This window comes from Streptomyces sp. NPDC091412 (assembly GCF_044756885.1).
Lineage (GTDB): Bacteria > Actinomycetota > Actinomycetes > Streptomycetales > Streptomycetaceae > Streptomyces.
Window position 1 is genome coordinate 166,983 of sequence record NZ_JBIVTV010000009.1, and the last position, 111,986, is coordinate 278,968.

The 111,986-nt window shown below is 73.2% G+C and carries 103 protein-coding genes, 1 pseudogene and 1 riboswitch; of the genes and pseudogenes, 45 read left to right on the forward strand and 59 right to left on the reverse strand.

Going from position 1 to position 111,986, the window contains the following annotated elements; all coding sequences use genetic code 11:
• Positions 1 to 90: 90 nt before the first annotated feature.
• From ACIQMV_RS22835 to ACIQMV_RS22845, 3 genes are all read right to left on the reverse strand, one after another.
• Positions 91 to 786: an alpha/beta fold hydrolase gene (locus ACIQMV_RS22835; RefSeq protein ID WP_402595071.1), complete on the reverse strand. Its 696-nt coding sequence runs from the start codon at positions 784 to 786 to the stop codon at positions 91 to 93.
• A 97-nt stretch (positions 787 to 883) separates the two neighbouring features.
• Positions 884 to 2,488, reverse strand: coding sequence for a purine-cytosine permease family protein (locus ACIQMV_RS22840; RefSeq protein WP_401777192.1), 1,605 nt, complete (start codon positions 2,486 to 2,488; stop codon positions 884 to 886).
• A 198-nt stretch (positions 2,489 to 2,686) separates the two neighbouring features.
• Positions 2,687 to 3,283 (reverse strand): hypothetical protein, encoded by a 597-nt coding sequence (locus tag ACIQMV_RS22845; RefSeq protein WP_402595072.1) that lies wholly within the window; start codon positions 3,281 to 3,283, stop codon positions 2,687 to 2,689.
• Positions 3,284 to 3,607: 324 nt separating this feature from the next.
• Between ACIQMV_RS22845 and ACIQMV_RS22850 the strand changes: the two genes are divergently transcribed.
• Positions 3,608 to 4,042 (forward strand): subtilase-type protease inhibitor, encoded by a 435-nt coding sequence (locus ACIQMV_RS22850; protein ID WP_401777186.1) that lies wholly within the window; start codon positions 3,608 to 3,610, stop codon positions 4,040 to 4,042.
• Between the two features lie 297 nt (positions 4,043 to 4,339).
• On the forward strand, positions 4,340 to 4,867 hold the full coding sequence (locus ACIQMV_RS22855) for an SRPBCC family protein (protein ID WP_402595074.1): 528 nt from the start codon (positions 4,340 to 4,342) through the stop codon (positions 4,865 to 4,867).
• 39 nt (positions 4,868 to 4,906) lie between these two features.
• Here ACIQMV_RS22855 and ACIQMV_RS22860 read toward each other — a convergent pair whose 3' ends face one another.
• From ACIQMV_RS22860 to ACIQMV_RS22875, 4 genes are all read right to left on the reverse strand, one after another.
• Positions 4,907 to 7,723, reverse strand: a complete 2,817-nt coding sequence (locus ACIQMV_RS22860; RefSeq protein ID WP_402595075.1) for an NHLP bacteriocin export ABC transporter permease/ATPase subunit — start codon at positions 7,721 to 7,723, stop codon at positions 4,907 to 4,909.
• Position 7,724: 1 nt separating this feature from the next.
• Positions 7,725 to 9,947 (reverse strand): NHLP family bacteriocin export ABC transporter peptidase/permease/ATPase subunit, encoded by a 2,223-nt coding sequence (locus ACIQMV_RS22865; RefSeq protein WP_402595077.1) that lies wholly within the window; start codon positions 9,945 to 9,947, stop codon positions 7,725 to 7,727.
• Entirely contained in the window at positions 9,944 to 10,750 is an 807-nt protein-coding gene (locus tag ACIQMV_RS22870) for an HlyD family efflux transporter periplasmic adaptor subunit (protein ID WP_402595079.1), read from the reverse strand. Before ACIQMV_RS22870 ends, ACIQMV_RS22865 begins: the two co-directional genes overlap by 4 nt.
• 75 nt (positions 10,751 to 10,825) lie before the next feature.
• Positions 10,826 to 11,041: a type A2 lantipeptide gene (locus tag ACIQMV_RS22875; RefSeq protein WP_141355458.1), complete on the reverse strand. Its 216-nt coding sequence runs from the start codon at positions 11,039 to 11,041 to the stop codon at positions 10,826 to 10,828.
• Positions 11,042 to 11,656: 615 nt separating this feature from the next.
• On the opposite strand from ACIQMV_RS22875, the gene ACIQMV_RS22880 reads away from it, so the two are divergent.
• The 4 genes from ACIQMV_RS22880 to ACIQMV_RS22895 all read left to right on the forward strand — a co-directional run bounded on the left by ACIQMV_RS22880 (position 11,657) and on the right by ACIQMV_RS22895 (position 17,619).
• Positions 11,657 to 12,976, forward strand: a complete 1,320-nt coding sequence (locus ACIQMV_RS22880) for a S1 family peptidase (RefSeq protein ID WP_402595081.1) — start codon at positions 11,657 to 11,659, stop codon at positions 12,974 to 12,976.
• A gap of 254 nt (positions 12,977 to 13,230) precedes the next feature.
• Complete coding sequence (locus ACIQMV_RS22885; protein ID WP_402595083.1) at positions 13,231 to 15,678, forward strand: SpoIIE family protein phosphatase; 2,448 nt, start codon at positions 13,231 to 13,233, stop codon at positions 15,676 to 15,678.
• A gap of 100 nt (positions 15,679 to 15,778) precedes the next feature.
• The gene (locus tag ACIQMV_RS22890) at positions 15,779 to 16,096 is read left to right on the forward strand and encodes a WXG100 family type VII secretion target (protein ID WP_365417993.1); all 318 of its coding nucleotides are present in this window, start codon (positions 15,779 to 15,781) and stop codon (positions 16,094 to 16,096) included.
• Between the two features lie 101 nt (positions 16,097 to 16,197).
• Positions 16,198 to 17,619 (forward strand): cytochrome bc complex cytochrome b subunit, encoded by a 1,422-nt coding sequence (locus ACIQMV_RS22895; RefSeq protein ID WP_402595212.1) that lies wholly within the window; start codon positions 16,198 to 16,200, stop codon positions 17,617 to 17,619.
• Here ACIQMV_RS22895 and ACIQMV_RS22900 read toward each other — a convergent pair.
• Together ACIQMV_RS22900 and ctaD are read right to left on the reverse strand one after the other, a co-directional pair.
• On the reverse strand, positions 17,549 to 17,938 hold the full coding sequence (locus tag ACIQMV_RS22900; protein ID WP_141355450.1) for a cytochrome c oxidase subunit 4: 390 nt from the start codon (positions 17,936 to 17,938) through the stop codon (positions 17,549 to 17,551). The two genes, ACIQMV_RS22895 and ACIQMV_RS22900, sit on opposite strands and share 71 nt — an antisense overlap.
• A complete protein-coding gene (gene ctaD / locus ACIQMV_RS22905; protein ID WP_402595086.1) occupies positions 17,935 to 19,611 on the reverse strand; it encodes a cytochrome c oxidase subunit I in 1,677 nt (558 codons plus the stop codon). Before ctaD ends, ACIQMV_RS22900 begins: the two co-directional genes overlap by 4 nt.
• Between ctaD and ACIQMV_RS22910 the strand changes: the two genes are divergently transcribed.
• Positions 19,590 to 20,177: a DUF6479 family protein gene (locus tag ACIQMV_RS22910; protein ID WP_402595088.1), complete on the forward strand. Its 588-nt coding sequence runs from the start codon at positions 19,590 to 19,592 to the stop codon at positions 20,175 to 20,177. The genes ctaD and ACIQMV_RS22910 overlap by 22 nt on opposite strands.
• A 22-nt stretch (positions 20,178 to 20,199) precedes the next feature.
• Complete coding sequence (locus tag ACIQMV_RS22915) at positions 20,200 to 20,376, forward strand: hypothetical protein (RefSeq protein ID WP_172632754.1); 177 nt, start codon at positions 20,200 to 20,202, stop codon at positions 20,374 to 20,376.
• 75 nt (positions 20,377 to 20,451) lie between these two features.
• Here the strand turns inward: ACIQMV_RS22915 and ACIQMV_RS22920 are convergent, their stop codons facing one another.
• Both ACIQMV_RS22920 and ACIQMV_RS22925 read right to left on the reverse strand, forming a co-directional pair.
• Positions 20,452 to 21,039, reverse strand: a complete 588-nt coding sequence (locus tag ACIQMV_RS22920; RefSeq protein WP_141355446.1) for a hydrolase — start codon at positions 21,037 to 21,039, stop codon at positions 20,452 to 20,454.
• A gap of 46 nt (positions 21,040 to 21,085) precedes the next feature.
• Entirely contained in the window at positions 21,086 to 21,547 is a 462-nt protein-coding gene (locus tag ACIQMV_RS22925; RefSeq protein ID WP_141355444.1) for a MarR family winged helix-turn-helix transcriptional regulator, read from the reverse strand.
• Positions 21,548 to 21,656: 109 nt separating this feature from the next.
• Here ACIQMV_RS22925 and ACIQMV_RS22930 point away from each other — a divergent pair, with 109 nt between their 5' ends.
• Complete coding sequence (locus ACIQMV_RS22930; RefSeq protein ID WP_402595090.1) at positions 21,657 to 22,163, forward strand: metallophosphoesterase family protein; 507 nt, start codon at positions 21,657 to 21,659, stop codon at positions 22,161 to 22,163.
• 390 nt (positions 22,164 to 22,553) lie between these two features.
• Here the strand turns inward: ACIQMV_RS22930 and ACIQMV_RS22935 are convergent, their stop codons facing one another.
• The 7 genes from ACIQMV_RS22935 to ACIQMV_RS22965 form a co-directional block, all read right to left on the reverse strand.
• Positions 22,554 to 23,201, reverse strand: coding sequence for an SRPBCC family protein (locus ACIQMV_RS22935; protein WP_402595091.1), 648 nt, complete (start codon positions 23,199 to 23,201; stop codon positions 22,554 to 22,556).
• Positions 23,202 to 23,216: 15 nt separating this feature from the next.
• Positions 23,217 to 24,323, reverse strand: coding sequence for an XdhC family protein (locus tag ACIQMV_RS22940; protein ID WP_402595093.1), 1,107 nt, complete (start codon positions 24,321 to 24,323; stop codon positions 23,217 to 23,219).
• 2 nt (positions 24,324 to 24,325) lie between these two features.
• Positions 24,326 to 25,570 (reverse strand): VWA domain-containing protein, encoded by a 1,245-nt coding sequence (locus ACIQMV_RS22945; RefSeq protein ID WP_402595095.1) that lies wholly within the window; start codon positions 25,568 to 25,570, stop codon positions 24,326 to 24,328.
• 290 nt (positions 25,571 to 25,860) lie between these two features.
• Positions 25,861 to 26,745, reverse strand: a complete 885-nt coding sequence (locus tag ACIQMV_RS22950) for an AAA family ATPase (RefSeq protein ID WP_384181306.1) — start codon at positions 26,743 to 26,745, stop codon at positions 25,861 to 25,863.
• Positions 26,746 to 26,751: 6 nt separating this feature from the next.
• Positions 26,752 to 27,606: an FAD binding domain-containing protein gene (locus ACIQMV_RS22955; RefSeq protein WP_402595096.1), complete on the reverse strand. Its 855-nt coding sequence runs from the start codon at positions 27,604 to 27,606 to the stop codon at positions 26,752 to 26,754.
• Entirely contained in the window at positions 27,603 to 29,993 is a 2,391-nt protein-coding gene (locus tag ACIQMV_RS22960) for a xanthine dehydrogenase family protein molybdopterin-binding subunit (RefSeq protein ID WP_402595097.1), read from the reverse strand. The genes ACIQMV_RS22955 and ACIQMV_RS22960 overlap by 4 nt, the downstream gene beginning before the upstream one ends.
• Positions 29,990 to 30,496: a (2Fe-2S)-binding protein gene (locus ACIQMV_RS22965; RefSeq protein ID WP_141355428.1), complete on the reverse strand. Its 507-nt coding sequence runs from the start codon at positions 30,494 to 30,496 to the stop codon at positions 29,990 to 29,992. Before ACIQMV_RS22965 ends, ACIQMV_RS22960 begins: the two co-directional genes overlap by 4 nt.
• Before the next feature lie 254 nt (positions 30,497 to 30,750).
• Between ACIQMV_RS22965 and ACIQMV_RS22970 the strand changes: the two genes are divergently transcribed.
• Positions 30,751 to 32,721 carry a GTP-binding protein gene (locus tag ACIQMV_RS22970; protein WP_402595099.1) on the forward strand — a complete coding sequence of 657 codons (1,971 nt, stop codon included), beginning with the start codon at positions 30,751 to 30,753 and terminating at the stop codon, positions 32,719 to 32,721.
• Between the two features lie 121 nt (positions 32,722 to 32,842).
• On the opposite strand, the gene ACIQMV_RS22975 is transcribed toward ACIQMV_RS22970, so the two are convergent.
• Entirely contained in the window at positions 32,843 to 33,526 is a 684-nt protein-coding gene (locus ACIQMV_RS22975; RefSeq protein ID WP_402595100.1) for a hypothetical protein, read from the reverse strand.
• 7 nt (positions 33,527 to 33,533) lie between these two features.
• Positions 33,534 to 33,914, reverse strand: coding sequence for a hypothetical protein (locus ACIQMV_RS22980; RefSeq protein WP_402595101.1), 381 nt, complete (start codon positions 33,912 to 33,914; stop codon positions 33,534 to 33,536).
• An 841-nt stretch (positions 33,915 to 34,755) separates the two neighbouring features.
• Between ACIQMV_RS22980 and ACIQMV_RS22985 the strand changes: the two genes are divergently transcribed.
• Positions 34,756 to 35,301 carry a hypothetical protein gene (locus ACIQMV_RS22985; RefSeq protein WP_402595103.1) on the forward strand — a complete coding sequence of 182 codons (546 nt, stop codon included), beginning with the start codon at positions 34,756 to 34,758 and terminating at the stop codon, positions 35,299 to 35,301.
• A gap of 177 nt (positions 35,302 to 35,478) precedes the next feature.
• Here ACIQMV_RS22985 and ACIQMV_RS22990 read toward each other — a convergent pair whose 3' ends face one another.
• Entirely contained in the window at positions 35,479 to 36,846 is a 1,368-nt protein-coding gene (locus ACIQMV_RS22990; RefSeq protein WP_402595105.1) for a VanZ family protein, read from the reverse strand.
• A gap of 363 nt (positions 36,847 to 37,209) precedes the next feature.
• Between ACIQMV_RS22990 and ACIQMV_RS22995 the strand changes: the two genes are divergently transcribed.
• Positions 37,210 to 38,571, forward strand: coding sequence for a dihydrolipoyl dehydrogenase family protein (locus ACIQMV_RS22995; protein ID WP_402595107.1), 1,362 nt, complete (start codon positions 37,210 to 37,212; stop codon positions 38,569 to 38,571).
• A 354-nt stretch (positions 38,572 to 38,925) separates the two neighbouring features.
• On the opposite strand, the gene ACIQMV_RS23000 is transcribed toward ACIQMV_RS22995, so the two are convergent.
• On the reverse strand, positions 38,926 to 39,318 hold the full coding sequence (locus ACIQMV_RS23000) for a DUF4440 domain-containing protein (protein ID WP_402595109.1): 393 nt from the start codon (positions 39,316 to 39,318) through the stop codon (positions 38,926 to 38,928).
• 371 nt (positions 39,319 to 39,689) lie between these two features.
• A complete protein-coding gene (locus ACIQMV_RS23005) occupies positions 39,690 to 41,753 on the reverse strand; it encodes a protein kinase (protein WP_402595111.1) in 2,064 nt (687 codons plus the stop codon).
• Between the two features lie 361 nt (positions 41,754 to 42,114).
• Here ACIQMV_RS23005 and ACIQMV_RS23010 point away from each other — a divergent pair, with 361 nt between their 5' ends.
• On the forward strand, positions 42,115 to 42,360 hold the full coding sequence (locus tag ACIQMV_RS23010) for a hypothetical protein (protein ID WP_402595113.1): 246 nt from the start codon (positions 42,115 to 42,117) through the stop codon (positions 42,358 to 42,360).
• 673 nt (positions 42,361 to 43,033) lie between these two features.
• Here the strand turns inward: ACIQMV_RS23010 and ACIQMV_RS23015 are convergent.
• Positions 43,034 to 43,465, reverse strand: a complete 432-nt coding sequence (locus ACIQMV_RS23015; RefSeq protein WP_401777122.1) for a hypothetical protein — start codon at positions 43,463 to 43,465, stop codon at positions 43,034 to 43,036.
• 678 nt (positions 43,466 to 44,143) lie between these two features.
• Between ACIQMV_RS23015 and ACIQMV_RS23020 the strand changes: the two genes are divergently transcribed.
• Complete coding sequence (locus tag ACIQMV_RS23020; protein WP_402595115.1) at positions 44,144 to 44,497, forward strand: VOC family protein; 354 nt, start codon at positions 44,144 to 44,146, stop codon at positions 44,495 to 44,497.
• Between the two features lie 778 nt (positions 44,498 to 45,275).
• Here ACIQMV_RS23020 and ACIQMV_RS23025 read toward each other — a convergent pair.
• The 3 genes from ACIQMV_RS23025 to ACIQMV_RS23035 form a co-directional block, all read right to left on the reverse strand.
• Positions 45,276 to 45,695 (reverse strand): DUF4260 family protein, encoded by a 420-nt coding sequence (locus ACIQMV_RS23025; RefSeq protein ID WP_402595116.1) that lies wholly within the window; start codon positions 45,693 to 45,695, stop codon positions 45,276 to 45,278.
• Positions 45,696 to 45,964: 269 nt separating this feature from the next.
• Entirely contained in the window at positions 45,965 to 46,567 is a 603-nt protein-coding gene (locus ACIQMV_RS23030; protein WP_402595118.1) for an SRPBCC family protein, read from the reverse strand.
• Between the two features lie 54 nt (positions 46,568 to 46,621).
• A complete protein-coding gene (locus ACIQMV_RS23035) occupies positions 46,622 to 47,233 on the reverse strand; it encodes a TetR/AcrR family transcriptional regulator (RefSeq protein WP_402595119.1) in 612 nt (203 codons plus the stop codon).
• A 202-nt stretch (positions 47,234 to 47,435) separates the two neighbouring features.
• On the opposite strand from ACIQMV_RS23035, the gene ACIQMV_RS23040 reads away from it, so the two are divergent.
• Positions 47,436 to 47,600: a hypothetical protein gene (locus ACIQMV_RS23040; RefSeq protein ID WP_402595121.1), complete on the forward strand. Its 165-nt coding sequence runs from the start codon at positions 47,436 to 47,438 to the stop codon at positions 47,598 to 47,600.
• A gap of 65 nt (positions 47,601 to 47,665) precedes the next feature.
• Positions 47,666 to 48,427, forward strand: a complete 762-nt coding sequence (locus ACIQMV_RS23045) for a hypothetical protein (RefSeq protein ID WP_402595123.1) — start codon at positions 47,666 to 47,668, stop codon at positions 48,425 to 48,427.
• 653 nt (positions 48,428 to 49,080) lie between these two features.
• Here ACIQMV_RS23045 and ACIQMV_RS23050 read toward each other — a convergent pair.
• The 3 genes from ACIQMV_RS23050 to ACIQMV_RS23060 all read right to left on the reverse strand — a co-directional run bounded on the left by ACIQMV_RS23050 (position 49,081) and on the right by ACIQMV_RS23060 (position 51,962).
• A complete protein-coding gene (locus tag ACIQMV_RS23050) occupies positions 49,081 to 50,307 on the reverse strand; it encodes a glycosyltransferase (RefSeq protein ID WP_402595213.1) in 1,227 nt (408 codons plus the stop codon).
• A gap of 100 nt (positions 50,308 to 50,407) precedes the next feature.
• Positions 50,408 to 51,256: a bifunctional 5,10-methylenetetrahydrofolate dehydrogenase/5,10-methenyltetrahydrofolate cyclohydrolase gene (locus ACIQMV_RS23055; RefSeq protein WP_401777097.1), complete on the reverse strand. Its 849-nt coding sequence runs from the start codon at positions 51,254 to 51,256 to the stop codon at positions 50,408 to 50,410.
• A 20-nt stretch (positions 51,257 to 51,276) separates the two neighbouring features.
• Positions 51,277 to 51,362, reverse strand: a riboswitch (ZMP/ZTP riboswitch).
• Between the two features lie 234 nt (positions 51,363 to 51,596).
• A complete protein-coding gene (locus tag ACIQMV_RS23060) occupies positions 51,597 to 51,962 on the reverse strand; it encodes a nuclear transport factor 2 family protein (RefSeq protein WP_225076615.1) in 366 nt (121 codons plus the stop codon).
• A 176-nt stretch (positions 51,963 to 52,138) separates the two neighbouring features.
• On the opposite strand from ACIQMV_RS23060, the gene ACIQMV_RS23065 reads away from it, so the two are divergent.
• From ACIQMV_RS23065 to ACIQMV_RS23095, 7 genes are all read left to right on the forward strand, one after another.
• Entirely contained in the window at positions 52,139 to 52,438 is a 300-nt protein-coding gene (locus ACIQMV_RS23065; protein WP_402595124.1) for a hypothetical protein, read from the forward strand.
• Positions 52,439 to 52,574: 136 nt separating this feature from the next.
• Positions 52,575 to 53,660 (forward strand): S-(hydroxymethyl)mycothiol dehydrogenase, encoded by a 1,086-nt coding sequence (locus tag ACIQMV_RS23070; protein ID WP_402595126.1) that lies wholly within the window; start codon positions 52,575 to 52,577, stop codon positions 53,658 to 53,660.
• Complete coding sequence (locus ACIQMV_RS23075) at positions 53,660 to 54,289, forward strand: MBL fold metallo-hydrolase (protein ID WP_141355404.1); 630 nt, start codon at positions 53,660 to 53,662, stop codon at positions 54,287 to 54,289. The genes ACIQMV_RS23070 and ACIQMV_RS23075 overlap by 1 nt, the downstream gene beginning before the upstream one ends.
• A 204-nt stretch (positions 54,290 to 54,493) precedes the next feature.
• Positions 54,494 to 55,408, forward strand: coding sequence for an SDR family oxidoreductase (locus ACIQMV_RS23080; protein ID WP_141355402.1), 915 nt, complete (start codon positions 54,494 to 54,496; stop codon positions 55,406 to 55,408).
• 144 nt (positions 55,409 to 55,552) lie between these two features.
• Complete coding sequence (locus tag ACIQMV_RS23085) at positions 55,553 to 56,359, forward strand: SDR family NAD(P)-dependent oxidoreductase (protein ID WP_402595128.1); 807 nt, start codon at positions 55,553 to 55,555, stop codon at positions 56,357 to 56,359.
• A 140-nt stretch (positions 56,360 to 56,499) separates the two neighbouring features.
• Positions 56,500 to 57,195: a L,D-transpeptidase family protein gene (locus ACIQMV_RS23090; protein WP_141355398.1), complete on the forward strand. Its 696-nt coding sequence runs from the start codon at positions 56,500 to 56,502 to the stop codon at positions 57,193 to 57,195.
• 143 nt (positions 57,196 to 57,338) lie between these two features.
• The gene (locus ACIQMV_RS23095) at positions 57,339 to 57,524 is read left to right on the forward strand and encodes a hypothetical protein (protein ID WP_402595130.1); all 186 of its coding nucleotides are present in this window, start codon (positions 57,339 to 57,341) and stop codon (positions 57,522 to 57,524) included.
• Positions 57,525 to 57,592: 68 nt separating this feature from the next.
• Here ACIQMV_RS23095 and ACIQMV_RS23100 read toward each other — a convergent pair whose 3' ends face one another.
• Together ACIQMV_RS23100 and ACIQMV_RS23105 are read right to left on the reverse strand one after the other, a co-directional pair.
• Positions 57,593 to 58,972: a S1 family peptidase gene (locus ACIQMV_RS23100; protein ID WP_402595132.1), complete on the reverse strand. Its 1,380-nt coding sequence runs from the start codon at positions 58,970 to 58,972 to the stop codon at positions 57,593 to 57,595.
• 130 nt (positions 58,973 to 59,102) lie between these two features.
• Positions 59,103 to 60,113 (reverse strand): hypothetical protein, encoded by a 1,011-nt coding sequence (locus tag ACIQMV_RS23105; protein ID WP_402595215.1) that lies wholly within the window; start codon positions 60,111 to 60,113, stop codon positions 59,103 to 59,105.
• A 76-nt stretch (positions 60,114 to 60,189) separates the two neighbouring features.
• Here ACIQMV_RS23105 and ACIQMV_RS23110 point away from each other — a divergent pair, with 76 nt between their 5' ends.
• Together ACIQMV_RS23110 and ACIQMV_RS23115 are read left to right on the forward strand one after the other, a co-directional pair.
• Positions 60,190 to 60,570 (forward strand): PPOX class F420-dependent oxidoreductase, encoded by a 381-nt coding sequence (locus tag ACIQMV_RS23110; protein WP_388477342.1) that lies wholly within the window; start codon positions 60,190 to 60,192, stop codon positions 60,568 to 60,570.
• 74 nt (positions 60,571 to 60,644) lie between these two features.
• The gene (locus ACIQMV_RS23115; protein ID WP_402595134.1) at positions 60,645 to 61,901 is read left to right on the forward strand and encodes a glycosyltransferase 87 family protein; all 1,257 of its coding nucleotides are present in this window, start codon (positions 60,645 to 60,647) and stop codon (positions 61,899 to 61,901) included.
• A gap of 34 nt (positions 61,902 to 61,935) precedes the next feature.
• On the opposite strand, the gene ACIQMV_RS23120 is transcribed toward ACIQMV_RS23115, so the two are convergent.
• Positions 61,936 to 62,349, reverse strand: coding sequence for a Zn-ribbon domain-containing OB-fold protein (locus ACIQMV_RS23120; RefSeq protein ID WP_402595217.1), 414 nt, complete (start codon positions 62,347 to 62,349; stop codon positions 61,936 to 61,938).
• 146 nt (positions 62,350 to 62,495) lie between these two features.
• On the reverse strand, positions 62,496 to 63,257 hold the full coding sequence (locus tag ACIQMV_RS23125; RefSeq protein WP_402595135.1) for a TetR family transcriptional regulator: 762 nt from the start codon (positions 63,255 to 63,257) through the stop codon (positions 62,496 to 62,498).
• A gap of 160 nt (positions 63,258 to 63,417) precedes the next feature.
• On the opposite strand from ACIQMV_RS23125, the gene ACIQMV_RS23130 reads away from it, so the two are divergent.
• On the forward strand, positions 63,418 to 64,251 hold the full coding sequence (locus tag ACIQMV_RS23130; RefSeq protein ID WP_402595136.1) for a hypothetical protein: 834 nt from the start codon (positions 63,418 to 63,420) through the stop codon (positions 64,249 to 64,251).
• Between the two features lie 321 nt (positions 64,252 to 64,572).
• Here ACIQMV_RS23130 and ACIQMV_RS23135 read toward each other — a convergent pair whose 3' ends face one another.
• A complete protein-coding gene (locus ACIQMV_RS23135) occupies positions 64,573 to 64,698 on the reverse strand; it encodes a hypothetical protein (RefSeq protein WP_402595138.1) in 126 nt (41 codons plus the stop codon).
• Between the two features lie 71 nt (positions 64,699 to 64,769).
• On the opposite strand from ACIQMV_RS23135, the gene ACIQMV_RS23140 reads away from it, so the two are divergent.
• Entirely contained in the window at positions 64,770 to 65,183 is a 414-nt protein-coding gene (locus tag ACIQMV_RS23140) for a peptidoglycan-binding protein (RefSeq protein ID WP_402595139.1), read from the forward strand.
• Between the two features lie 103 nt (positions 65,184 to 65,286).
• Here the strand turns inward: ACIQMV_RS23140 and ACIQMV_RS23145 are convergent, their stop codons facing one another.
• The 4 genes from ACIQMV_RS23145 to ACIQMV_RS23160 all read right to left on the reverse strand — a co-directional run bounded on the left by ACIQMV_RS23145 (position 65,287) and on the right by ACIQMV_RS23160 (position 70,224).
• Positions 65,287 to 67,689, reverse strand: coding sequence for a SpoIIE family protein phosphatase (locus tag ACIQMV_RS23145; protein ID WP_402595219.1), 2,403 nt, complete (start codon positions 67,687 to 67,689; stop codon positions 65,287 to 65,289).
• Between the two features lie 143 nt (positions 67,690 to 67,832).
• A complete protein-coding gene (locus ACIQMV_RS23150) occupies positions 67,833 to 68,213 on the reverse strand; it encodes a hypothetical protein (protein WP_172632751.1) in 381 nt (126 codons plus the stop codon).
• 331 nt (positions 68,214 to 68,544) lie between these two features.
• Positions 68,545 to 69,468 carry a MurR/RpiR family transcriptional regulator gene (locus ACIQMV_RS23155; protein WP_388477328.1) on the reverse strand — a complete coding sequence of 308 codons (924 nt, stop codon included), beginning with the start codon at positions 69,466 to 69,468 and terminating at the stop codon, positions 68,545 to 68,547.
• A 90-nt stretch (positions 69,469 to 69,558) separates the two neighbouring features.
• Positions 69,559 to 70,224 (reverse strand): nucleoside/nucleotide kinase family protein, encoded by a 666-nt coding sequence (locus tag ACIQMV_RS23160; protein ID WP_402595141.1) that lies wholly within the window; start codon positions 70,222 to 70,224, stop codon positions 69,559 to 69,561.
• 206 nt (positions 70,225 to 70,430) lie between these two features.
• Here ACIQMV_RS23160 and ACIQMV_RS23165 point away from each other — a divergent pair, with 206 nt between their 5' ends.
• Both ACIQMV_RS23165 and ACIQMV_RS23170 read left to right on the forward strand, forming a co-directional pair.
• Positions 70,431 to 71,183 carry an HAD-IA family hydrolase gene (locus tag ACIQMV_RS23165; protein WP_402595142.1) on the forward strand — a complete coding sequence of 251 codons (753 nt, stop codon included), beginning with the start codon at positions 70,431 to 70,433 and terminating at the stop codon, positions 71,181 to 71,183.
• A complete protein-coding gene (locus tag ACIQMV_RS23170; protein ID WP_402595144.1) occupies positions 71,180 to 73,522 on the forward strand; it encodes a glycoside hydrolase family 65 protein in 2,343 nt (780 codons plus the stop codon). The genes ACIQMV_RS23165 and ACIQMV_RS23170 overlap by 4 nt, the downstream gene beginning before the upstream one ends.
• A gap of 35 nt (positions 73,523 to 73,557) precedes the next feature.
• Here ACIQMV_RS23170 and ACIQMV_RS23175 read toward each other — a convergent pair whose 3' ends face one another.
• Both ACIQMV_RS23175 and ACIQMV_RS23180 read right to left on the reverse strand, forming a co-directional pair.
• The gene (locus ACIQMV_RS23175; protein WP_402595146.1) at positions 73,558 to 74,451 is read right to left on the reverse strand and encodes a M56 family metallopeptidase; all 894 of its coding nucleotides are present in this window, start codon (positions 74,449 to 74,451) and stop codon (positions 73,558 to 73,560) included.
• Positions 74,448 to 74,831, reverse strand: coding sequence for a BlaI/MecI/CopY family transcriptional regulator (locus ACIQMV_RS23180; RefSeq protein ID WP_141355372.1), 384 nt, complete (start codon positions 74,829 to 74,831; stop codon positions 74,448 to 74,450). The genes ACIQMV_RS23175 and ACIQMV_RS23180 overlap by 4 nt, the downstream gene beginning before the upstream one ends.
• Positions 74,832 to 75,062: 231 nt before the next feature.
• Between ACIQMV_RS23180 and ACIQMV_RS23185 the strand changes: the two genes are divergently transcribed.
• Together ACIQMV_RS23185 and ACIQMV_RS23190 are read left to right on the forward strand one after the other, a co-directional pair.
• Positions 75,063 to 76,559, forward strand: a complete 1,497-nt coding sequence (locus ACIQMV_RS23185; protein ID WP_402595148.1) for a hypothetical protein — start codon at positions 75,063 to 75,065, stop codon at positions 76,557 to 76,559.
• Between the two features lie 157 nt (positions 76,560 to 76,716).
• Entirely contained in the window at positions 76,717 to 77,244 is a 528-nt protein-coding gene (locus tag ACIQMV_RS23190) for a hypothetical protein (protein ID WP_402595150.1), read from the forward strand.
• A gap of 38 nt (positions 77,245 to 77,282) precedes the next feature.
• Here ACIQMV_RS23190 and ACIQMV_RS23195 read toward each other — a convergent pair whose 3' ends face one another.
• From ACIQMV_RS23195 to ACIQMV_RS23205, 3 genes are read right to left on the reverse strand one after another with little or no spacing between them, the layout of a single operon-like run.
• Positions 77,283 to 78,011, reverse strand: coding sequence for a phosphatase PAP2 family protein (locus ACIQMV_RS23195; protein WP_402595151.1), 729 nt, complete (start codon positions 78,009 to 78,011; stop codon positions 77,283 to 77,285).
• A complete protein-coding gene (locus ACIQMV_RS23200; RefSeq protein WP_402595153.1) occupies positions 78,008 to 78,610 on the reverse strand; it encodes a phosphatase PAP2 family protein in 603 nt (200 codons plus the stop codon). Before ACIQMV_RS23200 ends, ACIQMV_RS23195 begins: the two co-directional genes overlap by 4 nt.
• The gene (locus tag ACIQMV_RS23205; RefSeq protein WP_402595155.1) at positions 78,607 to 79,275 is read right to left on the reverse strand and encodes a DedA family protein; all 669 of its coding nucleotides are present in this window, start codon (positions 79,273 to 79,275) and stop codon (positions 78,607 to 78,609) included. The genes ACIQMV_RS23200 and ACIQMV_RS23205 overlap by 4 nt, the downstream gene beginning before the upstream one ends.
• A 354-nt stretch (positions 79,276 to 79,629) precedes the next feature.
• Between ACIQMV_RS23205 and efeU the strand changes: the two genes are divergently transcribed.
• From efeU to ACIQMV_RS23220, 3 genes and pseudogenes are all read left to right on the forward strand, one after another.
• The gene (efeU, locus tag ACIQMV_RS23210; protein ID WP_402595157.1) at positions 79,630 to 82,212 is read left to right on the forward strand and encodes an iron uptake transporter permease EfeU; all 2,583 of its coding nucleotides are present in this window, start codon (positions 79,630 to 79,632) and stop codon (positions 82,210 to 82,212) included.
• Positions 82,213 to 82,268: 56 nt separating this feature from the next.
• Positions 82,269 to 83,549: an iron uptake transporter deferrochelatase/peroxidase subunit gene (gene efeB, locus ACIQMV_RS23215; protein WP_402595159.1), complete on the forward strand. Its 1,281-nt coding sequence runs from the start codon at positions 82,269 to 82,271 to the stop codon at positions 83,547 to 83,549.
• Positions 83,550 to 83,562: 13 nt separating this feature from the next.
• Positions 83,563 to 84,022: pseudogene (locus tag ACIQMV_RS23220) on the forward strand (DUF5709 domain-containing protein); the annotation flags it as partial.
• 14 nt (positions 84,023 to 84,036) lie between these two features.
• On the opposite strand, the gene sthA reads toward ACIQMV_RS23220, so the two are convergent.
• Both sthA and ACIQMV_RS23230 read right to left on the reverse strand, forming a co-directional pair.
• A complete protein-coding gene (gene sthA, locus ACIQMV_RS23225; RefSeq protein ID WP_402595160.1) occupies positions 84,037 to 85,440 on the reverse strand; it encodes a Si-specific NAD(P)(+) transhydrogenase in 1,404 nt (467 codons plus the stop codon).
• Positions 85,441 to 85,540: 100 nt separating this feature from the next.
• Positions 85,541 to 85,747: a hypothetical protein gene (locus ACIQMV_RS23230; RefSeq protein ID WP_141355358.1), complete on the reverse strand. Its 207-nt coding sequence runs from the start codon at positions 85,745 to 85,747 to the stop codon at positions 85,541 to 85,543.
• A 200-nt stretch (positions 85,748 to 85,947) separates the two neighbouring features.
• Between ACIQMV_RS23230 and ACIQMV_RS23235 the strand changes: the two genes are divergently transcribed.
• Positions 85,948 to 87,792 carry a glycoside hydrolase family 15 protein gene (locus tag ACIQMV_RS23235; protein WP_402595162.1) on the forward strand — a complete coding sequence of 615 codons (1,845 nt, stop codon included), beginning with the start codon at positions 85,948 to 85,950 and terminating at the stop codon, positions 87,790 to 87,792.
• Between the two features lie 31 nt (positions 87,793 to 87,823).
• Here ACIQMV_RS23235 and ACIQMV_RS23240 read toward each other — a convergent pair whose 3' ends face one another.
• The 4 genes from ACIQMV_RS23240 to ACIQMV_RS23255 all read right to left on the reverse strand — a co-directional run bounded on the left by ACIQMV_RS23240 (position 87,824) and on the right by ACIQMV_RS23255 (position 93,122).
• Entirely contained in the window at positions 87,824 to 88,648 is an 825-nt protein-coding gene (locus ACIQMV_RS23240; protein ID WP_402595164.1) for a chitosanase, read from the reverse strand.
• A 98-nt stretch (positions 88,649 to 88,746) separates the two neighbouring features.
• Positions 88,747 to 91,506: a SpoIIE family protein phosphatase gene (locus ACIQMV_RS23245; protein ID WP_402595166.1), complete on the reverse strand. Its 2,760-nt coding sequence runs from the start codon at positions 91,504 to 91,506 to the stop codon at positions 88,747 to 88,749.
• A 205-nt stretch (positions 91,507 to 91,711) separates the two neighbouring features.
• The gene (locus ACIQMV_RS23250) at positions 91,712 to 92,404 is read right to left on the reverse strand and encodes a GAF and ANTAR domain-containing protein (protein WP_402595168.1); all 693 of its coding nucleotides are present in this window, start codon (positions 92,402 to 92,404) and stop codon (positions 91,712 to 91,714) included.
• 253 nt (positions 92,405 to 92,657) lie between these two features.
• Positions 92,658 to 93,122, reverse strand: coding sequence for a hypothetical protein (locus ACIQMV_RS23255; protein ID WP_253265966.1), 465 nt, complete (start codon positions 93,120 to 93,122; stop codon positions 92,658 to 92,660).
• A gap of 284 nt (positions 93,123 to 93,406) precedes the next feature.
• Between ACIQMV_RS23255 and ACIQMV_RS23260 the strand changes: the two genes are divergently transcribed.
• Complete coding sequence (locus ACIQMV_RS23260) at positions 93,407 to 93,868, forward strand: SRPBCC family protein (protein WP_402595170.1); 462 nt, start codon at positions 93,407 to 93,409, stop codon at positions 93,866 to 93,868.
• A gap of 2 nt (positions 93,869 to 93,870) precedes the next feature.
• Here ACIQMV_RS23260 and ACIQMV_RS23265 read toward each other — a convergent pair whose 3' ends face one another.
• The 5 genes from ACIQMV_RS23265 to ACIQMV_RS23285 all read right to left on the reverse strand — a co-directional run bounded on the left by ACIQMV_RS23265 (position 93,871) and on the right by ACIQMV_RS23285 (position 98,733).
• A complete protein-coding gene (locus ACIQMV_RS23265) occupies positions 93,871 to 94,692 on the reverse strand; it encodes a fructosamine kinase family protein (RefSeq protein ID WP_402595220.1) in 822 nt (273 codons plus the stop codon).
• Between the two features lie 125 nt (positions 94,693 to 94,817).
• Entirely contained in the window at positions 94,818 to 95,282 is a 465-nt protein-coding gene (locus ACIQMV_RS23270) for a low molecular weight protein-tyrosine-phosphatase (protein WP_402595171.1), read from the reverse strand.
• 34 nt (positions 95,283 to 95,316) lie between these two features.
• Positions 95,317 to 95,946 carry a lipoprotein gene (locus ACIQMV_RS23275; RefSeq protein ID WP_402595173.1) on the reverse strand — a complete coding sequence of 210 codons (630 nt, stop codon included), beginning with the start codon at positions 95,944 to 95,946 and terminating at the stop codon, positions 95,317 to 95,319.
• A 574-nt stretch (positions 95,947 to 96,520) separates the two neighbouring features.
• Entirely contained in the window at positions 96,521 to 98,119 is a 1,599-nt protein-coding gene (locus ACIQMV_RS23280; RefSeq protein WP_402595175.1) for a glycerol-3-phosphate dehydrogenase/oxidase, read from the reverse strand.
• Positions 98,116 to 98,733: a TetR/AcrR family transcriptional regulator gene (locus ACIQMV_RS23285; protein ID WP_402595177.1), complete on the reverse strand. Its 618-nt coding sequence runs from the start codon at positions 98,731 to 98,733 to the stop codon at positions 98,116 to 98,118. The genes ACIQMV_RS23280 and ACIQMV_RS23285 overlap by 4 nt, the downstream gene beginning before the upstream one ends.
• A gap of 113 nt (positions 98,734 to 98,846) precedes the next feature.
• Between ACIQMV_RS23285 and ACIQMV_RS23290 the strand changes: the two genes are divergently transcribed.
• Both ACIQMV_RS23290 and ACIQMV_RS23295 read left to right on the forward strand, forming a co-directional pair.
• Complete coding sequence (locus ACIQMV_RS23290; RefSeq protein WP_402595179.1) at positions 98,847 to 100,442, forward strand: FAD-binding oxidoreductase; 1,596 nt, start codon at positions 98,847 to 98,849, stop codon at positions 100,440 to 100,442.
• A gap of 75 nt (positions 100,443 to 100,517) precedes the next feature.
• The gene (locus tag ACIQMV_RS23295) at positions 100,518 to 101,399 is read left to right on the forward strand and encodes a diacylglycerol kinase family protein (protein ID WP_402595180.1); all 882 of its coding nucleotides are present in this window, start codon (positions 100,518 to 100,520) and stop codon (positions 101,397 to 101,399) included.
• A 55-nt stretch (positions 101,400 to 101,454) separates the two neighbouring features.
• Here ACIQMV_RS23295 and ACIQMV_RS23300 read toward each other — a convergent pair whose 3' ends face one another.
• Positions 101,455 to 101,820 (reverse strand): transglycosylase family protein, encoded by a 366-nt coding sequence (locus ACIQMV_RS23300; RefSeq protein WP_141355331.1) that lies wholly within the window; start codon positions 101,818 to 101,820, stop codon positions 101,455 to 101,457.
• Between the two features lie 236 nt (positions 101,821 to 102,056).
• On the opposite strand from ACIQMV_RS23300, the gene ACIQMV_RS23305 reads away from it, so the two are divergent.
• The 7 genes from ACIQMV_RS23305 (at position 102,057) to hypE (ending at position 110,212) form a co-directional block, all read left to right on the forward strand.
• Positions 102,057 to 103,766, forward strand: a complete 1,710-nt coding sequence (locus ACIQMV_RS23305; protein ID WP_402595183.1) for an enoyl-CoA hydratase-related protein — start codon at positions 102,057 to 102,059, stop codon at positions 103,764 to 103,766.
• Positions 103,763 to 104,362 (forward strand): hydrogenase maturation protease, encoded by a 600-nt coding sequence (locus tag ACIQMV_RS23310; protein ID WP_402595184.1) that lies wholly within the window; start codon positions 103,763 to 103,765, stop codon positions 104,360 to 104,362. The genes ACIQMV_RS23305 and ACIQMV_RS23310 overlap by 4 nt, the downstream gene beginning before the upstream one ends.
• 67 nt (positions 104,363 to 104,429) lie before the next feature.
• Positions 104,430 to 105,203 carry a hydrogenase nickel incorporation protein HypB gene (gene hypB / locus ACIQMV_RS23315; RefSeq protein ID WP_402595186.1) on the forward strand — a complete coding sequence of 258 codons (774 nt, stop codon included), beginning with the start codon at positions 104,430 to 104,432 and terminating at the stop codon, positions 105,201 to 105,203.
• A complete protein-coding gene (hypF, locus tag ACIQMV_RS23320) occupies positions 105,200 to 107,641 on the forward strand; it encodes a carbamoyltransferase HypF (RefSeq protein ID WP_402595187.1) in 2,442 nt (813 codons plus the stop codon). Before hypB ends, hypF begins: the two co-directional genes overlap by 4 nt.
• Before the next feature lie 3 nt (positions 107,642 to 107,644).
• Positions 107,645 to 107,977 (forward strand): HypC/HybG/HupF family hydrogenase formation chaperone, encoded by a 333-nt coding sequence (locus ACIQMV_RS23325; protein ID WP_402595189.1) that lies wholly within the window; start codon positions 107,645 to 107,647, stop codon positions 107,975 to 107,977.
• Positions 107,977 to 109,137 carry a hydrogenase formation protein HypD gene (gene hypD / locus ACIQMV_RS23330; RefSeq protein ID WP_402595191.1) on the forward strand — a complete coding sequence of 387 codons (1,161 nt, stop codon included), beginning with the start codon at positions 107,977 to 107,979 and terminating at the stop codon, positions 109,135 to 109,137. The genes ACIQMV_RS23325 and hypD overlap by 1 nt, the downstream gene beginning before the upstream one ends.
• Before the next feature lie 85 nt (positions 109,138 to 109,222).
• Entirely contained in the window at positions 109,223 to 110,212 is a 990-nt protein-coding gene (gene hypE / locus ACIQMV_RS23335; protein ID WP_402595222.1) for a hydrogenase expression/formation protein HypE, read from the forward strand.
• A gap of 69 nt (positions 110,213 to 110,281) precedes the next feature.
• Here hypE and hypA read toward each other — a convergent pair whose 3' ends face one another.
• The 3 genes from hypA to ACIQMV_RS23350 form a co-directional block, all read right to left on the reverse strand.
• On the reverse strand, positions 110,282 to 110,641 hold the full coding sequence (hypA, locus tag ACIQMV_RS23340) for a hydrogenase maturation nickel metallochaperone HypA (RefSeq protein ID WP_402595192.1): 360 nt from the start codon (positions 110,639 to 110,641) through the stop codon (positions 110,282 to 110,284).
• A 61-nt stretch (positions 110,642 to 110,702) separates the two neighbouring features.
• Complete coding sequence (locus ACIQMV_RS23345) at positions 110,703 to 111,299, reverse strand: DUF5947 family protein (RefSeq protein WP_141355313.1); 597 nt, start codon at positions 111,297 to 111,299, stop codon at positions 110,703 to 110,705.
• Positions 111,296 to 111,892 carry a NifU family protein gene (locus ACIQMV_RS23350; RefSeq protein ID WP_402595195.1) on the reverse strand — a complete coding sequence of 199 codons (597 nt, stop codon included), beginning with the start codon at positions 111,890 to 111,892 and terminating at the stop codon, positions 111,296 to 111,298. Before ACIQMV_RS23350 ends, ACIQMV_RS23345 begins: the two co-directional genes overlap by 4 nt.
• Positions 111,893 to 111,986 lie beyond the last annotated feature (94 nt).

The window sequence follows — 111,986 nt, forward strand, 5'->3', positions numbered from 1 at the left end:
TCCCTCCCGAAGTCGCCCGTCACGCGCGTGACCCGACGATACTGGCCGGTAGGCGCGGGCCGGCACCTCCGGGAACCGACCGCCCGCTCGTCAGTCCGCGGCCGCGGACTCGACCAGGATCCGGGCCAGTTCGCCCGGCCGGGAGAACATCGGCCAGTGGCCGGTGCCCATCTCCACCAGCTCCCATCGCTCGCTCTTCAGCGCCTCGGCCACGACGGGCATCGGCTCGGCCCCGTCCAGCAGGCACTTGACGTACGTCGCGGGCAACTCGTCCAGCGGACGCTTCAGCACGGCCGGTTCGGTGAGCGAGGCGCCGGGGTGCGGCGTGCCCTCGGTGACGATGCGCTGGATCTGCTCGTCGGTCAGCTCCTGGCCGGCGTAGTCGTCCGGAGGGAGGGGTGGCCAGGTGCGGTCGTTCGCGTCGAGCTCCCGGCGGACCTGGTCGCCGCCGATGCCCGACACGAACGCCTTGCCGTCCAGCGGCACGTTGGAGTCGACGAACACAACGCGCCGCAGCCTGTCGCCGATCCGCTCGGCGGCCTGACCGACCGGGATGCCCGAGTAGCTGTGCCCGACGAGGACGACGTCCCGCAGATCGTGGCGCTCCACGTGGCCGACGATGTCCTGGACGTGGGTCCGCTGCCCGGCCGGCAGGTCCCTCTTCTCGGCGAGACCGCTGAGGGTGAGGGCGTGGACGTCGTGCCCGGCCTCCCGCAGACCGGGCACGACCTCGTCCCACGCCCAAGCACCCAGCCACGCGCCGGCCACCAATACGAAGTGAGTCATGCCGGCCAACGTACCGGGCGGGTGTGACAACGCTCCGCGATTCGCGCACCGCCGACGCGCGCGGCCGCCCGCGCCGGCGGGCCGCCTCGCGGACCGGTCAGCCGGCCTCGGCGGGCACCGGCACCACGCCGCCGTCCTGCGCGCCCGGTCCGGTGACCGGCGGTACCGGGACGTCGACGGCACGGGCCAGCCGCGGACCCTCGGGACCGTAGACCGCCCGGGGCTCGGGGAACAGCCACAGCAGCGCCAGGAACAGCACCGCGGCCGACGCCAGCGACAGCGGCAGGCTGATGTCGACGCCGTTCGCCACGTCGCCCAGGGGGCCGACGAACTGCCCCGGGATGTTGGTGAACAGCACCCCGATGAGCGCCGACACCCACCAGGCGGTCAGGCCGCGCCAGTTCCAGCCGTGCGTGAACCAGTACCGGCCGCCGCGCTGACGGCGGTTGAAGACCTGGAGAGCGTCCGGGTCGTACCAGCCGCGGCGGGTGTAGAAGCCGAGCATCATCACGACCATCCACGGCGTGGTGCAGGTGACGATCATCGTGGCGAACGTCGAGATCGACTGCACCAGGTTCAGCGCGAACCGCCCGATGAAGATGAACGCGAAGGCCAGCAGTCCGACCAGCACGGTCGCCCGCACCCGGGACAGCCACGGGACCACCGAAGCGAAGTCCAGACCGGTGCCGTACAGGGAGGTCGTGCCGGTCGACATGCCGCCGATCAGCGCGAGCAGGCACACCGGCAGGAAGAACCAGCTCGGCGAGATCGCGAGCAGCCCGCCGACGAAGTCCGGAGCGGCGGGGTCCACGTACGCGGGGGCCTTGGTGGCGATGATGCTCGCCGCCGCCAGGCCGAAGACGAACGGCAGCAGGGTGGCGATCTGCGCCAGGAACGCGGCGCCGACCACCCGGCGGCGCGGGGCGTCGGCCGGGATGTAGCGCGACCAGTCGCCGAGAAACGCGCCGAAGGAGACCGGGTTGGACAGCACGATCAGGGCCGCGCCGATGAACGACGGCCAGAACATCGACCGCGTGGCCGCGTCCGCCGAGGCGGTGAACACCCCGGCGTACCCCGGGTCGAAGTCCCCGGCGAACGCGACCGCGCCGAGCAGGAACAGCACGCTCGCGGAGGTCACCGCGATCTTGTTGACGAACAGCATGAAGCGGAAGCCGTACACGCAGACCACGAGGACCAGCGCGGCGAACAGCGCGTAGGCGACGGCGTACGAGGCGGTGCCGCGCGGCAGGCCGAAGAGCCGGTGCGCGCCGCCGACCAGCGCGTCGCCGGAGCTCCACACCGAGATGGAGAAGAACGCGGTGGCGGTCAGCAGCGACAGGAACGAGCCGACCACGCGGCCGTGGACACCCAGGTGCGCCGAGGACGAGACCGCGTTGTTGGTGCCGTTGACGGGGCCGAACACCGCCATCGGGCACAGGATCAGCGCTCCCGCGACGACCCCGAGGACGGTGGCCGCCAGGCCCTGCCAGAAGGAGAGGCCGAACAGGATCGGGAAGGCGCCCAGCACACAGGTGGAGAAGGTGTTCGCGCCGCCGAAGGCGATGCGGAACAGGTCCAGGGGCCTGGCGGAGCGGTCGGCGTCGGGGATGCGCTCGATGCCGTGGCTCTCGACCTCGGTGAGGGACGGCGTGGCGGGGGAGGGGGCGGGCGGCTGGGCCTGCGGTGACTGCTGCGGGGACATGGGAGCTCCATCGGAGGACGGCGGTGGAGCGCGTGGTGGCGCGGCGGGTGGACGGGCGCTCGCCGGCGCGGGGTGTGCGGCGGGGAAAGGGCACCGTCCTCGGGGGTCCGCTGACGCTAAGGCGCCGTGCGTGAGCCGCACCAGAGGACGGTTCGTCCATCTTTCACGCCACCGGTGGATGAATCCTCCACCCTCCGTTCACCCCTCCCCGTTGGGGATGCCCCGGCCGCGGGTGTCCTCGTCGTGAGCCTCCTCGTCGTGGGCGTCCTCCGGCCGGGCATCGGGTCCCTGGGCCCGGACCCGCTGTACGTGTTCCAGCGACGCGCGCAGTTCGCCGAGCCAGTCGTCGGTGTGCCGCTGGACCAGGCGCACGCACCAGGCGAGGGCGTCGCTGCGGCTGCGGGCGACGCCGCCCGCGATCAGGGTGTCGAGGACCTGGCGCTCGGGCTGGCGCAGCCGGGTCATGACGGGCGCGGCGACATGCGTGAACAGCGCGCGCCGCCCGGCGCACTCCACGCCCCAGGACACCTTCCGGCCGAACCGGTGCTCGGCCTCGCGGGCCACCGCCATCCGGTCCTCCCGGGTGCGCTCCCGGAACTCCCCCACCCGGCCCTCGACGGCCGCCTCCCGCTCCGCGGGCCCGGCGTCCCCGGCGAGCCGGGGCGCGGGAATCCGGCCGATGACGGTGATCTCCTCGCGGTCCACCGCCACTTCGACCAGTTCCTCGAACAGATCGTCCGGCAGACGGCCGGCGAACCAGCCGCGCACTTTCTCTCGCTGCTCTGTCGTAATCATGTAATGACCATTACGCGGCTCGTACATGAACACAAGGGGTCGCGGACAAGTCCGCCGAGAGCGGAACGGGAGTGTTTCAGGACGATTGACGAGCGCGGGGAAACAGGCCATCCGGCCGGATCCGATGATCGCCGGGCCCATGGACAAAGGGCTGTCGCGGCGGCGTTCCGTGACTTCGCGCCACTGATTCAATACGCAAGGTTACTGAAACCCGCGGGTTCGACGTGAGTTTCCGCCCCGGACTCGGCAGACTCCCGCACGCCGCTCCGGCACCGACCGAGCCGGGGCCGGCACCCGACGACTTCCAGCGGAAGGAAGCACACGATGCGGAACACCGCGCGCTGGGCAGTGACCCTCGGCCTGACGGCCACCGCCGTCTGCGGGCCCCTCACGGCGCCGGCCCTCGCCGGCCCAGCACCGGCCGCCGCCGGCCTCTACGCCCCCTCGGCCCTGGTACTCACCGTGGGGCACGGCGTCGGCGCGGCGAACGCCGCGCCGGAGCGCGCCGTGACCCTGAGCTGCGCGCCGACGTCCTTCGGTACCCACCCGGCCGCGACCGAGGCGTGCGCGGAACTGCGCGGCGCGGACGGTGACTTCGCCGCGCTGACGGCGGACGACCGGGTGGCATGCACCAGGGAGTACAACCCCGTGGTGGTCACGGCCCAGGGCGTCTGGCAGGGCAGGCGCGTCTCCTACGAGCGCACCTATGCCAACGAGTGCGTGAAGAACGCTTCAATGACGAGCGTCTTCGCGTTCTGAGACCGGGATCGCGCGTTCCTCGCACACACCTGAAGGGTCCCGTGACTGGGGAGTGCGGGCCCTGCCGCGGGGACCGGGCGATTCCGCACAAAGGGACCGGCGGGCGGAGTGGGGCCGCCCGCCGGTCCCTGGCATCGGCGGAGCGCCCCTGGCGTCGGCCGGAGCGTACCCGGGGTCGAGTGCCTGCGAGTGAAGGCCGTCGCGCCCGGCCCGGCGGTTCCACGTGTTTCGCACGGGCCCGGGCCGGTACATTCCGTCGACGCCCGACCCCTGCGAGCGGACGAAGGACTGATCCCCATGCCCGTCGATCTCACCGGCACCTTTCTGCGGCTCGGCGACGGCCGCCCCGCCCTTCGCTTCACCCGTGCCTACGGCCACCCCGTGGACCGCGTCTGGCACTTCGTGACCGACCCCGGGGACCTCGCGCGGTGGTTCCCGTTCCGCGCCGAGATGGACCTGCGGCCCGGCGGCACCATCGCCTTCCGCGGGGAGACGGGCGCGGACGAGTTCACCGGCACCGTGCTCGCCGTCGGCCCGCCCCGGCACCTGTCCTTCGAGTGGGGCGACAGCGAACTCCACTTCGACCTCGAGGAAATCGACGATCGGCACACCCGCTTCACCCTCACCGACGTCCTCGCCGCCGAGGACACCGCCGCCCGCAACGGCGCCGGCTGGGAGGTCTGCCTGGCCGCCCTGGACGCCCTGGCGCGCGGCGAGCGCTTCGAGGGACCGCACGCCGGGGTCCACGCCCAGTGGAAGGGTTTCTACGAGGCGTACGTCGCCGCCGGAGTACCCTCCGGGGCGCCCGTCCCGGGCCAGGACTGAACCGCCCGGGCGCCGGGGCCGAACGGCGCGGACCGGCCCTCACGCCATTTGCCGCCGCACCAGTTCGTGCAGCCGCCCGCCCGTGTCCGCGAGCAGTTCGGCGGGCGGCCCCTGCTGGATGACCTTGCCGTCCTCCATCACGACGACCCGGTCGGCGTCCAGCACCGTCGACAGCCGGTGCGCGATGACGACGCGGGTGGCGTTCAGCTTGCGGGTGCTCTCGATCACCGTGCGCTGCGTGTCGTTGTCCAGCGCGCTGGTCGCCTCGTCGAAGAAGAGGATCCGCGGCCGGCGCACCAGGGCCTGGGCGATCATCAGCCGCTGCCGCTGGCCGCCGGAGACCGCGCCGCTTCCCGAGACGAGCGTGTGCAGGCCCATCGGCATCCGCTCGATGTCCCGCGCCAGCCCCGCCAGTTCGGCCGCCGCCATCGCCTCCTCGGCCGTGCACGGCTCCGTGCCGCGGATGACGTCCAGGATCGAACCGGTGAACGGCTGCGCGTGCTGGAGCACGACACCGCACTGCCGGCGCACGGCCGACTGGTCCAGGGCCGCCAGGTCCTGACCGTCGTACAGCACGCTGCCGGACAGCGGCCGGTCGAACCCGATCAGCAGCCTCAGCAGTGTCGACTTTCCGCAGCCGCTGGGTCCGACGACCGCCACGAACTCGCCCGGCCGCACCGCGAAGGACACGTCGTCGAGGACCAGCGGCCCGTCGTCGGTGTAGCGGAACGACAGCCGCCGCGCCTCGATCGCCCCGGACAGCGGCCCCGGCCGGGTACTGGCCGTGCGCACCTCCGGCGTGGCGTCCAGCACCGGCCTGATCTCCTCCAGCAGCGGCAGCGCGGCCACCGCCGAGACGAAGGCGCCGGTCAGCTGGGTGACCGAGGTCAGCAGCATCGTCACCGAGGTGTTGAAGGCCAGGAAGGCCGCCGCCGACATCGAGCCGCGCGCCGGGCCCGCCAGCAGCATGAACATCAGCAGCGTGCACACCGGCAGGTACACCGCGCCCAGCACCGTGGTGAGGTTCTTGATCCGGCCCACCTTCTGCTGAAGTTCACGGCTGTGCGCGAACTGGGACGCCCAGGCGGCGTACGCGTAGTTCTCGGCCGCCGCCACCCGCAGCTTCGGCAGTCCGCGCAGCGTCTGGAAGGCCTGGTTGTTCAGCTTGTTGGTGAGCACCACAAGACGCCGCTGCCACCGCGCCTGCCACAGCCCGAGCCCGAGGAACACGGCGCCGATCACCACGAGCATGCCGAGCGCCGCCAGCGCCATGGAGGCGCTGTACCAGAACAGCAGCGCAAGGTTCATCGCGCCCACGGTCACCGACTGGACGACCACCGGGCCGACCCCCGCCAGCAGCCGGCGGATCGCGCTGACCCCCATGGCCGCGCTCGCCAGTTCGCCGGTGGACCGCTCGGTGAAGAACTTCGTCGGCAGCCGCAGCAGCCGATCCCACACGGCCGACTGGAGGCTGGCCTCGATACGCCCCTCCAGCCGCAGCACGGTCAGGTTCTGCAGCAGCGTGAAGGCCGCCGCCACCACACTGCTGATGATCACGGCCAGACACACCTGCACGATCAGGCCCTGCTCGGCCCTGGGCACGTACTGGCCGAGCACCTTGCCGGTCGCGATGGGCACCAGCGCCCCGAGGGCGACCGTCACCAACCCGGCGGACAGCAGGCTCAGCAGATCACCGCCGGTACCGCGCAGACTGAACCGCAGCAGCCCGAGCGGGCCGAGCCGGCGGTCGGGCAGCGGCCGGTAGAACATCACCGCGCGCGGCTCGAACTCCTCCGCGTTCGCCCTCTCCACCGGGTTCTCCCGCCCGGTGGCCGGGTGCACGGCGACGTATCCGCCGCGCCGCCACAGCAGCGCGACCGGCGCCCCGGACAACGCCCGGTGGCCCACCAGCGGGCCGATGTTCTCCCGCCACCAGCGGCTCTGGAGGCGTACGGCCCTGGTACGCACCCGGGAGGCCAGGGCGACCCGCTCCACCGGGTCCAGCCGGTCGCTCTCGGTGCCGGCCTGGGGCGGTGCGGCCAGCGTGATCCCGGCGGCCCGGGCGACCAGTTCGCAGGCCGCGTAACCGGCGTCGGCGTCGGCGGCCGTGGGCCGCCCCGCCGAGGACCGGCCGATGGACGCCAGCAGCGTCCGGTCGGCCTGGGCGCGCACCGCCTCACCGGCCTTGATACCGGCCGCCGTCCGGGTCTCGTGGGTGCGCTCCAGCTGTTCGATCCAGCGGTCCAGGGCGGTCAGCAGCCGGTACTGCTGATCGACCATGCTCTGCCACAGGGCGGGGTCCATCAGCAGATCGGCCGCGGCCTGGGCGCCGTACAGCGACCCGTACTGCACGCTGCCCGGCGGGACCTGCATCCAGAACACGTCGTCGTCCGTGGGCGCTGCCGCCCGCTCCTCGGCCATGGGCGCCTGGAAGAGCACGGACAGGCCGCGGCCGACGCCGAGCGCGAGGGCGTACTCCAGCGGGCTGGTCTGCGGCGGAACGTACTGGGGGTTGCCGTACTCGTCGTACGACCAGGTCTGGGTGCCGGCCGGCTGGTACAGCTCGCGCAGCCCGATGCGGCGCACCACGCAGTCCCGCAGCGGGCGTGCGACCACGGTGTGCCGCGGGCCCGCGACGGGACCGAGGAGCAGCGAGCCCGCCTCCAGCCGCCCCAGGTGGTGCCAGTGCCCCTGCTCCGCCGCGTCGACCGCGAACAGGTCCACCGCGCCCGCCGCGATCAGCCACAGCTCCTGAGGGCCCGCCAGGTCGAGCCGGTTGAAGCCCGAGCAGTCGATCGGCGTACCCAGGGAGCCGAGCGCGCCCAGTACCAGGTCCGGCTCGTCCGCCGTCGTCATCTCACCGCTCCCTGACCAGCGCCGCGTACGCGCCGCCGCGCGCGACCAGTTCCTCGTGCCGCCCGCGTTCGACGACCGTGCCGTGCTGGAGCACGACGATCTCGTCGCTGTCGCGCACGGTGGACAGCCGGTGCGCGATCACCACGCAGGCGCAGCCGCGCCGCCGCAGGTTGTCCATCACGACCCGCTCGGTCTCGGCGTCCAGGGCGCTGGTCACCTCGTCGAGCACGAGGATGCTGGGCCGGCGCACCAACGCGCGGGCGATCTCCAGGCGTTGACGCTGCCCGCCGGAGAAGTTGCGGCCGTCCTGCTCGACCCCGCTGTGGATGCCGCCGGGGCGGCGCGTCACGACCTCGTACAGGGCCGCGTCGCGCAGCGCCTCCACCACGGCGTCGTCCGGGATCGACGGGTCCCACAGGGCCACGTTGTCGCGGACCGTGCCTTCGAAGAGGAATACGTCCTGGTCGACGAAGGACACGGAGGCCGCCAGCGCCCCACGCGGGATGTCCTCCAGGCGCTGCCCGTCGATGCGGATCACTCCGTCCCAGGGCGTGTACAGGCCCGAGATCAGGCGGGAGACCGTCGACTTGCCGCTGCCCGAGCCGCCGACGAGCGCCACCTGCCGGCCCGGTCCGACGGTCAGGTCGAAGCCGGTCAGCAGCGGCTTGTCCAGCGGGCTGTAGCCGAAGGTGATGTTCTCCAGCTCCACGTGCCCGCGCAGCCGCCGGGTGGAGTCCCCGCCGCCGGGGCGGGTGTACAGGGGGTCGGCCTGGAAGTTCTCGACGTCCTTGAGCCGGGCCACGTCCGCCGCGAAGTCCTGGATGCGGCCCGCGACGCCGTTGAGCCGGGTCAGCGGCGCGGTGAACCGGGTCACCAGCGCCTGGAACGCGACCAGCAGTCCGACCGAGATGTGCCCCTCGACGGCCCGCATTCCGCCGATCCACAGGATCAGCGCGCTGTTGAGGGTGGCGAGCGCCGGTGCGACCACGCCCAGCCAGGCGGTCGGCACCCCGAGCCGCTGCTGCTCCTCCAGGGTGGCGGCGTGCTGCCCGGCCCACTTGCGGAAGTAGCCGTCCTCGCCGCCGGTCGCCTTCATCGTCTCGATCAACTGGAGCCCGGTGTAGGCGGTGTTGGTCAACCGGGCGTTGTCCGCGCGCAGCTTCGCCGTCCGGGTGGCGCGCAGCCGTACGACGACCCGCATCGCCACGACGTTCAGCAGGGCCACGCCGATACCGACGAACGTCAGCTGCGGGTCGTAGGTGTAGAGCAGCAGCGCGTACAGCACCACGACCACCGCGTCGACTCCGGCCGCCGCCAGGTCGCGGGCGAGGGTCTCGGCCACCTGGTCGTTGGAGGCCAGCCGCTGCACCAGGTCGGCCGGGCTGCGCTGGGCGAAGAACGTGACCGGCAGCCGCAGCAGATGCCGCAGGAAGCGGGCGCTGGCGAGCGTGGAGGAGATGACGCGCCCGTGCAGCAGGTTGGCCTGCTGCAACCAGGTCAGCACGACGGTGAGCAGCACGCACGCGCCCATCGACGCGAACAGCACGCCCAGCAGCGAGGTCTGGCCGCCGATCAGGTAGGTGTCGATGTAGGTCCGGCCGAGCGCGGGCACCGCCGCGCCGACCACGACCAGCAGCAGACTGGCCAGCACCGCCGCCGGCATCGTCCCCGCGGTGCCGCGCATCCGGGCCGGGAGGGCGCCCAGCACTCCGGGTTTGCGGCCGCCCCGCTCGAAGTCCTCGCCGGGCTCCATCACCAGCACGACACCGGTGTAGCTGGTGTCGAAGTCCTCCATGGGCACGAACCGGCGGCCCTTGCCGGGGTCGTTGACGAACACCCCGCGCCGGCCGAGCCGGCGGCCCATGCCGTCGTAGACGACGTAGTGGTTGAACTCCCAGAAGAGAACGGCCGGCGCCTTCACCCCGGCGAGGGCGGCGGTGTCCATCTGCATGCCCTTGCCCGTCAGACCGTAACCGCGGGCCGCCTTCAGCAGGTTGCTCGCCCGTGAGCCGTCCCGGGAGACGCCGCAGGCGATGCGCAGCTCCTCCAGCGGGACATGGCGGCCGTAGTGGCCGAGGACCATGGCGAGCGAGGCGGCGCCGCACTCCACGGCCTCCATCTGGAGCACGGTGGGCGTGCGGACCGTCCTGCCCCGCCCCTTGGGGACGGGCCGTCGGGGCCGGGCGGCGCGCCGGCGGCCGCCGGTCTCCTGGGTGGTGGTCACGGCAGCAGCCAATCGAGGGGACGCTGGTCGGCCAGCCGGATCGAGGCGGCGGCCGGGGTCATGGAGTCGAGCCGGTACGGCGGTCCGCCGGCGGACGACCACGCGAGGCCGCTCTCCGTCGCGGACGAGGTGTCGAGCCGGACGAGTACGGCGACGGGCCGGCCCTTCCGGGTGAACTGCTCGCCCAGTTGCCCGTCCCCGAGGAAGGCGGCGATCCGCTGGGCGGACTGGGCCGACCGGTCCACCGTCCTCACATGGCCGCGCAGCACGCCGTAGCGCTGGGCGGGCACCGAGGAGACGGTCAGGTCGACCGAGGCGCCGGCGGGAATGGCGGCGGCGTTCTCGGCGGGCACGTACACGGTCGCGTACAGCGGGTCGGAGGCATGGGCGACCTTCTCCACGGCCGCGACGTCCGCGCCGGTGGAGACGATCTGGCCGATGGTGGCGGCGAGCGTGGTGATCCGGCCGGCGGCCACCGTGCGCACGGTCTCCTCGCTCTGGCCGGTACGCACCGTGAGCACGGGCGAGTTCGCGGGCAGCCGCTCGCCCTCCTTGGCGAGGACCGCGGTGACCTGTCCGGCGACCGGGCTCTGGAGAACGTAACTGCCCTGCCCGTGCGTGAGGATGGCCGGCGCGCCGACGGTGGACGCCACCGATCCGGTCACGGCCCACAGGGACGCGGCCGCCATGGCGACGAGGGTGACGGACAGGACGAGCCATCCCTGGGGGCGGGCGAGCCGCACCGGGAGGTCGAGTTCTTCCGGCGACTGGAGCTTGGCGAGGGCCTGTTGTCGGAACTGCACGTTATGGCTTCCTGCGGCAACCGCGAGCCCCGGAACCGGCGTGCGGTCCCGGGACTCGGCGGCAACGAGGTGCGATCAGAGACCGGCGACCAGGTTGGCGACCGGGGCGGTGCTCAGACCGGTGGCACCCTCGACCGTGCCGACGGCCGTGTTCACCACGCCGGAGACCGGGACAACGCTGTCCACCAGGCCGGTGGCGGTGCCCAGGGCGTTCACGGACAGACCGCCGGAGACGTTGTCGAGCTCGGCGTCGGAGATCTCGGCGGTCTCAACCTGGGGGGTGGGGTTCATGATGGAACGTCCCTTCATATGGATGTCTCACAAGGGGGGAGCGGCCTTCTCTGGGGAAAGACGGCCGCGACCGCGGGTACCGGGCCCCTTCCCGAGCGCCCGGCTGGGGTCCCGCGCTGCGATGGATGTAAGCACGGTGCGGCCCGCCGATTCCACTCAACCAGGCCTCCCACCAGGGCACTTGTCGATGCGACCGAGGAAGCGTGCAGGCTCGGCAACGGCATGGCGGCGACTTCTTCACACACCGCACCGCATCGGCGCACCGCCTCCCTTGCCCTTGCGCCGGTGCGTCCGGAACCGGGCCCCGAAGCCCTCGCAGGGGGCGCGCGGCTGTGCAGATCCTCCGACCGCGGTGACTTCGTTGGGCATTCGATGTGCAGATTCGCTGAAGCCTGGATTCCGCTTGCTGTTCGCAACCGTCCGTCGCCCTGCGGTCGCGGAGCGTCCCATCAGCCACTGCTGGCCGGGGGAGTTGGCCGATTCGGCATGGTCCGTGGGGAGTTGGCGATCGGGATTGAACACGTCGCCCGCCCCCTGCGTACCAACTGCCGTCCAGGCGTCCCCCAACCGCCACCGGACGGCGGTACAGGCCCCGTCCCCAGGAGGTCGAGAAGTTTGAGTCACAAGCGAATTCCGAAGCGCAAGGCCGCGATAGCGGCGGGCGGCGTGGTGGCGCTCGGTGCGGCGGCGGTGCTGCTCCCGAACGCCAACGCCTCCCAGGACGGCGCGGCGGGCGACGCCACTCCCAGGACCCTCAGGGCCGCGGACGCCTCGGGCCTTTCCGCGCAACTCGCCACGGCGCTCGGCGACTCCTTCGCGGGCTCCTACTACGACAGCGCCGAACGGCGGCTCGTCGTCAACGTGGTGGGCGGCGACTCCGGCATGGCCCTCCGGGCGAAGAAGGCGGGCGCGTCCGTCCGGCAGGTCGGCAACAGCACCGCCGCCCTGAACTCCGCGGCCCGGACCCTGAAGGCCGAGGCCTCCATCCCCGGCACCTCCTGGGCCGTGGACCCCCGCACCAACAGGGTCGTGGTCACCGCGGACAGCACGGTCACCGGCGCCAGGTGGAACAGGCTCCGGTCCACCGTCCGCGGCCTCGGCTCCGGCATGGCGACCCTGAAGAAGTCCGCCGGCACCTTCAAGACCTTCGCCTCCGGCGGCGACGCCATCTTCGCCCGGACGCAGGGCGGCACCGTCCGCTGCTCCCTCGGCTTCAACGTCACCGCGGGCGACGGCAGTCCCGCCTTCCTGACCGCCGGGCACTGCGGCGTCGCGGCCGAGCAGTGGTCCGACTCCCAGAACGGCGCGCCGGTGGCCACCGTGGACCAGGCCACCTTCCCCGGCAGCGACCTCGCCCTCGTCACGTACGACGACCCGGGCACGCAGGCCCCGAGCGCGGTCGACGTCGGCAACGGGCAGAGCGTCGAGATCACCGGGGCGGCCGAGGCCACCGTCGGCGCGACGGTGTTCCGCATGGGCAGCACCACCGGACTGCGCAACGGCACGGTCACCGGCCTCGACGCCACCGTCAACTTCCAGAGCGAGACCGGCGGTGTCGACACCGTCACGGGCCTCATCCAGACCAACGTCTGCGCCGAGCCCGGCGACAGCGGCGGCCCCCTGTTCACACAGGACGGCGGCGCGGTCGGCCTCACCTCGGGCGGCAGCGGCGACTGCACCCGCGGCGGCGAGACCTTCTTCCAGCCGGTCACCACCGCCCTCCAGGCGACGGGCGCGACGCTCGGCGCGGGCGACGGCGGCGGCGCGGCCGGCGACGTCGGAGACGCGGCCGGCGACGCCGGAGACGCAGGCGACCAGCAGCCCGGCGCCGGCCAGTCCGGCACCGACCCGTCCGGTGCGGGTGACCGCCAGTCCGGCGCGGGTGGCCACAACTCCGGCCCCGCGTACGGCTCCGGGCGCACCCGGACCCCCTGAACGGCCCCCGGGCGGCTACCCCCTGAGCCGCTCGCCCCGGGCCGCTGACCGGCTCCCCCACGCCACCGACCGGCCTGCCGGCCGGCGGTGCCCGCCGGTCAGTGGATCGGTCCGGCCCTCCCGGCGGAGGGCCGGACCGATCGGTCGTCCGGCAGCCGCGCCCTCCGCCACACGTGCGAACCTTTCGGGCGTCGTCCACCCCGGAACTCCCGGAACTGTCACAGGGGCTGCGTAATCGTCCGATACACGCTGTAATGACCAATGTGGTCAGTGAGGGCGCTACTGCACGAAGAACGACAACCCCGCGGGCCGAACTCGCTCTCAGAACGCTCACCTCCGCACCGGCGACCGCCGACCGGCTGCGCCGCGTGCTGGAGCAGGCCCTGGTCTTCACTGGGGCCGCGTTCGCCGGCGTCTACATCCGTGCCGCGACGGGCGAACTGCTGTGCCTGTCCGAGTCGGTCGGCGTCCCGCGGACCCTGTACGGGCTGCGGGACAGCTACCCCCTGGCCGGACGGTCCCCGGCGGCGGACGCCTGCCGCTCCGGCCGGCCCGTGTGGCTGCGACCCGAGGAACTCGCCGGCTCCGCCGACTTCCGGCGGATGCCGGCCGAAGACGTCTTCTCCCTGGCCGCGTTACCCCTGCGCGGGCCGGACGGCGGCGCGCTGCTCGCCGTCACCGACGAGCCGGGCGGCTTCGACGACGAGGGCCGCGCGTGCCTCGAACTGATCGCCGAGGCCGTCGCGTGCCCCGAGGCCACGGAGGCCGCCCAGGGCGAGGAGCTGCCGCCGGACGCGTTCAGCCTCGCCATGGACAGCGGGAGAGTGGAGGTCGGCGACCGCATCCTGGACCTGTTCGGCATCGGCCGGCCCGGCTTCGACGGCAAAGTGGAGACACTGCTCGCGCTGACCGTGCCGGAGGACCTGCCGTCCCTGATGTCCGTGGTCGAGGCCGACCACATGTCCATCGGCGAACGCGAGCTGGAGTTCCGCGCCCTGCGACCGGGCGGCCAACCCAGATGGCTGCGGCTGCGCGGACGGCTGCTGCCCGGCGGCGAGGGCCGTCCGGCCCGCCTGGTCGGCACCGTCGCCGACGCCTCCACGCTGCGCCCCGGCGTCAACGACGTCGCCCGCGTCCAGCGGCTCGCCGCCGCCCTGGCGACCGCGGGCACCGTCCGGGACGTCGGCCAGGCGGTGGTGGCCGCGCTGCGCGCACCGCTGCGGGCCGACCGGATCGCGCTCGCCGAGCTGGAGAACGACCGGCTCGTCGTCACCGTCCTCGACCCGCCCGAACCGGATGCCTGGCCCGAGCTGTGGCGCCTTCAGTGGCGCACCGAGTGGCCGGACGCGCCGGTGCGAGCCATGCCCACCCTGGCCGCCGCGCTGCGCGAGGGCCGCGCCCAGATCTGGCCCGCCGGGGCCACCCTCGAACCGGCCCTCGCCGACGTCGGCCCGGGCGGCCTCGCGGTGCTGCCGCTGCCCGCGGCCGGCCGCATGGCGGGCGCCTGCCTGATCGGCTGGGACACCCCGCACGACTTCGGCCCCGACGAACGCGCCCTGCTCACCGCCTCGGCCGGCCTGGCCGGGCAGGCCCTGCTGCGCGCCCGCGCCTTCGACGCCGAGCACGAACTCGTCGGCATGCTCCAGCGCACCCTGCTGCCCAGCCGTCTGCCGCAACTGCCCGGCGCCGAGGCGGTGGCCCGCTATCTGCCGGCCACGGCCGGACTGGAGGTCGGCGGCGACTGGTACGACGTGATCCCGCTGCCCGACCACCACGTGGCCCTCGTCATCGGCGACGTGCAGGGCCACAACGCGGGCGCCGCCACCCTGATGGGCCAGATGCGCACCGCCCTGCGCGCCTACGCAGCCGAGGGCCACCCGCCGGACGTGGTGGTCTCGCACGCCAACCGCCTCCTGCTGGAGATGGAGACCGACCTGTTCGCCACCTGCGCGTACGTCGAGGTCGACATGGAGCAGGGCTCCGCCTGGTGCGTACGCGCCGGACACCCTCCGCCGGTGCTGCGCCACCCGGACGGCCGTACCGAGATCGCGGAGACCGAGGGCGGGCCCCCGCTCGGCGTACTGACGCAGGCCGACTTCCCGATGACCCCGCTGCGGCTGCAACCCGGCACGGTGCTCGCCCTGACCACCGACGGCCTGGTGGAGTCCGCGGACGCCGACATCGACGTGGGCATGGCCCGACTCGCCCACGACCTGGCCGCCGCCGACCCCTCCCATCTCGGCCTGGTCGCCGACGTCCTGCTGACCGGCGCGGGCCGCGACGACGACATCGCGCTGCTGCTGATGCGCTACGACGGCATGGCCGTACGCCCGCTCAGGGAGAGCTGGTCGGTGTGGCGGGTGCCCGAAGCGGTCCGGCACGCCCGCCGCTTCACCCGGCGCACCCTGCGTTCCTGGGGCGTCACGGAGGACACCGACGCCGTGCTCCTCGTGGTGTCCGAGCTGGTCACCAACGCCCTCGTGCACACCGACGGCCAGGTCCGCCTGGACCTCACCCTGGTCAACCGGCGGCTGCGCGTCGCCGTCGCCGACGCCTCGCCCCGCACCCCGGTCAAGCCGACCAGCATCGGCTGGCAGGCCACCGGCGGCCGGGGCATCCTCCTCGTCGAGGCCATGTCGGCGGCCTGGGGCACCGTGCCGTCCGGCGGCGGCAAGCAGGTGTGGAGCGAGCTGGCGCTCTGAGCCCGCCCGCGGCGCCGCGACCCGCCACACGGGTATGCCGCGTCCCCGCCCGGCAGGTCGGGACTGCCGCGTGCGCCGGTCGTGCTTAGGGTCCTGGGCTGTGTCACACACCTTCGAAGAGCTCGTGGCCAAGCAGCGGGCGGCCGACGAGGCACACGACCGGGTCGAGCAGCTGCGGCAGAACTACGGACCGCCCGCGCAGGCGCAGTGGACCGGAACGCAGAGCGAGACGTACGAGACGGCCTGGCGGGCCTGGCGGGACCTGGCCCGTGATCTCCAGGCCGCCCTGAGCGAGTACGCGAGCGACGAGGGCAAGCCGCGCACCGAGATCGAGGCCGGCGTGGAGAGGGCCGCGCGGTCGGCCCCGGAGGCGGGCGAAGGCGGCCGGGACGAGGGCGGCGGAGCGGAGGAGCCGTGAGCCCGGCACGGCGCGGGCGCCCCGTACGCGGCGCCGGACCCGGTGAGCGGTTCACCGGCTTCCTGGACGCCCGGCTGCCGCTGTCCGAGGGCGGCGGGCTGATGCGCAAGGCGTTCCCCGAGCACTGGTCGTTCCTGCTCGGCGAGCTCGCCCTGTACAGCCTGCTCGTGCTGGTCCTGACCGGCGTGTGGCTGACGCTGTTCTTCCAGCCGGGGATGAGCGAGGTCGCCTACGCCGGGTCGTACGCGCCACTGCGCGGGGTGCTCATGTCGGAGGCGTTCGACTCCACCCTGCGCATCAGCTTCGACATCCGCGGCGGGCTGCTGCTGCGGCAGACCCACCACTGGGCGGCGCTCGTCTTCGTCGCCGCGATCGGCGCGCACCTGCTGCGGATCTTCTTCACCGGTGCCTTCCGCAGGCCCAGGGAGATCAACTGGGTCATCGGGGTGACGCTGTTCGCCCTCTCCGTCGCCGAGGGTTTCGCGGGCTACTCCCTGCCCGACGACCTGCTCTCCGGCACCGGGCTGCGCATCGCCCAGGCGATCGTGCTGTCCCTGCCGGTGATCGGCACCTACGCGAGTTTCCTCGTGTTCGGCGGCCAGTTCCCGGGGCACGAGATCATCCCCCGGCTGTACAGCCTGCACATCCTGCTGCTGCCGGGCGTCCTGATCGCGCTGGTCGTCGCGCACCTGATCCTGGTCTTCCATCTCAAGCACACCCAGTGGCGCGGCCCGGGCCGCGGCGGCCGCAACGTGCGCGGCAAACCGCTCTTTCCCCAGTTCACCGCCTCCTCGCTGGGCCTGCAGTTCACCGTCTTCGGCGTGCTGGTCCTGCTCGCCGGGATCGCCCAGATCAACCCGGTGTGGACGTACGGCCCCTACCAGCCGGACCAGGCGTCCACGGGCTCCCAGCCGGACTGGTACGTCGGGTTCCTGGAGGGCTCGCTGCGGCTGATGCCGGCCTGGGAGACGAACGTGGCCGGGCACACGATCATGTGGAACGCCTTCCTGCCGGCGGTGGTCCTGCCGGGGCTGCTGTTCGCCGTCCTGTACGCGTACCCGTTCGCCGAGCAGTGGCTGACGGGGGAGTGGCACCAGGAACAGCACCTGTGCGACCGGCCGCGGGAGCGCCCCGTCCGCAGCGGCCTCGGCGTCGCCGGGCTCGTGTTCTACGGCGTGCTGCTGCTGGAGGGCGGCAACGACATCATCGCGGCCGCCTTCCGGGTCTCCGTGAACACGATCACCTGGGTGCTGCGGATCGCGCTCGTGCTGGCCCCCGTCGCCGCCTTCCTGGTCACCCGGGCCCTGTGCCACGCCCTGCTGGCCAGGGAACAGGAGATCCTCGCCGAGGGCGAGGAGACCGGCGAGGTGCGGCAGTCCATCACCGGGGGCTACGAGAGCGACCACCGCGCCGTCGGGTCGCGCCGCCCCGGAGCCCCGACGGGACCGGTCGTCACTCGCCCCGGTGAACGTACTGGAACGCCATCCCCGCCACCCCCCGCACCAGCACCCCGAGACCGATGAGGAACAGCCACACCCCGTAGACCACGCCCAGCGCGCTGACCGAGAAGCCCAGCGCGGTGACGATCGGCCAGGTGCTCTCGGGCGGGAAGAACTCCAGCGGCCCGGCGGCGTCGGCGACCTCGGCCTCACGGCGGTCCTGCGGGCGCACTCCCTTGCGCCGGTACTGGATCAGGCAGAAGAAGGAGACCAGCGCCGCCATTCCGCACGCGATGACCAGCGCCGCCGTGCCGGCCGGCTCGCCCGACCAGACGCCGTACAGGGCGGCGCTGCCGCCGAAGAAGAGTGCGACGCCGCCGAAGAGCAGGGCTTCCACCTTCATCGGCGTCCCTCCAGTTCTGCCCGCTGGACGATGTCGGGGTGGTGCAGGTCGAAGGCGGGGGCCTCGGAGCGGATCCGGGGCAGGGCGTCGAAGTTGTGCCGCGGCGGCGGGCAGGAGGTCGCCCACTCCAGGGCGCGTCCGTACCCCCAGGGGTCGTTCACGGTGACCTGCCGTCCATGGCGCGAGGTGTGCCAGACGTTGTAGAGGAAGGGCAGGGTGGACACGCCGAGCAGGAACGCCCCCGCCGAGGAGAGTGTGTTCAGGAGGGTGAAGCCGTCGGCGGGCAGGTAGTCGGCGTACCGGCGGGGCATCCCCTCCGCGCCGAGCCAGTGCTGCACCAGGAACGTCAGCTGGAAGCCGGGGAACAGCAGCCAGAAATGGATCCTGCCGAGCCGTTCGTCCAGCATCTTCCCGGTGAGCTTGGGCCACCAGAAGTAGAAGCCGGCGAACATCGCGAACACCACGGTGCCGAACAGCACGTAGTGCAGGTGCGCCACGATGAAGTACGAGTCGGTCACGTGGAAGTCCAGCGGCGGCGAGGCGATCAGCACCCCGCTGAGCCCGCCCAGCAGGAACGACACCAGGAAGCCGGACGACCACAGCATCGGCGTCTCGAACGACAGCGAGCCGCCCCGCATCGTCCCGATCCAGGCGAAGAACTTGATCCCGGTGGGCACCGCGATCAGGAACGACATGATCGAGAAGAACGGCAGCAGTACCGCGCCCGTGGCGAACATGTGGTGTGCCCACACCACCGCGGACAGCATGGTGATCGCGATGGTCGCCCCGATCATCGGCAGGTACCCGAACTGCGGCTTGCGGGAGAAGACCGGGACGATCTCGCTGACGATCCCGAAGAACGGCAGCGCGACGATGTAGACCTCCGGGTGGCCGAAGAACCAGAACAGGTGCTGCCACAGCAGCGCCCCGCCGTTCGCCGCGTCGAATACGTGCGCCCCGAACTTCCGGTCCGCCTCCAGGGCGAGCAGCGCGGCGGTCAGCACCGGGAAGGCGGGCAGCACCAGGATCGAGGTGAACAGCACGTTCCAGGTGAAGATCGGCATCCGGAACATCGTCATCCCGGGCGCGCGCAGGGTGGTGATCGTGGTGATGAAGTTGACCGCGCCGAGCGTCGTCGACACACCCGTCACCACCAGCCCCATCACCCACAGGTCGCCGCCCGCGCCGGGGGAGTAGTAGGCACTGTTCAGCGGCGCGTAGGCGAACCAGCCGAAGGCCGCCGAGCCGCCGGGCACGAGGAACCCCGAGACGACCATGAGCCCGCCGAAGAGGTACATCCAGTACGACAGGGCGTTGAGACGAGGGAAGGCCACGTCCGGGGCGCCGATCTGGAGCGGCATCACCGCGTTCGTGAAGCCCGCGAACATGGGCGTGGCGAAGAGCAGCATCATGATCGTGCCGTGGATCGTGAAGAGCTCGTTGTAGGTCTGTTGGTTCATGAACTGCAGGCCGGGCCGGGCGAGTTCGGCGCGCATCCCCATCGCCAGCAGGCCGGCCAGCAGGAAGAAGCCGAACGCCGTGACCATGTAGAGCCTGCCGATCACCTTGTGATCGGTCGTCGAGGCCCACTCCAACAGCTTCCGGCCGAACGGCCGGGAGGGGGTGGCGGGCCGCTCGGCGGCGGATGCGGATGTTTCGGACGTATCGGTCATCGGCGGCGAGGCTACCGCCCTGCCCCGCGGCCGGGTCCGCGCCACGCCCTCGCCGGCTCGGCACGCATCGGCCGGGCAGGGCCGGGTGGGCGCCGGCCAGGGACACCACCTGGTACGAAGCAGCCGGCGCCGGCTCGGCCGCCGGGATCGCCGTCATCGTCGTCGGCGGTCTGGTGATCGCGGCGGTCCTGGTGTGGACCGTCCGGCTCGGCAGCAGGGTCAAACAGGGCGAGCCGAGGACTCCCCGGGGTGGCGACATCCGACGCTGCCGGAGTCCGGACCGGTCCACGAGGTCCGCCGGCGGCGTGAGCCGGCCGAGGAGCCCCGCGCCGAGGAGACCGGCCGCCGGCCGACCCCGCACGAACTCGGCTCGTCCGGCAGCAGGCGCGGCGAGGACCAGACCCGCCCGCGCTGGGACGGGGCTCCGGCGGCTCGTTCGGCAGTGGGGGCTCCGGCGGCGGGTGACCAGGGCCAGGGTGCCGGTCAGGGGTTTGCCGGGACCGGTTCCGGGGACTCGGGTCGTTTGGAGCACGGCGTTCCGGAGGGAGCCGCTCCGCAGCACCTGACGCAGAAGGAAGATGAGGCGTCGTGACCGCGCACACCAGCGAGAAGCACCTTGTCCGGCACCCCGAGACGGGCTGGGCGCAGGCCCGTCGTCCGCGGGAGGAGGGCGTGCGCACCTGCCTCCCCGCGCTCGAGGACCGTGGCGGCCCCCAGAAGGACCGCACGGGCAACGAGTCGAACATAGTGCGGGGTGAGGACTGAGCCGCCGGGTCCGGGCGAGCGCCGGGTCACGGGCCCGGGGAGACGGTCGGTGAGGCGGCGAGGTGCCTCGCCGCGTCAGCCGTGCGTCTTGGCCAGCAGTTCGAGGACCTCGGCGGTGGTGCCGGTCTCGCCCAGGCGCGGGAAGATCCGCTCGACACTGCCCCGGTGGGCCTCGGCGTCCATGTCGCTCATGGCGTCGGTGGCCAGCGTGACGTGGTAGCCGTGCTCGTGGGCGGCGCGGGCGGTGGACTCCACGCCGATGCTGGTGGCGATGCCGGCCAGCACGATCTGCGTCACCCCGCGGCGGCGCAGCTGCACATCGAGGTCGGTGCCGTGGAAGGCGCCCCAGTTGTGCTTGGTGACGGTGATGTCGCCCGGGTGCCCCGCCAGCTCGGGAACGATCACGTCCCAGCCCTCGGGACGGGCGCCACCACCGGGGCGCACCGCCTCGGTGCGGCCGGGCGGCACGTCGCCGAAGTCGGCGGCGAAGGAGACCCGGACCAGGACGACGGGCAGGTTCCTGGCGCGGAACGCGTCGGCGAGCCCGACCGTGCGGGAGAGCACCTCGGCGCCGGAGTACGGGGCGGTGGGCGCGCCGACGATGCCGGCCTGGAGGTCGATCACGACGAGTGCGGTGCGCGGGTCGAGTGCGGTGAGTGCCATGGGGGGCGGGCCTTTCGGAGGTGAGCTTTTCTGGCTGTGGTGCTTTTCAGGGCCGGGTCAGCCGTTCCAGCAGGGCGAAGGCCTCCAGGAGCGTCTCCCGTTCGGCCTCGGTGTAACGGTCCTGCAGGGCCCGGGTCAGCCACTCCCCGCGGCTCTGCCGGTCGCCCGCGATGCGCTCGCGGCCACCCTCGGTCAGGGTGACGAGCTGGCGCCGTCCGTCCTCGGGGTCGGGGCTGCGCCGGATGAGCCCGTGCCGCTCCAGGGCGGCGAGCGTGGCGGCCATGGACTGTGGCCGGACCCCCTCGGTGGCGGCCAGCGCGCTGGCCGTGGCCGCGCCGTGCTTGCCGACCAGGGTGAGCGCCGACACCTGCGGCGGGGTCAGGTCCTCGTCCCGCGCGACCTCACGGATCCGGCGCCGCAGCCGGCTGAACACCACCCGCAGGTCGCGGGCGGCGCGCGCGGCGGAGGCCGAGATGCCCGGCGGTACCTCGCCGGCCTTGTGATCCATGACAGCACCGTAGAACCGCCCGGACGGAACTGTCCAGTCTGGACTGAACAGTTTTGGCTGAAGATCTGGGCCGGTTCGCCGCCGCGGCGCCCCGCAGTACGCTGACCTGGTGCGTCTGCTGCTGATGTCCGACACCCATCTGCCCAAGCGCGCCAAGGAACTGCCCCCGCGGTTGCTCGCCGAACTCCCGCGCGCCGACGTCGTCCTCCACGCCGGGGACTGGGTCGACGCCGCCACGCTCGACCTGCTGGAGAGCCGCAGCCGCCGCCTGATCGGCGTCTACGGCAACAACGACGGCCCCGAACTGCGCGCCCGACTTCCCGAGGTGGCCGAGGCCGACCTGGACGGGCTGCGCTTCGGCGTCGTGCACGAGACCGGACCGGCCCAGGGCCGTGAGGCCCGCTGCGCCGCCCGCTTCCCCGGCCTCGACGTCCTGGTCTTCGGCCACAGCCACATCCCCTGGGACACCACCGCGCCCTCCGGTCCGCGCCTGCTCAACCCGGGCTCCCCGACCGACCGCCGCCGCCAACCCCACTGCACCTACATGACCGCGACCGTCACCAGCGGCCGCCTGACCGACGTGGAACTGCACCGGCTGCCACGCCGCACCCCGTGACACACCCGTGCCACGCGACGGCGTACGACGGCGTGACCACGCAGGAGGGCAGCCCCTGACTCAGGGGCTGCCCCGGGGTCACTCTTCCCTTTCTCGTTTCCGACTTCTCGGCGAGATCCGGGCCGCTCGATGCGTGGCGGCGGCCCGGGCGCTACGAGTGTGCGCTTTCACGGACCTCCTTCCCACTGGGATGCGCGGCACATGTGCTGCGGAGGCCATGCATGCCTCATCCGCTGATGGCGCGCGTACCCCTCCCGCACAGCCTCACACCACCGAATCCGCAAAACCCGCGAGAAACCCGGAACAAGTCGGAACAGCAGGTCACAGTGGCAACGAGGGACTGATCGAGGCTCACGGACACCCTCCGCACCGCACCCAGTGGCCGTCCGGTCAGCGGCGCCGGAGCCGGCGGACGCCCACGATCAGCAGTGCCACGGCCAGGGCCGCGCCGACCGCCACGGCGGCACGCTTGGCGACCGGTACCCCGGCGGTGCGCAGCAGATCCAGCGGCTCCGGCTCCGCGTACCGGGCCGCGTGCTCCTCGCGCGCCTCCGTCTCGGCGCTCCCGGCGGCGGCGCCGGCGGCCACGGGCGGCGTCTCGGCGAGCCGCTGCGAAAGACAGTCGGCGAACTGCCCCACCAGCCGGTCCCCCACCTCCGCCAGCACCCCGCGCCCGAACTGCGCCGGACGGCCGGTCACCGTCAGATCGGTCCGCACCGCCACCCCCGTGCCGCCGTCACGCTCCTGAAGCGTGCCCGTGACGGTGGCCCGCGCCGTGCCCTGCCCGCGTGTCTCCCGGCCGCTGGCGACGAGGACCATGCGGTGTGCCGCCTCGTCCTGCTCCTCGAAGACCGCCGTCCCCTTGTACGTCACCGTGATCGGCCCCAGCTTGACCTTGACCGAGCCGGTCACGGTCTTGCCGTCGTACTCCTGCACGGTGGCCCCCGGCAGGCACGGCGCCACGCGCTCGATGTCCAGGAGCGCCCGCCAGGCGTCGTCGACCGGCACGGGGACGGTGAACTCGTGGTTCAGTTCCATGACTTCTCCTCGTACTCAGGCGGAGCCGGTCGCGTGGATGGCTCCGGCGGTCGCGGTCAGGGGCGTACCGGTGCCGCCCCAGCGCAGCGCGACGATCTCGGCCGCGACCGACACGGCCACCTCTTCCGGCGTGCGGGCGCCGAGGTCGAGGCCCACCGGGGACCGCAGCCGGGCGAGTTCGTCGTCCGTCAGGCCGGCGTCGATCAGCCGCTCCAGCCGGTCGTGGTGGGTACGGCGGCTCCCCATCGCGCCGATGTAGGCGGCGGGCCGGCGCAGCGCCTCCTCCAGCAGCGGCACGTCGAACTTCGGGTCATGGGTCAGGACGCAGATCACCGTGCGCTCGTCGGTGTCCGTGCCGTGCAGATAGCGGTGCGGCCAGTCCACGACCACCTCCACGCCGTCCGGGAAGCGTTTCGGCGTGGCGAACACCGGGCGGGCGTCGCACACCGTGACGCGGTAGCCGAGGAAGGCGCCGATACGGGCCACCGCGGCCGCGTAGTCGATCGCGCCGAACACCAGCATCCGCGGCGGCGGGGCGAAGGAGTGCAGGAACACCGTGACGGCGTCCTCGCGGCGCTCGCCGCGCGCACCGTAGTGCCTGAGCCCGGTGGCGCCCAGGGCGAGTTCGCCGCGGGCGTCGGCGGTCACCGCCACGTCCAGGCCGGCCGCGCCCAGCGTGCCCGCCACCGTGTCGGGCCACACCGCGAGCGTCGCCCCGCGCGGGGCGGGTCCGTCCACCACGGTCACCACGGTCACCGGGTCGCCCGCGGCGACGGACGCGGCGACCGCGCCGAAGGCCGGGTCGGACTCCTGGGTCACCTGCCTGACCAGCACGGAGATCTCACCACCGCAGGTGAGCCCCACCGCGAACGCGTCCTCGTCGCTGTAGCCGAACGTCGCCACCCGTGCCTCGCCGCCGGCCGCGACCTCCTGGGCCAGGTCGAACACCGCCCCCTCCACGCACCCGCCGGACACGCTCCCCACCACCTCGTCGTCCGGCCCCACGGCCATCGCCGCACCGGGGTCGCGCGGCGCGCTGCGACTGACCGTGACGACGGTCGCGAGGCCGAACGGCACCCGCGCCGCGTACCACCGCTCCAGTACCGGAAGAATGTCCCGCACGCTCAGCTCCTCTCCCACGACCCCGGCACCTGGCCGGCCGCGTCCGTGCCGGCGCCCTGCACCACCGCCGCCAGACGCTCCAGCGCGGCCAGGCTGTGACCCTCGACGAAGTCGTCCACGCTGGGCAGCGCCGCCGCCATGCCGGCGGCCAGCGGCGCGTAGCCCGGGCGCGCCTTGCGGGGGTTGGACCAGATCACCCGGTGCGCGAGCCGGTGCAGGCGCCGCATCTGGGCGGCGAGCAGGTGCGGGTCGCCGCGCTCCCATCCGTCGGACAGCAGTACCACGACGGCGCCGCGCGCCATGCCCCGCTGGCCCCAGCGGTCGAGGAACTCCCGCAGCAACTCACCCAGGCGGGTGCCGCCGCGCCAGTCCGGCACGGCCTCGGCGACCGCGGCCATGGCCAGGTCCGGGTCGCGGTGCGACAGCTCCCGGGTCACCCGGGTCAGCCGGGTGCCGATGGTGAACACCTCCGTGCGCCGCCCCCGGGCGGCGGCGTGCGCGAAGCGGAGCAGGGCGTCGGCGTAGGGCCCCATGGATCCGCTGACGTCGACCAGCAGCACCACCCGCCGCGGCCGCTCCGCGCGCGCGTGCCGCCGCAGCAGCGCCGGCTCGCCGCCCAGCCGGAGCAACTCCCGCACGGTGCGGTGCGGGTCCACGTCCCCGCGCCGGGCCGGCCGTCGCCGCGCGGTGCGCCGCGGCTGCCCGCGCAACGCGAACGCGGCGAGCAGCCGGCGCACCTGTGCGCGTTCCGTGGGGTCCAGCTCCGCCACGTCGCGGTGGCGCAGCACCTCGGCGGAGCTGGCGAGCGTTGCGGTGGGCGGCCCCTGCAGCCGCTCTCCGGGCGGTCCGGTGCGCGACCCTGCGGGCGCCTCCCGCAGGACCGGTCGCGGCCGGGGCGGGGGAGCGGTCCGGGCCGGGCGGGCCGGTGTCCCGTCGGTGCCGAAGTACGCGGCGAACACCCGCTCGTAGCGTTCCAGGTCGTCCCGGTCCCCGCACAGCGTCACCCGGCCCGCCCAGTACACGTCCGTCCGCAGCCCGGGGCGCAGGGTGTCCACCGCCCGCAGGAAGGCGTGCACCCGCTCGGCGCTCGCCGCGACCCCGGCGGCCCGCAACGCCCGCGCGAACCCCAACAACGCGGCATCACCCTCCGGCCGACGCCCTTCGCCATGCCTGCCGGCCCTGGCGTCCGTGGTGTGCCCGGCGCGGCGGTCCTGGGCAGGGCCGGTGACGTCCGCGGTGCTACGCATCTGGGGTCGGTGCTCCTGCGGGCCCAGCTCGTCGGGCCCGTGCGGACCGGGAGCTTTTCCATGCCCGTCCGCCCCGGCGTCCGGACTGCGCCCTGTGCCGGCGCCCGCGACGGCCGCGGTGGTACGGCTGTTGGGCTGGTGCTCCTGAGGACGCAGCGCGTTGCCCCGGCTGTCGGGCCCGTTGGGACCGAGGTCTTCGCCGCGCCTGCCCGCCCCGGCGTCCGTGCTGTGCCCTGCGGTGTCCGCTCCGAGTACCTCGCGGTGTCCTCGTCGTTCCCCGGCCACGGCGATCACGCTCCCCGTCCCGCGAGGACCGCGGCGAAGTCCAGACCGCGGGCCCGGTCCGTGTCCTCGCGGTACTTCAGCACCGATCCCAGGGTGGCCACCGCCAGCTCCGCGTCCACCTCGTTCGCCCCGAGGGCGTCCAGGGCGCGCGCCCAGTCCAGGGTCTCGGCCACGCCCGGCGGCTTCAGCAGGTCCTCCGCGCGCAGGGCCTGCACCAGCGCGGTCACCTGCTCCGCGAGCCGCGCCGACACCTGCGGCAACCTGCGCCGGACGATGGCGAGTTCGCGGCCGAAGCCGGGATGGTCGAACCAGTGGTACAGGCACCGCCGCTTCAGCGCGTCGTGCACCTCGCGGGTGCGGTTGGAGGTCAGGACGACCACCGGCGGCACCTCGGCCCGCAGCGTGCCCAGCTCCGGAATCGTCACCTGGAACTCCGACAGCAGCTCCAGCAGGAACGCCTCGAACTCGTCGTCGGCCCGGTCGATCTCGTCGACCAGCAGCACCGACGGCTGGGTCTGCAGGGCCCGCAGCAGCGGCCGGGCGACCAGGAACCGCCGGTCGTACAGCTCGCGCTCCAGCCGCTCCGCGTCCCTGACCCCGGCGGCCTCGGCGGCCCGCAGATGCAGCAGCTGACGGGGGAAGTCCCAGTCGTACAGCGCCTGCGAGGCGTCGATCCCCTCGTGGCACTGGAGCCGGATCAGAGGCGCGTCGAGCGCCTCGGCGAGGGCGGAGGCGAGCGCGGTCTTGCCGACGCCCGCGTCGCCCTCGCAGAAGACCGGCCGGTGCAGCCGCAGCGCCAGGAAGCAGGCGATGGCGAGCCCGTCGTCGACGAGGTAGCCGGTCTGCTCCAGACGGGAGCGCACCTGCTCGGGGCTGTCGATGGAAGTGATCGGCGCTCACCCCATCCCGGCGGCGGCCAGGACCGCCCGCTTGGTCAGCACCCGCGCGAGGTGCGCCCGGTACTCGGGCGAGGCCGACGCGTCCCGCGAGGGCCGGGTGCCCTCGGCCGCGGACTGGGCCGCCCGCGCCACCGCGTCGGCGTCCCCGGCACCGGCCAGCGCCTCCTCCGCGGCGGCGGCCCGCAGCGGGGTCGACCCCATGTTGGTCAGCCCGATCCGCGCCTCCGCGATGCGCCCGTCGTCGCGCCGCACCAGCGCGGCGACACCGACCATGGCCCAGGACTGCGCCACCCGGTGGAACTTCTCGTACCGGTAGCCCCAGCCCTCACGTTTGGGCACCCGTACCTCCACCAGGAGCTCGTCGGGGGCCAGCGCGGTCTGCAGATAGTCGGCGAAGAACTCGCGCGCCGGGATCGCGCGCCGCCCGCCGGGCCCCTCGGCGACCAGTTCGGCGTCCAGCGCCAGCGCCACCGCGGGCAGGTCCCCGGCCGGGTCGGCGTGCGCGAGCGAGCCGCCGAGGGTGCCCCGGTGCCGTACGGCGGGATCCGCGACCGTCTCGGTGGCCTGGGCCAGCAGGCCCGCGTACCGCCGCACCAGCGGGTCGTGGACGACGTCGTGGTGCGTGGTCAGCGCGCCGATGGCGAGCGTGCCGCCGTCCTCGCGGACCCCGCGCAGCCCGGGGATCCGCCCGATGTCGACGACGAGTTCGGGAAAGGCCAGCCGCAGCCGCAGCAGGGGCAGCAGACTCTGCCCGCCGGCCAGCACCTTCGCGTCCTCGCCCGCGTCGGCGAGAGTGCGCACGGCCTCGTCGACGCTGGCCGGGCGGGCGTAGTCGAATGCGGGGGGAATCATGCCGAGGCCTCCTTCCGCGCCGACCGCGCCTGCGCGGACCGCACGGCCTCCCAGACCCGCTCGGGGGTGCACGGCATCCGCACGTCGTGGATGCCCAGCGGGCGCAGCGCGTCCACGATCGCGTTGACGACGGCGGGCGTCGAGGCGATCGTGCCCGCCTCGCCGACGCCCTTGGCGCCGAGCGGGTTGGAGACCGCGGGCGTCTCGGTCCGGTCGGTCACGAAGTCGGGGAGGTCCGCCGCCGACGGCACCAGGTAGTCGGCCATCGTGCCGGAGACCAGGTTGCCCTCCGCGTCGTACACGGCCTCCTCGTACAGCGCCTGGGCGATGCCCTGGGCCAGTCCGCCGTGCACCTGCCCCTCGACGATCACCGGGTTGATCACCCGGCCCACGTCGTCCACGCAGACGTAGGAGCGGATACGGGTCTGCCCGGTCTCGGTGTCGACCTCGACCGCGCACAGATGGGTGCCGTGCGGGTAGGAGAAGTTCTCCGGGTCGAGCAGGTACTCGGAGTTGAGGGTGGGCTCCATGCCGTCGGGCACGTCGTGCGAGGTGAACGTCGCGAAGGCGACCTCCTGGATGGTCCTGCGCGCCTCCGGCGAGCCCTTCACCGAGAACACGCCACCCTTGAACTCCAGGTCGTCCTCGCTCGCCTCCAGCAGGTGCGCCGCGACCTTCCGCGCCTTGTCCACCACCTTCTCGGCGGCGCGGTGCACCGCCGACCCGCCCACGACCAGCGAGCGCGAGCCGTAGGTGTCCATGCCCTGAGGCGCCGCCAGGGTGTCGCCGTGCAGCACCTCGACGTCCTCGAACGGCACACCCAGCACGTCCGCGGCGATCTGGCTCCAGCAGGTCACGTGCCCCTGTCCGTGCGGGCTGGTGCCGGTGACCACCTCGACCTTGCCGGTGGGCAGCATGCGGATGCTCGCCGCCTCCCAGCCGCCGGCCGAGTACCTCAGGTCCCGCAGCACCCGGCTCGGCGCCAGCCCGCACATCTCCGTGTACGTCGACACGCCGATGCCCAGGCGCACGCCGTCCCCGCGCTCGTTGCGCTGCTGCTGCTCGGCGCGCAGGTCGTCGTAGCCGAACAGGGCGAGCGCCTTCTCGGTCGCCGCCTCGTAGTTCCCGCTGTCGTAGGTCAGGCCCGCGATCGAGGCGTACGGGAACTCCTCGTGCCGGATCCAGTTACGCCGCCGCACCTCCACCGGGTCGAGACCGACCTCGGCGGCGAGTTCGTCCATGGCCCGCTCGATGGCGTACGTGGCCTCCGGGCGCCCGGCGCCGCGGTAGGCGTCGGTCGGGGTGCGGGTGGTGAACACACCGGTGCAGTTGAACTCGTAGGAGTCCATCTTGTAGATCCCCGGGTACATGAAGGCACCCAGGATCGGGATGCCGGGAGTGACCAGCATCAGATAGGCGCCCATGTCGGCGATCAGGTCCACCTTGAGACCGAGCAGCCGGCCCTCGCGGGTCGCGGCGATCTCGATGTCCTGGATCATGCCGCGGCCGTGGTGGGTGGCCAGATAGCCCTCGGAGCGGGACTCGGTCCACTTCACCGGTCGTCCCAGCCTGCGCGCGACCTCGACCGCGATGGCCTCCTCGCCGTACACCTGGAGCTTGGAGCCGAAGCCGCCGCCCACGTCGGGGGCGATCACCCGCAGCTTGTGCTCGGGCACGCCGGTGACCACCGAGAGCATGATCCGCAGGATGTGCGGGATCTGCGTCGCCGAGTACACCGTGAACTCCCCGGAGGCGGCCAGCGGGGTGACGACGACCGCGCGCGGCTCCATGGCGTTGGGGATGAGGCGCTGCTGCCGGTAGCGGCGGTGCAGGACGATGTCGGCGCGCTGCTTGACCGCCTCGAAGTCCTCGCCGGTCCTCAGCGGCCACACATAGGCGCGGTTGGTGCCCTTGTCGGCGTGGACCAGCGGGGAGTCGTCGGCGAGCGCCTCCTCCAGGTCCAGGACCGGCGGCAGGGGCTCGTAGTCGACCTCGACCGCCTCCAGCGCGTCGGCCGCCGCGTACCGGTCACGGGCCACCACGACCGCCACCGGGTCACCTGCGTGGCGCACCTCGTCGACCGCGACCGGCGGATGGTCCGGCAGCACCATGTCCTCGGTGACCGGCCAGGCGCAGGGCAGCGACCCCAGTCCCCCGGCGAGGTCGCGGCCGCTGAAGGCGGCGACGACGCCGGGGCGTTCGAGGGCGGGGGAGACGTCGATGTGTTCGATGCGGGCGTGCGCCATGGGGCTTCGCAGGACGGCCAGGTGCAGCAGTCCGGTGACGGTGATGTTGTCGGTCCAGTTGGTCTGCCCGGTGATCAGCCGGGCGTCCTCCTTGCGGAGCCGGGCCCTGCCGACCTCGCGTTCGACGGCCTGGTCGGTCATGCCGTCACCTCCTGGGCGGACCCGGTCCGCTCGCCGGCGGCCGTCTCCCCCTCGGCGACGGCGAGCACCGCGCGGACGATGTTCTGGTAGCCGGTGCACCGGCACAGGTTGCCCTCCAGCGCCTTGCGCACCTCGTCGGAGCCGGGGTGGGGGTTCTCGCGCAGCAGATCGCGCGCGGCCATGATCATCCCGGGGGTGCAGTAGCCGCACTGCAGCGCGTGCCGCTCGTGGAACGCGCGCTGCAGCTCCGTCCACTCGCCGTCCCTGGCCAGTCCCTGCACCGTGGTCACCTCGCCGCCGTCCGCCTGGACGGCCAGCACTGTGCAGCTCTTGACGCTCGCGCCGTCCAACTCGACCGTGCAGGCTCCGCAGTTCGAGGTGTCGCAGCCGATCGGGGTACCGGTCAGTCCGAGGCGGTCGCGCAGATAGTGGACCAGGAGCAGACGGGGTTCCACCTCGTCCTCGTAGGCCGTGCCGTCCACCGTGACCGAGATGTGGGTCATGTTCCCTCCGGGGGCCGTATGGGCATGGGTGGGGGAAATGTCGTCGACCGTGTGGTGTACGTCACTCTATGACCGTGTCGGGGCGCGGGCGAGTGGTGCGACAGGCGTCGTTGACCGTTAATCCATTGCCCCGGCGCTTCGGCTCTGCTGCACTGCACGTCATCACGTCGTCACCGAACGAGGAGCACCCATGCGCACAGCGTCCATGTCCACCCCGGAAGGAATCCCCGCCATCAAGAAGGACATGACGCCCAGTGCACTTGCTCAACCTCGGCATCCTCGCGCACGTCGACGCGGGTAAGACCAGTCTGACCGAACGGCTGCTGCACTCCGCGGGGGTGATCGACGCGCTCGGCAGCGTCGACGCCGGCAGTACGCGGACCGACACCCTCGCGCTGGAGCGGCAGCGCGGCATCACCATCAAGTCCGCCGTCGTCTCCTTCCCGGTCGACGACGTGACCGTCAACCTCATCGACACCCCCGGCCACCCCGACTTCATCGCCGAGGTGGAGCGGGTGCTGGGCGTGCTCGACGGCGCGGTACTCGTGGTCTCCGCCGTCGAGGGCGTCCAGGCGCAGACGCGCGTCCTGATGCGCACCCTGCGGCGGCTGCGCATCCCGACCCTGCTCTTCGTCAACAAGATCGACCGGCGGGGCGCCCGGCAGGAGGAACTGCTGAGTGCCGTCGCCCGGCGGCTGACACCGGCCGTCGTACCCATGGGGCGGGTGACGGGAATCGGCGCCCGCGAGGCCCGCTTCGTGCCCGGCCTCGGCCCGTCCGCGCCGGACGTCCTCGCCGAGCACGACGACGACCTGCTGGCCGCGTACGTCGACGGCACCCTCCGCGCCGACCGCCTGCGCGCCGCCCTCGCCGCCCAGACTCGGCAGGCCCTCGTGCACCCGGTGTACTTCGGCTCCGCTATCACCGGTGCCGGAGTGGACGCGCTGATCGGCGGCGTCAAGGAACTGCTGCCCGCCGCGGGCGGCGACCCCGACGGGCCCGTCTCGGCCACCGTGTTCAAGGTCGAGCGGGGTCTCGCGGGGGAGAAGGTGGCGTACGCGCGGATGTTCTCCGGCACCCTCCGGGTACGCGACCGCGTCCCCTACGGCGACGCCCGCACGGAGGGCAGGGTCACCGCGATCGGCGTGTTCGACCACGGCACGGACGTCCGCGCCGACGCCGTGTCCGCGGGCCGCATCGCCAGACTGTGGGGCCTGGCCGACATCCGGATCGGCGACACGGTCGGCGAGCCCGGCAAGGCCTACGAGCACTTCTTCGCGCCGCCGACCCTGGAGACCGTCGTCGAACCGGGCCCCGGCGTGGGCGGCGGGGCCCTGCACCTCGCACTCACCCGGCTGGCCGAACAGGACCCGCTGATCGGGCTGCGCCACGACGAGGCGCGGCAGGAGACCTCCGTGTCCCTGTACGGGGAGGTGCAGAAGGAGGTCCTCCAGTCCACGCTCGCCGACGAGTTCGGGCTGTGTGTCACCTTCCGGGAGACCACCCCGCTGTGCGTCGAGCGGCCGGTGGGCACGGGTGCGGCCGTCGAGTTCAACAAGAAGGACGGCAACCCCTTCCTGGCCACCGTCGGGCTGCGCGTCGACCCCGCGCCGGCCGGCTCCGGGGTGGACTTCCGCCTGGAGGTCGAACTGGGCTCGATGCCGTACGCCTTCTTCAAGGCGGTGGAGGACACCGTGCGCGAGACCCTCGGGCAGGGGCTGCACGGCTGGCAGGTCATCGACTGCACGGTGACCCTGACCCACTGCGGCTACTCGCCCCGGCAGAGCCACGCCCACCAGGGCTTCGACAAGAGCATGTCCAGCACCGGGGCCGACTTCCGGGGCCTGACCCCGCTGGTGCTGATCGAGGCGCTGCGCCGCGCGGGCACGCTGGTCCACGAGCCGGTGCACCGCTTCCGCGCCGAGGTCCCGGCGGACACGCTCGGCGCCCTGCTGCCGGTGCTGTCCGCACTGCGAGCCGTGCCGCGGACGACCGTCACCCACGGATCCGTGTGCCTTCTGGAGGGCGGCGTCCCGGCCGCCCGGGTGCACGCGCTGGAGCAGCGCCTGCCGGGGCTGACCCGCGGTGAGGGGGACCTGGAGAGCGCCTTCGACCACTACGCGCCGGTCACGGGCGACACGGTCCCCGAGCGCCCACGCACCGACCACAACCCACTGGACCGCAAGCAGTACCTGCTCAACCTGACACAGCGGGTGGGACGATGACGCCCGCCCGCCTGCCGCCGCCCACGACCCTGCACCCACCCGCCGGGGTCCGGGACGCGGTGGGCGGCACGGTGGTGGCGGTTCGGACGCGGGCGGACAGGCGGCGCCCCGTGCCGCCGCCTCACGCCGCGGAGGCCGCTGGCGCGGTCGGAGTACCCGCCGGGTCGCGACGTTCCCCGGACAGGGCGGCCGCCTGTCGCTGGCCGCCGGGCGTCCGGTGGGCCCCGGGGCGGGTGGAGGACGGGCCCCCAGGCCCTGTCGTCACATTCCCGCCTGCCGTGCGACGACGCCTGGCACGCCCTCCCCCAAGCTCTTCGAGCAGGGGGGACCCGGGGGATTCCCCGCCGTGTTGCCGAACCGTCCACGTGGCTCCGTCACGAGATCGCCCCGGCGCCTTGCGATCGCACGCACCGGACGCCGCGCGGCCCGCCCTCCGGGCGGAGGACGGGAATGTGACGAAAGGACCTAGGGGCACCGTCTCGGCCGGGCCGAAGAACGCGCCCTCCTTCAGCGGCTGCTCCAGGTATCGCCTGAGCAGGTCGATCGCATCCATCACCGGCCGGTAGGCCGTGTTGTTGCACTTCATCTCCAGCGCCTTCAACAGCGGTGCGAGCATCCGCCGCCAGTGAGCTGAGTACGACGACCGCAGCACGGAGCGGACCCGGGCCTTGTAGCGGGCCTCGTTCGCCGCGGCCTCCGCCGCCAGGGCCTTGAGCGTCTTCTCTCCGCCGACCACCGGGAAGATCACCCGCCGCACCGTGCCGGACGGCTCCGACAGAGCCGCCTCCGCAACCCGCAGGAGCATCGCCTCCTTACCGCGGACCTTCTTCAGCTCCGCCCCCCAGCTCCTTCTCGACCTTCAGCTCCGCGCGCGTGTTGATCTTCAGCACGAGCTGGATGAACAGGTCCACCAGCGAGTCGGTGATCTCCGTCTGCCGGACAGGGCACAACGTGGCCAGCAGCGTCAGCCGTCGCGGCGGCTTCATCCGCTCCAGGTTCGCCGGGTACTCCTTCGACGCACGCGCCCGCCAGGCGTCGACCAGCTTCTCCGACACGTCGGCGAAGAGGTCCGCAGGCAGCTCCAGCCGACGCACCCGCTCCAGCTTGTTCACCTCGGCCAGCAGGCACTCAAGGCCAGGGGCGCCGGGGTCGGTCTTCAGCTCGGTGAAGTGCGACCGCCCGCCCCCGGCCACCGCGTCGGCGCTGTCTGTGCCGTGCTCGGCGCCGTCGCCCGCGATCAGGTCCTCCAGCGGCGAACGGGTGCTGTGGCTGAGCCGGTCCGTCGTGCTGCGGCAGAACCGCTTCTCGAAGTCCTTGACCGCCTTGCTGACGGCTGGGCCGACACCTCACCAGTCGTTCGCGGCACCAGCGCACCACGCGGGCCTCGGTCTAAGCAGGAGCTTAGACGGCTCGCGCGGTAAGAGGTCTCCGTGTAGTGGGCTCGTCCCACAAGCGCTAACGAGGAGCGGCCGTCAGGGTGGTGGCGTCCGCCCATGCAGTCGGAGACGCCGAAGGCCGCCGGTCTACGGCGAGGCGCTCGGTGCCAGCTATACGAAAGGCATCCCTTCGGCGTCCCCTCGCGCAGCCAGAGCTGACCAGGTGATCAGCAATGCTGCTCGAACAACACCCGGGCTCAACGGCTGTCCCACGGTGGCGTTAGCAACGGATTAGCTATACGAGAACAGGGCCGACACGGTGGTCTCCTCTCCCTGGAAGGGGAAGTGGGCTGGGCCAAGGACCCTTGCCTGCGACCACGGCCTACAATCACGGAACTGGCACGTGAACTGGCCTGGAGCGTGCCCCAGGTTCGTCGAATGCTCGGCGCCGAGGAAGACCGGCCGGCCCTCCGGCTGGTCGGTAGCGCGCCCTAAGTGGAGTATCGCCGAGATACCCCTGCAACCCCCGTGTGCCTCACTTGTCTGCTGCACGAGCCGCTGTCACCCATTCAACCAGCATGTTCAATATATTCATATTCTGTCAGGTTCCGTACCTTATCGGAGGCATGTTCCGAATCGCCTTCGTCCGGGAGGAACCATGAAATCAGTCCTGCGCACTGGCCTCGCCGCCATCGCCGCAACGCTGCTCATCGGCACCACGACCGCATTCACTGCGCCGAGCAACGCGAGTACGGCACCCATCGCACCCGCATCGAACAGTGGAGGGATCGCAACGCTGAATACGCCTGTCAACCTGCCGAACGGAGTCTGGACTGACACCCCGCTCGAGGTCACCCTCCCCAAGCGTGGCACATACGATCTCGACGCGAACGTCCGCGGACGCCTCTCAGGCACTCCGCTCATCAACACGTCCATCACCGCGCGGCTGTGGGACGTCGACTCCGGCGCCGAGGTGTCGCAGAGCGAGCGGTTCGTGTACCAGGTCATCAACCTGAACGCGGGCGAGGCCATGGCCGGCGGCAACGGGACCGCACCGATCAGCGAGCGGATCAGTGTCAGCAGGCCGACAACGATCCGGCTGCAGGCTCGACGGGTCGACGCTCTCGGGGCCGCCAGCATTGCACAGGTCTACTCCGACGGCTTTGGCTACACCTCGCTCCGCTACGAGCGGGTCGGTTCCTGACGGCATCCCCGGCCGCCGCGGCGCGCACCACCTGGCGGCGCTCAGCGGCCGTCATCGTTCTCACCGATAACCGCTGTACCGATGTTCCCCGAGGCCGGACCCTTCGGACGTGAGCTGAGGCAGACGTCCACACAGCGCGCCAGGGGCCAAGAGTGCACTGGCGCGCTTGCGCTCCCCTCAGTCCGCGCTTTCGCCCGTGGCCGCGTCCAACGATTCCGTCATCGGTTCGCAGCCGTCTCCGTCCGCGGCGGGTGTGCACCGGGTGTCGGTGACGACCACCGACCACACCGCGCGCCACGGACCCGTATGGCCCATGGTCCGCTCGGTGGTGAGCGGACCGACCTCAATCCGCAGCCCGGCCGTGTCGGCACGGGTCTTCCTCCGCTCCTCGCGGACGATCTCCTCGGCCCGCCGTGCCGAGATCAGCTTGGCGGGGAGGGGCACATGCGTGGGGCCGAGGTCGACCTGCATCCCGTACACGCGTCCGGCGGGGTTGATCCGTACGTCGAGGCTGCGGGGCATCTCCGCGCCCCGCTCCTTGAACCGCCAGGAGGTCACCCAGCCGGAGCCGGCGCTGTCGTGGACCGCTCGAGTGGCGTGCCAGGACGCCGACTCGGCCCAGGCGTAGTGGGCGTGCATGTAGGTGCGGGCAATGCGGTGGGCGTCGGCGGTGCCGTGGGGCGTGCCGGCGCCCGGCACCATGTAACCGACCTTCTCCATGCTTCCCATACTCGCGGTGTTCCCGAAGTCCACGTTCAGCCGGCGTCCTCCGGGCCACATCAGCTCCGCGGGGAACCCGCCCGCGAACTGGATGTTCATCCAGCCGTTGTAGCCGTCGAGGCCGGGGCTGATCCTGACGGCGCCGACCCGGTAGCGGTCGCCGAAGGCCTGGTGTACGGCCCGCTCGGCGGCCACGCGCTCGTCACCGCGGGCGTCCCGCACGCTGGAGCCGTCCATGTGGTTCAGGGTGACGGCGGTCCGGCAGGCGACCGCCCCGAGCACGGCGAGGACGGCGGTCACGGCCGCGATGGGCGCGGCCCAGGCCCGCCAGGCGACGCGCCCGCGCAGCAGCACGAGCCCCGCGGCCACGCCCAGCGCACCGCCGCCGGCGTTCATCTCCACGTCGGCGCTGTCGCAGATGCCGCTCACGAACGGGGCCAGTGCCTGGGCGAGTTCGATGAGGACCGGCAGTGCCAGGACGCCGGCCAGCGCGGGCAGCGGTCGGCGCAGGGCGAGCACGCCGAAGAGGCCGAGCGGTACGAACATCGCCAGGTTCCACATGCCCTGCGTGGTGTACAGCGGCTCGGTGAGGTCGTGGTTGACCACGCACTCGGCACGTCCGGTCGTGCCGCCGCGCAGCGCCAGCGTGACCCCGAGGACTCCGGTGAGACAGAACACCAGCGGCGCCCACCAGCCCGCGTGGGCGATACGGCACCGGCGCGCCACGTGCCACGCGAGGAGCCCCAGGACGGCGGCCACGGCTGTGAGCTCGGCCAGGAACCATATGTCGTCCCCGAAGACGGCGTTGAACACGTGCTTGCCCATCCCCCGATGTCATGTCCGACGGCCTGGTCAGAGCCTCGAACACCTGATCATTTCTGAGCCTGGAAGCCTAACCGAGATGCGTCGGCGCGAACCTCCGCAGCAGTGCCGGGAGGACGACCACCGACGGACCCGGCGCGGCGAACGGCCCCTGAGCAGCGGTGCTGTTGTTCACGGACTGCCGTTTGTGGCTGGTGAATTGCTACGGCGACTCCCAGATGAGTGCTGCTGACACCGGCTGCCACGCTCAGGTCGCCGCCGTGTTCCGGGCTGCGCGCTACCGCCCGGGCTCATAGGATGAACGACGGGGATGGCCTGGGAAACTCGTGTCCGGCCGCTGAGGGGGCAGCGGCGATCGGAGGAGCCGTGGACACCTACGACGTCGTTATCCTCGGGGCGGGCGCGGCCGCCAAACTGATCTGGGGCTCGGTCGGTGACCGCTCGGTGGCGGTGGTCGAGTGGGCCCGGGTCGGGGGCGAATGCCCGTTCGTGGCCTGTGTGCCGAGCAAGGCGATGCTCCGCTCGGCACGGGTGTGGCAGACGGCGGCGGACCCGCAGTGGGCTGGGCTGTTTTCCGGACGCGTCCCGGGGGCCGACGCCTACCAGGAGGCGGTGCGCCGCCGGGAGCGCATCGTTCATGGTCGCGACGACAGCACGAACGCGAGCGCACTGGCCAAGACCGGTGCGACCCTCCTGCGGGGCGACGGCAGGGTCGTCCGGCCCGGGGTCGTGGAGGTGGACGGCACCGAGATCGGTTACCGAGACCTGGTGCTCAACACCGGGTCGGAGCCGGTGTGGCCGCAGCTGCCGGGCCTGTCGGCGGTACCGGTCTGGACGAGCGACCAGGCGATGAGCACCTCCGACCATCCCCGCTCGGCAGTCGTGCTCGGCGGCGGACCAGTGGGCTGCGAGCTCGCGTTCCTCTTCGCCACCTTCGGCACCGCCGTCACCATGGTGCAACGCAACCGGCGGCTGATCCCCCGTGAGGAGCCGGAAGCGTCCACCGCCCTGGCGGAGGTCCTGACCGGCCAGGGCGTCCGCTTGCACACGGCGACGCAGGCCACACGGGCCGAGCCGCACGGCACGGGCGCGCGCCTGCTCCTGGACACCGGGGAGCGCGTCGAGGCGGACGTGGTGGTGCTCGCCACCGGACGGCGGCCGCGGTCGGCCGGGCTGGAACTGGAGCGGCTGGGGATCGACCTGGACCCCCGCGGGGCGGTGACGGTGGACGAGCGATGCCGGGCCCTCGGGGCCGACCACGTCTGGGCGGTGGGTGACGTCACCGCAGTCGCGCCGTTCACCCATACCGCTCACTACCAGGGCCGGATCGTTGCCGCGAACCTCCGCGGCCGCACCGTCACCGCGGACTACCGAGCCGTGCCGCACGCGGTCTACGTCGATCCGGTGCTCGTCTCGGTGGGCCACACCGTCGCCTCTGCCCGGGCGGCCGGGATCGAGCCGTTGACCACACGTACGTCGATGAGCCAAGCGGTTCGTTCGGCGACGGAAGGAGAGTCCACCGGGTGGCTCATGCTGCTCGCCGATCCCGATACCCGCACCGTGATCGGCGCGACGGCCCTAGGCGGCCATGCCGAGGAATGGATCTCCGAGGTCTCGCTCGCCATCCGGGCCGGCGTCCCGGTGGACGTCGCCGCCGACGTGGTGCACCCGTTCCCCACGTTCAGCGAGATCCTGGAGATCCCGCTGAACGAGCTGGCGGCCCGTTGATGCCTCAGCCCGCCGAGTCCCGACGGCGCGGCCACCCCGGCCGACGCACAACCACGGCGAGCACGCACCGATCCCCGGCTGCGTCTGCGCCGCCCATCCCGCCCATCTCTTCTCCCTCAACTCCGGCCAGGGACTGGGCGAAAGCGGCCGCAACGGTGCGCGATCCTGGTGGTTAATTGTCACGGCGACGTTTGCGGAGGCACCACTTCCCGTCCGGTTTGTCAGCGATGGAGGCATACTCGCGGCTGGTGACTTCCGACGTTCGGACACTCTGTGTAATTAACCACCAGGGTCGGTGACACGTTCGTTAATGGCACCCGCACCTGGCTGAAAACCCCGTCAAAGCAGGGGTGTTCAGCCCTCGGGGACGGGGGTGGCCTGGTGGTGGTAGAGCCGCCATCCGGTGTCGCCCTCGCCCTTGCGCCACAGGGAGCTGCGGCGGGCCCGGCGGCCGGCGATGACGCTCTCGTACGTCAGGTGCACGAGGTCCGGGGCGAGGAGCACCCCGCGCATGCCGGAGGCCTCGATGCGCGGGCTGTCCGCTCCGCCGTGCAGGGTGGGCAGGGCCGCGACCATCTCCTCGTACGTCCAGCGCCGCCCGGAGGCGCCGACCTCGACGAACTCGGGGTCGAACAGCCGGACGCCGACGGCGGAGGCCCGGACGGCGGGGTCGTGCAGGCGCAGTTCACCGTCCTTCGCCGCGGCGATCGCGGCCTGTTCCTCGGGGTTCTCATTCGTGTCGATCATGGACGCATCCTCTCCCGCCCCGGAGCCCTCGGCAAAGGGTCTTCGGGTCCTCGTCCGTTGACCAAAGGCGTTTGAGGTCGTCGCTGAAGATCTGGCCGTACCGGTCGGCGTCCAGTTCGTGCAGGCGCCTGGTCAGGATGTCCGCGTCTTGGGCGTCGGTGTCCCCTGACACTGATTCCTAATGCCGTTTGTCCTGGACCGTCCGGCGAACTGCGAGACTCGGGCCGTGATCACCCCCCGCCGCCCCTTGGGCACCGGTCCCCAACCCGCCGCCGAACCGGAGCTGTCGCCAAATGGCGACAGCCGCGAGCGAGGCCGTACGGCTGCGGAACGGGCTGCCGCCGAGTCTCCTGCCTCCGGGAAAGCAGCGGTCAGGAGAGGCAGTCACCCGAGCCGATGAACTCGGGGGTTCCCATGTTCCCGCTGTAGACGGCCACGGACCAGCGGATGTACTGCCAGGACTGGTTCCTGCTGTACTCGTCCCTCAGCTTCCTGCAGGTAGTCCTTCGGGCGACATCCTGGAAGTTGGCTCTCTGGGCGCGGCCGACCAGCGCTCCATAGGTGTCCTGGATCCACACGTACGCGGCCTTCTCGGCCGGGTCGAACCCGAGGTTGATGTCGTCGTCCGCGGCGGAGGGGTCCACGCCGTTGCCCTCGGCGACCCGGATCTTCCACGCGGCGGTGATGGCCTTGTCCGTGGCGTCGGCGACTCGAATCTCGTCTTTGTCGGTACTGGGTATCTGCGCGGTCGCCATGCCGGCCTCGTCTCCCTGCCACTGCCCGGCGACCTCGTAGTAGCACCCGTCGGTGGCCTCGCCGAAGCCGAGGACGTCCGCCTCGATGTCGCCGTCGGAGTTCTTCCAGAAGGCGGAGTAACGGCCGTAGGGCCAGGTGGTGGGGCTGGTCTGGAGGCGGTGGGCGAGAGTGGTGCAGGATGCCATCTCTCCTGCCCTGCGGAACACCTCCTGGTCGTCCTCCGGCAGCTGGGAGACCGGCCCGCCGGTCACCATCACGGTCTGCGCACGCCGGTTGAACGTGACCGTGGCAGTGAGGTGGTCCAGGCCCTTGGTGGCGAGCATGGACCTCACGTCGTCCTCGATCGCTTGGGCGGTGTCCTTCTCCTCCTGGGTGCTCGCGGTGGTGCTCGCTCTCCACTCGTCGTCCGACGGCTGGGCCTCGTTGCCGGCCCGTGTGAAGGCGGGGTGGGCCACGCCGGCCAGCGGATCGGCCGGTACGCGGATCCCGCGCGGATCGGCCGCGGTCCGCGTCGCCGCAGCGGGGCCAGGGGTTCCGACGGGCCCGGTGGCGCCGCCGGCGTGACGGGCCGGGGAAGCGGTCGACCGGCCTGCGGCGGAGTCCCGCGCGCCGCCTCGGTCTCCGCCGTTCGGGAAGGCGGCCGGAAAGGCCAAGGCGCCCCCGGCGAGAGCGCCGATCACGGCGGCGGCCACGAGCACAGTTGTGACGGCCCGTCTGCGGGAGGGTGGGGAGGGGGCGTGCCAGGTGGGGTCGTCCACGGCGGGCATCTCCCACACGGCCGTGACCAGTTCGCCGACCCGGGTGGGTGCCGGTCCGTCGCCGCCCGCGAGGACCTGGGTGGCCTGGGAGGCGAGGAACCGCGAGCACTCCTGGGCGGCCGAGGCGGCGGATATCCGCTCGGCGGGTTCCTTCGCGAGGGCGCTCTCCACGACTTCGCGCAGTTCCTCGGGTACACCGTCCAGGTCGGGGTCCCCGGACATGACTCGGAACGCGACCACGTCCGGCGCGCCGGTGCCGAACGGGAGCCGGCCGGTGGCGGCGTAGGCGACGAGCGCGCCCCAGGCGAACATGTCGCCCTCCGGCCCGGCGGTGCTGGTGCGGTAGTACTCGGGGCTGATCCAGCCGGGGGTGCCGGTCATGACGCCCGTCCGGGTCACGCTCGTGCCGTCGGCGGCGCGGGCGATGCCGAAGTCGAGGACGCGAGGGCCGGCCGGAGTGAGGATGACGTTCTGCGGCTTCACATCCCGGTGGACGACGCCGGCTTCGTGGACGGCCGCCAGTGCTTGGGCCGTGCCCGTCGCGAAGGCGTACAAGGTGCCGCCGGTCAGGGGGCCGTGGTCGGCCAGGTACTGGTTGAGGGTAGGGCCCGGAGCGTAGGCGGTCGTCAGCCAGGGTGCGTCGGCTTCGGGGTCGGCGGCGAGCAGCGGCACGAGGCACGGCCCCTGCACGCGCGCGGACAGCTGCACCTCGCGGCGGAACCGGGCCCGGAACTCCGGGTCTTCGGCCTGCGCAGGGTGGATCACCTTGACGGCGACCCTGAGCCCGTCGGCGGTGAGACCGGCATGGACGGTCCCCATGCCGCCGGAGCCGAGGCGGCCGATGATCCGGTAGGGGCCGACACGGGAAGGATCACCTGGGCGGGCGGGTTGCACCCGCCCGCCGGAACCAGCAGCGCTCACGAGGAGTCCCAGCCTAGGAAACTGACAGTGAAGAAGATGTGAAGGATGTGTATATCATGATCACATAAGTACGTGAAACGGGCCCCCGGTCGTGCCCGGCCGTGGAATTGGGAACTCCTCCACCTCAGGAGCCACCCGGGTTCAGTGCGCGTGTCCCGTCTCCCCTTCGGTGGGCGTCTCCTCACCGTGCCGCCCCGGCACCGCGGCCGGGCAAGCTGCTGTTCGCGTTCTTCGCGGCGATGGCGGAGACCGAGCGGGAGAACATCCGCGATGTCGATGCTGGAAGGGCTCGACACCGCGGCCTGCAAGGGCAAGCACGGCGGCCGGCCGCCGGTCGTCACCGACGACATGCTGCACACCGGTGCTCCGCCGCAGGGCGAACGGCGAGTCCGTCGAGCAGATCCAGCCCGACCTGATCATCCCCACCGGCAAGCGCAAGGGGCCGGGCCCCTCCGTCGCCGGCGTCTACCGGGCGCTCGCCGAGCACGCCAAGCGCGAGGCGTACCCCGAAGCCATCGAGGCCGCGCGCGCCGACGTCGCCGCTCTCCAAGCGGCCGGCGAACTCCCCGGGCCCCGCCTCGCTCTCCCTGACCGAGCGTCACTCTGATTACAGAAAGCCACTTGTCACCTGGTTCGCCGCTCGTTAACGGCGCACCCTGGAAGTCGCGCCGGTGCTCGGACTCCTGCGGCAGCGCCGCCGGCACCAGCGCCACGAGCACTCGACCGAGGTAGACCCACCAGGGAGCGTGGACGAACGTCGACCCGCGGCCGGGTCGGCGGACGCCGGCCAAGCTCACCGAGGATCAGGCCGCGCTCGCCCAACGGCTCTACGGCGAGCGAGAGAAGACGGTCCAGCAGATCGCCGACATGTTCGGCGTTCCCCGGTCGACGGTGTACGGGCACCTCGACAAGACCAAAACCGTGCCTCGCCAGCCGAAGAAGGCCACGGTCACCAAGCCCTGAAAGCTACCGACCGGTTATTTGTTCCCTGGTGTCCGGGCTGGGACTCCGGGGCCGTGAACGCGAGCCTCCACTTCGACCTGCCCAGGTTCGAGGCCGACAGCGCGGCCCGCTTCCTCGCCCGGCACCTCGGGGTAGCGGCCACCACGGCGGCCTGACGCCGCACGTCGGCCGGCCCGAGAGGGGCGAGACCACCGGCGTCCCAGCCGAAAGCCCCGGCCGCCGCGGAGTCCACCGCGGCGGCCGGGGCTCACCCGGCGAGGGAGACGCGACCCGTCAGACGAAAGCCGTCAAACGCAAGCCGTCATCGGACGCGAGCGTCAGGAGGTCACGATCTTGGTCTTCGAGCAGTGGGACGTGACGCCGCCCTTCGTCAGGCAGGCCCACATGATGTACTGATGGCCCTCGGGCAGGTTGCCGCTCTTCCACGCGGTGTAAGGCGAATTGTGGCCGGAGGTGCTGACCACGCGTTCGGGGATGCTGCCGTCGGGCGCGCTCAGATGGGCGACGACGCCATATCCGTCGGCGGTGGCGTCGAAGGCGCCGAGGGTGTCCCCCGTCACGCCACAGCCGGGGTTCGCACTCCACAGACCGGAGCCGGCCCACTTGCCGGCGTCGTTGTAGACATCGACGGACGGGTACGTGCAGATCTCGTCCGTCGCGGCGGAAGCCGAGCCAGATGTCGCGGTGACGAGGCCCCCGGCCATCACGAGACTGGTCAGCGCGACGCCTGCCTTACGAGCAATACGCATGATTTCCCCCTGAACGCCGCCAGGGTCTCCGGCGGCGGCACTCAGTATGGAATACGGGGGCAGAGCAGAGCAATGATCTTTCCGGCGGTGGCTCAGGGCCGGACAGGCCCTGAGCCGGACCGCGCGCTCGCCCGCCTCGGCCACGCGGTGGCCGGCGAGTGGCAGAGCACCACGGGCCAGGCCCGCGACGTACCTGTCTTCCGGGTGGAGGTGCGCGCGCACGTCCCGGGCGAGAGCCGGAGCGAGTGGCAGCTGGTCCGCGACACCGACGGCGACGAAGTCACCGTCACCCTCATCGCGTCCGCCGACGGTCAGCGGGTGAGCGTCCAGGGCGGCACCGGCGAGACGTTCCACGGCGAGCGGGCCCGGCAAGCGGGCGGTGGAGGAGCTCGTCCCGGCGTATCAAGCCCGCGGCTACCGGCTTGCCGCCGTACGCGCCACCCGCTGAGCACGCGGCCCTGTTACCGTCATGCGGATGCTGCGCGAACACGACGAACAGGCCACCGCGACCGCAGAGGCGTGATCCACCGCTACCTTGCGGCTGGTGTCTGAGCCAGGACTCCGAGGCCGTGTTCGCTCTCCTGTCACTGCCGGGAGATGATGAGCCAGGGCCGCCGGGGCGGCCCGCCCCTCGACGGAGGGACGGGTGGGCCGCCGGTCCTGTCTATGCTCAGGCCCATGACACTGGAATGGGAACAGATCATCGTCGACTCCGCCGACCCCGTCGCTCTCGGGCGCTGGTGGGCCGAGGCTCTCGGCTGGGTAGTGGTCGACGAATCCGAGGAGATCATCGAGATCCGGCCTGAGCCGGACCAGATGCCGGGGCTGCTCTTCGTACCTGTCCCCGAGGGCAAGACGTCGAAGAACCGGCTCCACCCCGACTTCCGCCCCGACGACCAGGAGGCCGAGGTCGCCCGGCTGCTCTCCCTCGGTGCCCGGCGCGCCGACACCGTGCAGGACGAGCAGCACTGGGTGACCCTCCTCGACCCGGAGGGCAACGAGTTCTGCGTCCTGAGTGAGCGGAAGAGCTGAGCGTCGTCGTGCGCGGCGACGAGCGCCCCGATGAGGTCATCGGGGCACTCCTCGCGCTTGCGGTCGATGAGCTCCTTGAGATAGGCGATCATCGACGCGCGCTGAGCCGCGGACTCCTCCTCGGTGTGCGAGGTGAGCGACACGAATGCGTCCGACCATGCGCGGAAGCGGTCCCGGTCCTCGAAGGGCACTTTGAGCAGCTCACAGATCACCATGACCGGCAGGGGGAAGGCCAGCTCGGTGTTGAGGTCGACTGGCGGGGATAGCTCTTCCATGGAGTCGAGCAGACCATCGGTCAACTCTTGGATAGGCGGGCGCAGTTGCTGCACACGGCGGTTGGCGAACTCCCGTAGCACCAGCTTGCGCAACCGGGTGTGCTCGGGCGGGTCCATGGTGAACAGCCCACCGGCCAGCGGCGGGGTCTTCGAGAGCTGGGGCGCACCCGGTGCCACGGTGGCTGCCCGGCTGTACGCGCCGTCGGCGAGCACCGTGCGCACGTCGTCGTATCGACTGACCACGTACCCCGTGTCGCCGCTGGGCAGTCGTATGTGCGCGACGGGGCACTGGTCTCGCAACTCGGCGTAGACGGGGGGGGGTATCTCGATCGCTCACGGTCGGTGGAACGGGTAGCGGAGAGCAGGGCCGTCGGCCGCGGAGGGCTCGTGGGCCGTCCGCTGATTCGTGTCCATGGAGAAAGCCTCCTGAGGTGAGCCTTGGTCGAGGTCGTGCGGAGCTTCGGTCGCTGCGTCCGGGGCCGCGGAAGCCGCTCGGTCGGCGCTCAGCGCTGCCAGCCGTCGGCAGTGCGCAGTCCGTAGCCGAGCGCCCGATCAGAAGCGATGTGCAGCAGCCAGCCGAGTGCGAAGGTGAACAGCCCCACGTTGGCACCTGGTCCGTCGCCCGGCAGGAAGGGGACGACGACGAGCCCCAGAACTGGGCCGATCGGCCGGTGGACGAGGTTGTAGGCGGCCACCTTGCCGCGTGGGAGCTGCCCGGGTTCGTGCGGCCCCGCCGGCCCGACGAACAGCGTCAGGTCAGGAGCGATGAAGCCCACAATGCCCAGCGGAATCGTCCCGCCGCCGTGGTTGACCATCTCGAGCACGGTCCAGGCCAGCAGAAACACGGCGAGCAGGGACCAGGCCCCACGGACCGGGCCCGAGGCTGAACTCCGGATGACTTTATGGCGCGTTGGGGATGTCATGCGTTCACTCCTTGCAAGGAGACGGTGGCCGAGATCCAGCTTGGGGCGGGGTGCTGAGCGGTTGGCAAAGCGACGAGCCCTGCGGCGCGGGATTTGCCCTCGGAGGCCTTGCGCGACCCTGGCCGCACTGCGCGAGGCTTGGCCCGTTCTGCCGGACTACGCGGCGCTCTTCACCGACGTTGGTTCGGTCGCAGTCAGCAACCTCTCTTCCGGCCCAACCTGTACACCCAGGACGCGTGGCCGCTCGAATGGGGTCGACTGACGTCCAGTCAGCCCTGGGCGAGTGAGGTGACCCGCGCTGCAAGGGCCTGGTTCATCAGGCGGAACTGGGGGAGCGTGGTGCTGTCGAGCGAGCCGCCGAGGAAGGGCACGGCCACGCCGGTGAAGCTCTCGCTCTGGGTAAGGCGCACGCGGTGCGGCCCGAGCTGCTCGATGGTGAACCGGTGCTCGCCGTCCGCGATCCAGCCCGGACCGAACCGGCCCAGCCAGCGCAGCTCCCGGCCGGGGGAGACGGTGAGCAGTTCCGGGGTGAAGACGGTGGTGCTGCCGTCCGCAAAGTGCAGGACGTTGCGCAGGTGCGCGCCCTGCCGCAGGGCGCCTCCCGAGGAGGTCACCTGCGCCGAGGTGATGAACGGGTTCCACTCCGGGTAGGCCGGCAGGTCGGTGAGCACCTGCCAGACCTGGTCGGGTGTCGCGTCGATCTCGATGGAGGCGGTGAGCCGGGTCGGGTGGGTGGTGGTCCAAGCGGTCCAGCCGGCGAGAAGGGCCACCAGTGCGGCGAGCGCCACCAGGAGGAGGCGGCGCCTGCGGTTCCGCCGGGGGCGGACGGGGTGCGTGGTGCGGGAGGTGGCGGAAGATGCTGTCACGGTCATGGGCTCTCCACTTTCGTGTAGGGCCGTTCCTTCCGGGCAGGCCCGGGGGGTGGGTCAGCGGGCCGCTCCCTCGAGGGCCGTGCTGACGAGGCGGCCGACGTATGCCCCGTCGAGGGGGCGGCCGGTGACGAGCAGGCGGTAGTACAGCGCTCCGGCGAGCTGGTCGAAGAGGACCTCGGGATCCAGGCCGGGGCGCAATTCCTCCTGATCCTTGGCCTCTTGGAGCAGGGCGAGGACAACGGCGTTGCGACGGGCGAACATGGCGTGCACAGCCGCGCCGACATCGGCGTGGCGGGCTGCCGCGGCGGCGACCTCGGCGACGAGGCCGGCCGAGGTGTCACCGGAACCGGCCGGACGGCCGGCCCGCCGGACCCGGTCCAGGCCGTGCACGATGGCGTTGAGGTAGCGGGTGAGGTCGGCCCGCACATCGCCGCTGTAGTGGACCGGCACCTCGTCCTGCATTCGGGCGACCACCGCGACGATCAGGTGGTCCTTGGTGGGCCAGCGCCGGTACAGCGTGGTCTTGGCGACGCCGGCGGTGGCTGCGGCCTCGTCCACGGAGAAGCGGTCGTAGCCGCGTTCCAGCAGGAGCTCCAGCGCTGCCCCAAGGATTTTCTCGTCGGCTCCCTCGGTGCGGGGGCGTCCGCGTCGTGCAGCAGGGACCACGGCTCGGGCCTCCCTTTGAGTTGGTTTCGCTACGACCGTTTCGTAAAGGACGGTAGAGCCGGCGCGGCCGTTTACGCAACAGGCGGAGCGGAATTGTCGATGATCGGTCAGCGACCGGAGCGACTCGAGCGGCTCCGGAACGGACTTGTACCGGCCCTGGAGTACGGGCTGTTCAGGAGATATGCGAAGGGGGGCGCTGCCGATGGGCGGCGCCCCCGTCGCTCGTGGTGGCCGGGCGTCGCTGCGGGCCCGGGTCCAGCGCGCCCCGGGGACCGTCAACGCCGACACCGAGCGGCGGGCCGACGGCACGGTCCGCACCGACGCGCAGTTCTACGCGGCCCTCGGGGAGTTTCGGTGCGGTGGGTAGCGGTTGGGTGTTCAGTTTGCTGAACACTTCTGTGTCGCCGTGTCGAACCTGGCAAGCTGCGGCTGGTGAGGGGTGACTGGCTGGGGAAGTTTCGTCGGGAGCGGCGGGTGCTGGCGCGGGTGCGGCGGGCCGCGTGGCGGCTGGAGCAGGCCGAGAAGGAACGGGACGGGGCGCTTGCCTGGGCGCGGGCCGACGGGGTGTCGGTGCGGAAGGCGGCGGAGGCGGCTGGTCTATCACCGACCCGGGTACACCAGCTGACCAAGGACGCCCAGGCGGACGTGCTGGAGGCGATGCCGGCCGAGTTGCGGGCAGCGGGCTGGCCTGCTCCGGAGGATCCGGACGGTAGCGACGACGAGGAACTGTCGGGGCGCGCGGACGTGACCGGGCGGCTGGTGGACGAGGTCGGCTGGATCCGTCAGTGCGCGGAGTGGATCGACCACCTGGAGCGGAAGCAGTATCCGCCAGTGGTGAACCTGCGGCCGGAGGCCGATTTCCCGGACCGGCACCCGGTGGTGGTCGATCTGCCGCGGGTGGCGGCCGTGCTGCGGCGCATCGCCTACGACGTCGACGAGCTCGCCCGCGCCCGCAGCATCGAGGGCCTCGACCGAGCGCGTACCCGCGACGATCCGCGGACGGAGCGGCGCTGGCGCCTGGCCGAATCGGACCTGACCTTCGCCGAGTTCTGCGCCAGCACCGGGACGCCGTCCCAGTCCATCCGGCAGGGCAGGGATGCCTGGACCGCCTACCAGACCGAACGCCGCGACCGCGGGGAAACGGACGAGGACCCCTACACGGCGTACAACCCCTCCCGCGACAACAGGACCTGACCCGCGAACGGCCTGCACGCCTCGCACCGTTGTCCTCCTGACACCAGACACACCATGGAGCCGCCACGCCACGAGCACACCCGTGCACCGTCGCCGGGAACGGCGGGGTGGACGGGCCGCGAGGGGGGTACCGTCAGCCGTCGACGGCCAGGGCACCGTCGCGACGGCACAGTCCCCGTGGACGCGTGCTGACGGCAGGTATGAGCCCGGCCTGCTCGTACCGTGAACACGGACGGCCAGGCGCCATGCTGCCGCGATGCGGCTGGATCCGTCGTGCTGGACCGTCCGGCGAACTGCGAGACTCGGGCCGTGATCACCCCCCCGCCGCCCCTTGGGCACCGGTCCCCAACCCGCCGCCGAACCGGAGCTGTTGCCAATGGGCGACAGCCGCGAGCGAGGCCGTACGGCTGCGGAACGGGCTGCCGCCGAGTCTCCTGCCTCCGGGAATGAGGGTCAGGTGGTGACGCGGTCGCCAGGCCGCCGCCGTCTGGGCACAGGGGCCGACCCGCTCTAGCTATAGCTAGCCGACCGGCCCGTCGTCCGTGCCGCGTCCGTACTGCGGGAAACCACGGGAACCACTGCCTGAACGGCGTGGGAGGTGCCCCCGGCACCGGACGCCGCGAGCTTCCCGGCAAACCTTTCCGGCCACAGCACTAGCGGGCGAGTTGTTCGACCGCGTTCAGTACCGGTGCCAGGCCGTTCTCCTCGCGGATCCGGGCGCCCAGGGCCCGTGCCCGTTCCCGGTGTCCGTAGCCACGGGTGGCGCGGACCAGGGCCGCGGCGAGGTTGTCCGCGGTGAGGCCGCGCAGCGGAACCGAGCAGGGTGCCACGCCGAGGCCGACGAGACGATCGGCCCAGAAGCCCTCGTCGAACTGGACGGGCACGGGCACCGCGGGGACGCCCGCCCGCAGCCCGGCCGCGGTCGTGCCCGCCCCGGCGTGGTGCACCACGCCCGCCAGCCGCGGGAACAGGGCCGAGTGCGGGACCTCGCCGATGGTCAGCATGTCCTCGCCGGACGCCTCCAGCCCCGCCCAGCCCTGCTGGACCACACCGCGCAGTCCGGCCCGGCGCAGCGCGCGCACGATGGTGTCGCTGAGTCGCCCGGGGTCGGGCACGGTGGCGCTGCCCAGCCCCACGTAGATCGGAGGAGGGCCCGCGTCGAGGAAGTCCCACAGGCCGTCCGGGAGTTGGGTGTAACGGTCGTACGGCCACCAGTACCCGCACACCTGGAGCGCGCTGCGCCAGTCACGGGGCCTGGGCACCACGAGCGGGCTGAAGCCGTGGTACACCGGCCCGCGCTGCTCCTGGCGGACGCGGCGGCCGGTGACCGCGCGGGCGGGCAGCCCCAGCCGGGTCCGCACGGCGGGTACGGCCGCCGAGAAGACCCGCTCCACGGCCAGGTCCACGCCGTGTCCGGCGAGGCGGTTCGCAGCTCCGCCCCAGTGTCCGCCGCCCAGCAGCGGGGGGGCGAACTCCCTTGTGGGGGAGAGGGGTTGCAGATGGGCGCTCACACTGGGCAGGTTCAGCGCCTCGGCGATGGCGTGCCCGACCGGCCCGAGTGAGCCGGCCAGCAGCAGCAGGTCGCTCTTCTCGGCCGCCGCGATCAGATCGTCCGTCATCCGGGCGATGGCCGCCCGCACCAGCCCCACGGCCCGCAGCATCTTGCCCGGGCCGGTCGCGCTGCGGTGGAGTCCCCGGCCCCGCGAGGACTCCAATTCGGCCCGCGGGTCCACCGGCAGCGGGTGGAAGCCGAGGCCCGAGCCCGCGACCAGCGGTTCGAAGCATCCGTGCGTGACCAGGGTGACCTCATGACCCGCGAGAGCCAGGCCGTGCCCCAGTCCGGTGAAGGGGGCGACGTCGCCCCGGGATCCCGCCGTCATGATCGCTACGCGCACGACGGCCAGTATGGCCGTGCGGCCGCCCGCCGTCCGTGAACGACCCGAGGGGTGTCGCACCCCCGATCCGGTTCCGGTACGCCGGTCACACCCCGAGCTGCCGGGCGGCGGCCGTCACGGTCTGCTCCAGCAGCGTGGCGATCGTCATCGGGCCCACCCCACCGGGCACCGGAGTGATCAGCGAGGCCCGCTGCACGGCGGAGTCGAAGTCGACGTCGCCGACGTTGCCCTGGTTGTAGCCCGCGTCGATCACCACGGCGCCGGGCTTGACGTCCTCGCCGCGGATGAGCCGGGGCCGGCCCACCGCGGCGACCACGACGTCCGCCTCACGCACGGCGGCCGGCAGGTCGGCGGTCCGCGAGTGGCAGTACGTCACCGTCGCGTCCCGCGCGAGCAGCAGCATCCCCACGGGCTTGCCGAGGATCGCGCTGCGGCCCACCACGACGGCACGCCGGCCGCGCAGCTCGACGTCGTACGCGTCCAGCAGCCGCAGGATGCCACCGGGCGTGCAGGACACGAACCCCGGCAGGCCGAAGCTCATCGCCGCGAACGAGGCGCAGGTGACCCCGTCGACGTCCTTCTCGGGCGCGATCGCCTCGAACGCGGCCCGCTCGTCGATGTGCTCGCCGACGGGGTGCTGGAGCAGGATGCCGTGCACGGCGGGATCCTTGGACAGCGACCGCAGCGTGTCGACCAGTTCCTCGGTGGTGGTCGCGGCCGGCAGTGCCACATGGCGGGAGTCGATACCGGCCTTGCGGCAGCGGTTCTGCTTCATCCGTACGTAGGTGACGGAGGCGGGGTCCTCACCGACCAGCACGGTCGCCAGACAGGGCGTCGTACCGGTGCGCTCGGTGAGTGCGGCGGCCTTCCGCGCGGTCTCCTCGACGACACGGCGGGCGAGCGCGGTGCCGTCCATCGGACGGGCCTGGGACATGGTCCACTCCTGGGCGTTCGGGGAATTGCCCAGGCGCGCGGCTCACGACTCTGCGTGGACCGCTCCCCGGTGGTGCTCCACCTCAGCGCCAGTCACGGCCCCGCCTCACCCTAACCCACACGGCCCGTCGCGGCCGAAGGCCGCGCACCGCCGTACGGCCCGGACGCGGCCGCGCCGCCCGCGGCAGCGAGCGGACCGCCGCGTCGGACGCCAGGCGGGGCACCGCGGTCGAGGGCCCCCGGCAGGCGCGACCGGGCCGAACGGGACCGGCCCAGGCCGGCGCGGGCCGAGAAGGTCCGGGTCGGACGGGAGCCGACCTGGAACCTCGCGGCTCTCCCGCCTATTCGTCCCATGCCTGGATCAGTATCTGCTCGGCGATCCTGCCGTCGCGCAGCGAGACCATGGACTCCGCGAGGACACGGCCGCCGTCCGCGTACTGGCAGGACTCCACGTACGCCGCATGGTCGCCCTGCACGACGCACTGCTCCAGCCGGTGCGTCATGTCGCGGCCGTAGACGTCCTGGAGCATGGTGCCGATCTCGTCCCGGCCGTGCAGGACCTTGGGGTTGCTGGGCTGGGTGTCGCGGTCCACGATGCGGATCTCCGCGTCGTCCGCGTAGAGCGACAGCAGCGTGTCCGCCGTGTCTCCTTCGATGCCGCGGCGCAGCGTGTCGGTGTCGAAGGCGGGGCTTGCCGAGGTGGACATGACGGGACCTCCTCCGAGGGCCGCGGCCCTTGCGAGGAGCGGGCCGCGGCGGGCCTCACAGTTCGAGACTCCTCCGCCCCGGCGGGCGCGGCAAACGGGGTCCGGACGCTGAGCCCGACGGGTGAGCGTGGCCGCGGGCCCGTGTCCGGGCGGGCCCGGACGGCGTTGCCGAGGGCATGGTCTGCACTCGACGCGTCGTCGCCGCCGTCGGACGCGCCGTCTCGGTCACGGGCCTGACCACGCTGCCCACGAGCGCCGCGGGCGCCCCGTCCGTCGGCGGGTTCCAGCCACCCGGCCTGCTCGACTCCCTCCCCGGGACCCGCGTCCCGGCCGAACACCGGGCCGAACCGCCCACGGTCTCCGAACGGCTGTCCGGGGTCGACCGCGTACGCGATCTCAACCAGGTGGGCCGGCTGAACCAGGTCACCCGCCTGGTCCCGCCGGTCTTCGGGCCGGTTCCCGCCAGCCAGCGCTGAGCTTCCGCCCCGCGGGCCGGGCACCCGCGCCTCGCCCGCCCGTCCCCGCAGATCAGAGGCCCCCTCGGTGTCCCTTACCGATCAGTCGGACGTAGGGTCGGGGGACGTACACCGCTCGACGGAAGGGACCACCACCATGGCGCAGGAAGTGCGCGGCGTGATCGCACCCGGCAAGAACGAACCGGTGCGGGTCGAGACGATCGTCGTGCCGGACCCGGGGCCGGGAGAGGCCGTCGTGCGGATCCAGGCCTGCGGCGTCTGCCACACCGACCTGCACTACAAGCAGGGCGGAATCAACGACGAGTTCCCGTTCCTGCTCGGCCACGAGGCCGCGGGCGTCGTGGAGTCGGTCGGCGACGACGTCACCGACGTCGCGCCCGGGGACTTCGTCATCCTCAACTGGCGGGCCGTGTGCGGCAAGTGCCGTGCCTGTCTGCGCGGGCGGCCCTGGTACTGCTTCGACACCCACAACGCGCGGCAGCGGATGACCCTGACCGACGGCACCGAACTCTCCCCGGCGCTCGGGATCGGCGCGTTCGCCGAGAAGACCCTGGTGGCGGCCGGTCAGTGCACCAAGGTCGACCCGTCGGTCTCCCCGGCGGTGGCCGGGCTGCTGGGCTGCGGCGTGATGGCCGGCATCGGCGCGGCGATCAACACCGGCAGCGTCGGCCGCGGCGACTCGGTCGCCGTCATCGGCTGCGGCGGTGTCGGCGACGCGGCGATCGCCGGTGCGTACCTGGCGGGCGCGGCGAAGGTCATCGCCGTCGACATCGACGACCGCAAGCTGGAGACCGCCCGCACCATGGGCGCCACGCACACGGTCAACTCCAAGGAGAACGACCCCGTCGAGGCCATCCGCGAGCTGACCGGCGGCTTCGGCGCCGACGTCGTCATCGAGGCGGTCGGCCGCCCCGAGACGTACCAACAGGCCTTCTACGCCCGTGACCTGGCCGGCACGGTCGTCCTGGTCGGCGTGCCGACCCCGGAGATGAAGCTGGAACTGCCGCTGCTGGACGTCTTCGGACGCGGCGGGGCGCTGAAGTCGAGCTGGTACGGCGACTGCCTGCCCTCCCGGGACTTCCCGATGCTCATCGACCTGCATCTGCAAGGACGCCTGCCGCTGGACAAGTTCGTCACCGAGACCATCCAACTGGACGAGGTGGAGAAGGCGTTCGAGCGGATGCACCACGGCGACGTGCTGCGCTCGGTGGTGGTGCTCTGATGGCCGCCCGTATCGAACGCCTCGTCACCTCCGGGCAGTTCACGCTCGACGGCGGCACCTGGGACGTCGACAACAACGTGTGGATCGTCGGCGACGACCATGAGGCCGTCGTCATCGACGCCGCCCACGACGCCGAGGCCATCGCCGCGGCGGTCGGCGACCGCCGGCTGACCGCCATCGTGTGCACCCACGCCCACAACGACCACGTCAACGCCGCCCCGGCGCTCGCCGACCTCACCGGCGCGACCATCTGGCTGCACGGCGACGACCTGCCGCTGTGGAAGATGACCCACCCGAACCGGGACCCCGACGAGCACCTGGTCGACGGCCAGGTCATCGAGGCGGCCGGCGCCGACCTGAAGGTCCTGCACACGCCCGGCCACGCCCCGGGCGCTATCTGCCTGTACGACCCCGGACTCGGCGTGGTCTTCACCGGCGACACGCTCTTCCAGGGCGGTCCCGGGGCCACCGGCCGTTCCTACTCCCACTTCCCGACGATCATCGACTCGATCCGCGACCGTCTGCTGACGCTGCCGCCCGAGACGAAGGTCCTCACCGGCCACGGCGACCCGACCACCATCGGTGCCGAGGCCCCGCACCTGGAGGAGTGGATCGCCCGCGGGCACTGACGCGGGAGAAGCGGGTGGGGAGCCCGGGTGGCGGGCCGTACGGGACCGGGAGGTGCTCGTGCGGCCCGCCCGCGTTTCACCGCTTCCCGCCCGCGTTCCACCGTTTCCCGCGCCGTTTCCCGCGCCGAAAGGCGACAGAAGGTGTCCGGTTTCCCCGGCACTCTCGATGACGGCATCGACGGAAGACGCATCGGGAGGTCGGACATGCCGGGCCCACTGGAAGGCAAGGTCGCGCTGGTCGCGGGGGCGACGCGGGGAGCGGGACGGGGAATCGCGGTGGAGCTCGGCGCGGCCGGCGCCACCGTCTACGTCACCGGACGCACCACCCGCGCCCGCCGCTCCGAGTACGACCGCCCCGAGACCATCGAGGACACCGCCGACCTGGTCACCGAGGCCGGCGGCCACGGCATCGCCGTACCGGCCGACCATCTGGAGCCCGGCCAGGTCCGCGCCCTCGTGGACCGTATCGCGCGCGAGCAGGACCGTCTCGACGTCCTCGTCAACGACATCTGGGGCGCGGAGCACCTCTTCGCGTGGGACACCCCGGTGTGGGAGCACGACCTCGACAAGGGGCTGCGGCTGCTCCGGCTCGCGGTGGAGACACACGCGATCACCAGCCATCACGCCCTGCCGCTGCTGCTGCGTCACCCCGGCGGTCTGGTGGTGGAGATGACCGACGGCACCGCCGAGTACAACCGGGACACCTACCGCGTCAACTTCTTCTACGACCTCGCCAAGGCGTCCGTCCTGCGCATGGCCTTCGCGCTCGGCCACGAACTCGGCCCGCGCGGCGCCACGGCGGTGGCCCTCACCCCCGGCTGGCTGCGCTCGGAGCTGATGCTCGACCACTTCGGGGTCCGGGAGGACAACTGGCGCGAAGCCCTGGACCGCGTTCCGCACTTCGCCATCTCCGAGACCCCGCGCTATGTGGGCCGCGCCGTGGCCGCCTTGGCCGCGGACCCGGACGTGGCCCGCTGGAACGGCCGTTCCCTCTCCAGCGGCGGGCTCGCCCAGGACTACGGCTTCACCGACCTGGACGGCAGCCGCCCCGACGCCTGGCGGTACCTCGTCGAGGTCCAGGACGCGGGCGGGCCCGCCGACCCGACCGGCTACCGCTGACCGGGCGCCGCCCCACCACGGCATCGCATCTCCCGGCCCGTCGGCCACGACGCCGACGGGCGTGGGGAGTTGCGGGACTCGCCGGAGCGAGGACATGGTGCGCGCCGACTGCCCGGGAGGCCTTCGGGGAAGTAGGTTCGGCGCATGACGGACAGTGGGCGGTTCGACGGACACGGGGTTCTCATCACCGGTGCGGGCCGGGGCATCGGCGCGGCCACCGCGCGCAGGCTGGCCGAGGAGGGGGCCGGGGTCCTGGTCACCGACCTGGACGGGGACGTGGCGGAGCACACGGCGGCGGCGCTGCGCGAGCGTGGACTCACGGCCCGGGCACACGCGTTGGACGTCGCGGACCGGGAGGCGGTCCAGGCGGCCGTGGACCTGGCCGTCCAGACCTTCGGATCCCTCGACGTCCTGGTCAACTGCGCGGCCCACTGCACGCCCGACACCCCGTTGTTCGAGGACGACCCGGAAGCGGTGTGGGCCCGCGACCTCGACATCACCCTGACCGGCGCCTACCGCTGCTGCCGCGCCGCCCTGCCCCACCTGGCGGCGGGCGGCAGGGGAGCGATCGTCGGCATCGGCTCGGTCAACGGCGTCCAGGACTTCGGCAACCACGGCTACAGCGCGGCGAAGGCGGGGCTTGCCTCGCTCACCCGTACCCTCGCCGGACACGCCGCCTCCCGCGGCGTCCGCGTCAACCTGGTGGTGCCGGGCACGGTCCGCACCTCGGCCTGGGAGGGACGGGAGGTCGAACTCGACCGGGTCCGCGGCCTGTACCCGCTGGGCCGGGTCGGCGAACCGGAGGACATCGCCGCCGCGGTGGCCTTCCTCGCCTCCCGCGACGCGGCCTGGATCACCGGCACCACCCTGACCGTCGACGGCGGCCTCACCGCGGTCAACACCGCTTTCCGCGCGGCCGTTCAGGAGGAGCGGGAGGAGGGGGACACCTGAGCGGACCGCCCGGCCCCGGCCTCGACCGCCGGGCGCGTGTCACCGTTTCGTCTCGGCACGCGCCGCTGCGCAACCGATGTGCCCCGCCACGGGTCTAGGTGTCGGGAAGTGCCGGAACGCACCTAGGGGGCAAGGTCGTTATGAGGGACATCGGCAGGCGGGGAGCGGTCGTACTGGGCGTCACGGGGCTGGTGGCGCCACTCACGCTCGCGCTCGGTACGGCACCGGCGCAGGCGGCGAGTTGTACGACGCAGGCGGGACCGTACCAGAAGCAAGTGGAGAAGTTCCTCGGGCGGCCCGTGGACGGACGGCAGTCGGCCGCCGACTGCAAGGCCATCCGGGCCTTCCAGAACAAGCACGGCATCACGCCGAACATCGGCTACGCGGGTTCCGTCACCTGGGGCGTGATGAACCTCATGAACAAGCAGAAGGCCGTCGGCAAGAAGCCCAACAAGAGCGGCAAGTGCCCGGTCAACAAAGGCCGTATCGCCTGCGTCGACCTCACCCTCCAGCTCAGCTGGATCCAGGACGGCAGTCGGCTCGTCTACGGGCCGGTACCGGTGCGCACGGGACGCAAGGGGTACACGACCCGCACCGGCCTGAAGAAGATCTACTGGCGGGACATCGACCACGTCTCGACCGTCTACAACGTGCCCATGCCCTACAGTCAGTTCTTCGACGGCGGTCAGGCCTTCCACTCCGTCGGCCTGAGCATGTGGAACCCGCCGGGTTCGCACGGCTGCGTCAACATGACGACGAAGGACGCCAAGAAATACTGGTCGCTGCTGAAGAAGGGCGACGACGTGTTCGTCTACGGGCGCAAGCCGGGCACCTGACGGCACGGGCAGGCCGACACCGAGACCCGTCGGCCGAGTGCGAACTCACGCCGGTGACCTGCCGAATTGACGTGATGAGCGACACGGTCCGATATGTCTGTATCGCTCGTACTTATTCACAGCGCCTTCACGCCGGGCGGCATATGCTTCACGGCATGTCCACCAGTGTTGAACCCGTCTCCGAGCGATCGGCCGCGGAGGTCAACGAGGAGATCCGGGCGCTGTGGCGCAGGTCGGGCGGGATTCTGACCACCGAGCAGCGCGAGGAGTACCAGCGCCTGGTGATGGAGTGGGCCGCGGCCGCCCCGCAATCCGACAGGGCGGCCTGAACCGGCTCCGACCTCTGCCCTCCGACCTCCGCCGTCGGTCCGCCCGTCGCCGCCGTCCGTCCTTCTCGTCAGCTCCACGTCGCCGAGTAGTACCTCTGGTAGGCCTTGCGGTCCCGTTCCGCGCGGATCCAGCGGGTGGCCACCAGGGCGATCAGACTGCCCCCCATGATCAGGAGACCGGGGCCGACGTTTTCGGGGTCGGAGAGCCGGGAGAGCGGCGTGGTCCCGTCGGCGCCGCCGGCCACCGGCGCCGAGGAGCCGGGGGAGGCCGTGCCGGGGGCGATGGCGCTGTGGGTGGCCGGGGCGGACGGCTCCGCGCTCTGCCCGGTGTCCTGCCGCGCGTCGGACACGATCAGCCGCACGTCGAGCGCGGACAGCGCCTTGGTGACCGGCTGGAAGAACGTCGTACCGCCCCGTGTGCAGTCGCCGCTGCCGCCCGAGGTCACCCCCAGGGCGATCCCCTCGGAGAACAGCGGACCGCCGCTGTCGCCCGGCTCGGCGCACACCGTGGTCCGGATGAGACCGGTGACGGTGCCCTCGGGGTAGTTCACCGTCGAGTCCAGTCCGGTCACCTCGCCGTCGCGCAGCCCGCTCGTGCTGCCGCTGCGGAACACCCGCTGCCCCACGGCCGGATCGCCCGCCCCCGTGATCCGTACGCCGTTGCCGCCGCCGATCGCCACCACGTCGGCGCCCTGGCCCGCGCTGCCGGAGTCGTACCGCACCAGCGAGAAGTCGCCGCCCGGGAAGGACCCGGCGACCGTCCTGCCGAGCTGCCGGTCGCCCTGGCCGTCGGCGAACCAGAGGGAACCGGTGGGCCCGCAGTGGCCCGCGGTGAGGATGAAGTCGGTCCGCCCGTCGGTCACGTTGAAACCCGCCGAGCAGCGCCCGTCGGTCGACAGGATGGGCTGCGCCCCGTTGAGACGGGTGGTGAAGGCGCCCTCGGTGCGCTCCATGCGTACAAAGCCACCGACCCTGCCGGCGACCTCGGTCATCCGGGCCCAGTCGGAGGCGGAGACCGTGCTGTCGCCCTCGACCGTCACCCGGTTGGCGCGGTAGTCCATCGTCCAGGCCGTGCCGGCCACCCGGGGCGCCGCGCGCAGGGCCGCGGTGGCCGCCTTCAGCTCGTTCATGCTGTGCCGCACGATCTTCGCCTCGGCGCCCGCCCGCCGCACCTCCGCCGCCGTCCCCTCATCGGTCACGGCGACCACCGGGCGCCCGTCGGAGCCGATCCAGCTGCCCGCCGTGCGCGAGGTGCCGAGCCGGGCCACCAGGTCGGCGCCGGACGTGCCGGACGTGCCGGCCGGCCCCGCGGTGCCACGCGCGGCGGAGGCGTCGGGAGGCTCGCTCGCCATCGCCGCCTGCGCGACCATCGCGCCCCCCAGAAGGAGTCCCGCGACGGCCGTCAGCCGTGCCACCCGCCGGACGACCCGTCGTCGTGCGTGCCCCATGCATGGCTCCCGAACCCGAACGCGCGGTCTCAACACCGCGAGGCGCTACGGTCGTTGAGCGCCCCTCCTCCATACGTGGCGCGGCACGGCTGTGTTCAGCGCTCGGGTGATCTTCTTCGGGCGCGCCCGCTCAACAGGGGAGCCGCGCCCCCGAGCCGGCCCGCGTCCCCCGGCCGCGGCCGTCCGGGAGCGGGCCGAGGAGGGCCCAGCTCGGGGCGTCTCCCCAGACGGAGGAGGTACCGACGTAGGGGCGCAGCAGCGCGGTGAGCACCGGGTCGCCGCAGCCGTTCAGCTCGTCGGAGGCGAGCTTGCGGGCGACGCCGGCGAGGAAGTCGGCGAGCTGCACCCGCAGGTCCAGCCGCGAGTGGACGAGTTCCACACCGTCCAGGGCCACACCCCGCTGCCGGGCCGTCCGCAGGAGCCAGTCGACGCGGTCGGGAGTGAGCATGTTCTGCCGGTCGTGCACGAGCCGCACGGCGGTTCGCGGCGCGCTCCACAGCGCGGCCGTCCGCAGGATCGCGGGCAGCAGCGGGTTGAGCGCGGGGATCAGGGGCGGGCCGGCGGTGACCCGGGCCCGGTAGGCCTCGGCGCGCTCCCGGCTGCCGGCCAGCCGCTCCAGAACCGCCGCGGCCGGTTCGGGAACCTTCACACGCCGCAGTTCCTCGACATGGGCGAAGAAGGCGTCCACCGGGTCCACGGGCTCCGCGTCGCTCCTGGCCCGCAGCAGCCGGTTGGCCGCCCGCAGGAACCGCCGCCATCCGTCCGCGCCGAAGGCCTCTCGCCCCGTGCCGTACAGGGCGTCCGCCCCGGCCGCGTCCCCGAGCAGCAGGTCCAGGGCGCGGTCCACCACGAAGAACGCCTTATCGGTGAGGTCCACCCGGGCGTGCCCGTACAGCGGCCCGGCAGGGGAGAGCACCCACTCCAGTACCGCCCGGTGCTTCTCCCGCAGCAGATGGCCGGCCTTGTACTCCTCCGCGGGCGAGCGGATCCGGTTCCGTATCTCCTGCACGCACCCGGCCGCGGACTCCGCCGGCAGCAGCACGCTGGCGTGCGCGAAGACGTCGGTGTTGCCGTCGGTGAGGTTCTCACCGTCGGACCCCGACTCGTCGCAGGCGACCTCACGTACCCCGTCCCACATCATCCGTCCCGCCCCGTCCTCGTCGTCCCGGACCACAGCCCGAGTCTTCCACTGTCACGCCGGGCCTAGACTGCGGCGCATGGACGACACCCCGGTGGAGCGGCTCGGAGCGGGGAAGTACCTGCTCGTCACCAGCTATCGCAGGAACGGCACCCCGGTCGCCACCCCGGTCTGGGTGGTGCGCGACGGCGACGCGCTCGGTGTGTGGACGACCGCCGACTCCTGGAAGGTCAAGCGGATCCGCAACCGCGCCGACGTCCTCGTCGGCCCCTGCGACCTGCGCGGGCATCCGACCGGGGAACAGGTGGAGGCGCGGGCGGAGATCTGCGACGCGGACACCACCGCCCGCTACCGGGGGCTGATCGCCCGCAAGTACGGCGTGATCGGCCGCCTCACCCTCCTGGGCAGCAGACTGCGCCGCGGTCTGGGAGGAACCGTCGGAATCCGCGTGACCCTCTGACCGCGTGGCAGCCGCCGCACGCGGTACCCGCTGGGCTAGTGTGCGGGGCGCTGCGAGACGACGGGGCTGGTGCGGTGCGAGGGATCTGGGCCAGGAGCCGGGGGATCGGACAATGGCTCACCGGCCATGCCGGCTGGTGCCTGGCCGTCTCCCTGGCGGTGCACGTCGCAGCCGTCGTCACCCACCCCACCCACCCGCTGGACCTGCGCGTCTACCGCGAGGCCGCGCCGCACGTGCTCTCCGGCGGCCTGTACGACTACGCGCTGCGCACCACCCCGCCCATCCCGCGGCTGCCGTTCACCTACCCGCCCTTCGCCGCACTCGTGTTCCTGCCGCTCGCGCGGCTTCCCTGGGCGGCGCTGGTCGCGCTCTGGCAGTCGCTGTCCGTGGCGGCCCTGGTCGTCGTCGCCGTGTGCGCGGTGCGGCTGCTGGGCCCGCGTCCCGGCGGCCGGGTCCGGCCGCGCGCTCTGCTCTGGGCCGCCGCCGGGCTGTGGCTGGAGCCCGTGCGCCACACCCTCGACCAGGGTCAGGTCAATCTGCTGCTGGGCGCCGTGGTCCTGTGGGGCCTGGCCGTGCCGCGCGCGGCGCCGGGCAGGGGAGCGGGGGTGGGTCTGGCGGCGGCGGTGAAGCTGACCCCGGCCGTCGGAGGGCTGTATCTGCTGGCGACCCGGCAGTGGCGGGCCGCCGCGTGGGCGGTCGTGGCCGCGGCGGCGGCGACGGCGCTCGCCTGGGGTGTCGCCCCGCGCGAGTCCGCCCGCTACTGGTCCACGCTCGTCACGGACACCGCCAGAGTCGGCCCGGTCTGGTCGGTGCGCAACCAGTCGCTGAGCGGTGCCGTCGCCAGACTGCTCGGTCAGGACACCACCGCCGCCGTGGTCCTCTGGTCCGTGCTCGCTCTGGTGACCGTGGCGCTGGTCTGTGCCCTGCGCTCCGCCGTACGGCGGCACGACCTGCTCGGTGTCCTGGTCGCCGTGGAGCTGTACGGGCTGCTGGTGAGCCCCGTCTCGTGGAGCCACCACTGGATCTGGTGCCTGCCCGCCATGATCTGGCTGGCCCACGGACCCCTCCGCGGCCGCCTGCTCAGCCGCGTCGCGCTCGCGTGGTGGGCCGTGGTCACCGTCGCCCGCGTGCTGCCCTTCCTGATCGGCGCCGAGGACCGCCTGGTCCACCCCGGCGCCTATCCGGCGCTGCTCGCCTGGCCCGGCTGCGTCTACGCCGGGTGCGCCGTGCTGACGCTCGCCGCCGTGGCGCTCCGACTCGCGGGGCCCGACCGACCGGTCGCCGCAGACAGTGTGCCGGAGCGGGATCGCTCGGACGTCGCGGGTGGTTGACGGCCGGTCAACGTCGTGAGCGGTTGACCGCCGGTCAGCTCCAGGCGCCGTACGGCTCGTCGACCAGCTGGAAGACCGGCTCGCCGCGCACCGGGTCCTTCGCCGTGGACAGCCGGACCCGGTCGCCGCCGTGGATGCCGATGGGCGGCCCCATGACCCGTCCCCGTACGACGAAGCCCTCGCTCAGCTCGATCAGCGACACATTGCGCGCGGCGGGGGAGTTGCGGTTCACCACCGTGGAGTGGCGGACCGTGCCCGTGCCCGCGCTGCGCTCGGTGCGCAGGTCGCTGCCCCGGCACACCGGGCACAGCAGCCGGTGGTACACGGCCGTCCCGCACCAGGTGCAGCGCTGGAAGTACAGGGCTCGCGAGTCGTGGGCCGCGGGCTCGAGAAGGCCGGTCGTGGAGTCGGCTGCCGCAAGAACGGTGTTTCCTGAGTGGTGGTACACGCTGGTCAACTCCCTGCGCTCGGCCGGAATCCCTTGTGCGCGGCGCACCCGGGCACGCGTGTGCACGGTGGTCGCGCCACCGTGCACACGCCCAGCGTATGGCACTGGGTGTCACTCGTAAAGGCACTGCGTACCCTCAATTGCCCTCAGTCCGGGGGCCGCAGGCCCTCCGCGAGCGCCGTCTCGACCTCCCGCACCACCCGCCACAGGGGCGCTCCGCGCCGCGCGACCACGACGACCACGTCCTCCTGTGCCGGCCCGGGCCGCCGTTCGGCGCGGGGGGCGGCCGGGTCGCAGAAGGCGGCCTGCACATGGTTCAGCGCGTGGTCCACCGCCGCAGCCGCGTCGCCCCGTCCGTCCGAACGCAGCCACGAGCGCAGGGCGTTGTTGTGCGCCGCGACCACCGCCGCCGCGATCACGTCCGCCCGCAGCGTCCCGTCGCGCCGCTGCGTGAAGCGGGTCCGCAGATAGCCGGCGAGCGCGCGCTCGTAGCGCCACACCACCGACAACTCGTACGCCCGCAGCCCCGGTACGCGCTTGGTGATCCGGTAGCGCTGGACGGAGAACGCCGGGTTCTCCGCGTACATCCGCAGCACCAGGCGGGCCGCGTCGCAGGCCCGCCGCACGGGTTCGTCCTCCTCGCCGCCGGCGGCGAGGAAGGCCGTCATGTCGGCCAGGTACCGCTCGTGGTCGGGGAAGACCACGTCCTCCTTGGAGGGGAAGTAGCGGAAGAACGACCGCCGTCCGACCCCGGCGAGCGCCACGATGTCGTCGACGGTGGTCTGTTCGTAGCCGCGCTCCAGGAACAGCCGGAACGCCGCCGCCACGAGGGCCTCCCGCATGGGCGTCCGCCCGGCCGCCGTCCGCGCCTTCTCACCGCGGCGGGACGCGGCGCTGCTGGAGCTCATGGACCGGAACGTAGCATCCGGACGGGCGTGGAGGGCACTCGGTGCAGCCTGATGGGGAACCGAGTGCAAGGGGAGCATCCGGCGGTTTGCGCAGTAACCTTTCCTCACCTTCTCCCGCTCCTCGTCCGTCCCACCGGACACCACGTTCCAGGAGACAGCCATGCCGTCCGTTCGTTCCTGTCTGCTCTACGTCACCGACCTGGCGTACCCGGCCCGCGGGCGCCGCTACTGCGACGAGGACATCCGGCTCACCTCGCGCCTGCGCGAGGACTTCGACCTGGCCCTGTGCCACCCCCGGGACGCCGCCGCGCTGATGGACGCCTTCGACGCCGTCGTCGTGCGCAACAGCGGACCCGTCCTGGAGTACCAGGCGGCCTACGACGACTTCCGGGCCCGGGCCCTGGACCGGAAGACACCGGTCTACAACCCGCTCACCGGCCGCGCGGACATGGCCGGCAAGCAGTACCTCCTCGACCTCAGCGCCGCCGGCCGCCCGGTCATCCCCACCGTCGACCGCCCCGAGGACCTGCACCGTCTGCCCGCGGCCGACCGCTACGTGGTCAAGCCCAAGATGGGAGCCGACTCCATAGGCCTGCGCATCGTCCCCGCCGGGGAACTGCCCGGCCTGGCCGGCGGCGGCCTCCTTGTCCAGCCGCACATCGACTTCGCCTACGAGGTCTCGTTCTACTTCGTCGACCACGACTTCCAGTACGCCCTCCACGCCCCGGACCCGGCACGGCGCTGGGAACTGCGCCCCTACGAACCCTCCCGCGAGGACCTGGAGTTCGCCCGGAGCTTCGTCGAATGGAACACCCTCGCCCACGGCATCCAGCGGGTCGACGCCTGCCGCGCCCCGAGCGGCGAACTGCTGCTGGTCGAACTGGAGGACCTCAACCCGTACCTGTCCCTGGACGCCGTCGACGACACACGACGGGACGCCTTCGTCGCCGCGATGAAGTCCTCCCTGCGCCGCTTCCTCGCAGCCGCCGGGTGAGCCGCCACCGCGAGCCGCACCGCGGGCGGCGCTGAACCGGCCGAGCGGCGGCCGCGTATCACTCCTCGGGACGGGGCCCGGACGCAGAGCGTGAGGAGTGCAGTGTGTCGACACCGCCCGGACACGGACAGCCGCACGACGGGGCGCCCCTGGAGCCGGTACGCGTCATCCGGCCCAGACGGACCGACGCCCTCGCCGAGCTCATGCGGGAGTTCAGGGAGTACCAGCGGGACACCGGCGGCGAGCATCCGCCGGGGCCGCCCGACGGATCCGTCGAGGACGCGGCGACCGAGGAACTCCCGGCCGCATCGGCCGGGAGCCTCACACCTCGGGGCTCCGCACCCCGGGGTCCCGCACCTCGGGGCTCCGCACCCCGGGGTCCCGCACCTCGGGGCTCCGCACCTCGGGGTCCCGCACCTCGGGGTCCCGCACCTCGGGGTCCCGCACCCCGCCGGGCCCCGGTCCTGGAGCAGGACGCGGCGGGGCGCTCACTGCGCGGGGCCGCCGTCGCGGTCGCCGTGGCCTCGGCCGCGCTGCTCGGTTTCGGCTGCGCCCTCCTGCTGCCCGCCCGGGGCGAGGCCGCCGGCGCGGCGGCGGCCCCACCGCGACCGTCCGCGAGCGCCGCCGCCACGCCCACCCGGGCCGCGACCCCCATCGCCACCGCCACCGGCACTGCGCCGGCCGATCCGGACGGCGCCGGCACCCTGCGCGAGGGCGACAGCGGCCCGGACGTCACCGAACTGCAAGAACGCCTCCTGCGCGTCCCGGACGTCTACCGCGACGGCTCCGCCGACGGCCGCTACGACGGCGAACTGAGGGCGGCCGTCGCCCGCTTCCAGCTCTGGTACGGCATCAGCGGCGACGAGACCGGCGTCTACGGCGACGACACCCGCCGCGCGCTGGAGTCCCGTACGACGGTCGACGGCGGATGAACCGGTCGGGGGCGGCCGCGCCGGACCGGCGTCACCCGGCGGCCGCGCTGGACGCGGCGGACGGTGCGGGGAGGGTTGCGGTGAGGGCCCCGGCGAGCGGGGCCTACACCGGCTGCGCGGGCACCCGGAGGTCCAGGACGCAGACGTCGTCGCGGCGTTCGCCCTCCAGCATCGAGGCCAGCAGCGGCCCCAGCGCACCGGCCGGACCGCCGCGGCCGGTCGCGGCCGCCGCGGCGAGTCGCTCCAGGCCCTCCTGGATGCCCTCCCCGGGCCGCTCGACCAGGCCGTCGGTGTACAGCAGCAGCCGGTCTCCCGGCTCCAGCCGGCACTCCGCCTCCTCGTACACCGGGGTTCCGGTCGCCCCGAGCAGGACACCGCGCGGACGGTCGAGGTAGCGGGGCTCGCCCCGGCGCAGCAGCAGCGGCGGAGGGTGTCCCGCCTGGACCCACAGCAGACGGCGCTCGGCCGGCTTGTAGCGGGCCAGCACCATGGTGGCCGTGCGACGGGTGTCCCGGGAGTGGAGCAGCAGGGTGTTCAGTCCGAGGAGCGCGTCCGTCAGCGCCGAACCGGTGAAGATCATGCCCTTGGCCGTGAAACGGAGCTGGGCCATGGTGGCCACCGCGTCGATGCCGTGCCCGGCGACGTCGCCGATCACGAACAGCGCGTCGCCGCCCGGCAGTTCGATCGCGCTGAACCAGTCACCGCCGACGTGGATCCCGGACTGCGCGGGCAGATAGACCACGTCGACCCGCAGCCCGGCCAGCCGTACGGGCCGCCGCGGCAGCGGCAGCAGCGCGTGCTGGAGCCGGCCCGCCAGAGTCCGCTCGGCCTGGAGGATCCCGTGCTGCGCCAGGATCGCCCGCTCGCTCTCGACGAGGGCGAGTTCGGCGCTGCGCTGCGCGGTGAGGTCCTGTACGAAGCCGTGCACCTGGACCGGTGTGCCCTCGGCGTCCGGGACGGCCTCGGCGACGAGCCGCAGATGCCGCACCCCGGCCGCCGTCCTGATCCGGAACGGCACGTCGAACGGCTTGCCCTCGGTGAGCAGTTCGCGCACCACCCGGGCCAGCCCGGGTGCGTCCTCGGGCAGGGCGAGCTCCGGCAGTTCGGCCAGGCGGACCGGTCCGTCGCCGGGGTCGCGGCCGCACAACTCGTAGACCTGGTACGACCAGACCGCCTCCCGGCTGACCAGGTTCCAGGTGGCCCAGCCGAGATGACCCAGCCGCTGAATGTCCGCCAGGCGCTGCTCCTGCCGGTCGGAGGACTCGTGCCGCAGCCAGGTGACCACCAGACCGTCGCCCAGGCGGGCGGCCCGCACCGAGTACGTGGACAACTCCTGCCCGCCCGCCACCAGTTCCTGCCGCGCGAACGGCTCGCCCTCGTAGGGCTCCCCGCCGGTCAGCGTGTCCAGCCAGCCCTGCCACAGCGGCTCCCGGGCGGCGGCCGGCCAGCACTCGAGGAGCCGCCGGCCGACCAGTTCGCGTCCGCCGCGGCCGACCGTGTCGACGGTCCGCGCCGTCGCGGCGTCTATGCGGTAGTCCTCGACCTCGCCCGTCGGTGTCCGCAGCGGGGTGAGCAGCAGCGTGGTGCCGGGCAGCGCGTCGAACAGGGCGTGGACCACAGCCTTGGCCGCGTCCGCGGCGCCCGTCACGGCGGGCTCCGGCCAGGCGGTGAAGGCGCGCAGCCGGCCCGCGCACAGCCGGGTCGCCCCGCGCAGCAGCTCCCGGACGTCCGGGAGGAACGGGCCGGGGCGGTCGCGCAGCACACCGATGACGGCGTCCGCCGCGTCCCCGTTGAGCACGGGCAACCAGGCGCGGGTGAGCCACGGTCCGGCCGGGCCCCCGATCGGCAGGTACCGCTTGCTGTCCTCGGCGAGGTCCTCCAGCCACAGTTCCTCGCGGGTGTCGAGGGGGTGGCGCGCGGCCACCCCGCTGACCGGGGGCACGTGCCGCCACAGGTCGGCGAACACGTCGTCGATGCCGGCGTGGCCGATCAGCTCCAGCCCTCCGGCGGGCAGCCGCCGGTAGATCATCACCGCGGCGGCCCCCACGGGCACGGAGAGATGGTCCAGCAGACACCGGGCGAGGTCCCGCGGGGTGCGGACGCGGACGAGGGCCCGGCCGAGTACGGCGAGCACGTCCGAGCTGCCGCTTCCGTCGGGGACGTCCGTCCCGGTCTCGGCGGCTGCCGGCCCCGCGTCGGAGGGTGCGGGCCGTGCGGAGGAGGGCGCGGTGCCCGCGGGTGCGGGGGACGGGGTGGCCGGCTCGGCGCCGGCGTGGTCCGGCCGGGACCGAAGGGCGCCGAGCGTGATCCAGCACTCCTCCATGAGCGTGCGGTTCGCGGCCTTGGACCGCGCCAGCAGCTCCTCGTACGCGGCCTCCGCGGCGCAGCCGGTCAGCGCCATCAGCGCTCCCTTGGCCCGCTCCAGTACGGCCGAGGCCGCCGCCTGGTCCTGGAGCCGGTCGAGCTCGGCCCGCTGCCTCGCCACCACCTTGGCCAGCGCCGCCATGTCGGGGACGGTGCCGGACTCCGCGGGAACGGCGGGCTCGCTGGTCACGCGTCGAGCATCGCACATACCGGCCGGTCCGATCACCGGATTGCCGGCCCTGATTCACGCGCGACCCGGCGCGTGGTGAGCGCGGCCGGGAGGTCTCACCGGTGTCCGGCGCGCTCCACGAGTGCCTCCGTCACCGCGCGAACGCTGCGGGCGATGTGCTGGAGTTGCAGCAGTTCGGCGGCGTACAGCTTGATCGTGTGCTCGATGACCGACTCGGGCATGCCCAACCGGGGCAGTTCGGTGCGCGCGGTCTGGAGGGCGGTGCGGGCCACCCGGATCTCCTGCTCGACCTGTATCCGCGCATGGCGGGCGAGCAGCACCGGGTGGCGGATCAGCGCGGGGTAGCTGCCGTAGCGCGCCGGGACCAGTTCGCGCAGCCACTTGGCCGCGGAGCGTTCCCAGTCGTAGCTGCCGGGGGTCTTGACCTGGCGGGGCCAGTCCGGGCTGAGGCGCGTGGTCGTCGGGGGCATGGTCATCGCTTCCGGGTGTGCGGCGTCGTGGAGGGGTGGTACGACGAGGTGAGCGGCCCCGGCCTAGGGGATGACCGGGGCCGCCGCGGGCGTTCGCGCAGGCGATGCCCGACCCGGCACCCCGTGTGCCGACGCCGGTGGGAGACGGCGGCTCGAGGTGCCCGTGCAGGGTGTGGCACGTACCGGGGTTGGGCCGGGCCGTGATCTGTGAGCAGTATTTATATATGCCGTTCGGTTGGCAAGGAGTATGTAAACATTCACGCCCGCTTGCATTGCCCGCACGGAGACGTCGATCGTCCGATGCCGCGCCGGCCGTGGAGGACCGGTGGTGAGCCGGTCAGTCCCGGAGGAAGAAGTGGTGCTGGTCGGCGATCTGCTCGTACTCCTCCAGCCGGGCGTGGGTCCGCTCCGGGTCGGCGTCGGTCATGGCCTGGAGCAGGGCCGCGCACATCACGCCGGGCGCGGCGTAGGAGTCGAAGACCAGGCGGGACCCGGTCCCGGTGGCGAAGGTGACGTCGGCCTCGTCGGCCACCGGCCCGAGCGCCAGGTCGGTGATCACGGCCACCTTGAGCCCGGCGCCGCGGGCGACACGGACGGCGGCCAGGGTCTCGTGGGCGTGCCGGGGCATGGAGAAGGCCAGCACCCAGGTACCGCCGGCCTCCCGGGCCTGCAGCAGCGCGTCGTAGGCGACGCTGCCGCCGCGGGTCACCAGCCGCACGTCCGGATGGATACGCCGCGCCGCGTAGGCGAAGTACTCGGCGAGCGACCCCGAGATGCGCAGGCCGAGCACGGTCAGCGGGGTCGAGCGCGACAACTCGCGGCCGGTGTCGATCACGAGGCCGGGGTCGGCGAAGTCCCGGCGCAGGTTCTCCAGGTTGCCGATCTCCGCGTCGACGGCCGCCTGTAGCTCGTTGCTCCGGTCCTGCACGGCCGTGCCCGGCCCGCCCGCCAGCGTCCGCAGCGCGATGGACTGGAGCCTCTCGCGCAGCGCCGGGTAACCGCTGAAGCCGACCGCCGCGGCGAACCGCGTCACCGACGGCTGGCTGACGCCGACCCGGTCGGCGAGCTCCGTGATCGACATGAACGCCGCCTCGGTGATGTTCTCGATCAGGTACTGGGCGATGCGGCGCTGCCCGGGAGACAGATGGGGCCCGTCGAAGATCGTTCTGAGCTGGGACGCGGGGGCGGCCTCCGCCCGTGGAACCGTCTTTCCCGAGGTGATCGCTGACGCCTGTGCGCGTGCCTGCTGCGGCGATGGCACCGAGGCGCCTCCTTTGTCTCCCACAGAGGCCCAACATAGTCCAACGCGGCAGGGGCGCCCGTCGCGCCGGACGAGCGGGACCGGGCGGGCTCAGGCCGCGCGGGTGCGGGGCGGCAGGGCCGACCGCGGCACGATCAGGTCCGCGCGGGACCGGGTCGCCGCGACCAGGTCCGCGTTGCGCTGGTCGGTGCCCAGGACCCAGGCCACCGCCTCCTGGTGCGACTTGCCGAACTCCTCGTGGCGGGCGACCAGGCGGCGCACGCGCTCCGGCTCGTCGAGTTCGCAGAACCAGACCTCGTCCAGCCGGGACCGCACCCGCGCCCAGAGTCCGGTGTCCAGCAACAGGTAGTTGCCCTCCGTCACCACCAGCCGGGCCGACGGCGGTACCGGGACGGTGCCGGCGACGGGCTGCTCCAGGACGCGGTCGAAGCCGGGCGCGTACACCGTCTCGTCCGGCTCCTCGCGCAGCCGGCGCAGCAGCGCCGCGTACCCCGCCGCGTCGAAGGTGTCCGGAGCGCCCTTGCGGTCCCGGCGGCCGAGCCGGTCGAGTTCGACGTCGGCGAGGTGGAAGCCGTCCATCGGCACGTGCGCCACCCATGGCTCCCCGTCCCCGTACCCGTTCAGTGCCCGCACCAGGTGCTCGGCCAGGGTCGACTTGCCCGCGCCCGGGCTGCCCGCGACACCGAGGATCGCCCGGTGTCCGGCACGGGGGAGGGCTCGGGCACGGGCGAGGAGGTCGTCGAAGGCCGGCGGCACACGGCACAGTGTGTCACCCGGTCGGCGGGGACGGATCCCGGCACCGAGGGGAGGACGCGCCCGCGCGACCGGCGTACGCCCGCCGCCGGGAGCACGATGGCCGCGGGACCGACGACCGTTCGCCGCGACCGAACGCCGGATGTGGCATCGGCCGGATGTGGCACTCGGCACCCTCTCAAAGCCGCGATGCGGGGAAAGGTGCCTTTATGACACAGCTCGGTCTGCCCGAAGACATCACCGTCTGCCTCTTCGACCTCGACGGGGTGGTCACCAAGACGGCCGTGGTGCACGCGGCCGCCTGGAAGGAGACGTTCGACGCCTTCCTGCGCGAGCGGGAGGGCGCCGGCTTCCGGCCCTTCGACCAGGTCGCCGACTACGACGAGTACGTCGACGGCCGCCCCCGCGCCGACGGGGTGCGCACCTTCCTCGCCTCCCGCGGCATCGAACTGCCCGAGGGAAGCCCCGACGACCCGCCGGACGCCCCGACGGTCAACGGGGTCGGCAACCACAAGAACGAACTCCTCCTGGAGAAAATCCGTACCGAGGGTGTGGAGGCGTACGAGGGCACCCTGCGCTACATCCTGGCCGTCCGGGCCGAGGGCCTGCGGACCGCGATCGTCTCCTCCAGCGCCAACACCCGGGACGTCCTGCACTCCATCGACGCCGAACGTCTCTTCGACGTCCGCATCGACGGAGTGGTCGCCCGGGAACGCGCGCTGCCCGGCAAACCCCGGCCCGACACCTTCCTGGCCGCCGCCCGCGACCTCGGCGCCGACGCCGGGCGGGCCGCCGTCTTCGAGGACGCGCTGGCCGGCATGGAGGCGGGCCGCTCGGGCCGCTTCGGATACGTCGTCGGCGTCGACCGCGTGGGCCAGCGCGACGCGCTGTACGCGCACGGCGCCGACGTGGTCGTCAAGGACCTCGCCGAACTTCTCGGCGGGGGAGGAGGAACCGAGTGATCACCCACCGTTCGTACGCCGTCGAGCCGTGGTCCGTACGCGAGACGGAACTCAGCCTCGACGTCCTCGCCCAGAGCGAGTCCGTCTTCGCGCTGTCCAACGGGCACATCGGCTGGCGCGGCAACCTCGACGAGGGCGAACCGCACGGACTGCCCGGCTCCTACCTCAACGGCGTGTACGAGGTGCACCCGCTGCCGTACGCGGAGGCCGGCTACGGCTACCCCGAGTCGGGCCAGACGGTCATCAACATCACCAACGGCAAGGTGCTGCGGCTGCTCGTCGACGACGAGCCGTTCGACCTGCGCTACGGCCGGCTGGTCTCCCACGAGCGCACCGTCGACCTGCGCCGCGGGGTGATGGAGCGGACCTGCGAGTGGATCTCCCCGGCCGGCACGACGGTCCGGGTGCGCTCCACCCGCCTGGTCTCCCTCACCCAGCGGTCGATCGCCGCGGTCGCCTACGAGGTGGAGCCCGTCGGCTCCCAGGCGCGCGTGGTCATCCAGTCGGAGCTGGTGGCCAACGAGCAGATGCCCCAGTCCGACGGCGACCCCCGGGCGGCGATGGCCCTGGAGTCCCCGCTGGAGCCGGAGGACGACTTCGCGTCCGGCAAACGGCTGCGGCTGGTCCACCGCACCCGGAACAGCGGACTGCGGGTGGCCGTGGCCGCCGACCACGTGATCTCCGGACCCGAGCACACCACGACCGACAGCGAGAGCCATCCCCACCTGGCCCGGCTGACGGTCACCTCCGTCCTCGAACCGGGACAGCGGCTGAGGGTGGAGAAGTTCGTCGCGCACGGCTGGTCCGGCGCCCGCTCCCTGCCCGCGATGAGCGACCAGGTCGACGCCGCCCTGGCGGCCGCCGCGCACGGCGGCTGGACCGGCCTGGTCGATGAACAGCGGGCGTACCTCGACGACTTCTGGTCCTGTGCCGACGTCGAGGTGGACGGCGACGAGGAGATCCAGCAGGCCGTGCGCTTCGCCCTCTTCCACGTCCTCCAGGCCGGCGCCCGCGCCGAGGAACGGGCGATCGCGGCCAAGGGGCTGACCGGCTCCGGCTACGACGGGCACGCCTTCTGGGACACCGAGATGTTCGTGCTCCCCGTGCTGACCTACACCTCGCCCGACGCCGTGACCGAGGCGCTGCGCTGGCGGCAGAACACCCTGCCCGCCGCCCGGGAGCGCGCCGCCCAGCTGGGCCTGCGCGGCGCCGCCTTCCCCTGGCGGACCATCGAGGGCCAGGAGGGGTCGGCGTACTGGCCAGCCGGCACCGCCGCCTTCCACGTGAACGCCGCCATCGCGCACGCCGTGGTGCGCTACGTCGCGACGACGGGCGACGAGGACTTCGAACGCGACACCGGAGTGGAACTGCTGGTGGAGACGGCCCGGTTGTGGCGTTCGCTGGGCCACCACGACCACCACGGCACCTTCCACATCGACGGCGTCACCGGCCCCGACGAGTACAGCGCGATCGCCGACGACAACACGTACACCAATCTGATGGCCCGGGCGAACCTGCTGGCCGCGGCCGACGTCGTCGAACGCCATCCGAAGGAGGCGGAGCGGCTCGGCGCCGACGACGAGGAGAGCGCCACCTGGCGGGACGCGGCCGAGGCGATGAACATCCCGTACAACGCCGAGCTGGGCGTGCACGAGCAGCATGCCGGGTTCACGCGCTACCAGCGCTGGGACTTCGCCGGCACCCGCGCCGACCAGTACCCGCTGCTGCTGCACTTCCCCTACTTCGACCTGTACCGCAAGCAGGTGATCAAGCAGGCCGACCTGGTGCTGGCGATGTACACCTGCGGCAGCGAGTTCGACGAGGAGCACATCGCCCGCAACTTCGCCTACTACGAGCCGCTGACCGTACGGGACTCCTCACTGTCGGCCTGCGTGCAGGCCGTCATCGCCGCCCAGGCGGGCCATCTGCGCCTGGCCTACGACTACGCGGCCGAGGCCGCCCTCATGGACCTGGAGGACCTGGAGCACAACACCCGCGACGGGCTGCACATCGCCTCCCTGGCCGGTACCTGGCAGGCGCTGGTGGTCGGGTTCGGCGGTACCCGCCGCACCGGTGAGGAGCTGTGGTTCTCGCCGCGGCTGCCGGAGAAGTTCAGCCGCCTCGCCTTCACACTCCAGTTCCGCGGCCGCCGGCTGCGCGTGGAGGTCACCCAGCAGAGCGTCACGTACTCGCTGCTCGACGGGCCGACCATGACGATCCGTCACCACGGTGCCCCGGTCACGCTCCGTCCGGGAGCCGCCACGGCCCGCCCGGTCCCACCGCCGAAGCACCTGACGGCCCCGGAACAGCCCCCGCACCGCAAGCCCAATGCCCGCTGACGCGTGCGCTCCTCGCCGTACGGGACGCCGTAGGGCTACGGGACGATGTGCACCAGCAGGCCCAGCAGGTCGCCCGTGGCGTCGGCGGCGCCCAGGGCGGGCAGCGCACCGAGGGCGAGGACGGCCACCGCGACCGAGCGCAGATGCGGCGGCGGGGCGGACTGGAGCGCCGCGATCCGGCGGGTGACGGCGCGATCGGTGAAGCCCAGCGCGCACGAAGGCTCCGCCCGCCCGGCCGTGAGCGCCGCGCGGGCGAGCGCGCGGGCGGTGGTGGTGCGGTCGCCGACCGCCGCGGCGGCCCGTTCGTCCGCCCAGCGTTCGACGAGGAAGGCCACCTGGTCGCGCACCGGCCCGAGCAGCGGGTTGGCCGCGAAGGCCAGCGTGGCCGCCGTCACCAGCAGCGCGTGCCGGTGCGCCAGATGGGCGCGTTCGTGGGCGAGCAGCACCCGGCGCTCGACCGGCTCCAGCGCGCCGAGCATCGCCGCGGTGACCAGGATCCGGCCCGGTGAGCCGGGAATGGCGAACGCCCGCGGCACGGGCGAGGCGGCGACGATGAGTTCGGTGTCCCCCGGCTGCCCCTCGCACAGCCGCCGCAGCCTGCGGCGCGTGGCGTACTCGGCGCGGACGGCCCGCCACAGCCGGTGGGCGATCAGCGCGAGGGCCGGGCAGGCGGCGATCCCGATCGCCTCGGGCACCGGGTCCGGGACCGCGTATCCGGCCTCCCTGGCCTCGGCGAGGACTGGCGGGGCGTCGTCGAGGAGGGTGGCGGCCAGCAGCACGAGGGACCACACGGTGGCGGCGGCCGTCACCGCGGCGGCGGCGGTCAGCACGCGCGCGGCCAGGGCGGGGGCCACCCGCCGGCCGACCGCGGGACTGATCGCGGCGAGCAGCGCGGACAGCGCCAGCGGGGTGTAGACGTCGACCGTCACGCGGCCCCTCCGGTGAGCAGTTCGCGCAGGGCCCGCTCCTCCTCGGGGCTCAGCCCGGTCACGAACTGCTGGAGTGCGGCGATCGGGTCGGGGCCGCGGTCCAGGGCGTCGTGCATCGCCTGGGCGGTCAACTCGGCCGCGTTCTTGGCCGGCCGGTAGGCACCCCGCCGCCCGTCCACCTCGCGCAGCACCAGGCCCTTGTCGTACAGCCGCTTGAGGATGGTGTGCACGGTGTTGTAGGCCAGGCCGCCGCCGATCTCCAGCTGGATCTCGGCAGGGGTGAGCGGGTGCTCCGTGGACCACAAGGCCGCCAGGACCTCGCTCTCCAACTCGCCCGAACTGCGCCGTTCCACCCTGCCGTGAGGCCCTCTGCCAGCCATGCCCTCAACCTTACAGCGCGTAGGGGGTCGGGCGTCCGGCGGCGTCCCGCCCGGCGCGTGAGCGCGGCGCGGGTTAGTTTGTCCGTGTTTTCCCTGACGTCGTACCTGTTTTCCCCGACGTCTTACTTGTTTCCCTGACGTCCTACCTGGTTCCTGCTTACCTGGTTCCCGCGCCGGCGGCGCGGAACGCGGGGAGCCCGAAACCCCGCGGTGCGGGGGTGAGGGGTGGAGATGGCCGACAGTACGCACGCCATACTCGCCGGGACACGGCGAGCGGGACCGGGATCCGGCTTCGCCCGCGCCCGCCGGGCGCGCGGCGACGTCCTCGTGGCGGCGGTGGCCGCCGCCTTCACCCTCGCCCAACTCCTCCTCGTCCGCCCCGGCATGGGCCTCGGCTGGGACGAGTCCATCTACGTCAGCCAGGTCAGCGGACACGCACCGGCCGCCTACTTCAGCGCCCCGCGCGCACGCGGCGTCTCGCTGCTCGTCGCGCCGGTCGCCTCCTGGTCGCCGTCCACCACGCTGCTGCGCGTCTACCTCGCGGTGCTCTCCGGGCTCGCCCTGTACCTGGCCCTGCGCGTGTGGCGGCACACGTTCCGCTCCGGTGTCCTGGCCCTGGCCGGCGCCCTGTTCGCCTCCCTGTGGGTGACCCTGTTCTACGGTCCGCAGGCCATGCCCAACTACTGGGTGGCCATCGGCGCCCTCGCCTGTGCGGGCTGCTTCCTGCGGGTCCGGACCGCCCGGCGGGACCGCGCCGCACTGTGGGGCCTGGCAGGGGGCGCCGCCCTCATGGCGTTGATGCGCCCCATGGACGCCGTCTGGGTGGTCCTGCCCCTGCTCGCCCTCGCCCTGCTGGAGCGGCGCTGGAAGCCGCTCGCCGCGCTGCTCGCCGGACTCGTCGCCGGCTCCGCCGAATGGGTGATCGAGGCGTACGTCGCCTACGGGGGCCTGTTCCAGCGGCTGTCCGACGGCTCCGCCGTACAGGGCGGCCTGGGCTGGCACTTCGCCGTGGCCGACCAGCTGCGCAGCCTGGGCGGGCGCGCCCTGTGCCGGCCCTGCACCGGCGCGCAGCCGAACCCGGTTGTCACCGCCTGGTGGTATGTCCTGCCCCTGCTCGCCCTCTTGGGCCTCGCCCTCGCCGTGCGCGCCCGGCGGACCCCGCCCACGCTGGTCGCGCTGGCCTGCGCGGTCACGGCCGCCTTCCCGTACCTGTTCCTGATCGGATATGCGGCGCCGCGCTTCCTGCTGCCCGCCTACGCCCTGCTCGCGATCCCGGCCGCCGACACCCTCGTCCTCCTCCTCAGGGCGCCGAGCGGCAAGTGGCGGCCCCTCGCCGTGTCCCTGGCCGCCCTCGGCCTCGCCGGACACCTGGCGGTGCAGTACGCCGTCCTCGCCCACACCGTCCACCGCACCACCACCGACCGCCGCGCCTGGTCCGGCACCGCCGCCACGCTGCACCGCCTCGGAGTGCGCCCGCCCTGCCTGCTCACCGGTGAGGAGGCCATCCCGATCGCCTTCTACACCGGCTGCGGTTCGGCCGCGACCGCGGGCCCCAACACCAACAGCACCCCGGCGGCCATCGACCAGACCGCACGGCGCCTGCCGGTCGCCGCCCTCACCACCGCCGACGGCACCCCGCCCGCGTACGCCCGCACCTGGCCCTCCCACCGCTTCGGCGACCTGCGCCTGTACGTCGCGCCCCAGGCGCGCAGGGCCACCGGCCCCTGACGCCGGGAGTTCCGCAACCGTCACCAACGCGGGCGTGTAGTCCGCCGCCGGCGCCGCCCACCACGTACTGGCCCCCGGTCTCGGGACGGGCGCGGTCGACCTGCGGTTCCTGATCCGGTGCGGCCGGTCCGCGGGCCGCACCGCGAGCGCGCTCGCCGTGCGGCGTCTGATCCTTGTACTCGCCGCGGCCCGCCCGGGCGTCCTGCGGATCCCGCACTTCTCCGTCATGGGCGCGGCCGTCGTCCTCGGCGCTGCCGTGCCGGTGACGGCGGCGGTGCGGGGCCCGCTGCGGTCGCGGTGCCGGCCCATGGTCGCGGCGGTGCCGAACGGCATCGCGACCGTGCACAGCCGGCCGCGGCGGGCCGCCGCCCTGTGGGGCGGTCCGCTCGCCTTCGCCGGGCGGGGCGCGCAGCGCCGTGCGGCCGCCGCGTACACCCCCGCGCCGATCCGGCCGGCGGCCGGCGAGACACCCCCGTCGCCGACGAGAACGTCCTCGGTCGGCCTGTTGGGCGCGGATCTGACCGGCGCGGTCTCGTCGACCAGTTGTCCCGGGCCCCGGCGCCGGTGTGGCCGGGCCGCTGCCCGGTGGACGGCTCGTGGCCGCGCGGTTCGCCGCCGGGGGCGCCGCCGGGCCCCCGCGTCCGTCGTCGGCCGGTCGCGGCGGCGGGATCGCGTCGAGGGGTGAGCCGGAGTCCTCGTGGTGCAGGCCGTGGCGCCGGGGTGTCACACAGGGCGTGACCGTCCTCGACCGCCGGGACCCTGGCCCGCGTGGTTCTCCACCGGCCCTCCGGCTCTCGCCGTCAGCTCGGACACGAGGCCCGTGGGCAGCCACCAGGCGGCCGCGCACAGGCACACCCCGAGCCAGCCCGCGGCGAACAGCCAGCCGCCGATCACGTCGGTGAACCAGTGCACCCCGAGATACACCCGGGTCAGCCCCACCAGCGCGCCCCAGCAGCCGACGACGAGGCAGAACGCCCCACGGCCGCGCGGGGCACGCACGGCCGTCGCCAGGATCAGCAGTCCGGCGGTCAGCGCGGAGGTGGTGGTGTGCCCGGACGGGAACGACCACGCCGAGGCGTGGGCCGCCCAGTCCTGCCGGGGCGGACGCGGCCGGGAGATCAGCTCCATCACGCCGTAGCGCAGGGCCTGGCCCGCCACCAGGCAGCCGAGGCCGAGAGCGGCCGCGACCGCACGCTGCCGGGCCGTGCGGCCGACGGCGAGGCCGGCCAGCGCGACGAGCAGGTACGGGATGACCCCCGTCCCCGTGGCGGTGAGTCCGCGGGCCACCGCCACGGCCACCGCCGGGCGGTGACCGAGGGACCAGGAGAGCAGGGCGTCGTCCACGGACAGGGGGGTGCCATGGCCGCCGACGACCAGGCCGAGCACGGCGAACGCGGCCCAGGCGCCGAGCCCCGCGCTGCCCGCGAGGTCGGCGGTGTCCCGGGGCCTCATGACACCAGCAACGGCCGCAGCCGCGTCGCGGCCAGGCGCCGGGCGAGTGCGTCCGGCCGGCGCAGCAGCGCCTTCATCACGACATGGGCCACCAGCGCTCCGGTCAGGAGCCCGGCCGCCACGTCGTGCGGATAGTGGGCGCCGACCCAGACCCGGGAGGCGGCCATCGCGACGGCGGCCACGCAGGCGATCGCGCCGAGCCGGCGGGAGACGAGGAACAGCGCCACCGCGGCCGCGGCGGCGATCGCCGCGTGGTTGCTGGGGAAGGACCAGTCGGTGCGGGCCGGACAGGCCTCCAGGGTGACCACGTGCAGCGTGCGGCACGGGCGCACCTCGCGCACGAGCAGCTTCACCAGCGAGTTGACGGCGTAGGCGAGCACCACGACGAGTGGCACCACCAGAGCGGTGGCCGCCGCCCCGGCATCCACCCGGCGCGAGCGCCACCAGACCGCCAGCATCAGCACGGCGAACACGGCCAGGCCGTAGGCCGACCACACCGTCACCATGTCGTCCCACCACACGGGGGAGTGGCGGGCCAGGTCCACCACGTCCGAGTACAGGGGGCCGTCGATGGACGAGCCCGACAGGGCGAGGATCATCCGCGCGCCTCCTTGGCCTTCGCGGCCCGGCGCGAGCGCAGGACCTCCGGGACGAGCGGGATCAGCGACACGAGCACGATGAGTCCGATCACGGGGAGCAGATACTTGTCGATGTTCGGGACGGAGGAGCCGAGCGCGTACCCCGCGAGGGTGAGGCCGACGCTCCAGACGAGACCGCCGACGACCTGCCACAGGGTGAACGTGCGGGTCGGCACCCCCAGGGCGCCGGCCATCGGGTTGAGCACCGTACGCACCACCGGCACGAAACGGGCCAGTACGATCGCCTTCGCGAACCCGTACCGCTCCAGGAGTTCCTCGGCGCGACCGGCGCCCTCGTGCAGGCGCGGGGAGCGGCTGCGGGCGAGCAGGGCGCCGCCCGCCCTGCGGCCCAGCAGGAAGCCGCACTGTGAGCCGGCGAGCGCGCCGACGACGGCCGCGACCAGCAACGGGGCCAGCGACAGCTTCACACCCCGGTCGGCCGTGCCGGTGCACAGCAGGCCCGCGGTGAACAGGAGCGAGTCGCCGGGCAGGAAGAAGCCGATCAGGAGCCCCGTCTCGGCGAACATCACCACGCCGACGCCGAGCACGCCGAAGGCGGCCAGCAGCGACTGCGCGTCCAGCACGTTGACAGCGAGCTGCGACGACAGGTGCGGGAGTGCGATCATCGTCGCGGGCCCTTTCCGTCGGGTCGGCGGGCGCGCGGCTGAAGGCACCGGCCGAGTGACTACAAATCTGTAGACCGTCTACGTCAATGTAGACGAGGGAGACCCCTGGGGCGTTCCCATGGTCGCCCGAACGAGTGAACCGGGCCGCTCGACCGGACCCCGCACGCGGTTCCTGCGTGGGAGAACGGCTGTGACCGAGGACTCCCGTGTGCGCGTCGACCTTTACCGGTCCATTGCCGCTTCATGACCAGTCGACTACACGTCTGTAGTCATGATGGATCACGAAGTTAGGCATGCCTTCGCTAACCCGGTCCCGGAGTGGCCGGGGCGGTGTGCCAGGGAGGACCGTACGGCATGTGGGACGACGCGTTTCCGAGTTTCCTGATCGGACTGCGAGAGGGACTCGAAGGCGGACTGATCGTCTCCATCCTCGTCGCCACCCTGGTCCGGGCCGGAGCCAAGTCCCGGCTGCCACAGGTGTGGACCGGCGTCCTCGCGGCCATCGCGCTCGCGATGAGCTTCGGCGCGGTGCTCACCTTCACGGCCGCCTCGCTGTCCGCGACGGCGCAGGAGGCGTTCGGCGGTGCCCTCAGCGTCGTGGCCGTCGCGTTCGTCACCGCCATGGTGTTCTGGATGCGCCGCTCGGCCCGCAGCCTCTCCGGTGAGATCAAGGAGAAGGTGACCGGCGCGCTCGGCATGGGTGCGGGCGTGCTGATCCTCACCTCCTTCCTCGCGGTGGGCCGCGAGGGCCTGGAGACGGCCCTGTTCCTGTGGACCACCGCCCGCGCGGCCGGCGAGTCCGTGGGACCGCTGACGGGCGCCGGGATCGGCCTGGTCCTGGCGGCCGGTCTGTGCTGGGGCCTGTACCGGCGGGTGCTGAAGATCAACCTCACCAAGTTCTTCACCGCCACCGGCGCCGTGCTGATCGTGATCGCGGCCGGGGTCCTCGGCTACGGCCTGCGCGACCTCCAGGAGGGCGGAGTCCTCCCCGGCAAGGCGGCGTACGCCGTCGACCTCGGCGGCACCGTCGACGCGGGCTCCTGGTACAGCACCCTCGTCCAGGGCGTCTTCAACCTCACCCCGACGATGACCTGGCTCCAGGTCCTCGGCTACGCCGGCTACCTCGCCCTGGTGATGACCCTGTTCGTCCGGGGCGTGCGCGCCACGAAACCGGCGCCCGCCACGGCGCCGACCGGCACGCCGACAGCTGCTGTACCGGAGGCCGCGCGAGGTGCCGGCGCCGGGAGCGGGCCTCGGGCAGCCGCCGCGAGCGGGCCGCGCGCCGCGGCCGGGACCGGGGCCCCGGACGCCGGCCCTGCCGGGCTGGCGGCCGAGGCCGGGCCGTCGGCCGCCGTCGCTGCTGGGCGCGGGGACCGAGCCGCCGCCGGGCCGGACGTGGGTGCCGCCACTGCGGCGACGGCAGCGGTGGCGAGCGGGACTCCCGCCGCGTCCCGGGCCGAGTCGCCCGCCGCCTCCCACGCCGAGAGGTCCGCCGCGTCCCGGGCCGAGTCGCCCGCCGCCTCCCACGCCGAGAGGTCCGCCGCGTCCCGGGCCGAGTCGCCCGCCGCGTCCCGGGCCGAGAGGTCCGCCGCGTCCCGGGCTGAGACGTCCGCGGCCTCCCACGCCGAGAGGTCCGCACTCTCCGGGGCCGACGATCCGTCCGATGGTGGCGGCCCCGGTGAGGTGCGGGCCGAGGGGGCCGACCCGTCGCGGAGGCCCGAGCGCGGCGTCCGCGAGACACCGGACGAATCGCCCGCGCTCGCGGCCGTCGCCCGCCGGAGGCGTCGCGTCTGGGTCGTGCCCGTGGCTGTCGTCGCGGTGCCCGCGGTCGTGGCCGGACTCGTGGTGGCCCTGGGACGGCCCAAGCCCGCCGGAGCCCAGACCGTCGCCGTCTCGGAGACCGAGTGCGGCAAGGGCTTCACCGCGCCCGAGCCGGGACGACAGACGTTCCAGATGCGGAACACCGGGTCGAAGACGTCCGAGGTGTACCTGATAGACCCGGCCACCAACGCGGTCTACGGCGAGATCGAGGGCCTGGCCCCCGGCACCACCCGCGACCTGGTCGCCACCGTCGCGGGCGGCAGCTACGCCTGGCGCTGCGTGCCCACCGGCGGCACGGCCGTCACCTCCAAGGCCGTCCGGGTCGGTGGCGGGGCAGGGGCCACGGCGGTCGTCCCGGTGTCCGAGCAGGACCTCGCCACCCCGCTCAAGGAGTACAGGCAGTACGTCGGACGGGGTCTGGCCACGCTCGTCGCCCAGACCGGCCGGCTGAACGCCGACATTCAGGGCGGTGACCTCGACGCGGCCCGTACCGACTGGCTGACCGCCCACCGCACCTACTCCTCCCTCGGCGCCGCCTACGGCACCTTCGAGGACTTCGACAAGAAGATCAACGGCCGGCCCGACGGCTTGCCCGGCGGAGTGGACGACCAGGACTTCACCGGCTTCCACCGCATCGAGTACGGCCTGTGGCACGGCCAGAGCGCGGACCGGCTGAAGGCCCCCGCCCAGAAACTCGCCGCCGACGCCGACGGCCTGCGCAAGGCCTTCCCCACGCAGGCCTTCGACCCCGGTGACCTGCCGCTGCGCGCCCACGAGATCCTCGAGAACACCCTCCAGTTCGAACTCACCGGCCAGGCCGACCAGGGCAGCGGCACCGAGCTGGCCACGGCCGACGCCAACCTCGCCGGCACCCGCGAACTGCTCACCGTGCTCAGGCCGCTGCTCACCTCCCGTGCCCCGCGCCTGCTGCCCACCGTCGACGCGGACACCGCCCGGCTGGAGAAGCTGCTCGACGCGGCCCACCACGGGAACGCCTGGACCCCCGTGAACCGGCTCGACGCGATCACCCGGGCCCGCCTCGACGGGGCCACCGGACAGCTTCTGGAGGACCTCGCGCCCGTACCGGACCTGCTGGAGATCCGGAAGTCCGCCTGATGACCGCACCGCGCGCCGTGACACCCGAGACCGTACGTACCGAAGGGAACCGCTCCATGCCGTCCGCCGAAACGTCCGCACCCGAGGGTGGCTGCCCCGCCGGCCACGGGCGCCGCACCTTCGTCAAGACGGCCCTGGGCGCCGGTGCCGCCGGCGCGGTCCTGGCGGGTGGCGGCTTCACCCTCGCCCGGAGCGGCGCGGGCCAGGCGCACGCCGCGGACGGCACCGGCGCGGCAGCGGTCCCGTTCCACGGCGTCCACCAGGCAGGCGTCCTCACGCCCGCCCCCGCGGCCGCCGCCTTCGTCTCCTTCGACGTCATCGCCGAGAACCGCGAGGAACTCGCCGGACTGCTGCGGACCATCACCGAGCGGGCCCGCTTCCTCACCGCCGGCGGCACCCCCACCGACCTGGGCGTCGGTGCCCCGCCCTCCGACAACGGCATCCTCGGTCCCGAGATCCCCGCCGACGCCCTCACCGTCACCGTCGGCGTCGGTGCCTCCCTCTTCGACGAACGCTTCGGGCTGGCCAAGGCGATACCGCGCCGGCTCGCCCCCATGCGGACCTTCCCCAACGACAACCTGAACCCCGCCGAGTGCCACGGAGACCTGTCCCTCCAGATCTGCGCCGACCGCCAGGACACGGTGCTGCACGCACTGCGCGACATCGCCCGGCACACCCGGGGCGCCCTGCAGATCAAGTGGCGCGTCGACGGCTTCCAGAGCGGTCCGCGCCCCACCGGCGCCCAGCGCAACCTGCTCGGTTTCAAGGACGGCATCGCCAACCCCGATGTCGCCTCCGCCCGGGAGATGAGCCGCCTGGTCTGGGTGGGCGACGGGCAGGGCGAGCCGGCCTGGGCGGCCGGCGGCAGCTACCAGGTGATCCGGATCATCCGCATGCTGGTGGAGTTCTGGGACCGGGTGTCGCTGACCGAGCAGGAGAAGATGTTCGGCCGCCGCAAGGACACGGGCGCCCCACTGGACGGCGCAAAGGAGACCGACGTCCCCCACTACGCCAAGGACCCCAAGGGCACGGCGATCCCGCTGGACTCCCACATCCGGCTGGCCAACCCGCGCACCGCCGGCACCGACGCCTCCCGCATCCTGCGCCGCGGCTACAACTACGACCGCGGCGTCGACAACGTCGGCAACCTCGACATGGGCCTGGCCTTCTGCTGCTACCAGCAGGACGTCGTCCGCCAGTTCGAGGCCACGCAGACCCGGCTGATCGACGAACCCCTCGTCGACTACATCTCCCCGACCGGCGGCGGCTACTTCTTCGCTCTGCCCGGCGTCCGCGACTCCTCCGACTGGCTCGGCCGCGGACTGCTGTCCGCCTGACGGACGCGGGACCACCCCCTCCCACGAGGAACACGCGGACGCCGCGCCGCCGGACAGGGAGAACGGGGTGGGGGAGCGGACCTGCGACGACGTCCTCGACGAGGGCTGCTCCCCGCCGGAGAAGCCGCTGGGCGTCACCAAGTACGGCACGACGGCCGCCGAACAGCACGCGGGCGAGAGCCTCGGCCGGCGGCCGGCGCGGGAGCGGCCCGACGAGGGCGGGCCCGAGGGCGACGGGGTGGCGATCTGCCCGGCGGCGAGGGCGAACCAGTCTGCCCAGAGGCAGGCAGGGACCGCGCCGGCTGCCTCGTCGCCCCGGACGAGGGCGCCGTGGCGACACCACCGAGGAGGAGGCCGCCGCCGACATGGGCGTCGACGCGGGAGCCGCCGGCGCCGAGGAGGCCGCCGTCCACATCGCCGCTGTCCACGTCGTCGACGACGACACGCTGCCGGACGACGGCACCCAGCCCTGACCCGGCCCCCGGGGTCAGCCCCCGATCCGGTCGATCTGCCGCAGCTTGTTCGTCGCGTCCAGGGCGGCCACCTTGTACGACTCCGCGAGCGTCGGGTAGTTGAACACCGCGTCGACCAGGTAGTCCACGGTGCCGCCGCAGCCCATCACCGTCTGCCCGATGTGGATGAGTTCGGTGGCCCCGGCGCCGAAGCAGTGCACCCCGAGCAGCGTGCGGTCCTCCGGCGAGACCAGCAGCTTCAGCATGCCGTGCGAGTCGCCGATGATCTGCCCGCGGGCCAGCTCCCGGTAACGCGAGACGCCCACCTCGAACGGCACCCGGTCCTCGGTGAGCTGGTCCTCGGTCCGCCCGACGAAGCTGATCTCCGGGATCGTGTAGATGCCGATCGGCTGAAGGCCGCCCATCCTGCCGACCGGCTCCCCGCAGGCGTGGTACGCCGCCGCCCGCCCCTGTTCCATCGAGGTCGCCGCGAGCGCGGGGAAGCCGATCACGTCGCCGACCGCGTAGATGTGCGGCACCTGCGTGCGGTAGTGCTCGTCGACCGCGATCCGGCCGCGCGCGTCGGCGCTCAACCCGGCCTTCTCCAGGTCGAGTCCGTCGGTGAGACCCTGCCGGCCCGCCGAGTACATCACCGCGTCGGCCGGTATCTTCTTGCCGCTCTCCAGCACGGTGAGCGTGCCGTTCTCGTGCCGCTCCACGGCGGCCACCGTCTCCCCGAAGCGGAAGGTGACGGCGACGTCCCGCAGGTGGTAGCGGAGCGACTCCACGATCTCGACGTCGCACATGTCGAGCATGCCCGGCCGCCGTTCGACGACGGTCACCCTGCTGCCGAGCGCGGCGAACATGGAGGCGTACTCCATCCCGATGACCCCGGCGCCGACGATCACCATCGACCGCGGCACCCGCTCCAGCGTGAGCACGTTGTCGGAGTCCATGATGGTGCGTCCGTCGAACTCCACGCTGTCCGGACGGGCCGGCCGGGTACCGGTCGCGATGACGATGTGTTCGGCCGTCAACAGCCTTTCCTCACCGGTCACTTCGCGCAGCGCGACGGTGTGCCCGTCGACGAAGCGGCCGGTCCCGGCGAGCAGGGCCACATGGTTGCGGGAGAGCTGGCTGCGGATGACGTCGACCTCGAGGCCCACCACGTGCTGGGTGCGTGCGGTCAGATCGGCGACGGTGATGTCCTCCTTCAGCCGGTAGCTCTGACCGTACAGATCACGCTGGGTGAGTCCGGTGAGGTAGAGCACCGCCTCACGCAGGGTCTTGGAGGGAATGGTTCCGGTGTGGATCGAGACCCCGCCGACCATGTCGGGTCTGTCGACGACAGCGACCCGGCGGCCGAGCTTGGCCGCGGCGATGGCGGCCTTCTGGCCACCCGGTCCGGATCCTATGACGATCATGTCGAAGTCGGGCACGCCCCGGAGTCTCGCAGAGCGACGCCCCCCAGCGAAAGGGACGAACGAAAGGGACCGGAACGACAGGGCTCCGATCCCTTTCGCACGCGCCCGGGAAGAGCTAGGGCAACAGCTTGTCCAGGGCGGCCGGGCCCTCCGTCTCGATCTTGCGCTTGGCCCACTCCAGGTTGCGCGGGGTGATGTCGCGGCCCGCGGCCAGCACCACGTCCTCGGGCGAGACGTCGGTGCCGGTACGGGCGTGGAGCACGTCGTCCGGGGTGCAGCGCTCCCCGGGCTCGCGGGATGCATCGGGTTGTGACGTCGACATGTGGCCTCCTCGGGTCCGGCTGGGTCCCCGCCCGGGTCCGGAGTGCGGCCCTCGTGCTGCGGGAGCGGGACCTCCTCCCACGATTGCCCGTCGGACGGCACCCTGCATCCGGAAGACCGCTCCTAAGCTGGAGGAACCGCAACAGCCGCGAGTACCGGTCCGTGCGAGGGGGGTCAGGGAGGGGACAGGAGGCAGCCGCGATGGCCGACACCCGAAGCCGAGGGCCCGAGACGGGAACATCCCGCTACGTTCCGATCGCCGACCACGGCCTGATCGGCGACCTGCGCAGTGTCGCCCTCGTCGGCACCGACGGCACGATCGACTGGTACTGCTGCCCCGCCTTCGACGCCCCGAGCGTCTTCGCCGCGATCCTGGACGCCGAGCGCGGCGGCAGTTTCGAGCTCGCCGCGGCCGAGGCGGCGCGCACCAAGCAGTTCTACTTCCCCGACACCAACGTGCTGATCACCCGGTTCTTCACCGAGGACGGCGTCGGCGAGGTGCAGGACTTCATGCCGGTGGGCGGAGACCGGCAGGGATCCGCCGAGGCCGAACGGCACCGGCTCATCCGGCGCGTGCTGTGCGTGCGCGGCACCCTTCCGTTCCGCGCCCGGGTGGCTCCCCGCTTCAACTACGGCGCCGACCCGCACACGGTCCGGATGGAGGGCTGCACGGTCCTGTTCGAGTCGGCGACCCTGTCCCTCGCCCTGACGTCCACCGTGCCCCTGGAGAGCGACGGCACGGACCTGCGCGCGGACTTCAAGCTCGCCGAGGGCGAGTCCGCCGTCTTCGCGCTGGACCAGGTCGGCGGCGAGGTGGCCCCACGGCGGTGCGCCCACGCCGAGGCCGAGGACCAGTTCTGCGCCACGGTCGCCTACTGGCGCCGCTGGCTCGCGCAGTCCCGCTACCGCGGCCGCTGGCGCGAGATGGTCCACCGCTCCGCCCTCACCCTGAAACTGCTCACCTACGCCCCGACCGGCGCCATCGTCGCCGCGCCCACCACGAGCCTGCCCGAGCGGGTCGGCGGTGAGCGCAACTGGGACTACCGCTACGTCTGGGTGCGCGACGCCGCGTTCGCCGTCTACGCGCTGCTGCGGCTCGGCTTCGCCGGCGAGGCCGAGGCGTTCATGCGCTTCCTGACCCTGCACATCAGCCCCGGCGACGGCAAGGCGACCGGCCCGCTGCAGATCATGTACGGCATCGACGGCCGCAGCGAACTGCCCGAACGCGAACTCGGCCACCTGGAGGGACACCGGGGTTCCGCGCCCGTACGGGTCGGCAACGCCGCCGCCGACCAGCTCCAGCTCGACATCTACGGCGCCCTGATCGACTCGATCTACCTCTTCGACAAGTGGGCCCAGCCGATCTCCAGCGACCAGTGGGACGACGTGTCCGCGCTGGTGGAATGGGTCTGCGAGAACTGGGACCAGCCCGACGAGGGGGTGTGGGAGACCCGGGGCGGCAGGCAGAACTTCCTGTACTCGCGCCTGATGTGCTGGGTGGCCGTCGAACGCGCCATGCGGCTGGCCAACCGCCGCGGCCTGCCCGCCGACCTGCCCCGCTGGCGGCAGAGCCGGGACGCGATCTACCGCCGCATCATGGACCGCGGCTGGTCCGCCGGGCGGCAGGCCTTCGTCCAGTACGAGGACGGCGACGTACTGGACGCCGCCGTGCTGATGATGCCGCTGGCGAAGTTCATCGCGCCGACCGACCCCAAGTGGCTGTCCACCCTCGACGCGCTGACCGGCGACCTGGTCTCCGACTCGCTCGTCTACCGGTACGACCCGCAGGCCAGCCCCGACGGGCTGCGCGGCGACGAGGGCACGTTCTCCATCTGCTCCTTCTGGTACGTCGAGGCCCTCACCCGGGCCGGCCGACTCGACGAGGCCCGACTCGCCTTCGAGAAGATGCTCACCTACGCAAACCACCTCGGCCTGTACGCCGAGGAGATCGGCCCCACCGGCGAGCAGCAGGGCAACTTCCCCCAGGCCTTCACGCACCTGTCCCTGATCAGCGCGGCCTACAACCTCGACCGCGCCCTGGGCTGACACCGACCGCGGCCCTCGGTCCGCCGCGGCGTCAGCCGATGCGGTAGCCGTCCCCGTACACCTTCCAGTCCAGCGGCGGTTCCAGATCGAGGTTGCCCTGGCGCAGGAAGACCCGCTGCCCGGTGTCGACCCTGCTGGTCTCACGGTGGGCCGGCTCCTGTCGCATGGCCCACAGGCGTGCGTCGAGGAACGCGTTCAGATACGTCACCTCGTCGCCGCCCCGGGCCGGGGGGAGGGCCGTGCGCAAGGCCCGCTCGCGGATGCCGCGGAAGCCGGTCAGGCCACCGCCGCCGTGCATCACGATCGCGTCGTAGTAGGCGAACTGGCCGAGTGCGCGCAGCCCGTCGGCCTTGCCCTGTGCGATGGCCGGGTCGAAGTAGACGCGGTCGCGCTCGTCGTTCTGGGCCCGCTGGAACGCGGTGTCCCGCGCCGCCCGGCGCCAGTCCTCGGGGAAGCCGGGGTCCAGTCCCCCGTGCGAGTCGGTGCCGTGGACGCGGCGCAGTGCCGGGAGGTACCCGGCCAGTACGTTGCGCGGCCTGCGGTCGGTGTAGTGCCGCACCAGGCCGAGCATGTCGCCGGTGCCGGAGCAGAAGCCGACGATGCCGGCCGTGTAGCCCCGTCCGTCGCCGAGGTCCTCGATGTACGCGTACTGGGCCTTCCAGTCGAGCGTGGAGTTCTCCGCGCTCGACACCAGTTTCATGGCGATCTCCTTCTTCGCGGGGCTGTCCAGGCCCGGGGCTGCGGCGACGCCCCGGGCGCCGAGGAGCGGGAGGGCGACGAGCGAGCCGCCGATCAGGGCGAGGACGCTGCGGCGGGCCGCGCCGGCCGGCGCGGTCGTTCCGGGGGTGTCGTGCACCAAAAGGGCTCCAAGTGACTCGACTGTGGCAGAGGTGGCAGAAGAAGTGGCAGAGGTGGCAGAAGTGGCAGAGGTGGGAGAGGCGGGGAGAAGGCGCCTCAGGGCAGCGGCTGCTCGGCCCATATGGCCTTGCCGGTGGGCGTGTAGCGGGTGCCCCACCGCTCGGCGAGCTGCGCGACGAGGAACAGCCCGCGGCCTCCCTCGTCCGTGCTCGCCGCATAGCGCAGGTGCGGGGAGGTGTTGCTGCTGTCGAAGACCTCGCAGATCAGGGCGCGGTCACGCAGCACCCGGACCCGGATGGGTTCGGCGCCGTACCGGATCGCGTTGGTGACCAGCTCGCTCAGGATCAGCTCGGTGGTGAACGTCAGCTCCTCCAGCCCCCACTCCGCCAGCCGCCGGCTCACCGCCGCGCGCACGTCCCCGACGGCCGCCGCCTCCCCGGGCACGTCCCACTCGGCGACCTGCCCGGGCCCCAGGGCACGGGTGCGGGCGACGAGCAGCGCGATGTCGTCCACCGGCCGGAACGGCCGCCGGACGTCCAGGACGGCCCGGCACGTGTCCTCCGGCGACTCGCCGGCGGAGGCGAGAGCGGTGCGCAGCTCCTCGAGGCCCGTGTCGATGTCCCGCTCCCGGTCCATCACGAGCCCGTCCGTGTACAGGACCAGCCGGCTGCCCTCCGCCAGCTCCAGCTCCGCCGTCTCGAACGGCAGCCCGCCCAGTCCGAGCGGGGGGCCGGCGGGCACGTCGGGGAACGTCACGTCCCCGTCGGGCCCGACCACGGCGGGCGGCGGATGGCCGGCGCGGGCGACCGCGCACCGGCGCGAGACCGGATCGTAGATCGCGTACATGCAGGTCGCGCCGGTGACGGGCACGCCGGCACTGTCCGCCGTCTCGTCCTGGTCGATACGGCCGACCAGCTCGTCCAGCAGCCCGAGCAGCTCCTCGGGCGGCAGGTCCAGGGCGGAGAAGTTGCTGACCGCGGTCCGCAGCCGCCCCATCGTGGCCGCGGCGTGCAGCCCGTGGCCGACCACGTCGCCGACGACGAGCGCGACCCGCGCCCCGGACAGCGGCAGCACGTCGAACCAGTCCCCGCCCACGCCCGCCTGCGCGGGCAGATAGCGGTAGGCGATGTCCAGCGCGTTCTGCTCGGGCAGGCTGCGCGGCAGCAGGCTGCGCTGAAGGGTGACCGCCAGCCCGTGCTCGCGGGTGTAGCGGCGGGCGTTGTCGATGGAGACGGCGGCCCGGGCGACCAGTTCCTCGGCGAGGGCCAGCTCCTCGGAGTCGAAGGGCTCGTCCTTCTCCGACCGCCAGAAGCTGACCAGGCCCAGCACCAGATTGCCCGCCCGCACGGGCACGCTGATCAGGGAGTGGATGCCGAACGCCAGCACCCGCTCGGTGCGCTCGACGTCCTGGGCCTGCCAGCCCGGGGCCGCCTCCAGCCGGGGCTCGAGGACCGCCCGGCGGGTCTTCAGGCTGAGTGCCTGCGGAGTGGAGGGGACGAAGCGGATCTCCTGCCCCAGCGGGTAGAGCGGTGTGTTCTCGCGGATCCCGGCGCAGGCCGTACGGCGCAGCGCGGCCCCCGGATCCGGGTCCTCGCCGGCCAGCACGGCGTCGTACAGGTCCACGGTGGCGAAGTCCGCGAACCGGGGAACGGCGACCTTGACGAGTTCCTCCGCGGTCCGGGCCACGTCCAGGGTCGTGCCGACGCCCACCCCGGCGTCGTAGAGCAGGCTGAGCCGCTCCCGCGCCTGTTCCGCCCGGCCGGACAGGGCGCGCAGCTCCGTGGAGTCGCGCAGCGTGGCCACACTGCCCGACGGGCCGCCCGGCATGTCCGTGGGCCGCTGGTTGACCGCCAGCAGCCGGTCGCCGACCCGGTGCACCTCGTCGGTGGCGATCCGGCCGGAGGCCAGTAGTTCGGCGGTCCCGGGGTCGAGTCCGAGGTCGAGCACGGGCCGGTGCTCGGCGTCCTCGGGCAGGCCGAGCAGTCGCTGCGCCTCGTCGTTGGCCAGCAGCAGCCTTCCGTCGTCGCCGACGATGATGACGCCTTCCCGCACGGAATGCAGCACCGCGTCGTGGTGCTCGTACATCCGGGTCATCTCCCGGGGGCCGAGCCCGTGGGTCTGGCGCAGCAGCCGGCGGGTGACCAGCGCGGTCCCCGCCGTGGCCAGGGCCAGCGCCACGGCCGCGGCGCCCAGGACGACCGGCAGCTGCCGGTCCGCGAGGCCGCCGGCGTTCCTGGTGGTGATGCCGGCCGACACCAGGCCCACCACCTTGCCGTCAGGCGCCCGGACCGGTACCACGGCCTGCACCAGCGGCCCGAGCGTCCCGTCGACCTGCTCGACGACCGTGCCGCCGGCCAGCGCGGGCCGGATGGTGCCGACGAACGTCTGGCCGATACGGTCCGGCTCGGGGTGGGTGTAGCGGACCCCCTTGCTGTTCATCACGACGAGGAAGTCGACGTGCGCCTCCTTGCGGGCCGCCTCGGCCCGCGCTTGCAGCACCGCCGTCGGGTCCGGGGCGGCGAGCGCCTCCCGGGTGCCCGGGGCGTTGGCGAACGTCTCGGCGACGGCGAGCGAGCGGTTGCGGGCCTCCTGGTCGCTGTCGTGCCGCACCTGAAGCACCAGCGCCACCACGGCCGCCGCGACCAGCAGCACCACGATGGCGACCTGGAGCAGGAACACCTGCCCGGCGACGCTGCGCCCGCCGAGCGATCGCAGCCCGGACGGTCTGCTCCGCCCCGATCGGCCATGCCCGGCCAGCTCGCGCGCCCGCCGGGCTGGGCCGGACGCGAGCTGGAGACGCCGTCCGCTGGGACGGCGGGCCGACCGGGAGCCGGTACGACCCGGGAGTCGGACCATGAGCCATGTCTACACTGCCGCGCCGCGTGAGGCGAGAGGCAGTCACTCCCTCGGTCACGAGGGCGGGCAGGCGGCGGCCGCGCGAGCGGCGCCACCCGAACGCGCGTTCCTGCCCCCCGGATATGACCGAGACACCACTCACCGGCCGCACAGCAGCACCCGCCTGGGGATGGTGACGGGGGAGCCCCGGCCCGCTCGGCCCGTGTCAGCTCCGCTTGGGGGCGTCGGTACGGATGGTCTGCGCGACGTCGCGGATCTTGATGTTGTGGTGCTGGGAGATGCGGCGCAGGACGGCGAAGGCGTCCTCCTCGCTCAGGCCGTGGCGCTCCCGCAGGATGCCCATGGCCTCACCGATGGCGTGCCGGGTGTCCAGCGCGTGTTCGAGCTGGTCGACGGTTCTGGCGCCCGCCACGGCGACGGCGGCGTGCGAGGCGAACAGCCAGCCGGCGGTCTCGCTGTCCTTGGTGAAGGAGCCGGGACGGCTGGAGTAGAGGTTGAGCGCACCGAAGTCCTGGTCGTGGGTGTACAGCAGGAAACCCATCATGCTGCCGATGCCCAGTTCGCGGGCGGCCGGCGCGTACCGCGGCCACGTCGGCTGCGGCTGCGTGAGGTCGGCGATGCGGAAGAGGCGGTCCCCGTCGACGCGGCGGGCCGCGTCGAAGCAGGGGCCCTCGCCGACCTCGCCCTGCAACCGGTCGGACTCCTCGACCATGTCCCCGCGGGCGGCCAGCGTCACGGCGCGCCCCTTGCGCAGGGCCAGGATCCCGGACGCCTCGCACCCGTCGATCAGCTCGACGGCCGCCCGGACGATCTCGTCGAGCGTCTCCTGCGCGGAGTCCTGGGCCAGCAGGCGCCGGGCCAGCTGGGCCATCTGTTCGGCGAACTCGCGCCAGTCCATCCGCACCCGCCCTTCTCCCCGCCGTGCGCGCCGGTGCGCACGGGGCATCGCCCGTAACCGGCCGGCATGCGCAGCGTACCCCGCGGTCACGTGCGTATCCGGGCCGCACCGATCATGGTCCGGGCACGTGATGGTCCCGCGCACGTCCACGACTCGGCCCCGCACGCCGATGCCCCGGCCGCGTGGGCCGGGGCATCGGGATGCGGGGCGGTCGGGGACCGAAACGGGCGTCGGCCGTCCGGTGCCCGCGGGGTCAGGCGCCCCAGGTGCCCTGGTTGACGGCGCAGTTCCAGCCGGAGCCGTGCAGGGCGAACTTCACCTTGTAGGTCCTGGTGTTCAGCAGGTGCGTCCGGACCTTGAAGCCGAGGCTCGCCTTCCCCTTGAAGGTCGTGGTGCGGACCGTCACGGTCTGCGAGGTCCTGTGGCTGATCTTGCCGCCCTTCGGCGTCGCCGAGCCGAAGCGGATGTTCTTGACGTTGGTGACCGTGAACGTGACGTTCTTGAACTTCTTCGTGGTCTTGCTCTTGATGCCGAAGTACAGGCCGCCGTTGGTCACCCACCCGTTGTGGTCCACGTAGAAACGGGACGGGTAGACGATGTTGATCGGGCAGCCCGAGCTCTGCGGTGCGGCGGTCGCCGCGGAAGCGGCCCCGGCGAAGCCCAGCTGAGCGGCGGTGAGGACCCCGGCCGCGGCCAGCGCCGCGACGGTCGTGCGCATGCGGTTCACTGAGGTGACACCTTCCCCCTACGGCCCTCACGGACCGGACCGACATGGCGTGCGGCGTCCCCGTGGGACGCTCCGCGCCACTGTGACGCCGTATTTCTTAGCACGCGGGAAAAGTGCGGGAGCAACACCTGTGACTCCAGGGCCACTTGGTGACAAAACCGGGACAATCGTGAGGCACCGGCCTTGCCGGTCCGTTCCTGTCCGGTCCCGTCCGTTCCCGCCCTCTCTCGTCCGGTCGGTCCCGGATCCGGGTGCCGCGTGTGTACGTTGCTGCCATGTATGCCACACGGGTCTCACGGCGGGTGCAGGCGTCTCCCGCCGCCGTCTACCGGGCCCTCACCGACCCGGACGCGGTGGCGGGATGGCGCGTCCCCGACGGCATGACCGCTCATGTCCACGCGTTCGACGCCCGTGAGGGCGGCACGTTCCGGGTGTCCCTCTCGTACGACGAGCCGGGCGCCCGGGGCAAGTCCGGTGCCCGCACGGACACCTACCGCGGGCACTTCGCCCGGCTCGTACCCGATCGGCTGGTGGTCGAGGTGCTCGCGTTCGAGACCGACGAGGACGCCCTGCACGGCACGATGACGATGACCACGTCACTGGCCGAGGTGGACGGCGGGACGGAGGTCGTGATCGTGCACGAGGGCATCCCCGACGAGGTGCCGCGCGCGGACAACGAGCTGGGGACGCGCATGGCTCTGGACAACCTCGCCCGGCTGGTGGAGGGCGAACGGTAGGGTCACCCGCCGGCGCCGCGGGCCGCGGCGACCGCCTGTTCGGCGTACCCGCGTCCGAAGAGCACCGTGTGCACCAGCAGCGGGAAGAGCTGGTGCAGCCCGACGCGGCTGGCCCAGCCGTCGGCGAGCGGCGCGACCTGCTGGTATCCGTCCAGGACGCGGTCCAGGTGCGGGCAGCCGAACAGCTGCAGCATCGCCAGGTCGGTCTCCCGGTGCCCGCCGTGCGCGGCCGGGTCGATCAGCCAGACCTCGTCGTCCGCGCCCCACAGCACGTTGCCGTTCCACAGGTCGCCGTGGAGTCGCGCGGGCGGTTCGGCGGGACCGGCCAGTTCGGGCAGCCGTTCCCGTACGCGTTCGATCACGGCCGCCTCGGCGGGGCGCAGGGTGCCGTCGTCGACCGCGCGGCGCAGATAGGGGAGCACCCGGTGCTCGGCGTACCAGCCCGGCCAGTCGGCGCCGGGAACGTTGCGCATCGGCGCGAGCCCGATGTACGCCTCCCGCGGCCCGCCGGGCGGAGCGGCACCGAACGCGGGCGCCCCGGCGGCGTGCAGGGCGGCCAGGTCACGGCCGAACCGCGCCGCCGCCCCTGGAGTGGGCCGGCCGGCTGGAACCCGGTCGGTGACCAGCCAGTGGCGGTCGTGGCCGTGCACGGCGGGGACCCGCACCGCGCCCGCCTCGGCGAGCCAGCGCAGCCCCGCGGCCTCGGCGAGCACCGCCTCCGGATCCTCATCGCGCTTGACCACGACCACCGCGCCGTCGTCGAGGGTCACCTCGGTGGGGTTCGCCGCCGACGGGCTGCGACCGGTCGCCGCACGCCCGGTCAGCCGGGCGGCCGCGGCGGCGGGATCCTCGCCGGAGCCGGAGCCGGAGCCGGAGCCGGAGCCGGAGCCGGAGCCGGAGCCGGAGCCGGAGCCGGAGCCGGAGCCGGAGCCGGGCGGCGGACGGCCGGTCACGCGGGCAGGCGCTCGCGCACCCAGTCGAGCAGGCCCGGGGTCGCGGCCTCGATCATGGCCAGCGCCTGCTCGAACCCCTCCGGGCCGCCGTAGTACGGGTCGGGTACGTCCAGGTCCCCGGTCGCGTCCGGGTCGAAGGAGCGCAGCAGCCGCACCCGGGACGGGTCGTCGACGAGCCGGCGCAGCGCCTTCTCGTGACCGCGGTCCATGGCCAGCAGCAGGTCGGCGTCCAGGTGCTCGGCGCCGACCTGGGCGGCGACGTGCCGGACCGGGTAGCCCTTCCGGGCCAGTACCTCACCGGCCCGCTCGTCGATGGCCTCCCCGGCGTGCCACGGGCCGATGCCGGCGCTGCTGACCCGGACCTCGTCCGTGAACCCCGCCCGGCGCAATCGCTCGGCGAACACGAGCGCCGCGGACGGCGACCGGCAGATGTTCCCGCTGCAGACGAAACAGATGTGCACGGCCCCCAGAGTACGGGCCCCCTCCGGAAGCCGCTCAGGCGTTGCGCAGGGTCCTCCTGGCGAGTTCGTAGGCGGGGAGCATCTGCTCGTGTTCCTCGGTGTCCATGCCGCCGAGGTGCAGGACCACGGGGCCCTGGGCGGTGCCGACGGCCAGGGCGCGTTCTTTCTTCGGCTCGTCCAGCAGCTCGCTCGTCCGCGCGTACTCGACTTCGACGCCTTCGAGCCCGCCCGTCGTGAACGAGCGGTACGTCTCCTCGCTCACGTCCTCCTCGGCGGCCACGAAGGCCCGCAGTACCGTTCTCGCGTCCCCCGCGCCCGGGGGACCGGTGAACACGCGGAGGAAACCGATGTTCCCCGCGGGCTTGGCGTCGACCTCGCACACGGTGGTCACCGGGCCCTGGCGCAGCAGCGCGTCCGCGACCTCCTCGCCGGCGGGGGAGTCGCCCGCCGCCGCCGGATCCACCGCCCCGGCCTTCCAGTCCTCGGCGATGTCGAAGGTGACGGGAAGCTCGCACACCGAGCCTCGGGCCCCGATCGTGCCCCCGCTGCGGACCGACGTGCCTGTCGCGTCCGTCGCCTCCGCCGGTCGCCCGGTGGAAGCGCCTTCCCGCGAGGTCCCCGAACACGCCGTCAGCGCCGCGCTCAGCAGCAGCGCCACCACCATGGTCGAACCCCGCCGTGCCGTCCCCGCCCGACCCCGCACCGCTCTCTCCCCTCCTCGCCGGCGCGTCACTGTAACCGGTTGCGGCCCGGAGGCCTTGAGTGGCCTCGCCCGGGTCCGCGGCCGGGGCGCCCGGCGTGATCCTTTGCGCCGCGGCCCCGCCACGCTGGAGGAGGTCATCTCCCTCCTGAGTGCCCACCGCGTCCGGGAACGCTTACCCGCCGGGGTCTTGGCCGGTACACGTACGTACGGCCTCCGGGCCGCCTCCCGGCGGGTACCGCCACTCCTCGCCGCATGCGATGGTGGCGGAGGCCACGCCCCGGAGGCGGCCTGGTTCATACTGCTCGGCCTGGGGCGCGGACTACCGTTTCACGTAGTCCCTTTTGCTCGTGAACGGCTCGAACGGTCCGGCAGTGCACGAAGATCTCTCCCCGCTCATCGCGGCGACCACCCATTGGCTGACCAGCGCGTACCCGGCGTCCGGCGGCGCGCTGGCCTCCGCGCTGTGCGAGGCGCAGGCGCGCCAGGCGGTGACGGCCGCGGCCCGTTCAACGGGCGTCCCGCGTCGACCGCCGGTTCACCGGGAGCCCAGTGTCTCGCCCAGCACCTCGCGCGCGGCTTCCAGTGCTGTCGTGCGGTCGGACGGTACGAGGCCGATCCGGGTGCGGCGGTCCAGGAGGTCGGACTCGTCGAGGGCACCCTCCTGGCGTACGGCCCACAGGAGTTCGGCGCGGGTGACGGGGTGGCCCTCCAGCACGGGTGCGCGCAGGCGTGGGTCCCGGGTGCCCAGGGCATGGACGGCCGGCGCCTCCGTGCCGTAGCGCCGGACCAGGCGGTGCGGGGCGCGGAGCGCGGCGAGGATCCGCGGTGACGCGGCGCCGACGAGGGGGAGGGCGGCCGTGGGGGAGGGCCCCGCGCCGAGTCCGTGCGCGGCGACGGCGGTGTCGACGGCGTCCTCGGCCATGCGCCGGTAGGTGGTGAGCTTGCCGCCCACCACGGTGACCACACCGTCCGGCGAGGTGAGCACCGCGTGCCTGCGGGAGATGTCCGAGGTCCGGGGCGCCGGGGCGGATCCGGTCGTCGGCGTGGTGTCCAGCAGGGGACGCAGGCCCGCGAAGGCGCCGGCCACGTCGTCGCGGCGTATCGGCACGTCGAGGGCGGAGGCCAGCACGTCGAGCAGGAAGCCGACGTCGGACTCGGGGACCTCCGGCACGTCCGGGACGCCGCCCTCGACGGGCTCGTCTGTGAGCCCGGCGTAGACCCGGCCGTCGTCCTGCGGCAGGACCAGGACGAAGCGGTTGGTCTCCCCGGGGACCGGGATGTGCAGCCCGGCCGGCAGGGGACCGAGCAGGCCGGAGCGCAGCACGAGGTGGGTGCCGCGGGAGGGCCGGATCCGGATGCCGTCCACCAGGCCGCCCGCCCACACTCCGGAGGCGTTGATCACGGCGCGGGCCCGGATCTCGCCCTCCTCGCCGGTCAGTTCGTCACGCACCCGGGCGCCGGAACCGGTGAGTTCCAGGGCCCGGACCCGGGTCAGGACGCGGGCGCCGCGAGCCGCCGCCGTACGGGCGATCGCGGTCACCAGGCGGGCGTCGTCGGTGAGCCGCCCGTCCCAGGACAGCAGACCGCCGCGCAGCCGGGTGCCGCGCACGGCGGGTGCGAGATGGCGGGTCTCCACGGCGGACAGCCTGCGCGGCACCGGCAGGGTGGCACGGGCGGTGCGCGCCGCCAGCCGCAGTCCGTCGCCCGCGCGGAAGCCGGCCCAGGCCAGGGCGGCCTGGCCGCGCGAGACCAGCGGCGTGAGGGGCAGGACGAACGGCTGGGCGGCGACCAGATGGGGAGCGGTGCGTTCCATCAGCACGCCGCGTTCGACCGCGCTCTCGTGGGCGACGTCGAACTGGGCGGAGGCGAGGTAGCGCAGTCCGCCGTGGACGAGTTTCGAACTCCAGCGGGAGGTGCCGAAGGCCAGGTCGTGGGCGTCGATCGCGGCGACGCTCAATCCGCGCGCCGCGGCGTCCAGGGCGGCCCCGGCGCCGGTCGCGCCGAGACCTACGACCAGGACGTCCACGGCCGGACCGCCGACGGTCCGGGCCAGTTCGCGGGCGCGGCGGGCGGCGGTGAGCGAGGTGCCCGGAGCCGTCTGCGCGGGGACGGCCGGGTCGTTGCCGAAGCTCATGGCGTCAGGGTCCTCTCCAGGATGGTCCGCAGTTCCGCGAGGAAGGCCTCGCCGTCCAGTTCGGGCTCGTCCTCCTCGGTCATGGTGCGCAGCGACAGCGTGAAGGACTGCACGACCAGCAGCAGGGACCGAGCCTGCCGCTCGGTGTGACCGGCGCGCACCGACCCGTCGGCGTGGCCCTCGCGCAGGTGTCCGGCGAGCAGGGAGAGCAGGGCCTCCTGGCTGGCTCCCCGGCGGTCCAGCACATAGGGGAGGAGCAGTTCGGGGTCCACGTCGACGATCTTGAGGAAGAGCGGGTGGGCGCGGAACGCCCTCACCCCGGCCACGAGCCCGTCGACGATCAGCGCGCGCGCGTTCGTCCCGGGCCTGCGCTCCGGCATCGCCCCGACGGCCACGGCGATCCACTCCCGCGTCATCAGGTCGCCGACGAGGGACCGCACATCGGGCCAGCGGCGGTAGAGCGTCATCCGGGACACGCCCGCGCGGCGGGCCACGTCCGTCAGGGTCGTACGCCGGACGCCGACGGCCAGGACGCAGTCGCGCACGGCGTCGAGTACGGGATCACCGTCCGAGTGGTCCGGCCGGTCCGAACCGTTGTGACGAATAGGCGTCATGTGTCACAGTGTAACGCCTGCGGTCGCGTCACGGCGCACCGCGGAACACGGCACCCACACGGCAACTCGGAACACCGCACCCCTCCTTCGACACGACCGGTGAGGAACACCCCATGGACATGCTGTGGAGCGGCTGGGGCGACCCGGCCAGGGCCACACCGCTGCCCGAGCCGGTGACCGGACTCCTGCGCGACGTGCTCGGCGTCAAGTCTCGCGAGGCCGGTCCGGTCGCCCTGGAGGAGATCCGCGTCCCCGCCTCGCCGCTGACCGCGGACGCGCTCCGCGCCCTGGGCGAGGCCGTGGGCGACGAGGCGCACGTCCGCACCGACGCCGAGTCCCGGATCCGCCACACCCGCGGCAAGTCCACCCCGGACCTGCTGCGCATCAGGGACGGCGACGTCACCGACGTCCCGGCGGCCGTGGTGCTCCCCGCGGACCACGACGACGTACTCGCCGTGCTGCGCGCCTGCGCCGCCCACGGCCTGGCCCTCGTTCCGTTCGGCGGCGGCACCTCCGTCGTCGGCGGTCTCGCCCCCGAGCGCCGCCGCCCCTTCGTCGCCCTGGACCTGCGCCGTATGAACCGGCTGCTCGCCCTGGACCCGGTCTCCCGCACCGCCACCCTGCAAACGGGCCTGCGCGCCCCGGACGCGGAGGCGCTGCTGGCCGAACACGGCTTCACCCTCGGCCACTTCCCCCAGTCCTACGAGTGGGCCACCCTCGGCGGGTTCGCCGCCGCCCGCTCCAGCGGCCAGGCCTCGGCCGGATACGGCCGCTTCGACGACATGGTGCTCGGCCTCACCCTCGCCACCCCCGAGGGCACCGTCGAGGCGGGCCGCGCCCCGCGCTCGGCGGCCGGACCCGACCTGCGCCAGCTCGTCCTCGGCTCCGAGGGCGCGTTCGGTGTCATCACCGCGGTGACCGTGCGCCTGTGCCCCCTCCCGCAGACCCGTGTGTACGAGGGCTGGCGCTTCGCCTCCTTCGAGGAGGGCGCCGCCGCCCTGCGACGGCTCGCCCAGGACGGGCCGCGCCCGACCGTGCTGCGTCTGTCCGACGAGACCGAGACCCTGATCGGCCTCGCCCAGCCCGACGCCATTGGAGCCCTGGACGTCCGGCAGGGCACCGGCTGCCAGGCGATCGCGGGCTACGAGGGCACCGCGGAGGACACCGCCCACCGCAGGCGACGTGCCGCGGCCGTGCTGCGCGAGTGCGGCGGCACCCACCTGGGCGAGGAGCCGGGGGAGCGCTGGGCGCACGGCCGCTACTCGGCGCCCTACCTGCGCGACTCCCTCCTGGACGCCGGCGCGTTCGCCGAGACGCTGGAGACCGCCGCGTTCTGGTCCCGGATCCCCGGGCTGTACGCCTCCGTCCGCGGGGCGCTGACCGCCACGCTCACCGAGTCGGGCACCCCGCCCCTGGTGATGTGCCACATCTCGCACGTCTACGAGAACGGCGCCTCGCTGTACTTCACCGTGGTCAGCGCCCAGGGCGAGGATCCGGTGGCGCACTGGGCGCCCGCCAAGCGGGCCGCGAACGAGGCCATCCTCGCCGCGGGCGGCACCATCAGCCACCATCACGGGGTGGGCACCGACCACCGGGACGGGTACGTCCGGGAGGCCGGGCCGCTCGCCATCGAGGCCCTGCGGGCCGTCAAACGCCGACTGGACCCCGACGGACTGCTGAACCCCGGCGTTCTGCTGCCCCTCGACTGACCCCGGCTGCCCCTCGGCCGCCCCCGGCCCGTACCGCCCGCGACCGCCCCCCTTTCCGTCCCGGAGGCCCCACCGATGCGACAGTTCACCGCCATCGTCAACCCCACCGCGGGCGGATCCGCCGGGGCCGCGGCGCTGCTGCGGGTGGCCAGGCTGCTCAGGGAGGCCGGCGCCGGAGTGGAGACCGAGTACAGCCGTAGTCTCGCCCACGCCCAGGACCTCGCCCGCCTGGCCGGGGAGCGCGACCGCGTCGTGCTCGCCGTGGGCGGCGACGGCATCGCGGGCGGTATCGGCGGAGCCCTGAGCGGCAGCGGCGCACTCCTGGGCCTGGTCCCGGCGGGCCGCGGCAACGACTTCGCCCGCGCACTGGAACTACCCGCCGATCCGGCGGAGTTGGCCCGGATCCTGCTGCACAGTGCCCCGCGCCGCGTCGACACCATCGAGGTGGAGTCGGCCGCGCACCCGCGCAGTGTCGTCCTCGGCAGCGTGTACGCGGGCGTCGACGCGCTCGCCAACCGGCACGCGAACAACTCCCGGCTGCTGCGCGGCGCCGCCTCCTACTACGCGGGCGGGCTGCGCGCCGTGGCCACTTGGCGGGCGGCGACCTATCACGTCACCGTCGACGGCGAGGAGCACATCCACCGCGGCTACACCGTGGTGGCCGCCAACTCCGCCTACTACGGCTCCGGTCGCATGATCGCGCCCGGCGCCCGCGTCGACGACGGCCTGCTCGACGTGGTGATGATCCGCGAGGCGCCGCGCCGGCTCTTCTTCGCGCTGATGAACGAGCTGAAGTCGGGCGCGCACGTCGAGCGCCCCGAGGTGCGGATCCTGCGGGGCAGACGGATCCGTGTCGCCGCCGACCGCGAGGTGCCCTACGGCGCCGACGGCGAGGTCGGGGCGGTCCTTCCCGTCACGGCCCGCGTGCTGCCCGGTGCGCTCTCCGTGCTCTGCTGACCGCCCGTCGGCTCAACCGGGGGCCGGGAGCGATACTTGGACGGCCGAGGCGCCGTCAGGAGCAGCCCCACGCCGACATCCCCTGGAGGACGGCCAGTCGCCCGGCCACCCTGATCTGCTGTCTGCGCGAAGCCAGGTCCGCTCGGCGCGCGTACTTCAGCCCTCCCGCGGCTTTCCAGCTGGACTGGCGGAACTGGAGCCCGCCGTAGTACCCGTTGCCGGTGTTCGCCTTCCAGTTGCCGCTGGACTCGCACGCGGCGATGGCGTCCCAGTCGGGACCCGGACCGGCGGCCGGGAGTGCCGTCGCCTGGGGTCCGCCGGCCAGTGCCGCGGTGGTCGCCGCGGCCAGCAGGGTCCCGCGCAGCGCGCGGCGGCGAAGGCGGCGACCGGGGGCCCTGTCGATGTTCTGCTGACAGATCATGCGCAGACTGTTACACCAGGCGAACGGAAAGTGGTGAAGTGGCGCGCCGGGCGCCTGTCCGCCGGGGCGCTGTCGGCCGCTGAGTCCGTGACCGCGCCGTCGAGGAGGACCGGTGCCCCGCGATCCGGATGGAGGAGGAGATCTGACGCGGACGGCGGACGGGGTCTGACGCAGACGGACGAACGCCCCGCCGGGTTCCTTCCCGGAGCCCCGTGAACCGGCCACCATGCCGCGTCATGGACATTCTGCTCGTCGTCAGCGCGTTCAACAGCCTGTCGCAGCGCGTCTACGCCGAACTGGCGGACCACGGCCACCACGTCGACGTCGTGCTCGCCAGGCCCGGCCCCGACGCCGTCCGCGCCGCCGTCGCCGAGACGAAGCCGGAACTCGTCATCGCGCCGATGCTCAAGACCGCGCTGCCCGACGACGTGTGGCGGGAGCACACCTGCCTCATCGTGCACCCCGGCCCACCGGGCGACCGGGGCCCCTCCGCGCTGGACCGTGCGATCGCCGACCAGGTGCCCGACTGGGGCGTGACGGTCCTCCAGGCCGAGGCGGCGATGGACGCCGGCGACATCTGGGCGGCCATGCCGTTCCGCACGGAGCCGGTCGGCAAGAGCGACCTGTACCGCAACGAGGTCTCCGACGCCGCCGTGGCCGCCGTACTCCTGGCCGTACGGCGCTACGCCGAGGGCTCCTTCAAACCGCTGCCGCAGAGCGACCCCGCCACCCACGTCGTCTGGCGCGGCTTCCTGCGCCAGGAGCGGCGCCGCGTCGACTGGGAGCACGACAGCACCGCGACCGTGCTGAACAAGCTGAGAGGCGCCGACTCGCAGCCCGGAGTCCTCGACGAACTCCTCGGCCGTGAACTGTTCCTGCACGGCGGCCACCCGGAGGACCAACTGCGCGGCCGCCCCGGAGAGCTGCTCGCCACGCGGGCGGGAGCGGTGTGCCGTGCCACCCGGGACGGCGCCGTGTGGATCCCGGAACTCAGGCCGCGCAAGAACTCCGGCGACCCGGCCCCCTTCAAACGCCCGGCCGCCTCGGTCCTCGGCCCGACCGGTCTCCCCGAGGCGGCCGTACCGCTCGAACTGCCCCCGGGGCGGCGCACCTGGACGGACATCCGCTACCGGCAGCGCGGCGACGTCGGCTTCGTCACCTTCTCCTTCCCCGGCGGCGCGATGAGCGCCGACCACTGCCGCAGACTGCTCGCCGCCTACCGCCACGCCCTCACCCGCTCCACCCCGGTACTCGTCCTCGGCGGCGCCCGCGACTTCTTCTCCAACGGCATCCACCTGAACGTCATCGAGGCGTCCGACGACCCGGCCGCCGAGTCGTGGGCCAACCTCAACGCCATGGACGACCTGGTCGAGGCGGTGCTGCACACCACCGACCGGCTGGTCGTCGCCGCGCTCGGCGGCAACGCCGCCGCGGGCGGCGTCATGCTCGCCCTCGCCGCCGACGAGGTGTGGTGCCGCACCGGCGCCGTACTCAACCCGCACTACCGCAGGATGGGCCTGTACGGCTCGGAGTTCTGGACGTACACCCTGCCGCGCCGGACCGGCACCGGGACGGCCGGACGGCTGACCACCGAGGCCCTGCCGGTGAGCGCCGCCACCGCGCACGGCCTCGGCCTGGTGGACCGTCTCGTGCCCGTTCCCGCGGGGGAGTTCACCGCCGAGGTCGACCGCATGGCCGCCGGACTCGCGGACGCACCCGACCTCGGCCGGCGGATCGACGCCAAGATGGCGGCCCGCGCCCGCGACGAGGCGGTACGGCCGCTCGCCGAGCACCGGCGCGCCGAACTCGCCCGGATGCGCGACATCTTCTTCGACCCCGCCGCCCCCTACCACGCGCTGCGCTCGGCATTCGTCCGCAAGCTGCCCGGCGCCTGCGCCCGCCCCCTGTCCGCGACCGGCGCCCCGCTCACCGGAGGCACCCGATGACGCCGCCCGGCACCCGGCTCCTGGTCGCCGGCGTCGGCAACATCTTCCTCGCCGACGACGCCTTCGGCCCCGAGGTGATCCAGGCCCTCGGCTCGCGCCCGCTGCCGGCCGGGGTCCGGGTGCGGGACTTCGGCATCCGCGGCCTGGACCTCGCCTACGAACTGCTGGACGGCTACGACACGGCCGTCCTGGTCGACGCGGCGCCGCGCGGCCACCGGCCCGGCACCCTGTCCCTGATCGAGGCGGAACTCCCCGACCCCGAGGCCGGCGCGGCGGCCCCGCCGGAGGCCCACGGCATGGACCCGGCCAAGGTGCTGGCCCTGGCCGCGCACCTGGGCGACGGGCCCCTCCCGCGCGTCCTCGTGCTCGCCTGCGAGCCCCAGGTGCGGCCCCGCGGCGACGAGGACATCATGGCCGGGCTCAGCGACCCGGTGCGGGAGGCCGTCGTCCCGGCCGTCGAGGCCCTGCACACCATGGTCCCGGTGCTGCTCGCCGACCCCGCGGCCACCCCGCCGTTGGTCCGCACGGAGGAATCCGCCCCCGCGCACACGGCTGCGCTCCCGCACCTCGCCACCGAAGAGGCCGAAGATCGGTGAGGGGCCCCGCAACCCTCCCCCCGTCCTCCCCGCCCCCGCCCCTGAACCGACCCCGAGGAGCAGCGCCATGTGCCGGTCCGTCGACATCAAGCAGGCCGTCCTCGCCAGGAACGACGATCTCGCCGCCACCCTGCGCGGCGACCTGGCCCGGCAGGGCGTGGCCGTCGTCAACCTGCTGTCCAGCCCCGGCAGCGGCAAGACCGAACTCCTCGGCCGGGTGCTGGCCCGCGCCGTCGAACGCGGCGTGCCGGTGGCCGCGCTGACCGCGGACCTGGCGACCGAGAACGACGCCCGCCGGCTGGCCCGCTCCGGCGCCCCGGTGCAGCAGGTGCTCACCGACGGACTCTGCCACCTGGAGGCCCGGCAGGTCCGCACCCGGCTGGAGGGCTGGCTGCCCGAGGGCACAGCGGTGCTGTTCGTGGAGAACGTCGGCAACCTCGTCTGCCCCGCGTCGTACGACCTCGGCGAGACCCTGCGCATCGTCCTGATGGCGGTGACCGAGGGCGAGGACAAGCCGCTGAAGTACCCCACCGCGTTCGGCTCCGCCCACCTGGTCCTGGTCACCAAGACCGACCTGGCCGAGGCCGCCGGCTTCGACGAGACCGCCTTCCGCACCCATGTGCGGCAGGTCAACCCCGGGGTGGAGATCGTACGGACCTGCGCGCGCACCGGCGACGGCGTCGACACCGTCCTGGACCGGGTGCTGGCAGCCCGCGACGGAGCCCCGCAGCACCGGCCCCCGCTCACCCCGCACCCCCACGGCCACGACCACGCCGCCGACGGTGAACAGGCCCACGACCACCACACGCAACCGCACCCGGCGACCACCCCCGCCTCATGACCGCACCCGTCACCGGTTCGGTGCGCCGCCGGCTCACCGTGCGCGGCACCGTGCAGGGCGTGGGCTTCAGGCCCTACGTGCACCGCCTCGCCGCCGACCTGGCGCTGGCCGGCTTCGTGAGCAACACCGCCGCCGGCGTGCTGATCGAGATCGAGGGCCCCCCGGACGACGTCACCCGGTTCTGCGAGCGGCTGGCCCGGCAACCACCCCCGCTGGCCGCCGTCACCGGCATCGGTCTGGAGGACCTTCCCGCCACCGGCGCCACCGGCCCGTTCGCCATCCACGCCACCGAACACGCGCCGGGACGCACACACCTCCCGCCCGACACCGCGACCTGCGCCGACTGCCTGCGCGAACTCGCCGCCCCGGGCGACCGCCGCCACCGGCACCCGTTCATCACCTGCACCCACTGCGGCCCCCGCTTCACCATCGCCACCGCCATGCCGTACGACCGCGCGGTCACGACCATGGCCGGCTTCCCGATGTGCCCCGCCTGCGCCCGGGAGTACACCGACCCCGCCGACCGGCGCTTCCACGCCCAGCCCGTGGCCTGCCCCGACTGCGGCCCCCGGCTGCGCCTGGTCCCCGCAGCGGGCAGCGGGGACCGCCCGGCCCGGGACACGGACGCCCTTGCGGCGGCCCGGGCCCTGCTCGCCGCCGGACGGATCGTCGCCGTCAAGGGCGTCGGCGGCTACCACCTGGCCTGCGACGCCGCCGACACCCACGCGGTCGCCACCCTGCGGGCGCGCAAGGAACGCGGCGGCAAGGCGTTCGCCGTGATGTGCGCCGACCTCGCCGCCGTCGAGCGGATCGCCGACCCCACCGACCGCGAACGGGCCACGCTCACCAGCCCGGCGCGGCCCATCGTCCTGCTGCGCCGGCGCGCACGGCCGGACGGGCTCCGCCTGTCCGACGAGGTGTGCCCGGGCAGCCCCCACGTCGGCGTGATGCTGCCCTACACCCCCGTGCACACCCTGCTGTTCGGGCTGCCCGGCGATCCCCCCGGCCCGCGCGTGCTGGTGATGACCAGCGGCAACCGCTCCGGCGAACCGATCGTCACCGACGACGAGGAGGCGCTGACCCGGCTCGCCGGGCTCGCCGACGCCTGGCTCGCCCACGACCGGCCCATCGCCTCCCCCTGCGACGACTCCCTTCTGCGGGTACGCCCCGACGGCACCGAACAGGTGCTGCGCCGCTCCCGCGGCTACACGCCCCGCCCGCTGCTCCTGCCGATCGCGGTGCGCCCCGCGCTCGCCGTGGGCGGTGACCTGAAGAACGTCCTGTGCGTCGGCGACGGCGAGCAGGCCTGGTTCGGGCCGCACGTCGGCGACATGGGGGACCTCGCCACCCAGGAGGCCGCCCGGCGGGCGGAACGGCACCTGCTGCGCCTGACCGGAGTGACGCCCGCCCTGGTCGCCGCCGACCGCCACCCCGGCTACCACTCGGCCCGCTGGGCACGCCGCCGCGCCGCCGGACTCCCGCAGCCGGAGCCCGTACTCGTCCAGCACCACCACGCCCACATCGCCTCGGCGATGGCCGAGCACGGCCTCGACGGCACCACGCCCGTCATCGGTGTCGCCTTCGACGGCACCGGGTACGGCGACGACGGCACCGTCTGGGGCGGCGAGTTCCTGCTCGCCGACTACACCGGCCACCGCCGCTTCGCCCGGCTGACCCCCGCCCCGCTGCCCGGGGGCGACGCGGGTGTGGCCAACCCCTGCCGGCTCGCCCTGGCCCGGCTGTGGGCCGCGGGACTGCCCTGGGACCCCCGCCTGCCCAGCGTCGTCGCCTGCGCACCCGACGAACGGTCGCTGCTCCGGCGGCAGTTGGAGCGCGACCTGGCCTGCGTGCCGACCTCCAGCACGGGCCGGCTCTTCGACGCCGTGTCCTCCCTCGCGGGCGTGTGCCACCGCGCGGGATACGAAGCACAGGCCGCGCTGGAACTGGAGGCGGCCGCGACCCTGGCCCGGGACGCCGACAGCGCGGCGTACCCCTTCGCCATCACCGAAGGACCCGGCCCCCTCGGCTGCGACCCGGCGCCCATGCTGCGGGCGCTCCTCGACGACCAGCGGCGCGGCACCCCGCCGCCGGTCCTCGCGGCCCGCTTCCACCGGGGCCTCGCGCGGGCCGTCGCGGAGATCTGCCACCGCGCCCGCGCGGCCACCGGCCTGACCACCGCCGTCCTCAGCGGCGGTGTCTTCGCCAACGGCTTGCTGGAGGACGAGTGCGCCGGGCTGCTCACCGCGGACGGCTTCACCGTCCTGCGCCACGGCGAAGTCCCCCCGAACGACGGAGGACTGGCTCTCGGACAGCTCGTGGTCGCGACACACGAGCGGCACCACCGGCGGCGCCCGGAGCCGCCGTATGAGCCGACCGGGCCGGGGCCCGCGCGAGAGCCGCGGGGCCGGCGGACGACAGACAGCGACGAGACGGAGTGACCCATGTGTTTGGCAGTGCCCGGCAAAGTCGTGGCCATCGACCACCGTGCCGATCCGCTCACCGGTCTGATCGACTTCGGAGGGGTGCAGAAACAGGCGTGCCTCGAGTACCTGCCCGATGTGCGGGTGGGGGAGTACGTGATCGTCCACGTCGGGTTCGCCCTCCAGCGCCTGGACGAGGAGTCGGCCCGTGCGTCCCTGGAGCTGTTCGAGCAACTGGGGCTGCTGGAGGAGGAGTTCGGTGACGCCTGGGTGCAGGCGGCCGAGCAGGCCGGCGACCCGGCCCCGCAGGCGCCCGGGGCCGAGGAACGCGAGAAGAGCGGGAGTGAGACCTGATGAAGTACATCGACGAGTTCAACGACCCCGGACTGGCCCGGCGGCTGCTGGACGAGATCCGGGCGACGGTCACCCGGCCGTGGGCGCTGATGGAGGTCTGCGGCGGCCAGACCCACTCGATCATCCGGCACGGCATCGACCAGCTGCTGCCCGAGGAGGTCGAGCTGATCCACGGCCCCGGCTGCCCGGTGTGCGTGACCCCCCTCGAAGTCATCGACAAGGCACTGGCGATCGCCGCCCGCCCCGACGTGATCTTCTGCTCGTTCGGCGACATGCTGCGGGTGCCGGGCACCGACCGGGACCTGTTCCGGGTCAAGGGCGAGGGCGGGGACGTACGGGTGGTGTACTCGCCGCTCGACGCCCTCCGGCTCGCCCGGCAGCACCCGGACCGGCAGGTGGTGTTCTTCGCCATCGGCTTCGAGACGACCGCTCCCGCCAACGCCATGGCCGTGCACCAGGCCCGTCGCCTGGGCCTGGACAACTTCAGCCTGCTGGTCTCGCACGTCCGGGTGCCACCGGCCATCGAGGCGATCATGACGGCCCCGGCCTGCCGGGTGCAGGGCTTCCTCGCCGCCGGGCACGTGTGCAGCGTCATGGGCACGGCCGAGTACCCGGACCTGGCCGAGCGGCACCGGGTGCCGATCGTGGTCACCGGCTTCGAACCGCTCGACATCCTCGAAGGCATCCGCCGGGCCGTCCACCAACTCGAGCGCGGCGAGCACCGGGTGGACAACGCCTACCCGCGCGCCGTGCGCGAGGCGGGCAATCCGGCCGCCCTGAGCATGCTCGAGGAGGTCTTCGAGGTCGCCGACCGGGCCTGGCGCGGCATCGGACGCATCCCCGCCAGCGGCTGGCGGCTCTCCGACGCCTACCGCGCCTACGACGCCGAGCACCGCTTCGACGTCGGGGGCATCCGCACCGAGGAGCCCGCGGTGTGCCGTGCGGGCGAGATCCTCCAGGGGCTGATCAAGCCCACCGAGTGCTCCGCGTTCGGCACCACCTGCACCCCGCGCACCCCGCTCGGCGCCACCATGGTCTCCAGTGAGGGCGCCTGCGCCGCCTACTACCTGTACCGCCGGATGACCGGACAGGCCTCACCGGGCGCCCCGGCGCCGCAGGGCTCCCGCATCCCGCAGGAGGAGATGAACCCCGTTGGCTGAACTGGCTTCCGCGGCGGCCGACGCCCCCGTCGACCCGGCGAACTGGACCTGCCCCGCCCCCCTGGGCGACCAGCCGGTCGTGGTGATGGGCCACGGCGGAGGCGGCGCCCTGTCCGCCGAACTGATCCAGGACGTCTTCGCCCCGGCCTACGGCAACCCCGTCCTCGCCACCATGGGCGACTCCGCCGTCCTCCACCTCGGTGGCGCCCGGCTGGCGTTCTCCACCGACTCCTACGTCGTCAGGCCGCTGTTCTTCCCGGGCGGCAGCCTCGGCGACCTGGCGGTCAACGGCACCGTCAACGACCTGGCGATGAGCGGCGCCCGGCCCTCCTACCTCTCCGCCGCCTTCGTGCTGGAGGAGGGCGTGGAGCTGACCGTGGTCGACCGGATCGCGCGCGCCATGGGCGCGGCCGCCGAAGCCGCGGGAGTCACCGTGGCCACCGGCGACACCAAGGTGGTGGAGGCCGGACACGGCGACGGCGTGTACGTCACCACGGCCGGGGTCGGTGTCGTCCCCGAGGGAGTGGACATCCGCCCGCAGCGCGCCCGGCCGGGCGACGCCGTCATCGTCAGCGGCCCGATCGGCCTGCACGGCGTGGCGATCATGAGCGTCCGGGAGGGCCTGGAGTTCGGCGTCGAGATCGCCAGCGACACGGCGCCCCTGGGGGACCTGGTCGCCGCCATGCTGGCCGTCACCCCGGACATCCACGTGCTGCGCGACCCCACCCGGGGCGGTCTCGGTGCCTCCCTCAACGAGATCGCCCGCGCCTCCGGCATCGGAGTCCGGCTGCGTGAACGCGCCATCCCCGTCCCCGAGGCGGTCGCGAACGCCTGCGGATTCCTCGGCCTCGACCCGCTGTACGTCGCCAACGAGGGCCGGCTCGTCGCCTTCGTGCCGCCCACCGAGGCGGAGGCCGTCCTGGAGGCGATGCGTGCCCACCCGCAGGGCGGCGGAGCCGTGCTCATCGGCGAGTGCGTCGCCGACCATCCCGGCATGGTGGTCGTCGCCACCGGCCTCGGCGGAACCCGGGTCGTCGACCTGCCCCTGGGGGAGCAACTGCCGCGCATCTGCTGACCCGTAGGGCCGGACAGCCCCGCCGGTGCGTCGTGCACCGGCGGGGCCGTCCGGCCCCCTGGCGGCCCGTCAGGGCGCGGGCGACGGCGCGGGCTCGATGGCGGTGATCTCCAACTCCCGCCCGGTGCGCAGGTCCCGCGACGGTCGATCGCAGTGCGGGCACCAGAAGAACGGGGGCATCCCGACCGGGAACTCCGTGTCGCACGGGACGCAGTAGGCGTGCGCGGTCACCTGCTCGACGACGAGCCGGGCCCCGGCCAGGGCGGTGCCCTCCCGGGCGACCTCGAAGGCGAAGCTCAGCGCGTCGGGTACGACCCCGGCCAGCTCGCCCACCCGCACCGTCACCACGGAGACGGCGCCCGTTCCCTCGGCCCGGGCGACCTCGTCGGCCTGTTCCACGATGGCGGTCGCGATCGACAACTCGTGCACGTCGGTCAGCTCCGATCGGCCAGTTCCGTTCGGCCAGTTCCGTTCGGTCAGTTCTGTTCGGTCAGTTCTGTTCGGTCAGCTCCGCGAAGAACTGCTCCACGGCGGGCCACACCCGGCCCCCGCCGGACATGCCACGCCACTCGCGGCGGACCACGGCCAGCATCCGGAAGCAGTCGTCGACGGGCACGATCCAGTGGTGGTCCAGACCCTGGACGGTGTTGACGAGAAACGCCTCCACATCGGGCTCCATGGAGGCGAGTTCGGGGAACCGGGTGGTCAACCGCCGCCAAGCCGCCGCGTCCACCTCCCACCGCATGGCACCCGCCGGGCTCGGGCCCTCCGCGGTGACCGTGCCGTCGGCGCGCGGCACGAAGAAGACCAGACCGACCGGCACTCCTAGCGCCGCCGTGTCGACGTGCGGAAGCCGCACCCGGCGCCGGGGGACGAGCCGGTAGTGCCCGCCGCCCGACCCGTCCTCGGCGAAGAGCACCGAACAGGGGCCGCAGGCGCACCGCACCTCGGCCTCGGCGGTGTCGTAGAGGTGGCGGTGGTCCTCGGGCACCGGCGCGGCGCACAGATCGCACACCTCGCCCGGTGCCGCGGAGGCCCGGCCGGCCGAGGAGCGGATGAGGCGGGCCAGCGCTCCGTCCCCGGTCACCGTGGCTCCTGCGAGCGTGGCGCACCCCGGCGCGCGAGTGTCTCCAGGGGGACGAACGCGGGAGCCGTCCGCCGCTCGGACGCGCCGGGCACCGCCTCCACCGCCGCCACTTCCGGAGCGGCGGCGAGCACGGCCGCACGGACAGCGCCGGTCACGTCGTCCGTGGCGCCGCCGCACCCGGAACCGCATCCGCCGCCGCCCGTGGTCACCCGCACCCGGGCCACCTGTTCCTCCAGGCCCATCCACTCGACGTCGCCGCCGCGCTCCCTCACGGCCGGGCGCAGCCGTTCGACGGCGCGCGCCGCCCTGCGCTCGGCCGGCTCGGGGTGGATCTCGTGCAGGACCAGCAGGTGGCCCACCAACTCGTCCTCGGCCAGACGCGCCGTCAGTTCACCGTCCGCGCGGTCGAGGACGCGGCCCAGCGCCTCGCCGTAGACCTCGGTCAGCAGCCACACCGCCTCCAGGGCGGACCGCACGGTCGGCCCCGGAGCGGACTCGAGCCCCGCGAGGAGTTCGTCGAGCCGGGCGAGCCGCGCCTCCACGTCCGGGTCCGCGAGCCGGCCGGACCGGGCGCCCTGCTCCGTGTCAGGCATGTTCGGCTCCGTAGGTGGGGGTGTGGGTGGTGGTGAGGGTTTTGCCGTTGCCGAGGTACATGTGGACGCCGCAGGGGAGGCAGGGGTCGAAGCT

Bases quoted from the DNA above. Each gene is read 5' to 3' on its own strand.
- ACIQMV_RS23280 (WP_402595175.1), bottom strand. From the start codon at position 98,119: ATGAGCTTCGGCAACGACCCGGCCGTCCCCGCGCAGACGGCTCCGGGC.
- ACIQMV_RS22920 (WP_141355446.1), bottom strand. From the start codon at position 21,039: ATGGCACTCACCGCACTCGACCCGCGCACCGCACTCGTCGTGATCGAC.
- ACIQMV_RS23110 (WP_388477342.1), top strand. From the start codon at position 60,190: ATGGACGACACCCCGGTGGAGCGGCTCGGAGCGGGGAAGTACCTGCTC.
- ACIQMV_RS23130 (WP_402595136.1), top strand. From the start codon at position 63,418: ATGCCGTCCGTTCGTTCCTGTCTGCTCTACGTCACCGACCTGGCGTAC.
- ACIQMV_RS22965 (WP_141355428.1), bottom strand. From the start codon at position 30,496: ATGACCCACATCTCGGTCACGGTGGACGGCACGGCCTACGAGGACGAG.
- ACIQMV_RS23145 (WP_402595219.1), bottom strand. From the start codon at position 67,689: ATGGCGGCGCTGGCCAAGGTGGTGGCGAGGCAGCGGGCCGAGCTCGAC.
- ACIQMV_RS23255 (WP_253265966.1), bottom strand. From the start codon at position 93,122: ATGCGCACGACCGTCGCGGCGCTGGCCGCGGCCGGGGTCCTCACCGCC.
- efeB (WP_402595159.1), top strand. From the start codon at position 82,269: ATGCCGTCCGCCGAAACGTCCGCACCCGAGGGTGGCTGCCCCGCCGGC.
- ACIQMV_RS23080 (WP_141355402.1), top strand. From the start codon at position 54,494: ATGCCGGGCCCACTGGAAGGCAAGGTCGCGCTGGTCGCGGGGGCGACG.
- ACIQMV_RS23050 (WP_402595213.1), bottom strand. From the start codon at position 50,307: ATGACGGCGGGATCCCGGGGCGACGTCGCCCCCTTCACCGGACTGGGG.
- ACIQMV_RS23065 (WP_402595124.1), top strand. From the start codon at position 52,139: ATGGTCTGCACTCGACGCGTCGTCGCCGCCGTCGGACGCGCCGTCTCG.
- ACIQMV_RS23325 (WP_402595189.1), top strand. From the start codon at position 107,645: ATGTGTTTGGCAGTGCCCGGCAAAGTCGTGGCCATCGACCACCGTGCC.
- ACIQMV_RS22895 (WP_402595212.1), top strand. From the start codon at position 16,198: ATGCGCAAGGCGTTCCCCGAGCACTGGTCGTTCCTGCTCGGCGAGCTC.
- ACIQMV_RS23020 (WP_402595115.1), top strand. From the start codon at position 44,144: ATGACACTGGAATGGGAACAGATCATCGTCGACTCCGCCGACCCCGTC.
- ACIQMV_RS23200 (WP_402595153.1), bottom strand. From the start codon at position 78,610: ATGATCCTCGCCCTGTCGGGCTCGTCCATCGACGGCCCCCTGTACTCG.
- ACIQMV_RS23095 (WP_402595130.1), top strand. From the start codon at position 57,339: ATGCTTCACGGCATGTCCACCAGTGTTGAACCCGTCTCCGAGCGATCG.
- ACIQMV_RS22925 (WP_141355444.1), bottom strand. From the start codon at position 21,547: ATGGATCACAAGGCCGGCGAGGTACCGCCGGGCATCTCGGCCTCCGCC.
- efeU (WP_402595157.1), top strand. From the start codon at position 79,630: ATGTGGGACGACGCGTTTCCGAGTTTCCTGATCGGACTGCGAGAGGGA.
- ACIQMV_RS23165 (WP_402595142.1), top strand. From the start codon at position 70,431: ATGACACAGCTCGGTCTGCCCGAAGACATCACCGTCTGCCTCTTCGAC.
- ACIQMV_RS23235 (WP_402595162.1), top strand. From the start codon at position 85,948: ATGGCCGACACCCGAAGCCGAGGGCCCGAGACGGGAACATCCCGCTAC.
- ACIQMV_RS23105 (WP_402595215.1), bottom strand. From the start codon at position 60,113: ATGATGTGGGACGGGGTACGTGAGGTCGCCTGCGACGAGTCGGGGTCC.
- ACIQMV_RS23350 (WP_402595195.1), bottom strand. From the start codon at position 111,892: ATGCCTGACACGGAGCAGGGCGCCCGGTCCGGCCGGCTCGCGGACCCG.
- ACIQMV_RS22945 (WP_402595095.1), bottom strand. From the start codon at position 25,570: ATGCGTAGCACCGCGGACGTCACCGGCCCTGCCCAGGACCGCCGCGCC.
- ACIQMV_RS23030 (WP_402595118.1), bottom strand. From the start codon at position 46,567: ATGACCGTGACAGCATCTTCCGCCACCTCCCGCACCACGCACCCCGTC.
- ACIQMV_RS23075 (WP_141355404.1), top strand. From the start codon at position 53,660: ATGGCCGCCCGTATCGAACGCCTCGTCACCTCCGGGCAGTTCACGCTC.
- ACIQMV_RS22835 (WP_402595071.1), bottom strand. From the start codon at position 786: ATGACTCACTTCGTATTGGTGGCCGGCGCGTGGCTGGGTGCTTGGGCG.
- ACIQMV_RS23060 (WP_225076615.1), bottom strand. From the start codon at position 51,962: ATGTCCACCTCGGCAAGCCCCGCCTTCGACACCGACACGCTGCGCCGC.
- ACIQMV_RS22960 (WP_402595097.1), bottom strand. From the start codon at position 29,993: ATGACCGACCAGGCCGTCGAACGCGAGGTCGGCAGGGCCCGGCTCCGC.
- ACIQMV_RS23310 (WP_402595184.1), top strand. From the start codon at position 103,763: ATGACGCCGCCCGGCACCCGGCTCCTGGTCGCCGGCGTCGGCAACATC.
- ACIQMV_RS23000 (WP_402595109.1), bottom strand. From the start codon at position 39,318: ATGATCGACACGAATGAGAACCCCGAGGAACAGGCCGCGATCGCCGCG.
- ctaD (WP_402595086.1), bottom strand. From the start codon at position 19,611: ATGACCGATACGTCCGAAACATCCGCATCCGCCGCCGAGCGGCCCGCC.
- ACIQMV_RS22875 (WP_141355458.1), bottom strand. From the start codon at position 11,041: ATGAACCCCACCCCCCAGGTTGAGACCGCCGAGATCTCCGACGCCGAG.
- ACIQMV_RS23305 (WP_402595183.1), top strand. From the start codon at position 102,057: ATGGACATTCTGCTCGTCGTCAGCGCGTTCAACAGCCTGTCGCAGCGC.
- ACIQMV_RS23015 (WP_401777122.1), bottom strand. From the start codon at position 43,465: ATGCGTATTGCTCGTAAGGCAGGCGTCGCGCTGACCAGTCTCGTGATG.
- ACIQMV_RS22845 (WP_402595072.1), bottom strand. From the start codon at position 3,283: ATGATTACGACAGAGCAGCGAGAGAAAGTGCGCGGCTGGTTCGCCGGC.
- ACIQMV_RS22855 (WP_402595074.1), top strand. From the start codon at position 4,340: ATGCCCGTCGATCTCACCGGCACCTTTCTGCGGCTCGGCGACGGCCGC.
- ACIQMV_RS23295 (WP_402595180.1), top strand. From the start codon at position 100,518: ATGCGACAGTTCACCGCCATCGTCAACCCCACCGCGGGCGGATCCGCC.
- ACIQMV_RS23180 (WP_141355372.1), bottom strand. From the start codon at position 74,831: ATGGCTGGCAGAGGGCCTCACGGCAGGGTGGAACGGCGCAGTTCGGGC.
- ACIQMV_RS23250 (WP_402595168.1), bottom strand. From the start codon at position 92,404: ATGGACTGGCGCGAGTTCGCCGAACAGATGGCCCAGCTGGCCCGGCGC.
- ACIQMV_RS23100 (WP_402595132.1), bottom strand. From the start codon at position 58,972: ATGGGGCACGCACGACGACGGGTCGTCCGGCGGGTGGCACGGCTGACG.
- hypD (WP_402595191.1), top strand. From the start codon at position 107,977: ATGAAGTACATCGACGAGTTCAACGACCCCGGACTGGCCCGGCGGCTG.
- ACIQMV_RS22900 (WP_141355450.1), bottom strand. From the start codon at position 17,938: ATGAAGGTGGAAGCCCTGCTCTTCGGCGGCGTCGCACTCTTCTTCGGC.
- ACIQMV_RS23275 (WP_402595173.1), bottom strand. From the start codon at position 95,946: ATGGTGGTGGCGCTGCTGCTGAGCGCGGCGCTGACGGCGTGTTCGGGG.
- ACIQMV_RS22990 (WP_402595105.1), bottom strand. From the start codon at position 36,846: ATGGGCAAGCACGTGTTCAACGCCGTCTTCGGGGACGACATATGGTTC.
- ACIQMV_RS23150 (WP_172632751.1), bottom strand. From the start codon at position 68,213: ATGACCATGCCCCCGACGACCACGCGCCTCAGCCCGGACTGGCCCCGC.
- ACIQMV_RS22910 (WP_402595088.1), top strand. From the start codon at position 19,590: ATGTTTCGGACGTATCGGTCATCGGCGGCGAGGCTACCGCCCTGCCCC.
- ACIQMV_RS22955 (WP_402595096.1), bottom strand. From the start codon at position 27,606: ATGATTCCCCCCGCATTCGACTACGCCCGCCCGGCCAGCGTCGACGAG.
- hypE (WP_402595222.1), top strand. From the start codon at position 109,223: ATGGGCCACGGCGGAGGCGGCGCCCTGTCCGCCGAACTGATCCAGGAC.
- ACIQMV_RS23195 (WP_402595151.1), bottom strand. From the start codon at position 78,011: ATGAGGCCCCGGGACACCGCCGACCTCGCGGGCAGCGCGGGGCTCGGC.
- ACIQMV_RS23260 (WP_402595170.1), top strand. From the start codon at position 93,407: ATGTATGCCACACGGGTCTCACGGCGGGTGCAGGCGTCTCCCGCCGCC.
- ACIQMV_RS23290 (WP_402595179.1), top strand. From the start codon at position 98,847: ATGGACATGCTGTGGAGCGGCTGGGGCGACCCGGCCAGGGCCACACCG.
- ACIQMV_RS22860 (WP_402595075.1), bottom strand. From the start codon at position 7,723: ATGACGACGGCGGACGAGCCGGACCTGGTACTGGGCGCGCTCGGCTCC.
- hypB (WP_402595186.1), top strand. From the start codon at position 104,430: ATGTGCCGGTCCGTCGACATCAAGCAGGCCGTCCTCGCCAGGAACGAC.
- ACIQMV_RS23070 (WP_402595126.1), top strand. From the start codon at position 52,575: ATGGCGCAGGAAGTGCGCGGCGTGATCGCACCCGGCAAGAACGAACCG.
- ACIQMV_RS23055 (WP_401777097.1), bottom strand. From the start codon at position 51,256: ATGTCCCAGGCCCGTCCGATGGACGGCACCGCGCTCGCCCGCCGTGTC.
- ACIQMV_RS23185 (WP_402595148.1), top strand. From the start codon at position 75,063: ATGGCCGACAGTACGCACGCCATACTCGCCGGGACACGGCGAGCGGGA.
- ACIQMV_RS23040 (WP_402595121.1), top strand. From the start codon at position 47,436: ATGGGCGGCGCCCCCGTCGCTCGTGGTGGCCGGGCGTCGCTGCGGGCC.
- ACIQMV_RS23085 (WP_402595128.1), top strand. From the start codon at position 55,553: ATGACGGACAGTGGGCGGTTCGACGGACACGGGGTTCTCATCACCGGT.
- ACIQMV_RS23090 (WP_141355398.1), top strand. From the start codon at position 56,500: ATGAGGGACATCGGCAGGCGGGGAGCGGTCGTACTGGGCGTCACGGGG.
- ACIQMV_RS22935 (WP_402595091.1), bottom strand. From the start codon at position 23,201: ATGGAACTGAACCACGAGTTCACCGTCCCCGTGCCGGTCGACGACGCC.
- ACIQMV_RS22975 (WP_402595100.1), bottom strand. From the start codon at position 33,526: ATGCTCCTGCGGGTTGCGGAGGCGGCTCTGTCGGAGCCGTCCGGCACG.
- ACIQMV_RS22840 (WP_401777192.1), bottom strand. From the start codon at position 2,488: ATGTCCCCGCAGCAGTCACCGCAGGCCCAGCCGCCCGCCCCCTCCCCC.
- ACIQMV_RS23205 (WP_402595155.1), bottom strand. From the start codon at position 79,275: ATGATCGCACTCCCGCACCTGTCGTCGCAGCTCGCTGTCAACGTGCTG.
- ACIQMV_RS23300 (WP_141355331.1), bottom strand. From the start codon at position 101,820: ATGATCTGTCAGCAGAACATCGACAGGGCCCCCGGTCGCCGCCTTCGC.
- ACIQMV_RS23025 (WP_402595116.1), bottom strand. From the start codon at position 45,695: ATGACATCCCCAACGCGCCATAAAGTCATCCGGAGTTCAGCCTCGGGC.
- ACIQMV_RS23230 (WP_141355358.1), bottom strand. From the start codon at position 85,747: ATGTCGACGTCACAACCCGATGCATCCCGCGAGCCCGGGGAGCGCTGC.
- ACIQMV_RS22985 (WP_402595103.1), top strand. From the start codon at position 34,756: ATGAAATCAGTCCTGCGCACTGGCCTCGCCGCCATCGCCGCAACGCTG.
- ACIQMV_RS22885 (WP_402595083.1), top strand. From the start codon at position 13,231: ATGACCAATGTGGTCAGTGAGGGCGCTACTGCACGAAGAACGACAACC.
- ACIQMV_RS23125 (WP_402595135.1), bottom strand. From the start codon at position 63,257: ATGAGCTCCAGCAGCGCCGCGTCCCGCCGCGGTGAGAAGGCGCGGACG.
- hypF (WP_402595187.1), top strand. From the start codon at position 105,200: ATGACCGCACCCGTCACCGGTTCGGTGCGCCGCCGGCTCACCGTGCGC.
- ACIQMV_RS22850 (WP_401777186.1), top strand. From the start codon at position 3,608: ATGCGGAACACCGCGCGCTGGGCAGTGACCCTCGGCCTGACGGCCACC.
- ACIQMV_RS23245 (WP_402595166.1), bottom strand. From the start codon at position 91,506: ATGGTCCGACTCCCGGGTCGTACCGGCTCCCGGTCGGCCCGCCGTCCC.
- ACIQMV_RS23285 (WP_402595177.1), bottom strand. From the start codon at position 98,733: ATGACGCCTATTCGTCACAACGGTTCGGACCGGCCGGACCACTCGGAC.